Here is a 113,475-nt window from a genome sequence, read left to right on the forward strand (position 1 = left end):
GGCGCTGCTGAACAGCTGGTTACGCCAGCCGGGGGCACAGTTTTCAAGCGCTGCAGGCTTGCCCCCGCACATGCTACCCGGACAGATTAAATACGTGATCACGCTGGACAGCGATACGCTCCTGCCACGCGACACCGCGCATAAACTGGTGGCCACGATGGCGCACCCGCTGAACAAACCAGAATACGATCCGACGCGCCAGAGAGTCATTAAAGGGTACGGGATTTTACAGCCCGGCCTGGCGGAGGAGATGCCCCGAAACGGACAAGGACGCTACGCCGCCCTGCGCAGCAGTGTGCCGGGTAATAATCCCTACTCGATGATGTCTTCCGATATCTATCAGGACCTCTTCGGCGAGGGATCGTTCGTTGGCAAAGGGATTTATGATGTTGATATTTTTGTCCAGTCTACCGCCAACGCCTGCCCGGAAAATCTCGTTCTCAGCCACGATCTGCTGGAAGGTTGCTACGCTCGCTCCGGTCTGTTGAGCGAAGTCTTACTCTACGAACAATATCCGAATGATTATCTCTCCGACGTCGCACGCCGTACGCGCTGGATCCGTGGAGACTGGCAATTACTCAACTGGCTCAGGCTTTGGGTAAGAAAAGCGGACGGAACCCGGGATAAAAACCCGCTCTCCGCGCTTTCCCGCTGGAAGTTGTTTGATAATCTGCGACGCAGCCTGGTGGCCCCTTCATTCCTGCTGTTGCTGTTTAGCACGCTGCTGTGGCTCCCCAATCCGCAGTACTGGCTTGGCGTGCTGATGCTGATATTGCTGCTGCCTGCGGCGTTAAGCATCGTCTGGGATCTCTTGCATAAACCGCTTCGCCGTCCTTTCAGGCAACATCTGACGCTGGTCGCAGCCGGAGCGCTGAAGCGCGTTTCCCGTATCGGGCTGACCGTTGTGATAATGCCGCACGAAGCCGGTTACTCGATATATGCGATCGTCGTTACGCTCTGGCGTCTTGCCGTAAGCCAGCGCAATCTCACCCAGTGGGTAAGCCATAGTCCGGATAGCGGCCAGAATAACGTCTCTGCATTGGGCTTCTGTCGGGCTATGTGGTTGAACGTCGCCTGCGGTCTGGCGCTTACGGCTCTGACGTCTGTTTTTGCACCGCTGCTGCTGACCATCGCGATAGCCATCGGCGTCACGTGGTGCCTGACACCCCTTCTGATGAGCTGGCTGAGCCACCCGGCTGTCCGTAAGGCCTATTTGCCGAATCAGCAACAGAAACAGCTGCTGCGGCAGACAAGTCGGGAAATCTGGGCCTTCTTTGAAACGTTTGCCACGGCGAAAGAGAACTGGCTCCCCCCTGACAATTATCAGGAAATCCCCCAGCCTGCGGTCGCGCATCGTACGTCACCCACCAACATTGGCCTCTCTCTGCTGGCTAACCTGACGGCCTGGGACTTTGGCTATCTGCACGGCGGCGGCGTGCTGCAGCGCATCATGCTGACCCTGGACACGCTGGATAAGATGGAACACTTCCGCGGTCATTTATATAACTGGTATGACACCCGTACGCTTGCGCCGCTCAGCCCGCGCTACGTCTCAAGCGTTGACAGCGGCAACATGGCCGGACATCTGCTGACGCTACGTGAAGGGGTGTCAGGCATGCGTAATCAGCCGGTTTTGAACGGCGAAAGGATATTAGCCGGCCTGGACGATACGCTTTCCCTTCTGGAAAAACACTGGGGGCCGGGTGCCCCCGGTGCGCTGAAACTGCTGCGCAGTCAGTGCGTCAGCGCGGCGGCGCTGCCTCTGGGGCAACTGTATGGCGAACTTAAAATTATGCGCGCGCGGTGCAACCATCTCACCAGCGCGTGTCAGCAGGAAGGTCATCTTGTGGTGCGTTGGACCGCGCATCTGGAGCAACAGCTGGTCGAACTTTGCCACGAATGGTCGCATCTGCTCGGCTGGTTACCCCCGGCGTACTGCGGCAAGACGCTGCCGACGCTGAGCTGGCTGGCTGGCGCGACCTGTGCAGGTGAAGGAACGCCACCGGCATCGGTTATTACCTACGCCCGCCTGCGGCTGGATATGATTAGCGAGCTTGAACAGCGGCTGAGCGACCATGCGCGTATGGATTTTGCGTTTCTTTACAGCGAAGCGACCAGCCTGCTCAGCGTCGGGTTTAACCGTGACACGAATACTGCCGACAAAAGCCACTATGACCTTCTGCCCTCTGAAATCCGGCTGACCAGCTTTGTCGCCATCGCTACGAATCAGCTACCGATGAAAAGCTGGTACGCGCTCGGAAGGCTGTTCACCACCATCGATAATGAAACCGCGCTGATGTCCTGGAGCGGCTCGATGTTCGAATATCTGATGCCGAATCTGGTGATGCCGGCCTGGCACGGCAGTCTGCTTGATAAGATGAGCAAATCCGCGGTGATGCGCCAGATCCACTGGGGCAAGGAGCGCGGCGTGCCGTGGGGCGTCTCTGAGTCCGGCTATCATGCCTTTGATGTTCAACACAATTATCAGTATCAGGCATTTGGCGTACCCGGTCTGGGTCTGCGTCGGGGGCTTGCCGACGATATGGTCGTCGCGCCGTACGCTACGCTACTGGCGCTGCTGGTATCCCCGCAGAAGGCCTGCGAAAACTTGCTCAGGCTGGAGCAGAGCGGTGCGCGCGGCGAATATGGGTTTTATGAAGCGCTGGACTACACGCCATCCCGGCTTGCTACCGGGCAACTGTACGCCGTGGTGCAATCGTGGATGGCACATCATCAGGGCATGGGATTCCAGGCGCTGGCGCATCTTCTGCTGGACGCTCCGATGACCGCGCGATTTATGGCGAGCCCTGCCTTTATGTCGGCAAATCTGCTGCTCCAGGAGCGCGTACCGGATGTGGTCGATCTCTACAGTCCCCGCCGTCATTTTGAATCCCACGAGGGGAGGGTGAAACCGGTGCGCTATGAACCGCGAACCTTCACCCGTGCGGACAGCCCGACGCCCGAGGTACAGTTGCTATCCAACGGACACTACCACCTGATGATGACGCCGGGCGGCGGCGGATATAGCCGCTGGAACTCGATTTCCCTTACCCGCTGGCGCAGCGATGCAACCCGAGATTGCTGGGGATCGTTCTGCTATATTCGCGACCCGCATACGGATGAGCTCTGGAGCAACACCTGGCACCCCGTGGGCGGACACGCTGACGGCAACGATGAGATGATATTCACCGACGCGTGCGCTGAATTCAGGCGCACCTTCGGCACTTTGAGCATCAGAACGCAGGTTGTGGTCTCTCCGGAAGATGACATAGAGCTGCGGCGGATTACCCTGGTACACCGTGGGCGACTGCCGCGAACGCTTGAACTGACGACGTACGCCGAAGTAGTGATGGCCCCAGAGGCCAGCGATCTGGCACACCCGGCGTTCAGCAATTTATTTATCGAAACTGAGATTGACCCAGGCCGGGACGCTATTCTGTGCCACCGGCGTCCGCGTTCGCCGGATGAACCGAGTCCGTACCTGTTTCACATGATGGTCGTACATGGCGATAACGGCGCAGGCGCCTCGTTTGAAACCGACCGGGCTAAGTTTATCGGCAGGGGCAGAAGTCCGGCTGATGCCGCTGCTGCCCATGAAAACGGGCCGCTCAGCAATACGTCGGGTGCGGTGCTGGATCCCATCCTGGCAATACGCCACACCGTGACGCTCCTGCCAGGAGTGCCGGTAACGATTGATATCATTTATGGCATCAGCGAGAGCCGTCAGCACAGCCTGGCGTTGCTGGAAAAATACCGCGATTACCCGATTGCCGAGCGCGTCTTTGAGCTGGCCTGGTCGCACAGTCTGGTGGTGTTACGGCAGATGAACGCCAGCGAAGATGACGCCACGCTGTTTAACCGTCTCGCCAGCGCGGTGCTTTATCCCAGCCAGGAATTACGCGCCGACGGCGAGGTCATCAGCCGGAACAGGCGCGGTCAGTCCGCGCTGTGGGGCTGGGCTATTTCAGGCGATCTGCCGATTGTGCTGCTCAGCGCCGCCAGTGAGGAGAGTATGGCCTCCGTCACCACGCTGATTCAGGCGCATCGCTACTGGCGGCTGAAAGGGCTGGAGGTGGATCTTGTTATCCTCAATAACAGCCCCGGCGGCTACCAGCAGGTGTTGCAGACGCAGATTATGGATCTAATCTATGCCGGTTCAGAAGCCAGCATGCTGGATAAATCGGGCGGGATTTTTGTGCGTAACGGCGAGCATCTGTCTGCCGATGATAAGCAATTGTTAATGAGTGTGGCCTGTCTGTATCTCGACGATCGTGCCGGCGGTCTTAACGAGCAGCTTAACCAGCGGATCCACTCGTCGAAAAAAACGCTCAGGCCTTTTGTGCCGGGCAGCGCGGCAGGGAGTAATCAACACACGGACTGGACGCCAGAGACCGACAGGCTGCGACATTTCAACGGTCATGGCGGATTTTCTGAAGATGGTCGGGAGTATCAGATTGTCCTGAAGGAAAACCAGCCGACGCCTGCTCCCTGGGCAAACGTGCTGGCAAACGCCTGTTTTGGAAGCGTGATATCTGAAGCAGGACAGGCCTACAGCTGGTGCGAGAACGCCCATGAATACCGCCTGACGCCCTGGGAAAACGATCCGGTAAGCGACCGCAGCGGTGAAGCTTTTTATATTCGTGATGAAGAAAGCGGCGAGTGCTGGTCGCCCACTGCGTTACCCGTACGCGGGCACGGCGATTATCTGACCCGCCATGGCTTTGGCTACAGCGTATTCGCCCACCGCGAGAGCGGGATAGACAGTGAGCTGACGGTACTGGTCGCCGAACATGCCCCGCTTAAGCTGGCGATTCTGACGCTCAGTAATAATTCGGGCCGTGCGCGGCAGCTATCGGTCACAGGGTACGTGGAGTGGACGCTTGGCGAATCGCGCACGCGTTCAGCCCCCCACATTGTGACGCATGCGGTAAGCGTGCCGGGTGGTAGCAGCGTGATGGCCAGTAACTTTTACGGCGCTAACGGCGAAGGGCGCACCGCATTTTTTGCCGTCAACGATCCCCAATGTTCCTTTACGGCCGACCGCCGCGAGTTTATTGGCCGCAACGGCTCTCTGCAAAACCCGGCCGCTATGAAGCTACGCAGGCTGTCAGGTAACGTGGGCGCCGGTCTCGATCCGTGCGGCGCAATCCAGTCTGTCACTACCCTGATTGATGGCGATCAAAAGACCTTTATTTTTATACTCGGCAGCGAGGAAAATTCTGCCCAGGCGCAGACGGTGCTCGCCCGCTATCTGGATGAGGATAACGCTCGCCGGGAGCTTAACGCCGTTCACCAACACTGGCACCGCATGCTTGATAACATCGTGGTCAACACCCCGGATAGCACCGTTAACTTACTGGTTAACGGCTGGCTGCTGTATCAGACGATGGCCTGTCGTCTGATGGCCCGCAGTGGTTATTACCAGTCCGGCGGCGCGTTTGGTTTTCGCGATCAGCTTCAGGATACGCTGGCGCTGAGCCACTGCGCACCGGAACGACTGCACGACCAGATTGTGTTGTGCGCCTCCAGGCAGTTTATTGAGGGCGATGTGCAGCACTGGTGGCATCCTCCGCACGGCAACGGCGTAAGGACGCGTTGTTCGGATGATTATCTCTGGCTGCCGCTCGCGGTCTGTCACTACGTCGAAACGTCCGGGAATACCGGGATACTGGAACAATGCATCCCCTGGCTGGAAGGGCGCCAGCTCCAGCCAGGCGAGGAGTCCGTTTACGATACGCCGCTCATCAGCCACACCGAAGAGACGCTCTGGCTGCACTGCGTTAAGGCGATTAAGCACGGGCTACGGTTTGGCCAGCATGGTTTGCCGCTTATGGGTGCGGGCGACTGGAATGACGGGATGAACCGGGTCGGCATCGACGGTAAAGGGGAGAGTGTCTGGCTCGGATTCTTCCTGTACGACATTTTACAGCGTTTCGCGGCGCTCGCTGAGCGGCGGCAGGATGAACATGTTGCGTCGCTGTGCCGTATGGAGGCGCTGCGCCTGCAGAAAAATCTCAATGCCGCCGCCTGGGATGGCGAGTGGTTCCGGCGTGGCTATTTTGACGATGGCACGCCTCTGGGATCCAAAGACTCGCAGGACTGCCGGATTGATGCCATCGCGCAAAGCTGGTCCGTTCTCTCCGGGGCAGCCGATCCTGAACGCGCCGTTAAGGCGATGCAGGCGCTGGACAAGCACCTGGTCGATACCGATGTCGGGTTAATTAAGCTGCTTTCCCCTCCATTTGACGGTCATGGACCGAATCCCGGTTACATACAGGGTTATCTGCCGGGCGTGCGGGAAAACGGCGGGCAGTATACCCATGGAGCCATCTGGGCCGTGATGGCCTTTGCCCGAATGGGGAATGCAGAGCGCGCGTGGCAACTCTGGTCTGCGATCAACCCGATACACCACACGCTGGATGCCAAAGGCGTGGAAAGATATAAAGCGGAACCCTATGTCATGAGTGCTGATGTATACAGCGTCGCGCCGCATACCGGTCGGGCAGGGTGGAGCTGGTATACCGGGTCCGCAGGCTGGGCGTACCGTCTGCTGACAGAAGAGCTGTTGGGGATAAAACGTTACGGTAATTCCCTTACCGTTCACTCTCTGTTGCCGGACAGCTGGCCGTCATTTAGCATGACTTATCAGCATGGCAGCAGTCTGTATCACATTACTGTTTCACGTGGCGAGGTAAGCTATCAGGTTACTCTGGATGGCATCCCCCTCGCGGATGACAGAATCCCGCTGATGGACGATGGAAAAGTTCATACGATTGAAATCATTCAGAACTGACGCAGGCGTGTAATGCGCATTAACATCTGCCGTTAATGCGCTGATTGTCCCTGAGAACATCAATTGCAGTTTTCATCGCGACTTTATCATCTCTTCTTTTTTGTTTGCCTTGCATCACCTGCAAGTATTCAAGCAAAGTTCGGGTATTGATAGGCCTTCCCTGTTTTCCTACGGCGAGTACGGCTTCACCAAGGATTATTTTAACCGGAGGCAACTGTGCCGGATACCAGTCAAGGGTGTCTTCTGATTTCATCATAAATTTCTCACGGAAGGGTATCATATCATAAATTACGCACCTGCATTGAGAGCATCTGGAATCAGAATTTATTATAAATCAACACAATATGTGAGCACGTCATCCCTTGATTTAACATAATTAGTATTATGCGCATCAACCATGTAGTAGCTAAATTCAGATGTCCGCCTCTGACCAAATAGACATGTCCGCGCTACAGTCTCACCACAGCGATCGCTGCTTTCAAAGGATGAGACTCATGACGGCATACGGAACGGAGTTTTTCTCGATGAACGATGTGAACCGACTCNGCGCTACAGTCTCACCACAGCGATCGCTGCTTTCAAAGGATGAGACTCATGACGGCATACGGAACGGAGTTTTTCTCGATGAACGATGTGAACCGACTMAGGATCCTTCAGGACGTGATTGACCGGCGTCTGACAACACGCCTTGCAGCCAGCCGGYTGGAGATCTCTGACAGGCACTGCCGCCGATTGCTTGAACGCTACTGTGAACACGRACCGCTTTATCTTGTTAACCGCCGTCGTGGCCAGCCCGGGAACCGACAACTGATGCCAGGCCTCGCCGAACGTGCATTGCGCATCATTCGTGAACATGAACTTCTATCTGTCGCCGTAGTGATAACGGGCTGCGTAGATGATGATTTCCCCGTTCTGGATTGAGTAGACTAGCCGGTGGCTCTGATCGATGCGGCGAGAATAGAGCGCCGGATCTTTGTGATGCCGCAACCGTTCAGGTTTTCCGATACCTGCTAACGGATCAGCCTCGATGCTGTGAAGTAGCTGTCGAATGCGATCGAATTTCTTTTTGTCAGCATCACGCCAGTAGTTAATGTCATCGGCGCCATTCTTCGTGAACTTAATATTCCACTTCGACAAATTCGCCGCGCTCCGCCTGTTTCATTGACTCATTGATATGCGCTGCATTTGCTGGGTTGCTGAACAGATAAACCGTTTCTATAAGCGCCTCATACTCTTCCGCATCCATTATCACAACGTCAGGTGCGTCACGGCGTATGACGCGCACAGGCTCAGCGTCATCGGTGACTCGCTGCATTGTGTCGGCAAAATTTTTACGGGCATCAGTAAAATTGATTGCATGCATATTGTTAGCTCCCATCAGTTAATGTCCCAGTATGGTACATGTACGTGATCAAGTACAACTAATATTCCCTGCCCGGCACAATCAGCACATCCAACCTGGCGGCCAGATCGAGCAGATGGTCGTAAGGTCAGTCACCGCTGTCCAGTACCGCCTTACGTGCCTTAACCAGCATGGCCGATTCTTTAAGGTGGTTTTCAATAAACTCCGCCTTCAGCATACTATATTGATGGCAGTTATTACGGTTTGCTAAGGCTATCGCGCGTTTAATCCCGGCATAGCGATTGGCTACCTGACTGTTTGCAATGAGATAATCACGGAACGCTAGATGTTTAAGGATTTGCAGATCGCCCATTATGAAGGCATGGACATGGTGACTACGCCGCTCGCCACCTTTAGTGAAATATCTGCGATCGCAGATCCCATTTTCACCTCGCACAGCGTATCCAATGTGCTCCATTGCCGCGTTATGTTTATCGAGTTCACTTAGGCTGGCCACTTCCAGCAGTATATCGATGACGGGTTTTGCTGCCAGGCCTGGCACTGCCGTACTACCAATGTGATGAACATGCAAAATGATAGCGCCAAGCGTTTCCTGCAACAGCTTGCTTTCGGCCTCAAATAAATCAGGCCATTGCGGATCGTAGTCGGAAATGATGATCTTTCGCATGTTTAGCTCCATTTTCCCTGTCAGGAGGTTTGAGTCCCCTACGCTTTCACTACCGTAACGCCCTTCTCTTCTATGCTGCCGATCCACTGCTCATCCACTCCGTCATCCACCACCACGGTGTCGATCAGCCCGAGGCCGCCGATCACAAACGGCGAGGCGGTGTTGATCTTCTCCGGGGAGAGCAGCACCACGGTTTCCGCCGCTCTGCCGGAAAATGCACGTTTGATGCACGCTTCTTCGTAATCACCGGTGGTTAAGCCCGCTTCGGGATGAATACCGGTGACGCCCATAAAGAAAATATCGGCATGAATCGCGTTGATCCCTTCAATGGCGGTGCTTCCCACGGTGACGATTGAGTGCTTGTAGAGCCGTCCTCCAATCAGAATCACCTCAATCAGTGGATGGTCGATCAGCCCCAGCGCGATGCTCGGGCTGTGCGTGACCACGGTAATCTGCAGGTCGTGCGGCAGATAGCCGATCAGCTCTGAGGTGGTGGTGCCGCCGTCAATAATCACCACCTGCCCGGCGGAAATCAGCTGCGCCCCTCGCAATGCCACCCTCTTTTTTGCACTGGTTTTTAATGACTTACGTTCCGTAAAGGTGGCAACCGCCGTCGACGAGGGCAAAGCACCACCGTGAACGCGTTGCAGGTGCCCTTCTGCTGCCAGCTCGCGCAAGTCCCGGCGGATGGTGTCCTCTGAGACGGCAAAGCGGGCGCTCAGATCTTTCGACAGTACCTGCCCATCGGCCGCCAATTGTTCAAGTATATGTTGTTTGCGTTGACTGGTGAGCATAAATCATTCCTGATGTTGCACGATTTCTCTTGAGCATGCACGATAACGCTGTTTATTATGGTTACTCTACGGTCAGAGGCCTTATCATGCAATCAAAACGTGCAGAAATACGGATCGTCGACAGCAGGATCCTGTCTGACGACTGGTATTCACTTAAAAAATATACCTTTGAACTTCAGCGGCGCAGCGGCGAGTGGCAGCGCCAGAATCGCGAAGTTTACGACCGCGGCAACGGGGCGACGGTGCTGCTTTACAACCGCGAGCGGAAAACGGTGATCCTGACCCGCCAGTTTCGTTTTCCGGTGTTTATCAACGGTCACGATGGCTATCTGATTGAGACCGCAGCGGGCCTGCTCGACAATATGGACCCCGAAAGCCGCATTAAGGCGGAAGCCGAGGAAGAGACCGGATACCGCGTTTCACAGGTGCAGAAGGTGTTCGAAGCCTTTATGAGCCCGGGCTCGGTAACGGAAAAGCTCTACTTCTATATCGCTGAATATGCGGCTGCCGATCGGGCAACGGCGGGCGGCGGCATTGAAGCCGAGGGCGAAGATATCGAAGTGCTGGAGTTGACCCTCGTCGAGGCGCTGGCCGCCGTCGACAGCGGTCAGATCGTTGATGGTAAAACCATTATGTTGCTTTATCACCTGGCCCTGAAGGGCATTTTATGAGGTTCCAATGACGCAATTCTGATTGCCGGCCCCTACCGCAGCGGTACCGAAGGAAAGAAAGCGCTGATCGACGCCAATCTCGCCCGGCTGGAAGAGGCGGCGCTGACGGTTTACCAGCGCGGGCACGTGCCGGTGATCGGCGAATGAATGCCTGCAATTTTGCTGGCATTGTTGCATTTAACCCTGAGCGACCAGCCGCCCGCTGACTCAAGCGGTACGGCGGCAGTCGTCCCTATCAGGCTGATGCGCACGACATCCGGTGGCCGGGCCCGCGAAAGGTACGGCGCCACTCGCTGGGGCTGACATTAAAATGTGCTTTAAAACTCTGCCTGAACGATACGGGCGACTGATAGCCTGCCAGTAAGGCGATCCGTTCAATGCTGTGATCGGTGGTTTCCAGCAGCTCCTGGCTCCGCTGCAGGCGCTCGGCACTGAGCCACTCCCCAATCGTCATTCCGGTGGCTTTGCTGAAGTGCCGGGTCAGCGTACGTCGGCTCATGCCGACGGCAGCGGCCAGCGAGTCAATATCGTGCCGTTTTTCCAGGCTGCGCCGCAGTAACGCGATCAGTTCGTTGATCTGCACGTCACGGGTGGTTTCCGGTATCACCCGCTCGATAAACTGAGCCTGACCGCCTTCGCGATAAGGCGGGACGACCATTCTGCGGGCGACGCGGTTAGCCAGCGCTGCGCCATATTTTTCACGCACGATATGCAGGCAGCAGTCGATCCCTGCCGCCGTTCCGGCCGAGGTAATCAGGCGTTCGTCACGGGTATAGAGCGCGTTGCTGTCCAGACGGATATGCGGGAAACGTCCGGCAAAATCGCGCTCATACTCCCAGTGCGTGGAGGCTCGGCGGTTGTTCAGCAGCCCGGCATAGGCAAGGACGTACGCCCCCAGGCATAATCCGGCCACTTCCGCACCACGCTGCCAGGCCGTACGCAGTGCCGCAAGCAGCTCCGGTGAGGGTTCAGTGGCAGGATGTTCCCAGAACGGTACGATAATAATGTCCGCCGTGTTAAGCAGCTCAAGCCCGTGCGCCACGTTAAGCGACATGCCGATGTCCGATTCCACCCGCCCTGGCTGCTCAGCACAGATATCCACCCGAAACAGGCCAGGCTCCGGTATAGCCTTATCAAAGACCATTGACGGCACCGAAAAATGAAACGGGCTGAACCCGTGAGTGGCAATCACTACAACCCGCAGAGCGGACATCGTTCAGATCCTTATACTGTTGTAAACTGCGGGCTGCCACGCTGGCGACATCGCCTGGCAACCGGATGCCATTGCCCTGCGCCTGAGGGTATCAGGTCTTTCAGAAGATCAGCGTTTCACCGTCTTCCGGCACCAGCACTCGATCGGCAACGCCCTGTTCAGCCGCATAGTGCCGAAGTTCAGCTCGGGTCAGCAGGCAGTGGTTAACTGCTTCCATATGTGAGGCCACGACGATGGCGGCAGGCAGTACCTTCAGCGTGCGTACCGCGTCCTGCTTGCCCATGATAATCGCACCGATCCCGTCCACATGGGCAAAGCCGATATTCAGCACCACCACATCAGGCTGATGGCGATGCAGACTCTCCGCGTAAGCGGGAACCCAGACGGTATCACCGGCGACGTAGAGCGTTTTTTCCTCCGGGTGTGAAAACACCAGCCCGCAGGCGTCACCCAGCCGTTCGGCCACCTCGGGGATAGCGTAGGCGTCATCGCTGCCGTGCTGGCCGTCCGTTTTATCGATCGTTATGCCGGCAATCCTGGTTATATCGGACAGCGCACTTACCGCGGTAAACCCCTGTGCGCGAAGCAGCGCGGCATCATGGTCATTCTGGGTATAGATCGGCCGGTCTTTGGGGATCTGTTGCTGCGCCGCTTCGTCCCAGTGATCCTGATGAGTATGGGTGATAATAATCGCATCCACATCCAGCAGCTCTGCCACGGATACCGGTAACGGCACCATCGGGTTACGCAGGTGGCTACGGGCCGTGCCGGGGAAACCGGGCCAGGCCTCTTTATCTGACAGCATAGGATCGATAAGAAAGCGGCTGCCGGCATAATCCAGCTTCAGTGTTGCGTTACGAATTTGGGTCAGTTTCATGGTGCACTCCATCGGTAAAGGCACGGCGGACGGCCTTAAGGTTGAGTGCAGAGTATAAAAAAGCTGCCGAACGGCCGTGAGTGGCCCGCAGGTCATTGTTCGATGGAATAAGGTCAGGTGGATCTGACCGACACACGGTGCCACAGGGTTGAGGCATTACCGCTTGTGGTCCTGCTGAATACCCTGCCCACCAGCGCTGCCGGCACACGTCGTACCGGCAGAGCCTCAGCCGGCGTTACTCATTGCCCCACTGATTGAGGAAGTTAGCGATATCGTCGATACGCTGCTCTGCGATACCCGTTTCAACGGCCATATCCTGCTGCGCCTGTTCATCGATCTCTTCGTTGTTGGTCAAACGTTCGATTAGCAGCTGGAAATAGCGCGCCAGCGGATCGCGTTCGGCATCGGCCACCGGTTGTGCGGTTTCCGTCGCGTACTCATCCACGATGTCATAATATTTCAGCGGTATTGCATTGGTCATAAAAAGCTCTCAAAGTTAACGTTTCGATCCCTCGCTGGCCTGAATGGTCCACCAGCAGCACAGCGCTGATTGTAGCCGACCAGGCCCCCTTTCGGCATCAGAGATTAACGGCTTTATCAGTCATGCGACCGGCGGCTATTAACGGGGCTGAGCTGAACGGGCTAGCGTGAGTTCTCGCTACGACGGACCTGACGTTCCAGTATCTCTCCCGGTAAACCATCAAAATCCTTTAGTTCACGCGTGGTAAACCCGGCACCGGTCAGGATCTTCCTTGAGGGAAGATTGCTCGGATCGATAATGGCAAACAGGCTGCGCAGCCCCGGCTGGCGGTCGGCTAATTCAACCAAAAGACGCGCAACCTTGCCGCCGATACCCTGTCCCCAGTATTCAGGCAGCATCATATACCCCAGCTCAGCAGCGTGCGGATCCTCCTTCGTCAGGGACAGTTTGGCCAGCCCGATAAAGTCGCACTGCGGTGCAGAGAGGATCCTGAAATGCCCCAGCGAGCCCTGTGCCTGATTATCCGCCAGCAGCGTATCATAATCACGACGGGCTTCATCAGCGGGGATGCTACGTTCGGTAATCATCGCCATTACCCTGATGTCGCTGACCAGTCGCAGATAGTCGTCAAAGTCGACACTGCCGAATTTTTTTAACACGATTTCCATTTCTTGTTCCTTCAGGGCTACGATGAATAGTGCTGACATCCAGGCGATCGCTACTTACGCTTTTCGATGTTAACAATGGCCTGCCCTAATTTCAAAGATAGCTAAATTACGGCCAGGATATGAGCCCTGTGCAGGCGGGTTGTCATGCCGCTGTCACCGCCGGATGATACGCTCTCTGCCATAAAATTCAGGAGGATTAATGACCGGTCTGCTTGCGGCCCGCTGCCACTGCGGAGCCATCAGCTTTAACGTCGAACTGATTGACGGATTTAACGGCGTGCGCCGCTGTAACTGCTCGTTCTGCCGCATGCGCGGCGCGGTGGTGGTCCCTGCCCGCCTGCCCGAACTTGAGACGCTGAAGGAGAACCCACAGCTTAGCGAATACCGTTTTAACACCCGGACGGTGGCGCACTACTTTTGTCAGGTCTGCGGGATCTACACCTTCCACCAGCGGCGATCGAATCCTCAGCAGTATGCGGTAAACGTGGCCTGCATTGAGGGGGTATCGCCGTTTGATTTTGCGGTGGTTGACGTCGCCGACGGCATCAATCATCCGCAGGACGGCGGTAAGGGTGATACTGCGGGCCGTTTGCACTACGTTGCTAAATAGCCTGTCATCCTTACTGATAGCCCCTTAACCCGGCTTCCGCTGGCATCGTGCTTCCGGCGGATGGTTCCGGGGCAGGCATCCGATCTGAAATGTTTCCCGCGCCCTTTCTCCAGGCTATTCTGTGGCAGACTCAGGTCTTATCATTGACGGTGGCAGAAGACCGCTGACGGCAGGCAGGTTGCGCCGGTGAGTTGTGGCTGCCTGGCTTTTTTACGCGTAAAAATGTCCAACATCAGAAGTCGATCGGGAAAAAATGAAAAAACTGTTTGTCTACGGGACGTTATGTCCGGGGCGTTCGAATGCCCATATTCTGGAAAATATCGGCGGCGAGTGGCTGCCGGGCTATGTCACCGGCACCTTCTATGAGAATGGCTGGGGGGCGGCCGCAGGTTTTCCCGGCATCGTACTGGATAATCAGGGGCCGCGCGTTGAAGGCTATCTGTTCCTGTCTGAACATCTTGAACCGCACTGGCCGATGCTGGATGAGTTTGAAGATGGCTACGATCGGGTGGAGGTCAGGGTGACCACCGCTGGCGGCGGGCAGGAGGTGGCGTGGATCTATCAGCTGCAGCCGCGAGAAATGGCGTAGCGGGGTAGCGCTTACAGTAGCTGGCTCAGCCACCCCGCCGCCGCAGCATTAAAATCATGGCGGGTTAGCAGATGCTGTACCAGCACAGCGGTCAGCAGCGTAATAAAAAAGCTGATAAAGGTGCCGATCATAATGTATTCCGAGCGGTGACTGTCGTTATCGTCTTTAAGATCGTTAAACCGGAATGCCGTTTTGATCGCCATCACCGCCGCAATCGCGGAGTATTGCCCGAGAATAAAGAACAGAAAAATCATTACCCTCTCAATGTAGCCGATCCATTTACCGGCCTGATTGGAGGGGAAGTTCTGCGCGACGTTGGTCTGCGGCGGGTTTTTCAGCAGCGAGTCGGCCACCCGCTGCTGATTCTGCTGCGACTCCTGCAGCAGCACATCAACCTGCTGTTCGCTGAGCGAGCCCGGCTGTGCCAGTAACGCCGTCATCCGGCTTTTTATCGCGCCGTAGAACACTTCAGCCAGGTGACTTTGCGTCAGGCGGATCTCCCCGATGCGCGTTTCGCTCATCGCCAGTTCAAGAAACTCACTGACCAGCTGAGAAGCTGGGCGCAGCAGCCATAATATGGCCACCAGCAGTAAAAGCGCATCGGCAATCAGCGTGGCGTCTGACTGAGGGGCCGGGGGCAGCGGCACCAGCAGCCGCGGTTGCAGGAAGCCATATGTCACCCACAGAAGCACGCCAGTCTGTAGCAGCTGGCCGCTCACCGTCGCCCGCAGACGCTGTACCGGTGAAGATTGCGGCATCAGACCGAAAAGCAGTTTTATTGCGAGACTGCTACACACCACTGTCGCGATGGCCTGCACAAAATCAGGATAGTATGCGGCCATCACCACCCCGCTGTTGCGCGACCAGCCCTGAAATGCCAGCCACAGCAGCAGGATAAGCGCCAGCGCACAGACACACAGGTTTCGTAGACCGCTGCGGGATAAAAGAGGTCGTTGTTTCATTACCCCGCAGCCGGGTAAATAGCTACTGGCCAGCAGATGCACGAGGAACAGCCAGATGATCAGGTACTGCATCTTAACTCTCCATTCTGATATGTTCGCCGATGGTCAGCAGCGCAGCGATAATGTTTTCGCAGCCGCTGCGTGTCACCAGTTTATGCACGTTCTGACGACTGCTGCCCATTGCGGCCGCCAGCGCTGTGGTATCTACCTTCATCTCCGCCATGGCCCGCTGCAGCACCTCTGCCTGCGGGCGCGAAAGCATGGTCAGCAGCGGGTCCAACAGCGCGATCAGCGCGCGCAGTGGCGCGTCCAGCGCTGGCCGATCCGAACCAAATACCATCATGTTTTTTTTGTCGAGGGTTTCCAGATTACGTCCGGAAACGATATGCGCCTGTTCAAAAGCGCTCTCTTTGAACGATGAATAGCGATTGCGGGTAAAGATGGTCAGCGACATGCGCGCATCATAGCGCACGCCGTCCTGCTCTTCCGGTAGCGCCATCAGGCTGGCCCGCAGCCAGGCCGCCAGTTCCGGCAGCGTAGAGGGATCGTTAAGGGTTATTTGAAAAGCGTCGCCGCGGAACAGCTCCATCTCCGCCACGTCAAAACGCGGATGGCTGACAATGGTCTGCTCCAGCTGCTGCATCACCCTCTGATAAATTATTCCCCGCGTCAGCCCCGCCGTTGAACGAAACAGGTCGCCGGTAATCACGCCGATCAGCTTACTCATTTAACATCCCATCCAGGGCAACCCTTGCTGTCAAATGCCATTTTTGTAAACCATAATGGTTTACAATGTCGATTGTCAATCATTTTGGTTGCATTATATGACAATACTGCGCGCATTTTAACCTTAGCTGGACTCAATGAGCTGTCGAGCTTTGCAATCATTATGGTTGATAATTGAGTTTATCAACCATAATGATTGCACGAGCAACAATGTAGTGTTCTTAACAGCGGAAGGCTGCTGACGGTCGTGTGCTGCTGTTCCGCTTTAGCCATTATAATGATGCACTTGCAGGCCAACGTTGCCGGGCAACGCCAGGCGGTGGCGTGGAGAACGGTGAAACTTTTACGCAGGCAGCCGTGCGCGGTTTGCTTTGAGTTATACACAACAAATATTAAACTGTATAAATATACAGTATCACTATTAAACCGCATTTATTCCTGTTCGCAGCAAGATATTGATCATGAAACGTACCATAACCAGCCCTTTCAACCTCGAGTCGGCGCGCAACCGTTAAGCAGAATTACAGAGATCGGCGGTTAAGCAACGTGGGTCAACACATAAGCCGCGGTGGCGTTGATCAGACCAGCGCTTTACTCAGAATCACGCTGCGGTAGTTGGTATGCGACCACTGCACGTGTTCGGTAAAGCGATAGCCGAGCCGGGTGTACCAGTTGACCAGGCGCGTGGCCGGTTCGGCGGTATCCAGCGCCAGCTCGGTGGCACCGCTGAGCCGCGCCTGCGCCTCGGCTGCCTGCAGCAGTTGCCGCCCTAACCCCTGCGCCTGCAGGGTCGGGTCGACGGCAAACTGAGCGATTGAGGCCACTTCCGGGCGATCGTACCAGCCGCAGCCGTGGGTCTGTTGTGGATTGCGAAACAGGATGGTGCCGCGCAGACGGGTATCCTCGCTGGCGATCAGGCACAGCCCCTGCGCCACGCGTTCTGCGGTGACCGCCACGCTCTGGTTTACGGCCATATAGTTCAGCCCCAGATTCGCGAGCTGCCGATAGGCGCTATGCAGCAGCGTGGTCAGTTCCTGCAATGAGTCCGCTGCGCTGAGCGGTCGAATGATGAGTGACGGTATCTGGTGCGTAATGACCGACATGCGGTGAATTCCCTGTCTGAGCCGTTAAAGATCGTCAGGGACTTTACCCCGCACAGGCACAGTCGGCCAATACGTTTTACTGATAAACATCACCACAACGGTCGGCCGTTAAGGACAGTCGTGAAAAACCTTGACCATCCCGGCCTGATAAACGTCCCGCTTGCCTGAGGAAAAATCGACCACGCCGCTGACCGTACTCCCTTTTTTCAGCCAGCCTTTCGTCAGCAGCTCATCCGCCGTATCGACACCGAAGCTCTGCGTGTCTGTCGCATAGGCTCTCAGACAGAGGGTCGCAAGATCGATATCCTGGTCTGTCAGATTGACGATAGACACGTTAAAGGTTTTGGTAAACGCACTCTTACTCCCCGCCCACATGGACCCCTCTGACTTTGCCTGCGCGTACACCAGCAGATTTGCAGGCGCGTTAGCGACTGCCGCGCCACAGGCAGCAGAAAACAACATGGTGCAGGCGATAAACAAGCTCTTCATATTAATTTCCTTGTGCAATTGGTTACGGATGCCCCACCCCCAAACAGCACGGTGGTCCGTTTAGTACGTTAATCGCACAGTGATAAACGCAGGCACAATTATAAAGACGCACTGGGGAAAGAAAGAGCGGTTCGACGCGCAGGAAACGGAGCAAAGAGCGTGCAGGCAGGAGCAGAACGCTCCCCGCCCTCAGCAGCAGGCGGGGGACGTTCCTGTTCAGTCACGAATCAGCGGCACATGGGGCGCGGCGTCAGCAGGCAGGTGGCCGCTCAGGCGCGGGTCAGCTTTCACCTCAACCTGAAACGCATAAGGGGTAAACCCGGAGCGGATGTAAAAATTCAGCGCTGCCGGGTGGTCAAAGCTGCAGGTGTGCACCCAGAAGCGGTTGATCGGGTTTGACCACGCGCGGGTTATCGCCTGGTTCATTACCCAGCGCCCCAGACCTTTGCCGGTTGCTGCGCCGGTCAGGCCAAGGAACGACAGTTCGCACTGGTGCGGCTGGCTGAAATCCAGCTCCAGCATGCCAGTGTCCTCAGCGCCGTCGCGCACCACGTAAATTTCCACGCTGTCGTTGCGGAGGATCTCCGCCAGTTTCTCGTCGGACATCAGCAGCCGCGAAAACCACAGCCAGTCGCTGCCGACCTTGCGAAAAAGTTGACGGTAGGCCAGCAGATCGCAGCCGCTGAAGCGTTCGAGGCTGATACCGGCAGGCTGTGGTACAGCCTTCAGTTGCGGTTTAGTGTGCATTTCCAGACAGGTCACCACGGTGGCAACGTGCCCGGCGGGAACATCAGAATAACCGGCTGGCAGAGGTGTGTTCTCAGACATCTGTAAAATCTCCCTGGATTCAGTGGCAAGAGAGTACCCGCTGGCGAACCGGATGGGAACGGCGTGGGTCATAAGAAAAAATGATATCGCCCCCCGCTCTGTGAGAATTTTTTCAGATAACGCCGTAGCAATTTTGCAGACCGGTTATGTTTTCCGGTGCTACACTGTCAAACTGTGATCGTTGTCATGTCGTCATTATAAACACTGAGAAAACAGAGATATCACTATGCAACACATTGTCGAAGGTTTCCTGAACTTTCAGAAAGAGATTTTTCCGCACCAGAAAGAGCTGTTCCGCAGCCTTGCCTCCAGCCAGAATCCCAAAGCGTTGTTTATCTCCTGCTCAGACAGCCGTCTGGTGCCCGAACTGGTCACCCAGCAGGATCCGGGACAGCTTTTTGTCATTCGTAATGCCGGCAATATCGTGCCCTCTTTCGGCCCCGAGCCGGGCGGCGTCTCTGCCACCATCGAGTATGCGGTCGTGGCGCTGGGCGTGACCGATATCGTGATTTGTGGCCACTCTAACTGCGGCGCAATGAAGGCGATTGCCACCTGTCAGTGTCTGGATCCGATGCCGGCGGTGGCCCACTGGCTGCACTATGCCGACGCGGCCAGGGCCGTGGTGGAGAAAAAAGAGTACGCCACGGAAGAAGAGAAAGTGAATGCGATGGTGCAGGAGAACGTTATCGCCCAGCTGAACAATATCAAAACCCACCCGTCGGTGGCGGTTGGCCTGCGCGATAAGGCGATCCGCCTGCACGGCTGGGTCTATGATATCGAAACCGGCGTGATCCGCGCGCTGGAGAAAGACACCAAAGAGTTTGTCACGCTGTCTGAAAACCCGGGCGTATTCTTCGAATAAGCCCAACGGGCAGGGACGCCCGCAAATTTTGCATCCCCCTCCCTATTTTCCCGCGACAGCTCCCAGTGTTCAAATACCGGCCTGACCCCCTGCTCTTCATCGCGTTTTCCCAGCGCGCTGACAAATGTATCGTGCCGTTCGGCCGCCAGCTGTAAGCGCTGTTCAATATCGGTGTTCTGCGGGTGGATCTGCGCGCTAACCGTCCTGATGCAGCATCCGCATTACCCGCGGGTGATCGCTGGCCGGTAAGCGCTGAAAAGCAGGCAACAGTTGCTCTGCCGCCTCGGCCAGCGCGGCGATCAGACGGTCGGCCGCTGGCGACAGCTGGCGCCCCTGCGGGGTGATCACGCCAAAGAAATAGGGGATCTCTTCCTGCAATTCGCGAATGGCGACGCCCTGCAGCGGCATGCCCCACGCGGTTACCGGCTCGAGGATCGCCACCCCCAGCCCGGCGCGTACACAGGAGAGAATATTGGCCGAGGAGTTGGTTTCGATCGTTTCGTGCGCCGGAACCCTGAGTTTTTTCAGCACTTTCTCGAAACGTCCGCGCAGGCGCAACGGGTTCCACGGCGCAATCAACCGCCGGCCGGCAAGGCTGGCCAGCGCGATCCGGGGCTGTGCGGCCAGCTCGTCGTCTGCGGGCAGCGCCACCACGCAGCGCGCATGGCCGATCCAGTGCAGTTCCACCGCGTGATGCTCCAGCGGCAGGCTGCACAGGCCAACGTCTGCCTGCCCACTGATCACCGCGTGGGTGGTCTGCTCCGCGGCTTCGCTGATGATCTGCACTTTATTCTCCAGCCCCATTCGCGCCAGCGCCAACGGCAACAGGCCCGCCGCCAGCGCAGGGGTGGCGGCCACCGCCAGCGGCCTGACCATCTGGTGGCCAATCTCCTGCGCCCGCAGGCGGATCTGCTCCAGCGACTGCAGCGCCTTTTGCACGTACTGATGCAGCTGCAGCGCCTGTTCCGTCGGATGAATGCGCGGGCCGTTACGGATAAACAGCGGATAGCCGAGCACCGTTTCCAGTTCCTGGATCAGCCTTGATACGGCCGGCTGCGAACGATTTAACGCCCGCGCCGCCGCCGTGACGCTGCCGGTCTGGATCACCGTGGTGAACGCTTCCAGCTGCTTTAAATCAATATCGTTGAGGGCATTCATCGGTAATGTCAGATCTCTTACGGGCTGGGTAACCCAACCCTCAAAATTTGCAGGTCAGTTCTGGCACATAATAGTCAGCCTGGGCTGAATAAGCTATTGATTAGCCGCTTAATGGCATCATTGCGCGATTAGGTGACACCGTCACGTAAACATTCATTGCGCGGTGTTTAAAAGTACCTGCCATCCCCACGAGGCAGGGCAAATTAACTCGCCCTGCCCGGCGTTCTCATCGCATCAGTTAAAGGCTCTGCCAGCGGGCGCCGCGCACACTCAGAACAGCCCCTGTCCGACCAGAGCAGGAAGTAAGCGTTTGTCTTCCCCGGCGCAGAATCTATGCAGCAGGTAGCATCATTCGAATCTGGCGCCGTCGCGAAGCGAATATAAAAAAATACAATTATTTTTCATTACCTTCCGTTAACTTTTGCTATGAACATCTGTTTCATCCCTACTGCTGGCGCTAAATTTGCACCCGGGTGCTTTATGTTGATTTTTTGTGATCGCGCTACTGAAATCTGCATAAAGTCGATTGACGAAAATTGTGCCGTGTTGAAAAGTGCAGCTCATGACAGGCAGCGCCACAACGCTCAACCCGGTCTGAATTACGTCTTGTTGCCAACACTTTTGCACCCGGGTGCAAAGAATTAAGGAGTCACACATGCTTAACGGTGAAAGAAAAATCCCTCGCCCCCTGCGCTGGGCGATGATCGGTGGCGGTCGTCTGAGCCAGGTCGGCTATAAACATCGCAGCGGTGCCCTGCGCGATAACACCGCTTACCAGCTGGTCGCCTGCGCGTTCGATATTGACGCCGCTCGCGGCCGCGATTTTGGCGTTAATCTGGGCGTGGCGGCGGATCGCTGCTACGACACCTACCAGCAGCTGCTGGCGGAGGAAGCCAGACGGGAAGACGGCATTGAGGTGGTGACCATCGCCACGCCAAACGGCACCCACTATGAGATCGCTAAAGCCGCTCTGAACGCCGGCATTCACGTAATTTGTGAAAAGCCGCTGTTCTTCACCACCGCGGAAGCCAGGGAAATCAAAGCGCTGGCCGCGGAGAAAAATCTGATCGTTGGCGTCACCTACGGCTTCTCCGGGCATCCGCTGCTGATGCAGATGCGCGCGATGATTGCCAACGGTGAGATCGGTGAAGTGCGCATGGTCGAACTGCAGTACACCCACGGCTTCAGCGCCAACGACAGCGCCGATAAGTTCAGCGAAGCGCAGAAGTGGCGCGTTGACCCGAAAATCGCCGGGCCAACCTTTGTGCTGGGGGATATCTCTACCCACACCTTCTATATCTCGCAGCTGGTGCTGCCGGCCCTCAGGATTAAGTCGCTGCTGTGCGATCGCCAGAGCTTTATCCCTTCCCGCGCGCCGCTGGAAGACAACGCCATGGTGCTGATGCACTACGAGAACGGCGCCGTCGGCCGTATGTGGGCGTCCTCTATTAACGCCGGTTCTATGGACAGCCAGTTTATTCGCGTGATCGGCTCCCAGGCCAGCCTGGAGTGGAGCGACTACAACCCGGGCGAGCTGAAGTATGAGGTGCAGGGCCAGCCGAGCCAGATGATGCACCACGGTATGCCGTACCTGCACGAGAGCGCACTGGCCGACGAACGTTTAGGGGCGCTGCACACCGAAGGCCTTGCCGAATCCTGGGCGAATATCTACCTGAAATTTGCCATTGCCATCAGCGCCACCCAGCGCGGCGACCAGCAGACGCTGGATGGGCTGATCTACCCGGATATCGATGCCGGGCTGGAAGGAGTGCGCTGGATTGAAAACTGTGTACGTTCTGCCGACAACGGCGCCACCTGGGTTAACTACGAGTAAGGCCTGACCATGAAATTATCATTCTGTACCGACAGCCTGGGCCACCTGCCCTTTGAAGCGATGCTGGATAAACTGCTGGAGCTGGGCGTTAACGGCGTTGAAATGACCACCGGTGGCTGGTCTTCAGCACCGCACCTGCGCACCGACGAACTGCTGGCCAGCGCGCAAAAGCGCCAGCAGCTGCGGCAGGCGCTGGAGAGCCGCGGCATGGCCATCGCCGCGCTGAACGTCTCCGGTAACCCGCTTGACCCGGGTGAGCTGGGCCAGCGCCACAAAAACGACACCGAAAAAGCGCTGCAGCTGGCCGGTGAGCTGGGGGTGAAGAAGATCGTGATGATGAGCGGCCTGCCGCCGGCAAGCCCGCACGACACCATCCCGAACTGGATCACCTATACCGTCAGCTGGCCGCCAACGCTGAAAAACTGCCTGGACTATCAGTGGAACGAAGTGGCGATCCCTTACTGGCAGGGGCTGGTGCAGCGTGCGAAGGAGAACGGCGTGGAAAAATTCGCGCTTGAGAACTTCAGCTCGATGCTGGTGTGGAACCCGGAAACCCTGTTCCGTCTGCGCGACGCGGTGGGCCCGACCGTCGGCCTGAACCTCGATCCGAGCCACCTGCTGTGGATGGGCGCTGACCCGATCGCCGCCGCCCGCGCCCTTGGCCCGGCCATCCACCACGTGCACGGTAAAGACGTGCGCCTGGAGCGCGGCCTGGTCGGAATTAACGGCCTGCTGGAGACCAAACCGGTGGAAGACGTCGCCAACCGTGCCTGGAACTACGTCGCGGTCGGCTGCGGCCAGGATCTGCAGTGGTGGAAGGAGTTCTTCTCCGTGGTGCGCATGATGGGCTATAACGACTGGGTCTCGCTGGAGATGGAAGACCTGACCATGTCGGTTGAGGCCGGTGTTACCTCCTCTATCGCCGCCCTGCAACAGACCATCAGTCAGTAACTGCCAGAATGCCGCACCGGATTAACAGATGGTGCGGCGAGTAGTGCAACCATTAACTCAACATGGACATATTACGAAATAGGATGTAAAAAGGAGGCACTTTTTCTTTTAATTATAATGCCTGGTGAAAACCCGATCCGCTGCTTCGCCCGGCGGGGTTCACCGCCCTTTTCTGGAGTCATTCATGTCCGCGTTAAGAGTCGCCTTTATTAAAGCTAACTGGCACAGTGAAATTGTTTCTCAGGCGCTGGCTGGTTTTCAGCAGGAGCTGGATAGCAGCAACACCCCGTATGAACTGAAAACCTGGGATGTTCCGGGCGCGTTTGAGATGCCCCTGCTGGCACAGCGTCTGGCCCAGAGCGGCAACTTTGATGCGATCGTCTGCGCCGCGCTGGTGGTTGACGGCGGCATTTACCGCCATGATTTTGTTGCCCAGGCGGTAGTGACCGGTCTGATGCAGGCCCAGCTGGCGACTAACGTACCGGTTTTCTCCGTTTCACTGACCCCGCATAACTTCCAGCCGTCGGCTGAATTTATCGATTTCTATACCGAGCATTTTGTGAAAAAAGGCAAAGAAGCGGCGCGCGCCGTGGCTCAGATTCACGCCATTGCAATCTGATTCTCGCCCGTTGTTCTGGCACGCTGCGGCGTGCCTGAACCCTGACGCTGCCCCCGTTTTGCCCATAACCCGCTGAACGATTAGCCTTCCGTAAGCAGTACCGCTTTGCCACAGATGACAACAGGATGTCAGCAAATCCGATAGCGATCACAAAATACGATAAAGTTTACAAAAAGACCGTTACGGATCGGTCCTTTTAGTGAGACAAAAGTCTTATACAATCAAGTTGTTACCGATTACATTGCTTGATTGATAGCCCAGGGCTATGATTAGCCCAAAAACATCCAGGTAAATTGTTCGTTTGATTATAAGCGCCGTTGCTAAAATTATCGGGTAAGTCAGATGAACGTGTTGAAGCCATTGTGGAGGAGTTAATTTGTATTTTTCTGATGAAGAGACAGGTAACGTCGTCGTCGGCGAGGCCGCCATTCACCTCATCTTCAACTCGGAAGAAGTGACCCTTCGATCGCTTATCGACACCCTGCGGGAGATGGCGGAAAGTGAAGCCGACGATCTGCGCGTTATGCAGATTTATAAAGCCCGAAAATGGCTGATGGGCTTACGCGAGCCCGCCACCAGCCTGAGCCTGCCGCATGGCATGAAAACGCCGCGCAGCGCTTTACCTGCCGAGCCACCGCTGCCTGCCAGCGCCACTATGTTGAGTTTTGCTGGCGCGACCCGACGATAAAACGTCCGCTTCCCTGACCGGGTCGCATCTGATAAGCCGCCGGGTCACGGAAGACCGCACCCCCACTGTATAATGCGCACAGCGTTGCTGGCGCTCTCTCATTGTGCCGATTTAACTTATTGATTTTATGCAATAAGCACTTTTTGATCAATCGACCGCTCAGTAATCCCACAAAATCCTGTACCATTAAGACATTATTGTATAACTTTATCCCGACAGGCTGGGAAATCCCTTACGATTGAGGACGTAATGATGCGCCAGAGTGGCCATGAATCCGAAAATGCTGAAAACCACTCGCATTTTATCAGCTCCCCCTCACTACCTTCGCAACAGGAGACGATGGGGAAAATTGTGGTAGAAATTCTGCGTTCCGGTGAACCCCTGAACCGCAAATCCCTGTGCGCCCGGCTACTGGGGCATCTGGAAGCGGCGAGCAGTCAGGAACAGGAACGTCATTACCATCAACTGATTGAACTGCTTTTTGGTCGGACGTAAGGGACAGCACACAGAGACGTAGTGATACAGAGACGTAGTGATGAAGCACAGTGATGATGACAAAATGATCGATATCCTGATCGGTGAAGCGGTTCTCTCGTTGTTACATGAGAACGGCCCGATCAGCAGCGCGGCGCTGGTGGCGCGGCTGGAGCTGATGTCAGAGAATGAAGATGCCGCACAGGTTTCTTTGCTCCATCGGGCGATTGTTGAAGTGCGTGAAGGCATCTCCACCGCGCGCAACCGCAACCACGCCGAACCCAGCGCCAGTGATTCTCACCGGCACGTTTCCAGCATTAAAAACGTGCCGCAGGGCAGCAAAAAACATTAGTTGTACGCTTTATTCCGGCGACGGGCAGGATCGCCCCGCCGTACCGGTTTCGATCGCTAAACAGCACGCCTACCCATAAGAGAAGAAAATGCAGCAAGTCTACTCAGAACTCTCTGTTCTTAATTTCTTTCGTAACGCCGGTGAGTCGCTTGCTCAGGAAACCGCCCTGCTGGGTTTAGTCATCAAGAAAATCGTTGCTGCCAGCAGCGAGGTCAGTAACAAGACGGTGATTATTCAGCTGATCGCTGAACTGGATCAGAGTACCGATGAGGCTTACAACGAGGTGATCCGCAATACGCTGGAACTGGTGGTCAGCTATACCCCGGATGACCCCAGCGTTTAACCGGCGTCTGGCAAACGCCAGCTTGTCACTGAAATAGTAATCTGTCCATTTACACCTGCCCCGTGCCCGGTCGCTACATCGGGCCACTTTTCCCATTGCTCATCCTCCTATAGTGCCCTGCGGGCCACCGCCGTGGCCCGTACTCGCGGAAATGTTCCGTTCGATCCAGGAGAGAGCCATGTCAGTGAATGTGATCCCATCCGGCCTGTTTATCTATCGCTATCAGGATCGACAGATCGAGGTCAGCCCCGAACAGATGCACCACGCCAGTCCGGTTGTCTGCCCCGGTCAGTCCGCTGGCGCGGAGAACGAAACCTGGCTGTTTACCTTCTCTGCAGAGCTGGCCGACGGCAGCGAGGCCGTCTGGCAGGTTTACGTTGAGGTCGGCCCCGAGTATCCCTACGCCGTACGCTGCAGCGGCGCGCGGCTGGTGAACGGGGCCGTGGTGAAACTGGAGGATTTTAACTTTAGCTGCGGCCACGAATAGCACAATGGCCAGGTTCGCTCAACGAGCTCGCCAGGCCACTTTTTTCAGCATGATTGACGGCGTTCAGTGCCAACGCATTCCTCAGCGTTACAGAAGCTTACCTCGCCTGACTCAGCGTTACCGATCGCACTCGCCGGCCAGGGTTGCCAACGCTTTGCTGATAACCCGTTCGGTTCTGCTCCCGTTCGGTTCTGCTCCGCTGTATTCAGTCTAACGGTGTTTCTGCAGCGCAAAAGTCGGCTTGTTGCGGGTAACCGAATAGGTCACGCTCACCGGTTTGCCCGGCGTGGTGGTGACGTCCACCGAATCGATGGTTACACGACCATAGCCAAACAGCGTCTTAACGTAGCCACCCACTTTATGCTTGCCGGCGGCCATAAACAGCTGGCGTTTTTCACCTTTACCCAGGGTTCCGGCATCGGTCCCGTCGATGGTCAGCGTCAGCTTTGAGCCGTCATCGGCTTTGGTGACGACATGGGTAATACTGATCTGGGTCGGGCCGCTGCTGAACGGCGGCGCGTTCGGATCGGCTTCTGGCTTAACGTTTGCCGTACTGCTGGCCGGTGCCGAGGCGATATCGTTGCCGGCGATAACCTTCGGTGCCGAAGCGATCTCGCTGCCGGCAAGCACTTTTGCCGATGAATCCGCCGCCGGGGCTGCTGCTGCGTCAATGGCGGCAGATGGCGCGGTCACCGTACTGGCCTGGCTGGGCGTTGCCGCCGGGGCGGCAACGGTGTCAGTCCCGGACTGAGTGGCCGCCGTGGTAGCAGACGGCACCGTCTGCCCTGCGGCGTTAGCCGTTATGGCCGTTCCTGCTGAACCTGCTTCGTTAGCCGCTGTGGCCGCAGCTGTTGTCGCTGCGGGCTGGCTGGCGCTACTGGCAGCGGGTGCCGTCGTTCCAGCGGCAGGCGTGGCGGTCGCCGCTGCTGCGGTCTCACCGCCGGTCGCTGGCGTTACGGATTCGGTACCCGGTGCGGCGATCGGACGCGACATCGATCCGACGGCGGCCTGCCCGGCTGCTGCGCCGCTGCTGCCGCTGGCCTGAGTAGCGGTATCACCAGCCGCTGCCGTATCTGCCGGTGTTGCTGCCCCGGCGGCCTGCTCTGTGGCCACGCTGCTGCCGCTGGCCGCGTTAACGGCCTGTGTGCCGGAGGTTTCGTCCGGCTGGATGGCGACCCAGCCCGTCGACGGTTGCTGTGTACCGCCGGCGGATGAGGATGCCCCACCCTCCACCGGGGTTATGGTGGCGCTGGCGGAAGTGTCCACCGGCTGAGCACCGCTCACCGCAGCGGTTTGCGCTGCGGGCGTAGTGTTTTCAGCCGACGCCGGGCTGGAGGCCTGAACGGGGGCCGGTGCCTGCGACAGGGTAGTCAGGCTGCTGATGCTGGTGCAGCCGCTCAGCACGCAGGCGGCGGAAATAAGGGTCAGAGCAGAACGACAGGACATGATGACGCAACTTCCTTAGCTAAAAATTTAACAGCGCATGATAACGCGCCCGGGACAACGACAACAGCATGACAGCGTTCGGTTTACTCTGATTTACGCCGCTTTTAGCGCAGCGGACGCCTTTCAGCCGGGCTGTTCTGCTGGCAACCTAAAACAAAGTGCGTTAAAATATTTTTTCATTTTTTAAAAAAGTATTGATGCGTGTTATAAAAATGTCGAATTCTCCTAAATTTATTCCCCTGCTTTCTCTCTCAGCGCTGCTGGTCTGCTCCAGCCTGCATGCTGAAACGCCAGCCACCCCTAAGACCGACGTTCTGCTGATTGGCGGCGGTATCATGAGCGCCTCACTGGGCACCTGGTTACAGGAACTGCAGCCTGGCTGGAAACAGCTGATGGTTGAGAAGCTGGACGGCGTGGCGCTGGAATCCTCTAACGGCTGGAACAATGCCGGTACGGGCCACTCGGCCAATATGGAGCTGAACTACACGCCGCAGCGCGCCGATGGCAGCATCGACGTGACTAAAGCGCTGGAGATCAACGAACAGTTTATGATCTCCCGCCAGTTCTGGACCGCACAGGTCAAGCGCGGCATCCTTAACAACCCGCATTCGTTCATCAACTCCACGCCGCACATGAGCTTCGTCTGGGGCGACCAGAACGTCAGCTACCTGACCAAGCGCTACGAAGCGCTGCAGCAGACCACCCTGTTCCAGGGCATGAAGTTCTCTACCGATCAGAACCAGATCAAACAGTGGGCTCCGCTGGTGATTGAAGGTCGCGATCCGCAGCAGAAAGTGGCGGCCACCTGGACGCCGGCCGGTACCGACGTTAACTACGGCGAGATCACCCGCCAGCTGATCGGCAGCCTGAAGAAAGACACCAACTTCACGCTGGAAACCTCGGCCGAAGTGACCGACTTCAAGCGCAACGACGATAACTCCTGGCATGTGACCATCACCGACGTGAAAAGCGGTAAAGAGCACGCGGTGGACGCGAAATACGTGTTTATCGGTGCCGGCGGCGGCGCGCTGAAGCTGCTGCAGAAAACCGGTATTCCTGAAGGTGAAAACTACGCCGGTTTCCCGGTGGGTGGATCCTTCCTGGTGACCGAGAACCCGGAGCTGACCAGACAGCACCTGGAGAAAGTCTACGGTCAGGCGTCGGTTGGCGCACCGCCAATGTCAGTACCGCACCTCGATGCCCGATTCCTGGACGGTAAGCGCGTGGTGCTGTTTGGGCCATTCGCCACCTTCTCCACTAAGTTCCTGAAAAACGGTTCGCTGTTTGACCTGCTGAGCACCACTACCACCAGTAACGTTATGCCGATGACCCACGTGGGTATGGACAACTTCGATCTGGTGAAATACCTGATCGGCCAGGTGATGCTGAGCGATGACGACCGCTTTGAGGCGCTGAAGGAGTACTTCCCGAACGCGCGTAAAGAGGACTGGAAACTGATTCAGGCCGGTCAGCGCGTGCAGATCATCAAGAAGGACGCGGATAAAGGCGGCGTGCTGAAACTCGGTACCGAAATAGTTACCGACCAGCAGAAAACCGTAGCGGCCCTGTTGGGTGCCTCCCCGGGCGCATCCACCGCCGCACCTATTACCCTGAACGTGATGAAGAAGCTGTTCCCTGAGCAGTTCAACTCACCAGAGTGGCAGAGCAAGATCCGTGGCATCATCCCAAGCTACGGTCAGGAGCTGAACGGCAACGTTGGCCTGACCCAGCAGGTGTGGAACGACACGGCTGCGACCCTGCAGCTGGTCACCCCTCCGGTGATTGATATGAACCACGCGGCTCCGGCTGCTGATGCTGCCCCGCAGCAGAAGCGCGCCGACAGCCCGCAGCACGATATGGCACTGTAACAGCGTCAGGCGCCCCCGCGTTACGCGGGGGCGCTGAATTTCTCCTCGGCAATCTTATCAAATTCCACAGGCACGGGCCGACGTTTAAGCGTTTTTGGGTGGTTTTGAACTATCAATAGCCTCACAGTCTGCTAAAACCCGAAGCAACTGCGCAGTGTCCTCAAAAAAATCTGATTGTTTGATAATAATCGTGGGAGCGGTGGGTAGAAGCACTTCCAACTCTGACTCAACGTTATCCATAATGGGCTTTAGCACTTCCAAATCTCTGTCCATTAATTTTTTTGCTTCCTCAATGGAGTCAATACCATGATGAATTCTTTCAAGCAACCCTATTTTTGTAGCTAAGAAACTACCCTCTCCATAAATATCTGAATAATTACGATTGAGCACTTTACCTGCAGTATCTATAAGAAATCCTGAAACTTCTTTTAAGATTTCATCTTTTCTGTTTGCTTCACTGTTATCAACAACGGTGCGAATGTTAAAAAAACCCTGCAAAATGTCAGTATGTTTTGAGATACGACCCGACAGATCTGATCCACCTGAAAAACGGACGCTTATAGACCTTAATAACAGGTATAACTCATTTAGCGGCATCGCATCTCGAAACTTGTTAAACGTTTCGTAGTCTTCACTCATACCTATTGCATACTTTTCAATGTCGCCATTTTCAATATGAATTTCAATTTGATGATGAAATCCGTAAATTAAATTCAGAGCCTTTTCATTGCAGTCATTTGAGCAGTAGATGTGGTAGGTAAAATTTTTAGGGGTTGGGATAAGTGAAGGATCTAAAATTGAATGCAGTAGAAGTTTAATGAGTTCTTTTAATACCTGGGGGACTGAAAACTCGCATCCGTGGGTGTCGGCTTATAACCAACAGAACTCTCTTCTTGAAGCTGCTTAGCTGGAACTTCATAACGCAAACCTCACCTCCAGTGATTATTTTTGAATTAAAACTATCCTGCAAGCAGCTATTATAGCGCTTGGATTTGAAATGCACGCGGCACCTTATGCTCTTCCACTCTGGTCAGCGGCTGGCCGGTGGCACGGTCCAGCACAAACAGCTGGCCGGCCTTTTTCCGCTGAAGAAATAGCGCTGCCTGTTATTATTCTTTCCGCCATCTACTCCACGGGTCTTCAGCCGGAGGCTCGGGGCTTTTTTTCACCGCCGCCTCACTGGCGGGCGCGCGGGCACCTTGCTTAGCAGGATCGCCAGGCGGCGTGGCATGCTGTTGCACAGCAGAACCGGCTGGCGGGGTAACATCTGCGCGATCGGCACAGCTCGCTGGTTCAGCGCCGCGAGACGGACGGCCGGCAGGCGGCGAAGCCTGCTCTGCGGGATGAGCAACCGAAGGTCTGGCATGGCGCTGCAGTGCGTCCTGTAAGGCCAGGTATAACGCCTCAACTTCCGCGCGTGCCCACGGGGTACGCCGCAAAAACTTCAGGCTGGATTTGATGCTGGGGTCGCTTTTAAAGCAGTTGATGTTGACCCGCTGCGCCAGTTCAGCCCAGCCGTAACGCGCAACCAGCGCATTCAGCAGGGCCTCGAGCGTAATGCCATGCAGGGGATCTTTTGAGCCAGGATTCGTCATTTCATTCCGGTCAGTTAGCGTGTGGGACGCACACCATACTGAGCGCCTCTGGCTTATGCAACGACCTATGCCGCAAGTACTCGGCAGTTTCACCGCTTATTTACGCATTTGATTTAAGTCGCTCCGGCTAAAGTAGGCTGATTACACGTGGTTTTTTCTAACGAACTCTGACTATAAGGCCTTATTGCGTGGCAAAAATCTTCTTACGCAGCGGCAGCCTGGATGCGCTGCTGGCCCTCGGTGAAAATGGCCAGCCGCTGTGGCTTTCTGCCTTACAGCTGCGGGAAACGCTGCGCCTGCGCCAGCAGCCGCAGATTGCCGACTGTCTGGCGATCCCCCAGCCTAACGACGCCGGCGATCGCCTCGACTGGTATTCACCGGTCAGCGGCAAAGTCACCTCCTGGGCCGCCGCCAGCAACGGCGCGCGGGCGGCGGCGCTGACCCAGCTGCGCGCCTGCCAGCAGGTGATGCTCCAGCTCAGCGAACAGGCCTGTGCCTCGGCGAAACCCAGCCAGCGGCTGTTTGGCGCGCTGCTGAGTAAGGCGCTGCAGTTCCCCGATGAGTTTCACGTCTACCTGGTCGGCGGCAGGCCGGTGATCACCTTCTGGGGGTTTGTCAGCCTGGAAAAACGCGCGCACAAAGACGCGCTGGACTGCCTGCAGCTGGCGGAAGAGGACGAAATGCCAGCGCTGGGGCTGTCCCGCCTTGCGGCCCCTGCCGCGCTGGCCGCCTCGGCCGCGCCTGTCGCCCCTGCGGCGGCGGCCGCTGCGACGCCAGCAATCCCCCCAGCGCCCTCTGCCCCCCCGGCCAGCCTGTCTGAACCGCTGGTGATGCCCGCTATTCCACCGCTGCAGATCGTCGATGAGCCGGAAGAGGCGGTAAATACCGTTACAGAATCCGCACCGACGGCAGCGACCAGCCCGGCGGCGAGCCGCTCGCGCGGCGGTATGCGCTATATCTGGGCGCTGCCGGTGGTGGCGATGCTGGTCGCCATCGGTGTGCAGTGGCTGCCACCGATGGGCGACGCTGAGCCGCAGGCTTCGGCCCCGGCGGCGCAACCTGCCGCGATGCCGGCGGATTCGGCTTCGGCTTCGGCACAGCCTGCTGCTGCGTCTGTCCCTGTTTCAACCGTTGCTCAGACCACGACGCCAGCTGCAGCTGTTACAGCTTCTGCACCAGAGACTACCCCGTCCGCAGCCGCGACGGCGGCTAACGCCAGCCCCGCACCGGCCACCTCTGAGGTTCAGCTCGCAGCATCGGCATCCGTCGGTCAGCCGGCAGCGCCAGTGGCCGGACAGGCTTCTGCCGGCACGGTACAGAGCACCGCAACCGCCCTTTCTCCGGCCACAGCCGCAATGACTCAGGGCGCAACCGCCACAACCGGTGGCACGCTGCCGCTGGCCCCGGCCACCTACGCCGCACCGGCGATCGCGCCGGAACCAGAGCCGGAAGCCGATCTGCCGCCGCCGGATAAAGATGACCTGGTGCTGCCGGCGGAGGCGGTCAGACTCGGCTCGCCGAAGTTCCTTAACGGCAACTGGCGAGTGATCGTGCAGCAGGCTGCGCCGCTCACCGGCCGCCCGCCACAGCTGAAATACCAGCTGCGCAACGGCACGGGCACCGCGCGCATCACCCAGGGCGACGGCGTCACCTGCCGCGCCGACGTTGAGGCGGCGGTGATGCCGTCCGGCAATCTGGTGATTAAAAGCCGCAACACCGCCCGCTGCAGCGACGGTACGCGCTATCGCATGCCGGAACTGTTGTGCCGCCAGGGCCTGACCGGCGCCGCCCAGTGTAACGGCAGCTATAACGACAGTAACAATACGGTGCTGCCAATGACCATGAAACGTGAGACCCGATAATGCTGCTGGCAACCATTACTGATTTCAAACCCAATATGACGCTGGTGCAGAACAGCGGTATTCAGTTTCTTGATTTTGCGCTGACGCCGGTCTGCGACGCCGACTGGCCGGGCAAGTTTGTGCGCCAGACGGCCAACGGCCCGCTGCTGCGGCTGGATTATCATCCGCAGAGCGGCAAATACCTGCTGCCGCAGACCGCCGGCATGCCGCCGGAGCTGGTGAAGCCGGAGTTCAGCTTCCCGCTGGCCCAGTCGCTGGCGCTGCTGAACGGGCAGTGGCTGCCGCTGCCGTTCTTCCGCTTTAACCCACCGCGCAACTTCACCGGCGGCCCGGATAACTGGGCGCGGGTGCAGGTGGTGGCGCTGGACGCACCGGACGAGAAAGGCCGCACTCACCGCATCGTGCTGGCCTTTGACACCCGGCTGGCGACGGAGGGCGAAGATGCGCTGGCGCTGAACGAGAGCGACGTGCGCAACGGCGTCAGCTTTGCGCTGGCCCACCGCAGCGAAGAGCTGGGCGAGTTTCTCGATCAGACCTGGGTGGACGGCTGGCTGCGCGAGGCGTTCAGCGAAAGCGCCAGCGAGCGCGAACAGCGGCCACAGGTCAATATCAAAACCGCCCTGCGCGAATTTGAGTACCAGGCGCACTACCTGAATATCCTGCAGCTGCTCGGTGAACAGCTCAGCGTGCCGGAGCTGAAGATCAGCGCCGCCACGCTGCAGGAGCCGGCGATTAACGTCGACCTGATCCTCGACGTCGGCAACTCGCACACCTGCGGCATTATGGTGGAAGATCACCTCGACGATCATCAGGGCCTGAAGCACACCTACGAGATGCAGCTGCGCAACCTGAGCGAACCTCACCTGCGCTATAACGAGCTGTTTGAAAGCCGGGTGGAGTTCGCGCTGGCGCAGTTTGGCAAGCAGAACTACTCGCGCGAAAGCGGCCGGGAAGACGCCTTTATCTGGCCGTCGATCGTTCGCGTCGGACGCGAAGCGGTCAGGCTGGCCCAGCAGCGCCTCGGCACCGAAGGGGCCACCGGCCTCTCCAGCCCGCGCCGCTACCTGTGGGACGAAGAGAGTTACACGCCTGGCTGGCGCTTCAGCCGCACGCCGGGCAATCAGCAGCTGGAGCCGGCGGCCATCGCGCTGCCGCTCACCTGCCTGATCAACGACGACGGCGAGCCGCTCTACCGCCTGCCGCTGGAAGATCGGCTGCCGGTATTTGCCGCGCAGTACAGCCGCAGTTCGCTGATGAGCCTGATGCTCTCAGAGCTGCTGGCCCAGGCGCTGCTGCAGATGAACAGCCCGCAGCAGCGGCAAAAGATGCTGCACAGCAGCGCCCCGCGTCAGCTGCGTAACATTATCCTCACCCTGCCTTCCGCGATGCCGAAACCCGAGCGGGAGATCTTCCGCCGCCGCATGCAGGAGGCGATCGCGCTGGTGTGGAAAGCGCTCGGCTGGCACCCGGCGGATGAGGATTTCCGCAGCGAGAGCGACCGCGCCAGCAGCCTGCTGCCGGTGCCCGAGGTGCAAATGGAGTGGGACGAAGCCACCTGTGGCCAGATGGTCTATCTGTATAACGAAACCCAGGTCAACTTTGGCGGCCGTGCGGAGGCGTTCTTCGCCAGCATGGCGCGCCCGGACCGCGCCCGCGCCGCCGATGAACCGGCCGGAAAAACCCTGCGCATCGCCTCGATCGACATCGGCGGCGGCACCACCGACCTGGCGATCACCCAGTACCGGCTGGACGACGGCGCCGGCAACAACGTCAAAATCATGCCGCGCCTGCTGTTCCGCGAAGGCTTTAAGCTGGCCGGTGACGATATCCTGCTCGACGTGATCCAGCTCTACGTGCTGCCCGCGCTGCAGGCGTCCTTCCGCCAGGCCGGCATGGTCAACCCGGAAGCGGTGATGACCCGGCTGTTCGGTCACGAAGGCCGCCTTGACGGCCACTCCACCCTGCGCCAGCAGGTGACGCTGCAGCTGTTTATTCCGCTTGGCCAGGCGATCCTCGAAGCCTACGAGCGTTTCGACCCGCTGGATCTGGCGGCGGAGATCGACGCCCGCTTTGCTGAACTGCTCGAACACCGCCCGACCGACCCGCTGCTGGAGTACGTTAATCGTGAGATCCAGCGCGAACTGCCGGCGGAAGCCGCGCGGTTTGACGTCATGAACGTGCCGCTGGTGGTACGCCTGAGCAAGCTGCACGCCGAATTCCTCTCGCCGCGCATGAATATCACCCACAGCCTGCGCTCGATGTCGGAAGTGGTGGCGGTGTATGACTGCGACGTGCTGCTGCTGACCGGTCGCCCGTCGCGCTTCCCCGGCGTGCAGGCGCTGTTCCGCCACCTGCAGCCGCTGCCGGTCAGCCGCATCCTGTCGCTGGACGGCTACCACACCAACGACTGGTATCCGTTTAACAAGCAGGGGAAAATTGAGAACCCGAAATCGACCGCCGCGGTGGGTGCGATGCTGTGCCTGCTGTCGCTCGACCTGCGGCTGGCCAACTTCTGGTTTAAGGCCGGCGATTTTCAGCCCTATTCCACTATCCGCTACCTTGGCATGCTCGACGCTACCGGCGCGCTGAAGGCAGAGGACGTGTGGTACAGCGATATTGACCTTGACCAGCACAACTTCAACCTTGAAGTGCGCAACCGCTTCCAGGTGCGCGGCGCGCTGACGCTCGGCTTCCGCCAGCTGGATAACGACCGCTGGCCGGCCTCGCCGCTCTATACCCTGACGCTGGTCGATCCGCAGCTGGCGCGCAGCGTGGCCGGCGACCGGGTGCTGCGTGTCAAGCTGGCGGTCAGCCGACCGTTCGGCGAGTTTGGCCCCGAGCGTTTCACCCTGGCCGACGCCCAGCTCGATGACGGCAGCCAGGTGCCGCTGGAACACCTGCGGCTGAGCCTGAACACCCTGGCCAGCAACGGCTCCGGCATGGCACATTACTGGATCGACAGCGGGAGCGTGTACCGTAAATGAAATCAATTAATCAAATTCTCTCCGCCCAGGCCGTGAAAAAACGTGACGCCCTGACGCAGGGCATCGAACAGGCGCTGGCCTGGCTGGAACTCAACCGCCAGCAGTCACCGCGGCTGGATCTGGAAGCCGACTCGCTGAGCGTCAAGCTGCTGCGCCAGCATAATAAGGCCAGCGCGCTGGTCAGCGCGGTGCAGAAGCCTCCGGCCATCGGCCTGTTCGGCCTGGCGCAGCAGGGTAAGTCCTATCTGATCGCCCGGCTGGCGGCCAGCGATAAAGGGCGGCTGGAGTGCGCGCTGGGCAACAGCGTGCTGGACTACGCCAGCCAGCTCAACCCGCAGCAGCACACCGCCGCGCCGGTACTGCGCTTCAGCGCACAGCAGCACGCCAGCGACAGCAGCTGGCCGGTGCGGCTGGACCTGCTGAGCGAGACTGAACTGGTGGCGGTGCTGGCGCTGCAGTACCGCCAGTCGCAGACGGATCGCGCCGCCGCGCCCGATGAGTCGCAGCTGAACGAACGCCTGCAGAACGTGGCGCCCTACCGCCAGGCGGAGCCGGTGGCCGGCATTACCCCGCAGCAGGTGGTAGCGCTGTGGGATCAGGTAAATCAGCTGCAGCGCCGCCAGGACCCGGCGCTGGAGAGCCACTTCTGGCCGCAGGCGGTGGAGCTGGCGCCGCTGCTCGGCGTTGACGAGCGCGCGCGGCTGTTCTCGCTGCTGTGGGGCGAAGATCGCCAGCTGACCGCGCTCTATCGCCAGCTGGCGCACGCCCTGCACCATCTGGCCGGCGCCCGCCGGGTACTTGCCCCGATCGGCGTGCTGGATGAGCCGTCGTTCAGCCTGCTTAACGACAGCGGCGTCAGCCAGTTTAACGCCAGCAGCGACCTGATCGTGCAGGTCGCGCCGCTGCACCAGGGGCGCACCCTGCCGGCGGTGAATATCGCGCTGGCGGAGCTAACCCTGCTGTGCCGTGAGGTACTGCTGCCGCTTTACAGCACCCCGCGTGAAGCGCTGTTCAGCGAAGTCGACCTGCTTGACTATCCCGGCCTGGTGACGCCCTCGGTGCTGCCGGAGGACGAGCAGCACGCCCTGGCGCTGGGCTTCCTGCAGGCGCGCCGCCCGCTGCTGCTGCAGCGCGCGACCCGGCAGCAGACGCTGACCCACCTTCTGGTGTGCAGCGCCTCCGGCCATCGCCAGGAGACGCCGCTGGTCGGCCGCCTGCTCGACCAGTGGGTCAGACAGACCCAGGGCGAGAGCAGCCAGCAGCGCAGCGGCCGCAAGCCCGGCCTGATCTGGGCGATGACGCCGTTCGATCAGCGCCTGACCCACGGCCACAACCATGACGCCGCCGTGCAACGCTTCGTCGGTCAACCCGGCGATGCCTGGGGCGCGATGCTGGCGATGGATGAGAAAGGCGTGCAGCGCATGGCCGGCTACCTCTCCAACGAGGTGCTGCGCGAGGCAAAGCTGGCTCGGATTGAGGTGTTACGCAGTGAGGTGCAGCGCGAGCTGGCAGAAAACCTGCTCGGCCAGTGGGCGCAAAACGTGGAAGCCGACGACGCCGCGGCCCGCCTGCGCATCGCCGAATCCCTGCTGAAGGCCCTGCAGACCCGCACCGGCATGCACGGCGAGCTGCTGGAGCGGCTGGTGCCGGTGCGCGATACGCTACGCCACCTGTTTTTACAGCGTGAGCAGCGTAACGAACGTCTGACGGCGGATGAGTACAGCATCAGCGATGACGATCCGTTTGGCATCGGCGTGGCCATCGACCTGCTGAGCGAAACGCCGCTGACGGCGGTGCAGACCAGCTATCACAGCGTGCCGGAAGTCGACCACGATGCCGAATTTGCCCAGCAGGTGTACCGCTACTGGGTAAACCAGCTGCGCCAGCTGCCGGAAAACGGCCCGCTGCTGGAGCTGCTCGGCGTCAGCAAACCGACGCTGGAGATGCTGACCAGCGAGCTGATCACCGCCAGCGTGCGTCAGGGGGTGGAACCGGCGCTGGCGCGCATTCTGGCCAACGACGACGCGCAGGGCCTGCCGGCCGGACAGGTCGCCGACCGCCAGGTGTCGCGGGCGCTGAGCGTGATCGGCGACTTTATCGCCTGGCTCGGCTTCCAGCAGCTGCCGGAGGCCGAACGCCCGGAGAGCCGCATCAACCGCGGACAGAAGATCTTCGCCAAGCCGGAAGTGCAGACCGGCAGCCTCGGACCGGGCCAGCGCCTGACCCGGCTGGCGCTGAAGCCGAACAACCACGCGGCCTTCTACATCTACGACTGGCTGGTCGGGCTGAATACGCTGATCGTGCAAAACGCCGGCTGGTCCGCCGCACGTGAAGTCAGCCCGGAACAGCGCGAACAGCTGGCGCAGACGGTAGCGATGATTCGACGGTAAATGTGGGGGGCGTTCCGGGCTATGCGATTGTGCTGCGTAGCCCGGAAACGTCTGCTGACTTAGCGACAGAACCGTAAGCGCCACTCAAATGGTGACACTGTCACATGCTGTGGTTTAGCAGATGACGGTATTCCGATATCTGCTGACCGCTCCACACCAGGTGCGAGCAATTCAGCCCTCATCATCACAGATGGAAAAGTCTCCGTCGGTCTCCGCTTCTGCTTCCTGCATCACCTGCACTATCCTCGCCAGCGCCGGCCGCTGCGGGTGCTGCCGCAGATGGCACAGGGTAACCCGCAGCGGCAGATTAAGCTGACCGGTCAGCACATCCCACAGCGCATCAAGATTGTTACCGAAGTAATTCAGCTCAAAACGCGCGGCAAACTGGCGGTAGAAATCGGCGGCGTCCGCAACCTCGCTGAGATCAAAGCGTTCTTCGCGCATCTTATTTCACCTGTTCAAAGCGGCGATAGTGATCGCGGGTGACGAAGATCAGCCCGTCGCTGGAGTACAGCAGCCGGTCGGCGCCGCGCCGCCCGCACTGGTAGTTCACGTCGGCTTCATACCAGCTGCGGCCGCTTTTCTCCGGCAGCCCGCCCTCGCGGTTGCTGAAGCGATCGCCGCCGATCGCCCGCCCCGGCAGCACCTGACACAGGTTACCTTTTGCCGGGTCCCAGCCCTGTCTGCGCGCCGCCGACTTGCGGATATAGTAGTCCGGCAGCCGCTGATGCTGCTGAATATAGTTGGCCACCCGCGATTCAGCGGTGAGCCGATCGATAGTGGTGGCCGGACTGCCCGCTGCTGATCCACGCTCGCTTTCCCCGCCAGCGCCTCTGGCTACCGAGCCGTAACCAGCGGTTTCCGTTCTTTCCGCGCGGGAGGCCGAGCCCGAATGGGTTGACCTCGCCGCGGTATCCGCCATTGTTCCCGTGGCTGAATGAGAAGTCTGCCCGTCGGGCTGACGCAGCCCGGCGTAAGTGGCGATAAGTGCCACCACGCCGGCGATAATCAGTTTCTTACTCATGGTGTATTCCTGTGGTGCATCGCTGTGAAAAAAGGGGCCAGAGGCCCCTTTGCACTAGAACGATAACAACTTTTTTTCGCCATGATGACCGAAAATCACTTCTCTTCGTACTTTTTCATATTCTCTTTGGTGACCAGCTCAAACGGGATCCAGTGGTAGGAGTCGAGTTTCTCACCTTTAATCATCCGCTGGGCGACATCCACCGAGGCTTTGCCCTGCCCAACCGCATCCTGGAATACCGTGACCTGCATCTTGCCGGAGGCCAGCGCCTTCAGGCCGTCCGGGGTGGCATCAATGCCGCCGATCAGAATTTTGCTGTCTTTTTTACCGGCCTGCTGCAGCGCCATAATCGCGCCGATCGCCATCTCATCGTTGTTGGCCGCGACGATATCCACCTGCTCACCGTTGGTCAGCCAGTTGAGCATCAGATCCATGCCCTCGTTACGCGAGTAGTTAGCGGTTTGCTTCAGTACGACCTTCATTTTTGGATATTTGGCCACCACCAGTTCGACGTCTTTGGTGCGCTGCACCGCGCCGGCATCGCTCAGGTTGCCGATCATCACCGCCACATTACCCTGATAGTTGGCCTGGCGAGCCAGCTCCTCCATCTGCAGGGTACCGGACTGCTTCTCATCGGAGCCGACAAATACCACGCCCGGCGGCAGCTTCACGTCACCCGGCGTGCGGTTTACGTAGACCAGCGGGATCTTCGCCGCGCTCACCAGTTTGGTCATCGCCGGAGTGCCGGCGGAGTTGACCGGATCGACGATAATCGCGTCCACCCCGGCGCTGATAAAGCTTTGCACCTGGTCAGTCTGACGGCCCACATCACCACGTGCATCCTCAAACTGCACCTTGATGCCGCGCTCTTTGGCCTCTTTGTCGATCGCCTGACGGATGATGGTGAGGAAGTTCTGATCAAAGTAGGCCATAGATACGCCGATGGTTTCGGCCAGCGTTGACGCGGAAAAACCCAGGGCAGCTACCAGTACTAACTTTTTAAGATGTTTCATTATTCTTCTCCGCGGGCAAGAGGTTCGGATGAGCATAAAATGGAATGGTTAATCCACAGAAATAGAATAATGAAACATACGATTTATTCGCAACAGGATTAGTGCAATTTCTCAACTCAGCTCACGCTAAATAAAAAAACCGGCACGGTGGCCGGTTTCAGGAAAAGGATGGAACGTTGCAGAGTTACCGCGCGATTTGCTCAACCGCCGATCCTTCCAGCGCGGCTTTCACCACTTTGAACACGTCGGTGTTATCGATATACGCGCCGTTACTGAGGCCCACGTATCTGGCATAACCGGCATCCGTGCCCTGAACCCGGGCAGTGAAGGCGGCAGAACCCGCGCCTTTGGCCCACAGCGGTACCAGCGCGTTAGAGTGGTTGCCGGTCGGGCGGAAGGAAATGCCGGGCATCTGCCCTTTTCCTTTATTCGCCACCGCTTCGAAGGCGGTTTTCTGCGCGTCCGCCCCCATCGGCATTCCGTTGTCGTGATCGGTGGTAACGATCAGCAGCGTCTCTTCCCAGCTGCTGTTCTTCTCTACCCAGTCAACCACGGCGCTTACCGCGTTGTTGAAGTCGGCGGTCTCTTCGATCAGCCGGCCATACTCCACGCCGGTGCAGTTCGGGTTGTAGGAATTGCCCCAGTCGCCCTTGCCGGAACAGGCGTTACTGGTGTGCGCCGCCCAGTCGGTGGCTCCGCCTTCAACCATCACGAAGAAACCGTTGCCGTTTTTGCTCAGGTGCCGGATAGCACCCTCGGTCATGGTGGCCAGCGTAGGCACGCTGCGGATGTAAGCATCGCCAGACGGCGTGGTGCTGTCTTTGCCGGTGATGGTGGCCTGACGGCCCTGCTGTAAGGTGCCGTTAGGCGCAACCTCAGGCGAGCCGATCAGCGGGCCATCGTATTTCAGGGCACCGCTGGCCAGCTGGCTGAACTCTTCGCTGCTGCGCAACACTTTCCACGGGCTGGTGGCATTGGCCGGGGTGAGTTTGCCTGTCTGCAGGGCGTCCCACTCCTCTTTGGCCAGATAGCTGTTAGCGTCTTTGCCACAGCCAACCTCAGATTCGTCCTTCGCCAGTTTGTCACAGGCGGTGCCGTTAACGTTAAAGCCCGGCAGGCCGGTACCCATAATCAGATCCAGTTTGCCTTCGGTCAGCATCTGGCGGGCGATGGCATGGTAATCGTTACGCGAGGCGTTCTGAGCGCCAAACGCGGCGGGCGTGGCGTGGGAAAACGGCACGCTGGTGACCACGCCGGTGGCTTTACCCTGCGCTTTTGCGACAAGAGTAACGAAATCAACCGGCTTGCCGTTATTGTCGTAGTTGATGGCGTTGTTATAGGTTTTGATCCCTGAAGCCAGCGCGGTGCCGGCCGCGGCGCTGTCGGTGGGCTCAGTGGCGAGATATTCATAGCCTTTGAACGGCAGATCTTTATTCGCCGCGTCCGGGGTGATGTCCCAGGCTTTCTGCGGGTCGTAGTTAACCAGCGAGTCGGCGTTATGGGTGGCTTTTTTCGACGCGTTGAGTGGGAAAGTGGTCATGGCAAACTTCACCGGGAAACCGGCGTACGGCGTTTTATCACGTGCGCCATACTGCCAGTAAGCCGTGGCATCCCAGGTCCCCCAGCCCGCCCCGTCGTTAATCATCACGATCACGTTTTTCGCTTTGGTTTCAGCCGCCAGTGCCGGCTGTGCGACGCTCAGGCCAGTGACCGATAACATACACAAGGCAAGGTAACGTTTACGAAACAGACCGGTGGCACTGGCGGGGGTGTGTTGATTAACCATGAGACTCTCCGTGTAAAATTTCATCACAACAAATCATTGCAAAGATTGTTGATATGTTTAAGTTTGTTGCAGTTTTCGCAGCGCAGTATCGATGGCGTTTATGACATTTTCATGACCACTGACGACGTTGAAGGTTACCAGCTGACCACAGGCAATAAGATCGCGCTTCTCTAAGTGGCTGTTTTTAAATTGAGTTAAGTTACATTTTTCTGTCACTGATAAGATTAACCCGTAAAATGTAAACCACTGTAAAGACACCTACAGCGGCGCTTATCCCATCTCCGCATACGGCATACCGTTCAGATTTTGCTGTTACGCGATGACGTTATGCAGTTCTGTTGTGCATATGCCAGCCGGCAATGACATAACACGGCGGGCTGCCAGCGCTCAGCACACAGCGCTTTACGCTTCATACTCTGGATTGATTACCATCCCCTCTGTGAGTGAGTGAGACGTTCGCACCCTGCGACCATCATTACTGGTGGCTGGCAGCAGATGCAGTCGTTTAGGTTTACGCTTAATCCTGAATCGACCCGCCTTGCGCACGGTCGATAATGAGAAATCCTTCAGAGATATGAGGTAGTAATGAGTCAACTGTTCAGTCCGACACGCATTGGTAAGCTTGAACTTGAAAACCGCATCGTGATTGCGCCGATGTGTCAGTATTCCGCTGAGAACGGCCTTGCCACCTCATGGCACCGTATTCACCTTGGCCAGCTGGCGCTCTCCGGTGCCGGGCTGCTGATCATAGAGGCCAGCGCCGTCGAAGCGATCGGGCGTATCTCCTCCGGCGATCTCGGGCTGTGGGATGACGCCACTGAAGCCGCGCTGGGCGAGGTAATTGGCGATATTCGCCGCTGGTCGCCCATTCGCCTTGGCATTCAGCTAGGCCACGCCGGGCGCAAGGCCTCCAGCGAGGTGCCCTGGGAGGGCGGTCAGCAGCTGGCCAGCGATCGCGGTGGCTGGCAGACGGTGGCCCCATCGGCGCTGCCGTTTACCGATGGTGATGCACCGCCTGCAGAACTGAGCCTGGCCGGTCTGGCCGCGGTAAAACAGGCCTTCGTCGATAGCGCCCTGCGCGCGGTGCGGCTGGGCATTGAACTGATTGAGATCCACGCCGCGCACGGCTACCTGCTGCACCAGTTCCTGTCGCCGCTGAGCAATCAGCGCAGCGACGAGTACGGTGGTTCGCTGGAAAACCGCATGCGCTTCCCGCTGGAAGTGTTCCAGGCCGTGCGCGAAGCGGTCCCTTCAGCGGTCGCGGTTGGCGCACGCCTGTCGGCCACCGACTGGGTGGAGGGCGGCTGGGACGTGGAACAGTCGATCGTCTTCAGCCAGCGCCTGCAGGCGCTGAACTGTGATTACCTGCATATCTCCAGCGGCGGCCTCTCCCCCGCTCAGGCCATCAGCGTCGGGCCGGGCTATCAGCTGCCGTTCGCCCGCGCCATCCGTGAGCAGGTATCTATCCCGGTGATTGGCGTTGGGCTGATTACTGACCCGCATCAGGCTGAGGCGGTGCTGCAGGACGGCGACGCCGACCTGGTAGCGCTGGCGCGCGGCATCCTCTATAACCCACGCTGGCCATGGCACGCAGCGGCCGCGCTTAATGCACAGGTTCGCGTTGCTCCACAGTATCTGCGTTCGGAGCCGCATGAGGTTAAGGGGACTTTGCGGCGCTAAGGGATCGGTTCAGGCAGCTTCGGCCAGGCGACATTACGGCGCCTGCATGCTGAACGAACCTTGGCCGAGTAACACGCTCTGCTGGCGAATTCAGCTGAACTCAACGGTCAGAGGCTGACGATATAAACCAAGGCCAGCGAGGGCGCGGTTTTCCCTTTGCTGGCTAAACGGGCCATTAAAACCTGCTTAGCCAGAAATTAACACCGCCGCTGCCGAAGCACTCTCTTTATTGAGGATAATAGGTATGTTGTAACTAATAAGGGTTGCGTGATACACATCGTTGCCCCTCACCCGGCCGGTTTGCTCGGTAAATCCGCAACTGGCTGCCGTCAGGCAATGCAGGTAAACCTCTTTAACTACCCGCACGACAACACGCTCAGTTAAGGTCAGACTTTGCTTAATCAATAACTCTCCGATGGGGGCGCCAGCTCTTCAACCAGCACCAGCGGACACTTCTTCACCCTGCAGGCGTGGCTGTACGCCAGTTCGCAGACCGAGCAGACGTCCTTCTCTTCGCTCTCATAGTGGTAATCCATAAAATAGCGGAACGTGCCACCCCGCTTTGCGCAACGTACGATATGCTGTGGCGCAAAGATCTCATCCAGCTGCCTGAAGGTCAGGGCTGACGGGTTGTGGAACCCTACTCTTACGCGATAAGTTGTCATGCCGTAATTATGTGGCAGCGGGTTATGAAAGCCCAACAGGTTGTACGTGTTGCTCAGATTGGTGAAATTTATCGGTAAGGGGGAAATGGCGAAGGGCAGAAAAAAACCGCCCTGTGGCGGCTCCGGTCAGAAATGAGGAAAGGTCAGTTTTTCGCTAAGAAATTTAAACCCTTCTGCTTCAAATCGGGTCAGTGTCATAGGTACGGCATTAGCAGGTTTGAAGAATCCGCTTTGATGACGGTAAAACCAAACCTGAGGTTTAGATAACCCCGTTCCAATCCAGTAAAATCCGGTGTCCATAAAGCTGTTCCGGTCATGTATTGAACGCCCACTCTAACACGCTGAGATAAAAATTACCTGGAGGGATTTGTTGGGTTTTGTCATTCCCGTGGGTATCTGGCTGATTACTGGCTGTAAAGCGGTTAAAATTAAAGGCCGCCGGGCGACGTTATCAGAAGGCAGGAAGTTCAGACCTGGAGATGACAGCCAGCCAATTCTGCTGCATCAAACTGAAAACCCCGCGGATGCAGGGTTTTCAGCGGGATAACTAAGGCTGCGGGTAATACTTCTGCTTAATCTCCTGCGCCAGCGCTGCGGAGTTGTCCCTTTGCTGTTGCGTTAACGCGCCGCGAAAGATGGCGTCCTGAGAAAAAGCCTTTTTATTGTCGAACTGCTGAGCAAGCAGCAGATAAGCAAAAGCTCTGACCTCATCCTTTTCGACGCCCCAGCCGTTCTTAAAGAACACTGCCGCCGGTAACAGGGCCGGCTTGCCGCCGTTTTCGATCGATTTTTCAAACCAGGCTGCGGCCGCGTTGTTGTCTTTGGCTTCACCCGACTCAGCGGAAGAGTAGATAACGCCCAGCATATACTGCGCCTCGGCGTTGTTGCCCTGCGCGGCTTTGTTCAGCCACTTCATTGCCTCAGCGTGGTTAGAGCCTCCGCGCGCCTGCCCGGAGTGATACAGCCGGTAAAGTTCGACCTGCGCACTGCTGTCACCGGCCCTCGCCTTCTGCTCAATTTCGGCCTGAGACGAACCTGAATCGCAGGCAGAAATACCTAAACACGCGGCCAGCAGCCAGCCAATCTTTTTCATATCCCGCTTCCCGTCAGTAAAATTATCGGCGATCCTAACGGCGTGAGGCGGTAAAGGGAAGTCACAAGCGTGGTTGAATAGCAGTGTGAGGCGTAAAAAACGCCCGACTTTATGGGTTCAGTTCAATCTATGGGTGGGTAGTTCACAAAAAGCTCAGGGCAGGATTCAAACCTACGTTCAGGCAGTAACGACTACGCACACCACTGCCTGATATCGCTTATGTCACGCTTCGCCCCGTCAGGGCCTGCGCCCGCCTGTCTCTCACAGCTGACGTAAATTCATTCAGGCTTTACCAGGCTGTTCAGCGCAGTCTGTGCCGCTAAAACGCCGCAGTTACATCAACAACTTAGCGCTGATGGCGTCTCTCACCACGATCATGAAGAACGCTCATGTTGCTGTGAAATTTAATCACTTTTACTCAAGTCACAACTCTGGCATAAATAACATCATGTTATTAACAGTAGCCTACATCAAGACTACTGGGTGATAAAGACAAAATTTAAAAATCCTGAAAAGCAAGAAATTAATTCAGGTTTAATATCAGACTCAGGATACCGATTAATATGAATACAGAATTTGCCTTTACTGTTAAACGCATCAGCTTTGATGAAGATTATAACCCGTCCTCCAATACGCGCATCACCACCAATTTTGCCAATCTCGCCCGCGGTGAAAAACGCCAGGAGAACCTGCGTAACACGCTGGTGATGATTAACAACCGTTTTAACACCCTTGCGCACTGGGATAATCCAACATCAGATCGCTATTCTGTCGACATTGAGATCGTCTCCGTTGAGATCGATATCGAAGGAAATGGCAACAGCTTCCCGGCAATTGAAATTCTGAAAACACAGATCGTTGATAAAAAAACCAATCAACGCTTTGACGGTATTGTCGGCAACAACTTCTCTTCTTACGTCCGCGATTATGATTTCAGCGTACTGCTGTCTGAGCATAATAAGAGCAACAGCGGATTCAGCACGCCAGCCAACTTTGGCGACCTGCACGGCAACTTATTTAAGTGCTTCGTTAACTCAGACGACTATAAAGCGAACTTTACTAAGGCCCCGGTTATCTGCCTGAGCGTCTCCAGTAAAAACATCTACCAGCGCACTGACTTCGAGCACCCGGTACTGGGCTTCGAATACCAGCAGGATGCGCTTTCGCTGACCGATCACTACTTCAATAAAATGGGCCTGCAGGCGCGCTACTTTATGCCTAAAGGCAGCGCTGCGCCGTTAGCCTTCTATTTCAGCGGCGATCTGCTGAATGATTACACCGATCTTGAGCTGATTAGCACCATCAGCACCATGGAGACGTTCCAGAAGATCTACCGCCCGGAGATTTACAACGCCAACTCGGCGGCCGGAGAAGTCTATCAGCCAAGCCTGAATCACCTGGACCACTCCTTAACCCGCATTGTTTACGATCGCGTGGAGCGCAGCCAGCTAGCCGTTGAACAGGGTAAATTTACTGAAGAGAACTTCATTAAACCGTACCAACATATTCTTGAGCAGTGGTCTGCTAACTACGCTGCCTGATCTGCAAAATTATAAGGTCTTTATTATTATGAAAAAGTTATTACCTACCTCGACCGCCGGCAGCTTACCTAAGCCTTCATGGCTGGCAGAGCCTGAGCAACTCTGGTCGCCGTGGAAACTGCAGGGACAGGAACTGACTGACGGAAAGCTGGACGCCCTGCGTTTGTGTCTGGAAGATCAGCTGCGTTCCGGCATTGATATCGTCAGCGACGGGGAGCAAACGCGTCAGCACTTTGTCACCACCTTTATTGAGCACCTTGACGGCGTTGATTTTGAAAATCGTAAGACCGTTAAAATTCGCAACCGCTACGAAGCCAGCGTGCCGACGGTGGTGGGTGCCGTATCCCGTCAGAAGTCCGTGTTTGTTGAAGATGCGAAGTTCTTACGCCAGCAAACCACGCAGCCGATCAAGTGGGCCCTGCCCGGCCCGATGACGATGATCGACACGCTGTATGACCACCACTACCAGAGCCGTGAAAAACTGGCCTGGGAATTCGCCAAAATTCTGAATCAGGAAGCCAAAGAGTTAGAAGCGGCGGGCGTTGATATTATTCAGTTCGACGAGCCGGCGTTTAACGTCTTCTTTGACGAGGTTAACGACTGGGGCATCGCCGCGCTGGAAAGAGCCGTTGAAGGGCTTAAGTGCGAAACTGCCGTGCATATCTGCTACGGCTACGGCATCAAAGCCAACACCGACTGGAAAAAGACGCTGGGTTCAGAGTGGCGCCAGTACGAAGAGATCTTCCCGAAGCTGCAGAAATCGAGCATCGATATCGTCTCGCTGGAGTGCCAGAACTCCCACGTGCCGATGGATCTGATTGAGCTGATTCGCGGTAAAAAAGTGATGGTTGGCGCGATTGACGTGGCCACCAACATCATTGAAACGCCGGAAGAAGTGGCCGACACGCTGCGTAAGGCCCTGCAGTTTGTCGATGCCGACAAACTCTACCCGGCGACCAACTGTGGCATGATCCCATTATCCCGCCGTATCGCCAAAGGCAAAATGACGGCCCTGAGCGCCGGTGCTGATATTGTCCGCAGAGAGCTGCTGGGTAAATAACGTCGTCAGTGTTCGGATCGCTTAAACGGTTATAAGTTCGGGTTAAGCGATCCGATTAATCAGCAGAATTATAAACTTCTCCCCCTTCAACGGCTCTATCCGAACGTTATCGTTCATCAGGCTGGCTAACCATCACCAGCAGGTTGTGCAATATCAACCTCGATCGTTAGCGGATAAATGTACGCCCCCTGTCCGTCATTCATTCAGGTCCGGGGCTGCAGGTGTCCCGGAGGTGTTAATCATCTCAGCACAACAACGTTCGGAAATCAGCAGGTCAATCACCCTGTTAATCTGTCTCAGTTGTTTCTGTTGCTGTAGATTCACCAGATAAAGCCACAGAAACACAGGCGGTGAGAAAACGCCGGCCAGAAACAGGCCTAACTCAGCACAGCTGGTCACCGGTGTAAGACTGGAAAATGAAATTACCAGCGTCAATGCTATTACATAGACGGCGGTTAGCAGCAACCCTATCGCAGACAACATAGATATCCTTAAATGAAAAATACCGCTGTCTACTCTACCTCTTTGACCGGTTCGGTTTGGCATCGGTCGTGCGGAATGGGCAGAGTTATGCCTTGCAACAGCTCCATGCCCCTCTCAGCCATACACCCCATCCATCGTAAGTATCAGAACTGGCGTAGTTATTGCCGAAAAAACGGTGGTAATCAGCATACTCGCTGCGGCAGGCCCGGTAAGTGATTGAAACTGCTGCGACATAAGATACACATTCACCCCGACCGACATCGACGCCAGCAGCACCACCACTTTGCTCTCCAGCGGCGGCAGGCCGAGCAGCGCGGCCAGCGCCCACACCACCAGCGGCATCACGACAAGCTTAATCGCGCTGAGGGTGTAGCTGATGGCCAGCCCGTCGCGGATGCGGTACACCGCCAGGCTCATGCCAAGGGCGATCAGCGCCAGCGGTACGGCAATCTGACCGATCATCGTCAGCGGCCGGTCGATGATTGTCGGCAGGGTCAGGCCGCTGAAGCTGAAGGCGGTGCCGGAGAGGATGCTGATAATCAGCGGGTTGCGCAGCACGCTGACGGTGGTTTTGCCAATGCCCTTTACGGAGAGCGATCCGTGCCTGTACCACTCGACCGAGGCGGTGGCCAGCGTCCACAGCAGCAGGCCGTTAAATACCAGCACCAGCGCCACCGACGACATCGCCTGGTCGCCGATCATCACCTTCGCCACCGGAATACCCAGCAGCACGTTATTGGAAAAAATACCGCCGAGGGCAAATACCGAGCCGGCCACGCCGTCGAGCTTAAATACCCGGCTGGCGATCAGGCGACCGAAGATAAATACCAGCAGGCAGCCGCCAAAGAAAGCCAGCAGCAGGCGCACGTCCACCGCCGGGCCGGCGCTAAAGTCGCACATCAGGCGGAACAGCATCGCCGGCAGCGCCAGGCGGAACACCACCCGGTTAAGGGCGATGGTAATGGTCTCCGGCCAGTTGCGCCAGCGCACCAGCAGCCAGCCCAGCGCGATCAGCATAAATAACGGCATCGCCGCCAGAACCTGGTGTAAAAACGAGCTAAAAAGTGACAATGTAACCTAACCCCGAACTCTTCAGATTTGCGGACGTAATGTAAAAACCAGGATGAACTCTTTCGCGGCACCGTTAGCGCAATACAGCCTTAGGCGCCCCTGGCCTGCTACGGCCAGGCAGAACGCAGAGCAATACGCCTTATAACAGGCTGTCGCATCGCGAAGGGACGACTTCTTAATAAAAACAGTGGCATCATAAGGTCTGAACGATGGATGAGCGGGCAAAGTGCCCGCCCGGCGTCAGATCAGCTTCGCCTCGCGCAGTTCACTTTTCAAATAGGCGTAATAAACCGGGGCGGCCACCACCCCGGCCAGGCCAAAGGCCGATTCAAATACCAGCATCGCCAGCAGGATCTCCCAGGTTTTGGCGCTGATACGGGTGCCGAAGATACGCGCGTTAATAAAGTACTCCAGCTTGTGGATCAGGATCAGGTAGACCAGCGCGATCAGCGCGGCTTCCAGCGAGATCGACAGTCCGATCAGCACAATCACCGTATTGGAGATCAGGTTGCCGATAATCGGCAACAGCCCGGCAACAAAGGTCAGCACCACCACCGTTTTGGCGAACGGGAAGTGCAGGCCGAACAGCGGCAGTACGCCAAACAGGAAGCCACAGGTCAGCACCGTGTTCACCAGCGAGACTTTAATCTGGGCAAACACTACGTTATGGAACGCAGCGGCCAGGTTGGTCAGCCGGTCCAGCAGCGCCTCTTTCAGCGGCGCGTCGGAGCGGAATTTTGAGGCAGGCCGCAGCGAGACAATCGCCCCGAGCAGCATGCCGATCAGCATAGTGGCAAAGGTATGGGCGGCGTTGCGGCCAAAGGTCTGCACCACTACCAGGTGTTCGCGCAGCCAGGTCACCACCTGGTGCTGCAGCTCATCGATATCCGACGGCAGATAGCGGGTGATCACCGGCGAAAGCGTGTGCTGGGCGTCAACCAGCAGCTTGGTGGCGGTGGCGTGGAACTGCGCCGGGTTCTGGAAATCATGCAGCAGGAAGGTGATGATCTTCGTAATGCCGGTGACCAGCGCGAGGATAATCACCACGCTGAGGAACAGGATGCTGATCCAGCGGGCGATCGGCCCCTTTACCAGCCGCTCCACCAGCGGCGTCAGCGCCAGAATGATCTCATAGACGATAAATCCGGCGAGAAAACACGGCAACAGCCGCAGCGGGAAGATGGCAAACAGTGCGATTAAAATCAGGCCGTAGCTGGCGGCCTGACACCAGTGCGCCTGGCTGGCATTGCGTATTTCCATGACACGTCCTGTACTGTCTGATAGCAAAAGTGTAACCAATTCAGACAGTATACACCGCCAGCCGCGCTTTGGGCTGCTTTAACGGCGGTGCGCCAGCCGTCTTACCAGCCGGTCTCCGGTCATCTGCACGATTTGCACCAGCAGCACCAGCACCACCACCGTGCCGATCATCACCGGCTGATTAAATCGCTGGTAGCCGTAGCGGATCGCCAGGTCACCCAGCCCGCCGCCGCCGATCACCCCGGCCATGGAGGAGAAGCCAATCAGCATCACCAGCGTCAGCGTCACGCCGGCCAGCAGCGCGGGCAGTGCTTCCGGCAGCAGCACTTTGCTGATCACGTGCCATCCGCTGCCGCCCATCGACAGAATCGCTTCAATGCGCCCTTTCGCCACCTCATCCAGCGCGCTCTCAACAATGCGGGCAAAGAACGGCACCGCGCCGAGCGTAATCGGCACCACCGCCGCGCTGCTGCCGAGCGTCGTGCCGACCACCAGTCGGGTAAAGGGGATCAGCGCAATCAGCAGCACCACAAACGGCAGCGAGCGGCCGATATTGACCAGGGTGCCGATCAGCGCATTGACCCGTGGCAGCGGCAGGATGCCGCCACGGCGGCTGATAAACAGCAGCACGCCCAGCGGCAGCCCGAACAGCAGGGTAAATACCCCGGCCAGCGCCACCATATAGAGGGTTTCCAGCGTGGCCTGCGCCATCAGCTGCCACAGTTCGTTGAGATCGAGACTACCGCGCATAGTTCACTTCCTGAGTTAACGGCCAGCCTTCCGGCGCTTGAGCGTGGCCGGTCCGTTCAGCGCCGGTCGCCCGGGCGAAAGGCTCCGCGCCTGCGACAATGCCGTGCCGCTGCAGGAAGCGGCGTTCCGCCTGTTCATCGTGCAGCAGTGCGTTACGCAGCCGCGAGTCGGGCTGGAGCAGCAACGCGCTTAACGCGCCGCTCTCCACCACCCGCCCCTGCTCCAGCAGCGCGGCGTGATCGCAGATGGCTTTTACCACCTCCAGCTGATGGGTGATCATCACGATGGTCAGCCCGAACTGCTGGTTAATCTGCCGTAACAGCGCCAGCACCGAGGCGGTGGTTTCGCTGTCCAGCGCGCTGGTGGCCTCATCGCACAGCAGGTAGTCCGGCCTGGCGGCCAGCGCACGGGCAATGCCCACCCGCTGCTGCTGACCACCGGAAAGCTGTGAAGGAAAGGCCCGGGCTTTATCCGTCAGGCCGACCAGCGCCAGCAGCTCGCTGACCCGTGCCTCCCGCTCCGCGCGTTTCACCCCGGCGATCTCCAGCGGCACCGCCACGTTGGCGGCAACGCTGCGTGAATGCAGCAGGTTAAAGTGCTGAAAAATCATGCCGCTGCGCTGGCGCTGCTGGCGCAACGCTTTGTCATCCAGCTGCATGATGTCAGCCCCCTCCACCTGCACGCGCCCGCTGTCCGGGCGCTCCAGCAGATTAAGGCAGCGGATCAGGGTGCTTTTCCCCGCCCCGCTGCGGCCGAGAATGCCGTAAATGGCCCCGTCGGGGATACGCAGCGAGACGTTATCCAGCGCCGGCGGTTGCCCGGCAGCATAGCGTTTGGTGACCCCGTCGAGGACAATCATCCTATTTACCTGCTACCGGGATCACCGAACCGTTATAGTTCTGCTGAATAAACTCGGCCACCTGCTTTGACTCCAGGTCTTTCGCCAGCTGTTTAATGCGGGGATCGTTAGCCAGCTTCGGCGTGGTGACCAGAATATTGGCGTACGGGTTATTGACCGCGCTCTCCAGACCCAGCGCGTCTTTCGCCGGGGTCAGCCCCGCTTCCAGCGCGTAGTTGCCGTTGATCACCGCCAGCTGCACGTCATCAAGCGTGCGCGGGATCTGCGGCGATTCCACTTCCAGAATTTTGAGTTTTTTCGGGTTCTCAGCAATATCTTTCGGCGTGGCCTGATTTTTTGAAGGATCGTTGTAGCCCGCCTTAAGTTTGATCAGCCCCTCTTTCTGCAGCAGATAGAGCGAACGGCTGAGGTTGGTGACGTTGTTAGGCACCGCCACGGTAGCGCCATCCGGTACTTCCTGCAGGGTTTTTACCTTACGGGAGTAGATGCCCAGCGGTTCAATATGCACCGTGGCGGCGACGACAAATTTCTGCCCCAGCGCTTTTTCCTGCTCTTTCAGGTACGGCACATGCTGAAAGTAGTTAGCGTCGACGTCGCCATGCGCCAGCAGTTCGTTGGCGTTAATGCCGCTGGTCAGCTCGATGATTTTCAGATCCAGCTGCGGATCGCTCTTTTTTACAAAGTTAAGGATTTCAGCGTGCGGCACCGGGTCGGCGGCCACGCGCAGCGTCTCAGCCTGGGCGCTGAAGGCGAATGCAACAGATAACGCGATGCCGGCCAGCGGGAACGAAGTGAAGCCTGTAGTCATTGCGGTTCCTTAAGATTAAGCGGTGTGTTGGGGTTGTTGTTGTTGTAACTGGTCATACCAGCGTGCGGCAACGTCCGGGTGCGAACGCAGGCGGCCTTTCAGGTAGTTCCAGCCGACGTCGCGCAGCAGCGGGTTAAGCGGGTCGCTGGCCGGCCCCAGCGCCAGGCGGGCAATTTCCGGCGCCAGCTGATAAACCGGAATGGTTGCGTCCAGCTGTGCGCCGAGGAAGAAGGCGATCGACAGGCGATCTTTATCGGCCGGCGGTGCCACCACCCGGTGGACGGTCGCCCGCAGGTAGCCGTTACTCGCCAGCTCCAGCAGCTCGCCGATATTGACCACAAATGCCCCCTGCAGCGGCAGCGCATCCACCCAGCGGTCCGGTTCCACCTCGACCTGCAGGCCGCGCTGGTTGTCCTGCAGCAGGAAGCTGAGGAAGCCGGAATCTTTGTGTGCCCCGACGCCCTGGCTGGAGGTACCGGCGGTCTGGCCCGGGTAGCGGATCAGTTTGATATGTTCATTGGGCTTATCGCCGTACAGCGGGTCGAAGGCATCGGGCGCCAGATCCAGCGCGCGGGCAAAGGCGCGCAGCAGGCGCAGCGACATCTGTGTCATCGACTGCTGCCAGGCCAGCAGCACCGGTTTCAGCTCCGGCAGCGCCTGCGGCCACTGGTTTGGCCCCTGCAGCCGTTTCCAGCCGGCATCGCCGGCCTGCACCGGCAGCGGCTGGCGTTCGGCGCCGATGTCGAACTGCTCCCGCCAGTCCGGCTGGCTGCGGGTCAGCTCGGAACCGGCACGGTTATAACCGCGAAAATGCGGCGAGTGCAGCATGGCAACCTGCTGTTTTTCCTCATCCGGCAGCGCAAAAAACTGTCGCGACAGCTGCTGCACCTGCGCGGAGAGCGCCTCGTCCACCCCGTGGTTGATCAGGTAGAAAAAGCCCACCTCGCGCGCGGCGAAGCTCAGCTTGTCGTAGAACGCCTGCTGGCGGGTGGCATCGCCATCCAGTTCGGATAAATCAAGAATCGGCAGAGAGGTAATCTGGCTCATAACAGTTCCTTAAACATCATTTCACGAGGCGTTCTGGATCGCCGGGTTGTGTAACAGTGCGTTGACCTGCAGCTGACCAATGGTCAGGTTGTGGTTAAACAGGTCGGTGGAGAGGTAGCTGAGGCCGCTATCGGCCAGCAGGGTCACAATACGTTTGCCGTGGTTCTCCGGGCGCTGCGCCACTTCCCGCGCCGCCCACAGCACGCCGCCGGCGGATTCACCGATCAGGATGCCGTCGCTCTGCGCCACGGCGCGGGCGGCCTCGGTGGCCTGCCAGGACTCAACGGCAATCGCTTCATCAATAACCGACAGATTCAGGTTGGGGGGGATGCGCTCCGGCAGCACACCGCTGAAGGCGTGGACGCCGGTCAGTTCACGGATATCTTCCCGCCCTGCGGCCGGAACAGAGTGCGGCCCCGGTTCGACGGCGATAATTTTGATCGCCGGGTTCTGCTGCTTCAGATACTGACCGACGCCGGAGATGGTGCCGCCGGTGCCGACCGCTACGATGACGATATCCAGCTGCCCGGCGGTCTGCTGCCAGATCTCCGGGCCGGTGGTCAGCCGGTGCGCGCCCGGGTTAGCCGGGTTCTCCAGCTGCGCGGCGTGGAACACGTTAGGCTGGCGGGTAATCACGTTCTGCGCCAGCCAGCGCGCCGCCGCCACAAAATCACCGTCGCAGTTTTCGAGGATCTCGCGGAAGCCCTCGACCTGGCTGTACGGGATCACCTCCGCGCCCAGCGCGCGCAGGATCTGAAAGCGCTCCTCGCTCAGCCGGTCGTGCAGATAAACCCGGAACGGATAGCCTTTCGCCGCCGCGATCGCCGCCAGGCCGATGCCGGTATTACCGCTGGTGGTGTCGGCGATGGTGTCACCCGGTTTCAGTTTGCCGCTGCGTTCCGCCTCTTCGATCATCGCCAGCGCAATGCGGTCTTTTACGCTGTGGTTGGGGTTAAAGTACTCCAGCTTGGCAAGGATCTCCGCCGGCAGCGCGAACTGCGCGATAAAGCGGTTCAGGCGCAGCAGCGGCGTATTGCCCACCAGTTCGGCGATCGAATTATGAATAGTCATACTCAGGCTCCTCAGTGAGTTCAGCACCCAGCAGCGCCAGCGCACGGGCGCGCAGTTCCACCAGCCGCGGATCGTTGCGGCGACGCGGGTAAGGCAGGTCGACGGTAATCGTTTCGATCATGCGCGCCGGGCGCGGGCTGAAGATCACCACCCGGTTGGCCATCAGCAGCGCCTCTTCCACGTCGTGGGTGACCATCAGCGTGGTAAAGCGCTGCTCGCGCCACAGGGCCACCAGCTCCTGCTGCATGCGGATGCGGGTCAGCGAGTCGAGCTTGCCCAGCGGCTCGTCGAGGATCAGCAGGCGCGGATGGTTGACCAGCGCCCGCGCCAGCGCCGCACGCTGCGCCATGCCGCCGGAGAGCTGATGCGGCCAGGCGTTGGCAAACTGGCTGAGGCCGACTTTCTCCAGCGTGGCATCAATGCGTTCGCGCCCTGCCGGGGTCAGCGCACCGCGGGTCTGCAGGCCAAGCGCCACGTTGCGCCAGACGCGCCGCCACGGGTACAGCGTCGGGTCCTGAAACACCACCACCCGGCTGGGGTGCGGCGCGGTCAGCGGCCGGTTATCCTCGAAGATCTCCCCCTGAGAAGCGCGATCCAGCCCGGCCACCAGCCGCAGCAGCGTCGATTTACCGCAGCCGGAGGGGCCAAGCAGCGCGACAAACTCCCCCGGTGCCACCTGCAGCGAGACGTTATCCAGCACCGCCAGGCTTTCGCCCTGCAGATGGAACGCATGGCTGACCTGATTCACCCTCAGCGCCAGCCCGGTCGGGTTTTCTGTTTGCTCTGCGACTGCCATTGGTTCACCTCATTAACGGATACACGCTGACTATTCCGTTTTTTTGCTGCCGGGTGAAATACCAATAGTGGCAAAGGTTTACAGCGCGCCAGATAACGTGATTTTGCATTTCCACATGCGGGATTGTTATTTCAGACCGGCGGAAAATGTTGTCATAGTGCGGTGATAATTCAGCCAAAAGGGATAAACAGCATGACTCTTTCTCGCGGTGTTTCGCGTCGTAACTTTATTCAGACTCTGGGTGTGGCAGGAGCCGGACTGGTGCTGGCACCCTCGCTACCGGTATGGGCGGCGGGCAGTGACGAGAAGCTGACCACGGTGAAGCTGGCATGGGGCCAGACGGCGGTGTGTCAGTCGCCGATCTCGGTGGCGCTCAAGCAGGGTTTCTTTAAGAAGTACGGGCTGAACGTCGAGCCGGTGAACTTCAGCGGCCCGACCGACGCCCTGCTGCAGGCGATCGCCACCGGCAAGGCGGACGGCGGTATCGGCATGGCATTACGCTGGCTGAAGCCGCTGGAGCAGGGCTTTGACGTTGATCTTACCGTTGGTACCCACGGCGGCTGTATGCGCCTGCTGGCACCGAAAGACAGCGGCATCAACAGCGTGCGCGATCTGGTGGGCAAAAGCGTGGCGGTGACCGACCAGGCGAGCCCGATCCGTAACTTCTTTGCCATCCAGCTGGCGAAACTGGGTATCGACCCGGATACCCAGGTGAACTGGGTACAGTACCCGGCCGACCTGTTCGGCGAGGCGCTGCGCAAGGGGGAAGTACAGGCGCTGGCCACCGACGATCCGCAGGGCTGGCTGATTAAGAAACGCGACGGGCTGGTGGAGGTGGATAACAACCTCAACGGCGAGTACAGCAACCTGACCTGCTGCGTGCTGGGCCTGCGCGGTTCGCTGGTGCGCGATAACCTGAAGGTCGCGCAGGCGATCAGCCAGGCGATTATCGACGCCCAGCAGTGGACGGCCGATCACCCGGCGGAATCGGCGAAGATCTTCGCCCCGTTTGTGCCGGGCAACGTGTCAGCGGATGACATCGCCGCGATGCTCAGCGAGCACACACACGCCCACCACTCCAGCGGCGCGCAGCTGCGCAAAGAGGTGGCGATCTACGTCAATGAGCTGAAAACCATTAAGGTGATCCGCGACGATACCGACGCGCAGAAGTTTGCCGAGCACTACGTGCCGGACCTGCTGGGCGGCCAGGGCGAACACGCCCACCACAGCGCATAAGGAGTCGTGATGTCCAGTGAAACCCTTGCCTCCCCGCTGACGCGCCGCGACCCGCCGGTGCGCCTGTCGGCCACCCTGCTGCTGGCCGCGGCCGCCTGGTGGGGGCTGGCCGCGCTGATGATCCTCTGGCCGGATAAGCCGGTCGGCTTTGCCGCACCGCGTTTTGTCACCGAGACCCATCAGGTCTTTGTGGTGCTGGCCGCCGCCCTGAGCCTGACGGTACTGGCCGGGCGGCTGCTGGCGCTGCCGCGCCTGCTGGCACCGCTGCTGCGCGGCGCGCGCTGGCTGGTGGCGCTGGCGCTGCTGTTCGCCGTCTGGGAGATGGTGACCGCCAAGCTGGCGCTGCTGCCGGTGCCGTTTTTTGCGCCGCCGCGGGCGCTGGTCGAAGCGTACGCCACCGACTGGTACCGGCTGGGCGACAGCGTGCTGAACTCGATGCGGCTGCTGGCGCTGGGGTTTGTGTTTGGCAGCCTGAGCGGCTTTGTGACCGGGGTGGCGATCGGCTGGTCGCGCGGGCTGGGCTACTGGGTGCACCCGGTGCTGCGCTTCCTCGGCCCGGTACCCTCCACCGCGCTGCTGCCGCTGGCGCTCTACTTCTTCCCCTCCAGCTTCTCGGCGGCGGTGTTTCTGATCGCGCTGGCCACCTGGTTCCCGGTCACGGTGCTCACCTGGTCTGGCGTCGCCAGCGTCGATCAGCGCTACTACGACGTGGCGCGTACGCTGGGGGCCAGCACGCTGTTCCTGGTACTGCGCGTGGCGATCCCGGCCTCGTTACCGCAGGTGTTTGTCGGGCTGTTTATGGGGCTGGGGGCGTCGTTTTCCGTGCTGGTGGCGGCGGAGATGATGGGGGTGAAATCCGGGCTGGGGTGGTATCTGCAGTGGGCTCAGGGCTGGGCGGCCTACGCCAATATGTACGGCGCGCTGATCGTGATGGCACTGCTGTTCTCGTCGCTGATCACCCTGCTGTTTGCGGTACGCGATCGTTCGCTCGCCTGGCAGCGCGGCACGGTTAAGTGGTAACGATAAGCCAGAGTGAAGTAAGACGATGACGGGGCAGGTTCACCTGCCCCTGCGTCATCAGGCGTGCGCGGCAATCTGTACCTGACGGCGCCATGCGCCCGGCGACTGGCCAAACTGGCGCTTAAAGCTGCGGTTAAACGACTGCTGGGAATCAAAACCAAAGCTGATCGCCACATCCAGAATCGGCTCACCGCCCCGGGCGAGGCGTTCAGCGGATTTTTTCAGACGACGTTCGCGAATGTATTCACCCATTGCATAGCCAGTATGCTGTTTAAACATGCGCTGCAGGTGCCATTTGGAGTAACCGGCGCGGGCAGCCACGGTGTCTAAATCCATCTTGCCTTCAATGTGGCCGTCAATCCACTGCAGTAAATCCTGAATAAAGTCATCATGGCTCATTGGTCTTCCCCTAAAAAGTATCAATCAAAAATGCACTTTAATAAAAGTAAGTCAGCCGGGCCTATAATGCAAGTTTTATTGTTGCATTAAATTCTGACGGGCGGGTTGCGCCGAACGCGTTGCGATGGGTAGGGGAAAAAGGATCGACAAGGCAGTGAGAGTTAAAATTGGGTTGAGCGCCCCGCCGCCGTCGGCAGCGGGACGATTAAGGGAGTGCTATTCGGTGACAGCCACGCAGTCATCCTGCGTCTTTGGTGCACCGCGCTGCAGAATATCGCGCAATGCCTCGGCAACGGTTCGTTTCGCCAGCACCGCCAGCGAGGCCTGTTCCGCTTCCCATGCCAGCTCTTTGAAGTACCAGCAGGCGTTAGCGCTGACCGTGCAGCGCGCCGGCACTTCCGGCCGGCAGGCCATCAGCGGTTTATCTTCGATCACCGCGCTGTAAATATCACACAGGGTGATCTGGTCGGCTGGCCGCCCGAGGCGAATGGTGCCGCTGCGGCCGAGCGTAGAGACGATAATGCCGTCGCGGGTCAGCGGCACCATCATTTTGCGTACAAAGCTCGGGTTAGCCTCAAGGCCATCGGCGAGCATTTTACTGGTACAGCGTTTATCTTCGCCGTCCGCTTTAGCGATGCAGAGCACCATCTGTAAGGCGGTGGGAAAACGATTATCAAGCATGCGGTGATCCTTGCTTTTTGCCGTTCATCCACGGATGAAGCATTGAATTAAAAAGCATTTAAAATCAATAAAATAAAAAATAACTCAGAACGCTAATATATCAAAGCGCGGCGCGTTTTTGAAGATGGTGACTAAGCACTATGGGCTATTATCACCATCACCATGATTTAGCACAGTTTATTATTACCGGTCCTGACAGATTCAGGCGGTAATCTGCTGCAGCGCCGCCGCGCTCTGTTCATCATTGGGAATATAAACCAGCAGACGATCGCCGTTGCGCGGCGCGGACCACCAGTTATTCTGCCGCAGGGTCAGTACGCCCGCCTGCGGGTGGCGGAACTGCTTAATATGGTTATCAATCGCGCGAATTTCATAACGCTGCCACATCAGGCGAAACTCTGCCGACTCGCGCAGCAGGCGATCCAGCAACTCCTGCCAGCGCGGGTCGTCATGGTGTTCGCCCATTTGGGTGCGAAACAGTGCCACCATATGCGGCATCAGCTGCTCCTGGTCAACCACCGCCGCCCGCCAGTCAGGGTGGGTAAAGGCCAGCAGGATGCAGTTGCGGTCCTCCGGGGCGATGCTTTCCAGATCGACATTCATCAGCCGGCACCAGGCCTGGTTATAGCCCATGATATCAAAACGTTTGCTCTGAATAATCGCCGGCAGCGGGTGCAGAGAATCCAGCAGGATCTGGCCGTGGGCCGACACCACTTCACAGCTTTTTGCCAGCTCCCGCGCCGGTGACTCATGCCCGGCCAGCCGGAACAGGTGCTGGGTCTCGGCCTCGTTACACTGTAACGCCGCAGCGATCGCCGCCAGCGTTTTCGGTGAGGCTTTAATCTCGCGGCCCTGCTCCAGCCAGGTGTACCAGGTGACGCCCACGTCGGCCAGTTGCGCCACCTCTTCCCGCCGCAGGCCCGGCGTGCGTCGGCTGCGCTGGCGCGGCAGCCCCAGCCGCTGCGGGTCGAGGCTTTCGCGGCGGCTGCGCAGGAAGGTCGCCAGCAGCTGTCGGTTTTTTTCAGTGCCGCTGACCGGCAGGATCGCTTCGCTCATTCGGTGTTTTCCACGCAGGCGGGTAGTGTTTATACCATGATAAGCAAAAACTGGTACCCGTTTCAGAAAGCGTTATTCTCAGCCCGGTTACTGATTAACACAAGGGTTTACACCATGAAAAGCGGTTATGATTCCACCACTCTCGGCCGCAGCGGCCTGCTGGTGCTGTTAGCGGGTCAGCTGTTGCCGATGATCGATTTTTCGATAGTTAACGTGGCGCTGGACGCAATGTCCGCCTCGCTGCACGCCTCGCCGATCCAGCTGGAGCTGATGGTGGCGCTGTACGGTATCGCCTTTGCCATCAGCCTGGCGATGGGCGGCCGGCTGGGCGACAACCTCGGCCGCCGCCGGGTGTTTATCTGGGGGGTAGCGCTGTTTGGCCTCTCCTCGCTGCTGTGCGGGCTGGCACCCAACGTTACCACGCTGCTGCTGGCACGGGCGCTGCAGGGGGTGGGCGCGGCGCTGGTGGTGCCGCAGATTCTGGCGACGCTGCACGTGACGCTGCACGGCCGCGAACATTCGCGCGCGCTGGGCCTGTACGGCGGCATTGGCGGGCTGGCGTTTATCATTGGCCAGGTGCTGGGCGGCACGCTGATTGAGCTCAATCCCGGTGGCTTCGGCTGGCGCAGCGTGTTCCTGATTAATATCCCGTTCTGCGTGGCGATCCTGCTGCTGGCCACGCGTACCCTGCCGGAAACCCGTAACGATCGCCGGGTGGCGCTGGATCGGGCCGGCACCTTCTGGCTGGCCGCTGCCACCGGCAGCCTGCTGATTTCGCTGTCGCTCGGCCCGCTGCTGCACTGGTCATGGCCATGCCTCGCGCTGCTGGCGCTGTTCCCGCTGCTGCTCGGCCGCCTGTGGCAGGTTGAGTTACGGCTGGAGCGCAGGGGCGGTTCACCGCTGCTGCCGCCCGCTCTGCTGCGCCTGCCCGGCGTGCGTTTCGGCCTGACCATTGGCGTGCTGTTCTTCGCCTGCTGGAGCGGCTTTATGTTTGTGGTGGCGCTGACGCTGCAGTCCGGGCTGGGCATGACGCCGTTCCAGTCCGGTAACGCCTTTATCGCGCTGGGCAGCGCCTACTTTATCGGCGCGATGCTCTCCACCCGCATGGTGGCGCGCTGGGGTAAGGTTGCCACGCTGCTGGCCGGCTATGCCATTCAGATGAGCGGCCTGCTGGCGCTGATGCTGACGCTGGAACGCGGCTGGCCGCAGATAGGCATCCTCGCCCTCGCTCCGGCCACCGCGCTGATTGGCTTCGGTCAGTCGTTTATCGTCAGCTGCTTCTACCGCATCGGCCTCGCCGATGTACCGAAAACCCACGCCGGGGCCGGCAGCGCGGTGCTCTCCACCGTGCAGCAGACCGCGATGGGGCTCGGCCCGATGCTGCTCGGCGCGGTATTCAGCCACGTGCTGCAGCCGCACGGCGACTATCGCCAGGCAATCCTCATCACCCTCGGCGTCGAGTGGGGGTTAATGCTGGTACTGGTGGTGTTTGCCCTGCAGAAGCGCGGTATCAGGATAATGCAGCCTGAATAACGAGCTTCGTGATGCCGCAGAACTTACTGCGGTATCACAGCCACGTTAGCAGCTGGCTTACCTCGCCATCCCGTTTATTGTTGTAACGTTAGCTGAAAAGAAATCAATTTATTATGCATTGTCAGTATCAGCGAAGATTTTACCGGAAACCTCTGCCGACTGATTTGCCACCACTAAACCCTCTCAAAAGATCGAGCGGCCGATGCGGTCGGCCAGCAGCTCCAGCGCGGCGGTGCCGGCCAGCGAGTTTCCGGCGCTGTCCAGCTCCGGCGACCAGACGGCAATGGTCATCTCGCCGGGCACCACGGCAATGATGCCGCCGCCGACGCCGGATTTACCGGGCATGCCAACGCGCCAGGCAAATTCACCTGCGCCGTCGTACATGCCGCTGGTGACCATCAGCGCGTTGACCTGGCGGGTCTGCTTCGGCGTCAGCAGCGCCTCGCCCTGCGGGCCCAGCCCGCCGCTGGCCAGATAGAGAAAACAGCGCGCCAGCTCGACGCAGCTCAGCGTCATCGCGCAGTAGTGGAAATAGGTTTGCAGCACCGTCGGCACGTCGTTGGCAAAGTTGCCAAACGCCTTCATCAGCCAGGCGATCGCCGCGTTACGCGCCGAGTGGTCAAACTCCGATCGCGCCACGATGCGGTCGTAACTGACGTCAGCCTGCCCGGTCAGGCCACGCACCAGCTCCAGCATTCGCTGACGCGGCGCGGTCAGACGCGTTTCCAGCATATCGCACACCACCAGCGCACCGGCGTTAATGAACGGGTTGCGCGGAATACCCTGCTCCAGCTCCAGCTGCACCAGCGAGTTAAACGGCTGGCCGGAGGGCTCTTTGCCCACCCGCTGCGCAATCTCACGATCGCTGTAGCGGCTTAACGCCAGGGTTAAGGACAATACCTTAGAGATCGACTGGATCGAAAACCGCTCCAGCGCGTCGCCAGCCTGGTACACCGTGCCATCCAGCAGGCAAACCGCGATGCCCAGCCGGTCGGCGGGCACCTGCGCCAGCGCAGGTATATAGTCGGCGACCTTGCCCTGCCCGATCAGCGGCCTGACCTGCTGCAGGATCTCCTGCAACAGCGCGTTATCCAGTGCACTTGCCATTATTATTCCCCGATTGACCTGAACGGCCTGATTTTGCGCGCGATTCTGCCGACTGAAGGCGGCTTCGTCAAACGTTCTGCCTGAAAGGTTGCGCTGACTCACGCTCGCCATCGCCATCGCCATCGCCATCGCCATCGCCATCGCCATCGCCATCGCCATCGCCATCGCCATCGCCATCGCCATCGCCATCGCAGGTCAAAATAGCACCGCTATCGAATATTTATTCTTTTATTTGACGTTTTGATGCTGCTTTACAAAATTATTAAATTTTCGATGTCATCTGCCTGCTAAATAAAAGACAATACCCCCACATTTGCTGTGCACCCTTTATGACAGTTAACACTTTCTCAACACATCGCTAACTTCAAATGCCATCATCAACTGTTTCCCGGAAAGTCGCCTGGCTGCGCGTGGTCATGCTCGCTATTGCTGCGTTTATATTTAACACCACCGAATTTGTGCCGGTCGGCCTGCTCTCGGATATCGGCGCCAGCTTCGCCATGCCCACCGCCCAGGTCGGCCTGATGCTCACCATCTACGCCTGGATCGTCGCGCTAATGTCGCTGCCGATGATGCTGCTGACGCGTAACGTTGAGCGCCGCCTGCTGTTAATCATCATCTTCGTGCTGTTTATCGCCAGCCACGTACTGTCGTCAATGGCCTGGGACTTCACCACGCTGGTTGTCTCGCGCATCGGCATCGCCTTTTCCCACGCCATCTTCTGGTCGATCACCGCCTCGCTGGCGATCCGCGTCGCCCCGCCCGGCAAGAAAACCCAGGCGCTGAGCATGCTGGCCACCGGCACCGCGCTGGCGATGGTCCTCGGCCTGCCGATTGGCCGCATGATCGGCCAGCTGCTCGGCTGGCGCATAACCTTTGCAGCGATTGGCGTAGTGGCCCTGATAACCCTGGTACTGCTGGTAAAACTGCTGCCGCGCCTGCCCAGCGAACACACCGGTTCACTGAAGAGCGTACCGATGCTGTTCCGCCGCCCGGCGCTGGTTGCCCTCTATATTCTGATTGCCGTCACCGTCACCGCACATTATACCGCTTACAGCTATATCGAACCCTTTATGCAAAACGTCGCGGCAATCAGCGGCGGCTTCACCACCTTCCTGCTGTTAATTTTCGGCGCGGCCGGCATCGTCGGCAGCATATTGTTCAGCCTGTACGGCAATAAATATCCCGCTACCTTCCTGTCAGGCGCGATCGCCCTTATTACCGGCAGCATGTTCCTGCTCTGGCTGGCCGCCTCCAGCACCCTCTCCATCTCCCTGCTGTGCATTATCTGGGGCATGGCGATGATGATCATTGGCCTCGCCGTCCAGGTGCGCGTCCTGGCGCTGGCCCCCGACGCCACCGACGTCGCCATGTCGCTGCTCTCCGGCATCTACAACATCGGCATCGGCGGCGGCGCGCTGCTCGGCAACCAGGTCAGCCTGCATCTGAACATGGCCAGCATCGGCTACGTCGGCGGCGCCATCGGCCTCTGCTCCCTGCTCTGGTGCACCATCAGCCTCAAACGCTACCCCCAACTCCGCATCAACGGATAAAGGGCCAGCTCGATCAAACAGGCAACGAGCTCTAAAGATCACCAGACAAAGAGAATGCCCATCATCAGGGAGGGCAGYGGGATGAGCCCGGAGCGGGGTAACCCGCGCAGGGTCGCCCGCTGACAGGCCCGACTGTCTCGATCACACAGGCAACGMGCCCTTACCCCCTAGCCCCACAAATGCAAAAGGAGCCACAAAGGCTCCTTTAAATAAAAGTGACACCGTCACTCAAGATAAAACACCGACTTCAGCTCCGCACTCACCGGACTGTTATCCGCATTCGACGGCATCAACTCACGCATCGACCGCCACCAGCGCTGACACACCTCGGTCTGCGCCACCGCTGCCCAACGCTCTTCTGACTCAATCTCCACCACCGCAAACAACAAATCCCGCTCTGCATCCAGAAAAATACTGTAATGATGCGCCCCGTGATCCTTCAACACCTGCGCCAGCTCCGGCCAGATCGGATCGTGCCGCTGCTGATACTCCTGATGCTTATCAGCATGCACCTGCATCACAAAGGCTTTACGCAACATGCGGATGCGTCGCTTCCAGCGCCGCGCGCCAGGGTTTCACGCCAAAACGTTCGCCCAGCGCCACCAGCTCTTCCGTAGTGATGCTCTGCTTCATCCCGCCCATCGACAGCACCTTCACCACCACCTCCGACGACTTCTCAGCGGTATCGATCAGGCCAAAAGTCTCATCCAGCGTCGGCCCCGCGCCAAAAATACCGTGGAACGGCCACATCACCAGCGTATGCGACTTCATATTCTCGGCCGTCTGGGTACCGATACCGTCGGTGCCCGGCACCATCCACGGCACAATACCGACGCCGTCCGGGAACACCACCAGACACTCGGTGCTGCCTTCCCACAGCAGGCGGGTAAAGCTGGCCGGATTCAGATCCACCACGTAGCTCAGCGCCATAAAGTTGGTGGCATGGCAGTGCATAATCACCCGATCGGCACCGTTGGTCACCACCTTGCGCACGCTGTGCGACTGGAAGTGCGACGCCAGCTCGGAGGTCGGCACGCCGCCGTTGCTCAGCCCCCAGTAAATGGTAAAGGCGCGGCCGTCGCTGCTGACGCGCAGCAGCACCAGACAGTCGGCCGGATCTAACTGCACGTTGCGGAAAAACTTGCCGGAACCGGTCACCAGGAACCAGCAGTCGGCCAGCTCGGGCGCGGGCTGGCTCAGCTCCAGGGTGCGCGGCTCGGGATAAAAATCGGCGGCGAACGGCTGCACTTCCTCGTCCAGCAGGCGCAGCGACACGTTACCACCGTTACGCTCATCCCAGCCCTTCAGCCACATATCGGTGGTCGCTTTCACCATGCCCTGCACAAACCAGGATTTAAGAATCTGTTGCATTTTACTTCCTTAACTTAACGTTGGCTGAGAATCTGTTGTTCATACTGACGGACGTCGCCTAACCAGCTGGCACCGGCCGGCACGTCGTGACGCAGGCACCAGGCCTCCCACACCGCCTGCCACGGCAGCGACTTCTGCTCCTCCAGCAGCGCCAGCCGCGCGGTATAGTCGCCGCCGTTTTCCAGCGCCCTGAGCTGGTCGACCGGCTCCAGCAGCGCGCGCAGCAGCGCCTTCTTCGCGTTGCGGGTGCCGATTACCCATGCGGCGATGCGGTTAATTGACGCGTCGAAGAAGTCCAGCCCGATATGTACCTTATCGAACAGCTTCTGCCGCACAATCTCGCTGGCGATGGCCTGGGTCTCATCATCCAGCAGCACCACGTGATCGCTGTCCCAGCGCACCGGGCGGCTGACGTGCAGCAGCAGGCGCGGCACGTAAAGCATGGCGGTGGAGATCTTGTCGGAGATCACCTCGGTCGGGTGGAAGTGGCCGGCGTCCAGCGTCAGCGCGATCTGGCGGCTGGCGGCGTAGCCGAGGCAGAACTCGTTGGAACCGACGGTGTAACTCTCCGCGCCGATGCCGAACAGCTTGCTCTCCACCGCGTCGATATGCAGCGATTCGTCCAGCTTCTCGCTGATGATCTCATCCAGCGACTCCAGCAGCCGCTGACGCGGTGCCAGGCGATCGACGGTCAGATCCTTCATGCCGTCCGGCACCCAGATGTTCATCACCGACGGTGTGCCCAGCTGCTCGCCAAAGTACGCCGAAATTTTACGACTGGCCTTACAGTGGTCGATCCAGAACTGGCGGATCTCCGCGTTGCCGTGCGCGAGGGTAAAGCCGTCGGCGCTCAGCGCGTGGGAGAAACAGGTCGGGTTAAAGTCCAGCCCCAGCCGGTGCTGCTGCGCCCAGCTGACCCAGCCGGCAAAGTGCTCAGGCTTGATCTCGTGACGATCCACCGTCTGTTCGGTGTCCAGGTAGATGGCGTGCAGGTTAAGCCGCTTCGGCCCGGGGATCAGCTTCATCGCCTGCTCCAGATCGGCGCGCAGTTCGTCGACGCTGCGCGCGCGGCCCGGGTAGTTACCGGTGGCCTGAATGCCGCCGGTCAGTGCGCCCTGCGGGTTTTCGAAGCCGCGCACGTCGTCGCCCTGCCAGCAGTGCATCGATACCGGCAGCCGGTCGAGCTGGGTCATTGCCGCTTCCACATCCACGCCGATATCGGCGAAACGCTGTTTTGCCAGCGCGAAGGCCTGGTCAATTGCCTGGGTCATACACAAAGCTCCTTAGCTGATGGTGTCAGTGACTCAAATCGCGCCAGATGGGGGCGATACGCATCACTGCCGTGAGGTTCAAAACGAATAAGAGGAAAATGCTGGCGCAGCTGCTGGCGGAAGGCGCTGACGTCGGCGACCTGCTCCGCGGCGATCAGCTGACAGCCGATATTGCCGAGGGTCGAGGCCTCCACCGGCCCGGCCAGCACCGGGATGCCGCAGGCATCGGCGCACAGCTGGTTCAGCAGCGGGTTCTGGCAGCCGCCGCCGACGATATGCAGCTGGCTGAACCGCCCGCCGCGCAGCGTCTCCAGCTGCCGCAGCACCTGGCGGTAACAGAGCGCCAGGCTGTCAAAAATGCAGCGCGCCAGCTCGGCGGCGGTGGCGGGCACCGGCTGGCCCAGTTCGGCACAGGCGTCCTGAATTTCGCGCACCATATTGGCCGGGTTGATAAAGCGACGGTCGTTGGGATTAACCAGCCAGCGGCAGAGCGGCTGGCGTTCGGCGTCGGCGATCAGCGGAGCGAGCTCGCTGATTTCCAGCTCGCTGCACACCCGCTGCAGCAGCCACAGCCCCATAATGTTTTTCAGCACGCGGAAGCGTCCTTCCGCGCCGCCTTCGTTGGTGATATTGGCCTGCAGCGCCGCGCCGTCGGTAAACGGCTGGCGGCTTTCAAAGCCCATCAGCGACCAGGTGCCCGAGCTGAGATAAGCGGCGTCCGCATCGCTCAGCGGCGTGGCCAGCACCGCGCTGGCGGTGTCGTGGGTGGCTACTGCCACCAGCGGGATCGCGTGGCCACGCGGGCTGGTCCAGGCACCGATACGGCGGCCGGGGGCCGAAGGCGTGCCAAACCACGCCGGGTTCGCGCCGCACCAGCGCAGCAGTTCGCTGTCCCATTCGCCGCTGTGGATATTCAGCAGCTGGGTAGTGGTGGCGTTGGTGTACTCCCAGTTGAGCTCACCGCTCAGCCGGTAGTGCAGATAGTCGGGGATCAGCAGCGCATGTGCCACCTGCGGCAGGTCGGCCGCGTTATCACGGCACAGCGCGCGCAGCTGGTAGAGGGTGTTAAACGGCAGGAACTGGATGCCGGTGCGCTGATAGATGGTTTCGCTGCCCAGCTCGCGGCAGGCCTGGGCCATCAGGCCGTGGGTGCGGTCGTCGCGGTAGGCGACCGGCAGGCCAACCCGCTGGCCGTCGGCGTCCAGCAGCACGTAGTCCACCGCCCAGGTATCGATGCCGATACTCTCGGGCACGATGCCTTCGGCGTCGAGGCTGACCAGTGCGGCGACGATAAAGGCTTCCAGCGCGTCGAGATCCCAGCACTGGCGGCCGTCAACGTTGACCAGCTTATTGGTACAGCGGCTGATTTCCCGCAGGCTGACCGCGCCGCCCTGCGCGGCGTGGCTGGCCAGCATCACGCGGCCGCTGGAGGCGCCTAAATCGATAGCGACAAAATGACGAGTGCTCATAGTTACGTTCCCGATCAATCAATGTGACCAGTGTAAAAGAGCCGCGTTTTGCCACCTTCTTGCCACTGCCAGTCCGATCTGCTCACTGGCAAAACGGCAAAGATGAACGTGAACAGGCTCACACTTTTACCGCAGAGGGCCGGAAAATGCTTCTGTGACGCCCGCCTCATTTTCGCAACGCCGACGGCGGTTTCTTTAATAACTGACGGCGATCGCCGCTTCTGCTGTCGTAAATTCAAGGTGCCCGCGTCGGGCGCTGGGTAGACTCTGTGAACTGTTTGTTAAGGAGGGGCGATCATGACCGTATTGCACAGCGTTGACTTTTTTCCGGCCGGTCACTGTCCGGTGGCGATTGAACCGCGGGCCCCGCAGGGTAGCTTCCCCGAGCACTATCACGATGACTTCCATGAGATTGTGATCGTTGAACAGGGTTCGGGGATCCACGTGTTTAACGGCCAGTCGCAGCCGCTGTGCGGCGGCTGCGTCTGCTTTGTGCGCAATCACGATCGCCATCTGTATGAGCAGACCGACAACCTGTGCCTGACCAACGTGCTGTACCGCGGGCCGGAGGCGTTCCATTTCCTCTCCGGGCTGCAGCAGCTGTTGCCGGCCGAGCAGAACGGCCACTATCCGTCGCACTGGCGCATCAGCAGCAAGGTGCTGGCCCAGGCGCATCAGCTGACCGCGCAGATGGCCAGCCCGCTTGAAGAGGGTTTTGCCGCGCAGGCCACGCGTGAGATGCAGTTTATGCAGCTGCTGTTGCTGTTGCGTCAGGGAAGCAGCAGCGCGCAGGCGGACGATCACGAGGGGCGTTTGCGCGCGCTGCTGGACTGGCTGGCCGACCACTACAGCGAGGAGATCGACTGGGAGGCGCTGGCCGATCGTTTTGCGCTGTCGCTGCGTACCCTGCACCGGCAGTTGAAGCAGCAGACCGGCAGTACGCCGCAGCGTTATCTGAACCGTCTGCGCCTGCTGGAGGCGCGCCATCTGTTGCGCCACAGCGATATGCGCATTACCGATATCGCTTTTCAGTGTGGATTTGGTGACAGCAATCACTTTTCAACGCTGTTTAAGCGTGAGTTTGGCAGCGCACCGCGTACACTGCGTCAACATGACTGATGAGGTGACCCGTGACTGCTCCCCTGCGGCTGTTAAAAGCTGACTATCTGCCCTCTGAGCTGCTGCCGGTAGCGGTGGCCGAGCGCACCCCGCAGCCCTCTTTCCCTCCGCACGTCCATGAATTCAACGAGCTGGTGCTGGTCTGGCGCGGCAACGGTCTGCACGTGATGAACGATCGGCCGTGGCTGGTGACCTGCGGCGATATTTTTTATCTGCACGCCGATGATTGTCACAGTTTTGACGCAGTGCACGATCTGGTGCTGGACAATATTATCTACTGCCCGGAGCGTTTCCAGCTGGCGCTGGACTGGCAACAGCTGTTGCCGCCGCGTGACGCCGGGGCGTGGCGGTTGACGCTGCGTGGGATGGCGCTGGCGCGCGGGGTGGTGAAGCAGCTGGAGCAGGAGAGCCGCAAGACCGATCCGCTGTCGCGGCAGTTGAGCGAGGCGCTGTTTTTGCAGCTGGCGCTGATTTTGCAGCGGCACCGTTACGCGGCCGATTGTCCGTATCAGTTGCCGGAGGGGGAGCAGCTGGATTTGCTGATGGCGGCGATTCAGGGGCAGATGGCGCAGCCGTTCGATCTGGCGCGGTTTTGTCAGCATCACCAGCTGTCGGAGCGCGGGCTGAAGCAGCTGTTTCGTCAGCAGACCGGGATGACGATTGGTCATTATGTGCGGCAGCTGCAGTTGTGTCAGGCGAAGTATTTGCTGCGCGCCAGCGATTGTCTGATTGGTGAGGTGGCAGCGCGCTGTGGTTTTGATGACAGTAACTATTTTTCGGTGGTGTTTACCCGTGAGACGGGGATGACGCCGAGCGCATGGCGACAGCAGTTTTTACGGGGGGTGGTTGCGCTTTCTGTTTGATCGAGAATAAAAGCGCGTTGTCTGGTTGATCGAGACTATCGGGCCTGTCAGTGGGCGACCCTTCGCGGGTTACCCCGCTACGGGCTCATCCCACTGCCCTCCCTGATAATCTGACTCTTTGTTGTCTGCTGGTTTTTTTAAGGGCTCGTTGTTTTTGGGATCGAGAGTACAAGCTCGTTGTCTGGTTGATCGAGACTGGCGGGCCTGTCAGCGGGCGACCCTTCGCGGGTTACCCCGCTACGGGCTCATCCCACTGCCCTCCCTGATAATCTACTTCTTTGTGGTCTGCGGGTTTTATGACTGGCGGCGGTGTGCCGCCAGCCGGGGGATCAGGAGACCATGCCGAGGCCAACGATGTTGGCGGCGAGGATGATGACGAAGCAGCCGACGGTGAGGACGCGGACCGGGCTGCGGCCGACGTTGTTCCACTCTTTGAGCACCAGGCCGACCAGGCCGCCGCAGAGGACGTAGAAGCTCATGTGCAGCATCCAGCTGACGAAGTCATACTGCGCAGGGATGCGGGCGTGGCCCCAGGCGTAGAAGAAGAACTGCAGGTACCACATGGTGCCGCCAAGCAGTGAGAGCAGTACGTTGGCGATCAGGATGGATTTGGCAACCGAGAAGTCGGCTTTGACCGACAGGTTGGCTTTGGTGGCCAGGCGGATAAAGCAGAAGCCGAGGTTGATCAGTGCGCCACCGCCCATGATCACCACGTAGCTTGGCAGCGCGACGTAGAGCGGGTCGATACCGGCGGCGGCGGCGGCTTCGTGCATCGGTTTGGCGGCGTCCATGGCGAAGGACATGCCGGCGGAGAAGATGCCGCAGAGTACCGCGAGGATCAGCCCCTTTTTGAGGTTAAACTCTTCGGCGGTGATGCCCATCGCCCGCTCTTTGAGCAGCCCGGCACGGGAGACGATCGCCACGCCGATCAGCGCCACCAGCACGCCCACCAGCGTAAGGCGGCCGCCGGACGAGCTGAACAGTTCGACAAAACGCCCCTGCAGCAGCGGCGTCATCAGCGTGCCGACCACCAGCGTGATGCCGATAGCGATGCCGATGCCCATCGACATGCCGAGGTAGCGCATGGTCAGGCCATAGTTGATGTTACCGATGCCCCACATCGCGCCGAACAGAAACACCGGCAGCAGTTGCGACAGCGAGAACGAGCTGTAGTAGCCCCAGAAGTTGGGCAGCAGGATGGCGCTGACCGCCCACGGCAGGATCAGCCATGACATCACCCCACCGACCGACCACATGGTTTCCCATGACCAGTTACGTACCTTCTTGAATGGCGCATAGAAGCAGGCGGCGCTGGCCGCCCCCACCAGGTGCCACAGAATGCCAGAGATAATCGCTTCACTCATTGGTTGTTTTCCTTCGTTGTTGTTTGCCCTGTTGACGAAGGAGTCTACGGAGAAGCCCCTCCGGGCAACCTTTGGCTGGCTGCCCCGGATTGTACGGAAATGGCAAAATTCAGCGGCTTCTGCCGACCGCTGTCACAAATCCACCGAAATCACCGTTTTGCTACTGAAAAAGTCCGTTTTTAGCTAAGTCGCTCATATTCGGGATTTGCTGTCGGTTTTGCCAGCCCGGTCATGGCGTTCTTGTCAATTTTGCCAGCGGGCTCTCATTGCTGGCAGTCAGCTCAAGGAAGTGCCCGCCGGAATGCGTCAGTTTCTTACCCGTGTAACAGCGCGCTGCCTGTCTATTAACAACCGTATAAACACGTTTTGACGAGGATCCAACCAATGACCCCAGTTCAGCATCAGATGTATATCGACGGCCAGTTCGTGGAAAACCGCAGCGGCCGTTGGATCGAGGTGATTAACCCGGCGACCGAAGCCGTGCTGTCGCGTATTCCTGAAGGCAGCGCCGAAGACGCGCGACGGGCGATCGATGCCGCCGCCGCCGCACAGCCGGGCTGGGAAGCGCTGCCGGCCGTGAAGCGCGGCAACTGGCTGCAGAGGCTGGCCGCCGGCATCCGCCAGCGCGCCAGCGAACTGGCGGCCACCATCGTCGCCGAAGGCGGTAAAACTCAGGAGCTGGCGGAGACCGAAGTGTTCTTCACCGCCGACTACCTTGACTATATGGCCGGCTGGGCGCGTCGTTATGAGGGTGAGATCGTGCAGAGCGATCGCGCCCGCGAAAATATTCTGGTGTTTAAGAAGGCGATTGGCGTCACCACCGGCATTCTGCCGTGGAACTTCCCGTTCTTCCTGATCGCGCGCAAGGCCGCACCGGCGCTGCTGACCGGCAACACCATCGTAATTAAGCCGAGCGAGCTGACGCCCAATAACGCGATTATTTTTGCAGAGATCGTTGACAGCATTGGCCTGCCCGCCGGGGTGTTCAACCTGGTGACCGGCTACGGCCCGGAGCTGGGCCCGGAGCTGGCGGCCAACCCGAAGGTTGGGCTGGTCAGCCTGACCGGCAGCGTCGGCGCGGGTATTGCCACCATGCAGGCGGCGGCGAAAAACGTCACTAAGGTGTCACTGGAGCTGGGCGGTAAGGCCCCTGCTATCGTCATGAACGACGCCGACCTCGATCTGGCGGTCAGGGCGATCGTCGCCTCACGGATGATCAATACCGGGCAGGTGTGTAACTGCGCCGAGCGGCTTTACGTGCAGGAAGGCGTTTATGACCAGGTGGTTGAACGTCTGACCCATGCGTTCGGGCAGGTCACCTTTGGCGATCCGGCCACCCGGAAAGGGCTGGATATGGGCCCGCTGATCACCGCCGCTGCCCTGCAGCGCGTTGAGCAGAAGGTGGCCGACGCGCTGGCGGCCGGTGCCACGCTGGTCACCGGCGGTAAGCGCGCGGGTGACACAGGCTTCTTCTTCCAGCCGACGCTGCTGACCAACGTGCAGCAGGAGATGGCAATTATGCAGGAGGAGACCTTCGGCCCGGTGCTGCCGGTGATGAAGTTCAGCACGCTGGATGAAGCGATCGCGCTGGCCAACGACAGCGAGTACGGCCTGACTTCGTCAATCTTCACGCAGAACCTTAATACCGCGATGACCGCGCTTAAGGCGCTGAAGTTTGGTGAAACCTACGTTAACCGCGAAAACTTCGAGGCGATGCAGGGTTTCCACGCCGGCTGGCGTAAATCAGGCATCGGCGGTGCGGACGGCCGCCACGGCCTGGAAGAGTACCTGCAGACCCACGTCGCCTATTTACAGTATTAATCATGGCCGCCGCGCAAACATAGCGCGGCGCCAGTTTATCTCCAGCGCTCCCTATCTCAGCCCGCGCGGGATTAAGAGATATTCAGAAACCTGCTTACGCATAGTTAATTAATTTATCTGGTATTTAATCCATATTTTCAATGCGCACTGATTAAGTGATCATAATCACAATTTGTCGTGCTGTTATTGCGTAAATTGGCCTCCTCAACCAAGGAGGAATGTTATGAAACTCTTGAATAAAAAGCAGTTAAAATCCGTAAGCGGCGGCACCTATCCGGCGAAATGGCTTTGGGACCTGTGGAAAGGATCGAAGAAGCGGCCACCCTGTAACAACAGCTGATAAATGATTTCAGGGTCGCCGTTAACGAAACGAAAACGGCGACGTTGATACATCTTATCGTTATTCTTTACTGGCGCAATCACCCCTGAATATTTATCAGGGACCGGCTGGACAAATGGCCGCTGCGGCAGACGCTGACTCAGCGCCCTTTCTTTTTACGCCCTGGCTGGGCAAAACGCTTGCGGTTAGAGGGCGTCGTGGCTTTCTCAGCGGCTTTCGTCACGCCACCTTTGGTCGCGCCGCTGGCCGGTTTTTTTGCCTGTGACGGTTTCTGACGCGTTTTGTGACTGCTGTCTTCTGAAGAGGAGTCCTCAATCAGCTTAAACAGTGCGATCAGTTCGTCATCGGTCAGGTCACGCCACTCGCCGGGCGGAATGCCCTTCAGGTTGACGTTCATGATCCGCGTACGTTCCAGCTTCATTACCTCGTAGCCAAAATGTTCGCACATGCGGCGGATCTGACGGTTAAGCCCCTGCACGAGGGTGATACGAAACACCATCGGTGCCTCTTTTTTCACCTTGCACTTTTTGGTGACGGTGCCCAGCATCGGCACGCCGGCACCCATGCCGCGAATAAACTCCTCGGTGACCGGCTTGTTAACCGTGACCACGTACTCTTTCTCGTGATCGTTGCCGGCCCGCAGGATTTTGTTCACCAGGTCGCCGTGATTGGTCAGGAAGATCAGCCCCTGCGAATCTTTGTCCAGCCTGCCTATCGGGAACACACGTTTGCTGTGGTTAACGAAGTCGACGATGTTGTCGCGCTCGCCGTCTTCGGTGGTGCTGACGATGCCAACCGGCTTGTTGAGGGCAATCAGCACCAGATCCTCTTCGTTACGCGGTTCAATCAGCTGACCGTTCACCTTCACCACGTCGCCAGCCACCACCTGGTCACCGACGGCGGCGCGCTTGCCGTTGATAAACACATTTCCCTGTTCAATATAGCGGTCGGCCTCGCGACGCGAGCAGATACCGCTCTCGCTGATGTACTTGTTAAGACGTGTAGATGAGTTAGTCAGCATGGTTCCCCCGTAAAAAAGCGGACTATACCTCAGCCGGGGTAGCTTGCGAAGCGTCAGTAACGTCTTTTTCAGCGGCCGGCCGCCCGTACCGGCTGACCGTCGGTAAGTTTATGGTCACCGACGGGTGATGGTCGGCAAAGGATTTGTTGTTGTGATGACATAACGCGGCGTGGCAGGAGCAACGGGCAGGCGCGTGGCATGCCCGCTGCGGGATAACGAAGGAAGCCGGCCGAAAGCGTTACGGCTGCTGTAATGCAGGATCGGCAAGCAGTTTTTGCACCTGCTGCAGCCCCTGTTGCGTATTCCACTGGCCGTCAAACAGCGTCCAGGTGATCCAGCCGCGGCTGAGCCAGCCGCCGTCGGTATCGCTGTTATCCGTGCCCAGCAGTTGATCGTTCATCATCTGCTGCACCTTTCCGTCAGGCTGGATCTGATAGTAAAACTGCGGCGTTGGGCGAGGCTGGTTTTCAATCACTTTTACCCCGGCAATCTGCTTTTTATCCCGCGCCGGGTAGTTGATACTCACCCCGATACCGGCAGGCAGTAACGGCTGGCCCGCCAGGCGCTGCCGATCCAGTTTTTTCACCACCTGCACCACATAGTCGATCGCCTGTGGCCAGTATTTTTTGGTCGCAGGCCAGCCCTGGCTCATCTCCTCTGGCGTCAGAATGTAACCAATGCTGGCGGCTATCGCCGGGTAACCGAAGCGCACGGCGCGCGCCGCCGCCGAAACGGTGCCTGAGTTAAGCTGAGACGCACCGGTATTGGGCCCGTCATTGACCCCGGAGATCACCAGGTCCGGTGGGTTATCACGCAACACCCCGAACAGTCCAAAGTCGACCGAGTCGGCCGGGGTACCCGGGAAGCAGAACTGCCGATCGGCATTTTTCTGCACGCTGAACGTTTTGCCCATCCTCATAGTGATGGCAGAACCGATCCCGCTCTGATTTTCTGCCGGGGCGACCAGCCACACGTCATAGCCATTGTCCGCTAGCTGACGCTGTAGCTGGGTGATCCCCGGCGAGCGGCAGCCATCATCGTTAACCAGCAGTATGCGCAGCGGCGCAGCCTGTACGACAACACTTAAGCCGCTGGCGGCCAGTGCGAGGGTGACAAGACTCTTTTTCATTTTACTCTCCTTGTGGTGTTATCCAGCCAGGGGGTCAGAACAGCCCAAACTTGTATTCCAGGCTGAAAGAACCCCCAATACCGGAAGATCGCTGAAAATCGTCCCCGCTGGCGTTGAGCGCCGGCTTGCCGTGCGACAGTTTCCAGCTGTAGCTGGGGCCTAACCCCGCAAACAGCGTGAAACCGGGTAGCCGTTCCGGTGCCCACGAGATAAACCCGCCATATTCCCACTCGCGCATCGCCACGCCGCGATAGCGCATATGGTCACCGTAGTAGGCGTACAACCCGGCCAGCCATTCCGGCGAAATCTGATACTGGCCGTAGCCATACAGCATCTGTTCGCCATCGTTAACATAGTCGTTGCCCGGGGCGTCGGCTTTGCTATTGAAGGCACCGCGGGTATTTTTACCCAGATGCCAGTAGAAGCGGCCAAGATTGTTATCCAGCCTGGCGCGGGTTACTGACCAGCCGATTCCCGCCTCGGTGCGGGCGGTGGCAATGCCGACCAGGCCAAAAAGGTGCTGAGCCTGATGGCTGAAGCCACGCGCCCCCTCCCACTCGCGCAATCCCTGGTTGTAATAATAAACGCCGCGCAGCAGCAGGTTGAGGTCTTCAGCCAGCGGCTGCGACCAGGCCGACTCGACGCCCAGCCTGCGGATGTAGTCTTTACTTTCACCCCCTACCAGGGTGATGGCGCGCCCCTTCTGCGGCTGCCAGGTGAGATCGGCGGTGGCAATATAGTCGATGCGCTTATTACTGCTTAGCGTCATAAAATGGCGTTTTTCCGGCTCGTCACGCTCGGAAAATTTATTGACCAGCGCGGCACGGGCGTAAAGCTGTTCAAACCGGCCCTCCGCGCTCAGCCCCTGCCAGCTGCTGGGGGCGGCGCGGCTACGGGTAACGTTCAGCACGCCAAATTTGTACAGCTGCTGCCAGCCGGCCTTCGTCTGCAGAAACCGGGTGGCATCACCAACATAGCTACGCAGATAGAGCTGGCCGAGCTTGCTGAACCCCTCCGCGTGGCCGTGGTTATCGCGCACCAGATCGCGCCCGGCAAATGAGCGGTTGGCGTAGAGTTTGCCGACCCCGTACCAGGAGGCATCCAGCCCAAAACCGTGATACGCGCCGCTGCGGTAATCGACAAGCAACCCCTGCGCCCAGGCATTCTGCGGCCCGATCCCCTGCTCCTCAAGAGCATCGGTGGTATTGGTCATCCAGATATTTTTTAACGTAACGTCGAGGTGGCTATCCGTCAGCAACCCGTGCAGGCTGTCCCGCCCGGCCGCCGCCTGGCCCGCCCACAGCGCTGCTGCCAGCAGCAGCGCGCTTTTTTTCACCCTGATGGTAGTTTTCATTCTCTCCTCCCTGGTTCCCTGAACAGCTGACCGGATGTACCGCTCCCTCATCCGCGTTACCTCGTCACCCTTGCTGCCCGCACCGCGGCGCGGGCGGTGGCTGACGAGTGTTTTTTATTGTCTCCAGTAACAGACGTGATAAATCAACACTGAAACAGTAACATCAGTGACAATCAGGAAAATACAGGAAGCTTTGGTTGATTTAAAAAATTGTGAGGCAGACAACGGCAGAAGCAGATCTGGCGATTATTTAGGCACTAAATGCCAAAGTCAGGTTGAAAAAAAGGCCGGGATATCCCGGCCTTTGGCGAGCTGTGATGCGGTGAAGGGGTTAACGTCCGGTGCGTCGCTGGCTGTTGAACAACGCCACGGCGCTAATCAGCGCCAGCGCTACCAGATAGTAGCTCGGGGCCAGCGCGGTGCCGGTCAGGCTAATCAGCAGCGTACAGATCAGCGGCGCAAAGCCGCCAAAAATGGTCACCGCCAGGTTGTAGGCAATCGCCATGCCGCTGGCACGGGTCTGCACCGGGAACAGATCGGCCATCATCGACGGCACGGCGGCAAAGTAGGCGGACTTCAGCAGCGCCATCCAGCCAACCAGCAGCATCAGCGTGGTCGGTGAGGTGTGATTGACCACCAGCATAAACGCCGGCCAGATGGTCACGCCCAGCAGCCCCAGCGCCCACCACATGATGCGCACCCGGCCGACCTTCTCCGCCCACAGGCCCATCAGCGGCGTGACCACCGTCAGGATCACCCCGGCCAGCAGCGTGGCACCAAAGGCCACCGAGCCGGAGAGATGCAGGTTTTTGGTGGCGTAGGTCGGCACATAGTTGAGCATGTAATTGACCCCGGTGGAGATCACCATCAGCCCCATCGCCAGCAGCAGCAGGGTTTTCTGCTGGCCTCCCAGCATCTTCAGCGGCGACTCCACCTTCTTCTGCGCCACAAAGCTGGCCGGCTCATGCACGTGGCGGCGGATATAAAGACCCACCGGGCCAATCAGCAGGCCAAAGAAGAACGGAATGCGCCATCCCCAGTCCTGAATCTGTGTTTCGGTCAGCCATGTGGTCAGCCCGAGGCCAAACGCGGCGGCCATCAGCGTGCTGGCCCCCTGGGTGGCGAACTGCCAGCTGGCGATAAACGCCCGCCGCTGCGGGAAATGCTCGACAAGGAACGCGGTAGAACTGCCGAACTCACCGCCGGCCGAAAAGCCCTGAATCAGCCGCGCCAGCAGGATAAGAAGCGGTGCCGCCACGCCGAGGGTTTCATAGCCCGGCATCACGGCGATCATCAGCCCGCCGATCATCATCAGCGTAATCGACACCAGCAGCGCCTTTTTGCGCCCGTGGCGGTCGGCATAGGCGCCGAGCACCACCGCGCCCAGCGGACGGATCAGGAACGAGATGCCGAAGCTGCCGAAGGTCAGCAGCAGCGAGACCGACGGGTCAGCCGTTGGGAAGAAGACGTGGGCGATATAGCTGGCAAAGAAGGCGTATACCGCGATATCAAACCACTCCAGCGCGTTACCGACGCAGGTGGCAAACAGCGTTTTGTACAGATTAGGCTGTACGACGGATTGCGTTTCAACGTGAGTGCTCATGCCTGCTCCTCCTGCGCACGGTGCGCGCGATGGCGGGCCAGCAGCTCGCCACCCTGTTCACCCAGATCCCAGAACAGCCGGGTCATCATCTGCAGCCCTTCACGGGCAATCGACCTGAGCATGTGTTCATCCACCGCATGCTGGCCACAGGCCGGGTAAGAGTGCGGTACCCACAGCGTGGGCAGGCCGAGGATCTGCGCAAACACGTCATTCGGCAGCGAACCGCCTAGGTTCGGCAGCAGCGCCGGCTTCTTGCCGCTGGTCTCGGCCATCGCCGCCAGCGCCCAGCCAACCAGCGGGTCGGTCGGGTCAAGGCGGGTGGCCGGCGAGCCACGCAGCACCTCAACCGCCACCTGCGGGAAGCCGTGGGCGTCGAGGTGAGCGCGCAGATGGCTGCCGATATTCTGCCAGTCGGTGTCCACCACAAAGCGCAGCTGGCACACCGCGCTGGCCGAACCGGGAATGGCGTTCATCGGCCGCTGCGGGTTGCCGGCCACCATTGCCAGCACCTCCAGCGTATTCCAGCCGTACAGGCGTTCGGTCGGCGTCAGGCCGGCTTCGCCCCACTGCGGGTCGATCTCCGGGCCACCGGGTTCACCAACCTCAATGTCGCTGAGGATCGCCTTCACCGCCGCGCTGATGGCCGGCGGCTTCAGCGCGGCCACCTGCAGCTGGCCGTGCGGGTTGACCAGGCAGGCCAGCGCGTTCGCCAGCTGGGTGCCCGGGTTGGTCAGCAGGCCGCCCCAGTTGCCGGAGTGGTAGTCGCGGTCGCGGGCGTGGATCGACAGGCGGAAGTTGACCGCACCGCGCGAACCAAGGAACAGCGTCGGCCGCTGCGCATTGAGGCGCGGACCGTCGGAGGCGATAAAAATATCCGCCCGCAACTTCTCCGCCTCGCGGCGGCACAGGTCAGCCAGCCCCGGCGAGCTGACCTCTTCGCCCATCTCAATCAGGAATTTGCAGTTAAAGCCGAGCTTGCCGCCGCGCGCGGCCGCTACCTGCTCCAGCGCGGCGATATTCACCGAGTGCTGGCCCTTGTTATCGGCGCTGCCGCGCCCGTACCAGCGGTCGCCCTCTTCCACCAGCTGCCACGGCGTCAGGCCGTCCCGCCAGTGCTCATCGTCGCCAAATACCACGTCGCCGTGGCCGTAGCACAGCAGGGTCGGCAGCGCCGCATCTTCAATGCGGGTCGCCAGCAGGAACGGCCGCGCCGGAGCCTGAGGATTGTCGAGCTGTTCGGTGGTAAAGCCCAGCGCCTGAAACGCCGGGGCCATTTCATCATCCAGATAGGCCTGGATCAGCGCGTCGCAGTCGTCACGCTGGCTCTCGCTGCGCAGCGCCACCCGCCGCGCCAGCAGCGCTTTAAACGCGCCGCTGTCAAAATACGCCGTGGCCTGCGCCACCGCCTGTTCACCTGTCATAGTCGGTCCGTTTGTTTGAATGTTTATGATTATGTTTTTTGTGTTTGCCCTGTAGTTGTATGCCAGCGACATGGCTTGCCACAATTATCAAATTAACAACGACGCTTTGCTCTCAAAGCAATGCTAATATGCACGATCCTGGCCCATGCCCCTTCAGAGAGCACACCTTGCACAGTACCGAAATCCGCTATTTTTTAGCCGTCGCCAGCTGCGGTTCACTCAGCGCCGCCAGCCAGCAGCTGTTTGTGGCCGTTTCGGCGATCAGCCGCCAGATCCAGCGGCTGGAGACGCAGGTCGGCTGCCCGCTGTTTGAGCGCCACGCGCGCGGCATGGTGCTGAACGATGCCGGTAAAATTTTCGAGAACCACGTGCGCCGCAGCCTGCTGGATATGGAGCACGCGCTGGCGGAGATCAAAGGGCTGACCGCCGTGCGCCGCACCGCCCTGCGCGTGGCCTGTACCGACGGCGCGGCCTTCAGCCTGCTGCCGCTGCTGTGCAGCCGCTTCCGCCAGCAGCGTCCGGGCGTCAGCTTTCACCTGAACGTCGTCGACACCCAGCAGATTGCCGCCCTGCTCAGCCGCGGCGAGTGCGATGTCGCCCTGCAGTTCAGCCTGTTTGCCGAGCCGGCGGTGGACGTTGCCGGCTCCTGGCCCGCGCCGGTGCTGCTGGTGATGCAGCGGGACCACCCGCTGGCCTCACGGCAGATTCGCCTCAGTGACCTGCAGGCCTACCCGCTGGCGCTGCCGCACACCGGCACCACCGTGCGCCAGCTGTTCGACCTCGCCTGCCAGATGGGTGGCACTTTTCTGGAGCCGGTGCTCACCTGCAACAATTTCAGCACCCTCCACACCTTTCTGATGCAGACGCCGCTAGCGGTGACCATCTGCAGCCAGTTCAGCGTGATGTATCCACAGGTGGAGCAGGAGCTGATACTGAAATCACCCGGCATTGAGCAGATGAGTCAGCGTTCGCTGCAGGTGCAGACCGCCTCCGGCCGCAAGCCAACGCAGGCACAAACGCTGTTCGTGGAGTTTGCCTGCCGCGAGCTGCAGCGGCAGGATCGGCAGATCCGCGAGGCTTTTGCGCTGTAAACACGGTACGGGCCGGTGAAACCATACCGCCCGGCGCAACGCGGGAGCGGCCATCGCTCAGCGCAGGCAAGGGGGAGTGGCAGCGGCTTTGCGCGGGGCGCAACATCAGCGTTCCGCCAGCGCGCTGCGGCTGCACCACAGCGCAGCGGCGCTCAGCGGTGCCAGCATCAGCAGGTAGTAGGCGGGTGCCAGCAGCGAACCGGTCAGCGCAATCAGCAGGGTGCAGATCATCGGTGCAAAGCCGCCGAACAGGGTGACCGCCACGTTATAGCCAATCGACATGCCGCTGGTGCGGATCCGGATGGGAAACAGATCGGCCAGCGCCGACGGCACGCAGGCAAAGTAAAACGACTGGGTAACCGCCAGCCAGCACACGACCAGCAGCAGCGTGGCTGATGACGGCCGGTGGGTCAGCAGCCAGAACGCCGGCCAGAGGCTGATTAACAGCGCCAGCACCGCTGCGGCCATCAGCGGTACGCGCCCCACCCGCTCCGCCAGCATCCCGACCAGCGGGGTCAGCAGCGTCAGCACCACCCCGGCGCTCAGGGTGGCCGCAAAACTGACGGAACCCGGCAGGTGCAGATTTTCCATCGCGTAGGTCGGCACAAAGTTGATCATATAGTTGATCCCGGTTGGCAGCACGATCAGCCCGGTAGCCAGCAGCAGGCGCGCCTTATGCTGCAACATCAGCAGCTTCAGCGGCGAATGGCCGGCACCTGGCGTCACAAAACCGGGCGGCTCCTGGATGTTGCGCCGCATCCACAGCCCGACAGGCCCCAGCAGCAGGCCAAAGATAAAGGGCACCCGCCACCCCCACGCATACAGCTGAGGCTCGGTGAGCCAGGCGGTCATCAGCCAGCCTGCGCCGGCGGCCAGCACGGTACTCGCGCCCTGGGTAGCGATCTGCCAGCTGGCGATAAACACCCTGCGTGCGGGAAAATGCTCAACCAGAAACGTAGTGGAGCTGCCGAACTCACCGCCGGCGGAAAAGCCCTGAATCAGCCGCGCCAGCAGCACCAGCAGCGGTGCCAGTAGCCCGATCTGCTGATAGCCAGGCATCAGCAGGATCATCAGTGTACCCAGCATCATCAGGCCGATGGTCAGCAGCAGCGCCTTTTTACGTCCGTGCCGATCGGCATAAGCGCCGAGTACCACGGCACCGAGGGGACGAATCAGAAAGGAGGCACCAAAACTGCCGAAGGTGAGCAGCAGCGCCACCGTGGGGTCGGCTGCCGGGAAGAAGGTCTGGCTGATGTAGCGGGCAAAAAAGGCATAAATGACCAGGTCGTACCACTCCAGCGCGTTGCCGGCGCAGGTGGCAGCCAGCGTCGGCAGCAGTCCGGGGGGTGCAGAGGCGCGGTGTTGTTTTGTGCAGGTCATGTGCGGGATTTCCTTCCGTTGAGGTTCTCACGACATAACTAGCAAAATTACCCATGGATATTTATCGAAAATCAGAGAGTTGTGCGCGGGGATGGCGCGGGTTAAGCACAAAAAAACCGGATTACCCTGTCGTCAGCCTGCTCAAGGGGGATCCGGCTGCTTTTCGCTTGCACCTGGCGTGGCCGCAGAAGGCAGCAGATGCATTTCCGGCTCTGCGGTTATCCCGGTTAAACTCCCCGGCCGCTGGCCGGGGAACGGGTTACTTCAGATCCACCTGGTAGAAGATATGCTTGCCGAACGGATCAACCTCGTAGCCGCTGACCTCCTTGCGCACCGGTTCGAAGATGGTCGAGTGGGCAATCATCACCGCCGGCGACTGGTCATGCATAATCTGCTGCGCCTCTTTATACATCGCCACGCGTTTGTCATGATCCTGCTCGGCGCGCGCGTTGGTAATCAGCTGGTCAAACGGTTTGTAACACCACTTCGCCGAGTTGGAGCCGCCGCTGGCAGAGGTGCAGCTGAACAGCGGGCCGAAGAAGTTATCCGGATCGCCGGTGGCGGTGGTCCAGCCCATCAGCGCCGCCTGATGCTCGCCGTCTTTTACTCGTTTCAGGTATTCGCCCCACTCGTAGGTAACGATATTCGCCTTAATACCGACCTTTGCCCAGTCCGACTGGATCATCTCCGCCATACGGCGGGCATTAGGGTTGTACGGGCGCTGCACCGGCATTGCCCACAGGTCAATGGTGGTGCCCGGCGCAATCCCGGCCTGCTTCAGCAGCGCCTGCGCCCCCTGGGGATCGTAGTCGTAGTCCTTCAGGTCGGCGTCCGCACTCCAGACGCCCGGCGGCAGCAGGTTTTTCGCCGCCGTGCCGGTGCCGTGGAATACCGCTTCAACGATCGCCGGCTTGTTAATCGCCATGGTCAGCGCCTGGCGCACCTTCACGTTATCCAGCGGGGCTTTCTGCGTGTTAAAGGCGAGGAAACCGGTGTTCAGCCCGGCCTTCTGCATCAGGGTGATATTTTTATTCTCCCCCAGCCGTGCCAGGTCGGCCGGGTTAGGGAACGGCATCACCTGGCATTCATTTTTTTCCACCTTGGCGGCGCGCACCGAGGCGTCCGGGGTGATGCTGAACACCAGCCGGTCCAGCTTCGCCTTGCCCTGCCAGTAGTCCGGGAAGGCGCGGTAGAGGATGCGTGCGTCCTTCTGGTACTGCACCAGCTCAAACGGCCCGGTACCGATCGGCTCGCGGTCGACTTTTTCCGGCGTGCCGGCTTTCAGCATCGCGTCGGCATATTCTGCCGGCAGGATCGAGGCAAAGTACCAGGCGAGATCGGCGAGGAACGGCGCTTCGGCGTGGGCCAGGGTGAAGCGCACGGTGTGCTCGTCGACCTTGTCGATGCTCTTCAGCAGCGTGCCCAGCTCCAGGCTTTCAAAGTTGGCGTAGCTGCCCTTCGAGACCTTGTGATACGGGTTGGCCGGATCTTTCTGACGCATAAACGAGAAGATCACGTCGTCGGCGTTAAAATCGCGCGTGGGCTTAAAGTTTTTGTTGCTGTGAAACTTCACCCCCTTGCGCAGATGGAAGGTGTAGACCGTGCCATCCGGGCTGATCTCCCAGCTTTCTGCCAGGCTCGGGATCAGTTCGGTAGTGCCGGGAGTGAAGTCCACCAGCCGGTTGTAAATCGGTACCGCGCTGGCGTCCACGCTGGTACCGGAGGTGTAGAGCTGCGGATTAAAGTTCTCCGGTGAGCCCTCTGAGCAGTAGACCAGCGTTTTGGCGGCGACGGCGGAGCCGGCGGTCAGTGAGAGCGCGGCGATCAGGGCGCTAATCAGTCTCTTGTTCATCTCCATCCTCATTTTTATTTGACAGTGTCCGGGGGCAGTGCGTAAAACCAGAAGGTAGCTGATTAATAAACCACACTATTCGTCATATTACCTAATCCGGGTAATCGGCAATCGATAAGGAATTGTGATGACTGTCTCACTGGAACGCCAGCTAACCGACCGTTTCTTCCGCTATCTGGCCGTCAGCAGCCAGAGTGACGCCACCGCCAGCGTGCTGCCGAGCACGCCGGAGCAGCATGATATGGCGCAGCTGCTGGCCGATGAGCTGCGCGCGCTGGGCCTGCAGCAGGTGGTGATTGATGAGTTCGCCACCGTCACCGCCGTGAAGCCCGGCAACCGTCCGGGGGCACCGCGCATCGGCTTTATCACTCATATCGACACCGTTGACGTCGGGCTGTCGCCGCACATTAAGCCGCAAAAGCTGCGCTTTGAGGGGCAGGATCTCTGCCTGAACGCGGAACAGGATATCTGGCTGCGTACCGCGCAGCACCCGGAAATCGCCCGCTATCAGGGGCAGGAGATTATCTTCAGCGACGGCACCAGCGTGCTGGGGGCAGATAACAAGGCGGCGGTCACGGTGGTGATGACGCTGCTGGAGAACCTGCGCGCGGATCAGCCGCACGGCGATATCGTGGTGGCCTTTGTGCCGGACGAGGAGATCGGCCTGCGCGGGGCCAAGGCGCTGGATCTGACCTCGCGTTTTAACGTCGATTTCGCCTACACCATCGACTGCTGCGAACTGGGGGAAGTGGTGTTTGAGAACTTTAACGCCGCGGCCGCCGAGATCCGCTTTACCGGCGTGGCGGCGCACCCGATGTCCGGTAAAGGGGTGCTGGTTAACCCGCTGCTGATGGCGTGGGATTTTATCGGCCACTTTGACCGCCAGCAGACGCCGGAGCACACCGAAGGCCGTGAAGGCTACACCTGGTTCAACGATATGCAGGCCGGTGCCAGCAGCGCGGTGCTGAAGGCATCAATTCGCGATTTTGACCTTGTCAGCTTCGCCGCACGCAAGCAGCAGATTGAGGCGGTGGCAGACAAAATTCGCCTGGCCAATCCAACCGGCCGCGTGGAAGTGAGCATCAGCGACACCTACAGCAACATCAGCAACGCGATCGGCGACGACCGCCGGCCGATTGATCTGATCTTCGCCGCAATGGCCGAACTGGACATTGAGCCGAAGGTGATCCCGATGCGCGGCGGCACCGACGGTGCCGCCCTGTCCGCCAAAGGGCTGCTGACGCCGAACTTCTTTACCGGCGCGCACAACTTCCACTCGCGCTTCGAGTTCCTGCCGCTGCCGTCGTTTGTGAAGTCGTATCAGCTGGCCGAGAAGATCTGCCTGCTGGCGGCACAGGCGTAATCTCCGGCTACCCGGACCCGCTGCCGGCCGCGCCTTTATTCTTCGTACACGTAAACGCGCAGCCGGTGGCCGTCGTCGTCAGCGGCGGTGAAGGTGTAGCCGAAGTCCATGCTGACCGGCTGCTGCAGAATATTTATCCCCCACTGCTGCCACTGCTGATGGCAGCTATCCACCTCTTCGCGGCTGGCGGCGCTCAGCACCAGTTCCGACTGGCTGCTGCCCGGCGTGGCCGCCGGGCGCACGCCGTCCCGCCGCCACAGGCCCAGCCGCCCGCCGTCCGGCAGCACAAACATGGCGAAGGTGGCCGACTGCTCAACCGGCGGCAGGCCCAGCAGACGCTGATAGAACGCGGCGCTGGCCGCCGGATCGCTGACGTACAGGATGGTGAAGTTTAGTGCTTTCATGGTGCTCTCCCCGTTGGTTGATACGCAGAGAGTACGCGGCGCCAGTGACAGTTTCCGTCAGTAGCCGAAGCCCTGCGCTTTAATGCCCTGCTGGCTGCGCCAGGTTTTCAGCAACGCGCTGCGCGACTGGCGGTAGCGGCGCTGGGTGTAGGTAATCGCAGTGATGCGGTCGAGGCGGAAGTGGCGAAAATCCCCGCGCAGTTCGCACCAGGCGATCAGCAGCTGCACGCTGTCGAAGTAACCGATCGCCAGCGGCCACAGCATGCGCTGGCTGACCTCATCACGCAGATCCAGATAATCAATACGCACGATGCGCTGCTGTTCGATCGCCCGGCGCAGCTCCGGCGTTTCACCGCTGATCGGCACGCTGACGGCGGCCGGCCCGACCAGCAGCGGCGACAGCTCCAGCTGGCTTCTCAGCTCGTCCGGCAGCACCGCGGCAATCTTGCTCAGCGCCGAGTGGGCGGCACCGGCCAGCTCGTTGTCGGCGCGGCTGCCGACCCAGCGTGAGCCGAGCACCAGGGCGGCGATCTCCGCCTGGCTGAACATCAGCGGCGGCAGGGTAAAACCGGGGCGCAGCACGTAGCCCAGCCCGGCTTCGCCGACGATATCGGCCCCCTGCTGTTGCAGCGTGGCGATATCACGATACAGGGTGCGGGTGCTGATGCTGAGTTGTTCAGCCAGCTGATGCGCGGTCACCGGAAAGCGGTGGTTACGCAGAAGCTGCAGGATATCGAGCAGGCGCTGGGCGCGTGACATGATGGGGTGACCTTTAGAGAAAAATGGAAAGGGTGGCGATGGGCGGATAATAACGTAAAAAGGGGCCGACAGAGCGGCCCCGTGGGGTAAAAATGGTCTTCTCGGACGAATTATTTCACTGAAACGTCGATGCCCGGGAAGTACTTCGCGGCCAGTTTAGTGATGGTGCCGTCGTTCTGCACTTTGACGATCGCCTCATCCAGCGCGGCTTTCAGCTTAGTGTCGTCCTTACGCAGGCCGTAACCGATGCCGCTGCCGAGGATCTTGTCGTCATCGACCGCCTGGCCGATAAAGCCGAAGCCTTTACCCTGCGGTTTGTCGAGGAAGCCGGACTGACCGGCGGCCGACATCACCAGCGTGCCGTCAAGACGGCCGGCAACCATGTCGTTATACACCTGGTTCTGATCCTGATAGGAGGTCACGGTAACCCCTTTCGGCTCCCAGTGCTGCTTGGCGTAGGTTTCCTGAATAGACCCCTGCAGCACGCCGATGTTTTTACCCTGCAGCCCTTCAGCCGTCGCCTCTTTTACCGCGCCGGTTTTACCGATCAGCATGCTTGGAATGCGATAGATCGGTTTGGTAAAACCGATGCTTTTAGCCCGCGCTTCGGTGATATTCATCGCGGAGTTGATAGCGTCAAACTTCTTTGCCGACAGCGCCGGGATCAGCGCGTCAAAGCTGCTCTCCACCCAGCTGCAGGTAAAGTTGCCCACCTTACAGATGGCGTTACCCAGCTCGATATCAAAGCCTTCCAGCTCACCCTGCGCGTTGCGGCTTTCAAACGGCGGATACTGTGATTCCACGCCGTAACGCAGATTTTCTGCCATCACCGACATGGAGGCCAGCAGACCGGCCACGACGCACAACGCATTGATTTTCTTCATTCACTTCCCCTCATGATGTTTATTTTAGCGAGGCTTAACCTGACACAGCGCGCGTGCGCCGGCCTTCAGGGTGGCTTCGTCTTTTGCGAAAGAGAGACGGATTAACTTATTGTCGGTGCCGTCGGTGTAAAACGCCGACAGCGGAATGGTTGCTACGCCGTAATCGACAATCAGACGTTTTACCATTTCAGCGTCGGTTTCGTCACTGAAATCCTTAAAACTGGCGAGCATAAAGAAGGAACCCGCCGACGGCAGCAGGGTAAACGGCGAATCCTGCAGCAGGCTGGCCAGCAGATCGCGCTTGCGCTGATAGAACTCGCCCAGGCCGAGATAGTTTTCCGGCTGCTGCAGATAGTCGGCAAAGGCCACCTGCATCGGCGTATCGGCGGCGAACATCATAAACTGATGCACCTTAACCACCTCTTCCATCAGCGCCGCCGGGGCCAGCAGATAGCCGACGCGCCAGCCGGTGACGTGGAAGGTTTTACCGAACGAACTGACGATTACGCTGCGCGCCGCCAGCTCCGGGTGGGTGGCCATACCGTGATGACGGCGGCCGTCGAACAGGATATGTTCGTAAACCTCGTCGGAGAGCACGATGATATCCGTGTTGCGCAACATAAGCGCCAGCCGGTCCAGATCCGCAGCGCTCAGCACCTGCGAGCTGGGGTTGTGGGGCGTGTTAATAATGATCATCCGGGTGCGCGGCGTGATGGTGGCCGCCAGTTCGTCCCAGTTGATGCTGAAATCACCGGCCTGCAGCTTAAGGCCGATCGCCGTCGCCCCCTGCAGCCGCACCATCGGCGCATAGCTGTCAAACGCCGGTTCAAAGAAAATCACCTCGTCGCCGGGGTGCACCAGCCCGGCAATCGCCGCAAACAGCCCTTCGCTGGCGCTGGCGGTGACCAGCACTTCGCTGGCGGCGTCATAGCGCTGGCCGTAAAGGGTTTCCACCTTGTCTGCCAGCGCCGCGCGCAGCGGCGGGTAGCCGGTCATTGACGCATACTGGTTATGCCCCTGCTGCATCGCGCGGGTGACGCCGGCCACAAGCTGCGGGTCGCAGCTGAAGTCCGGCGCGCCCTGTGACAGGTTGATCGCGTTATGCTGCGCGGAGAGCTGACCAATCACCGAAAAAATGGTGGTGCCGACATCAGGTAATTTAGAGCGCGGCTGCAGCGCAGATTTGAGGGCCATGGGAACTCCGGTTCGGGTAATTTACTGTGTAAGGGGGGTCAGCGACCGCTGTCCTATTCAACGTGGCGCACCTTGAGTGAACAAGCGATTTGTTGTCATAATAGCTATGACTTTTTCACATAGCTCAGAGGCCCTGCATGACCCAGCGCACGCTGCCGTTAAACGCCATTCACGCTTTCATCGTTACCGCCCGTCACCTGAACCTGACCCGGGCGGCGGCTGAGCTGTGCATTACCCAGGGCGCGGTCAGTCGCAAAATCAGTGCGCTGGAGGGCTGGCTGGGCTTTGCGCTGTTCGATCGCCACGCGCGCGGCCTGCACCTGACGCCGCAGGGCAGCAGCCTGCTGCCCGCGCTGCAGGCGGGCTATCAGCAGATGCTGGATGCTGCGCTGCAGGCCAGCCGCCAGCATGCCACCATCCGGCTACGCGCCCCCACCTGCGCTATGCGCTGGCTGGTGCCGCGGCTGGTTGCGCTGGAGAAGGCGCATCCGGAGCTGCACGTGGCGCTGACCACCACCGTCGATCACCGGCCGAGGCTGGAGAACTTCGACGCCGCGATAGTCTATGGCCATGAACCGGTGGGGAGGCTGTTGTTTGAAGAGGCGCTAATCCCGGTGCTGGCACCCGGCCTGCTGCCTGCCGGGACGCAGGACGCTGCGGCGCTGACGGCGCTGACCTTTCTGCACCCCACCGCCGACCGCCGCGACTGGCAGCTGTGGCTGGCGGTGCAGGGGCAGCAGCTGGAGATGCGCCGCAGCCAGCACTTCGCTACCATGGATCTGGCGATCGCCGCGGCGATCCAGGGGTTTGGCGTCACGGTCGCCGACCAGACGCTGGTGGTGGATGACCTGGCGGCGCAGCGGCTGGTTGCCCCGCTGCCCCACCCGGTGAAGACCGGCGCGCTCTACAGCCTGATCCTGCGCCCGGAGGCTGGCGCGCCGCCGGGGCTGGATCGGCTGGTCAGCGGGCTGTCAGGCTGAGGCCGACAGGCGGAACCTGGCCACCGACTGCGACAGCGCTTCGGTCTGACGCGCCAGCGAGCTGGCCGCTGCTGAAACTTCCTGCACCAGCGTGGCGTTCTGCTGGGTGACGGTGTCCATCTCCGCCACGGCGGTGCCGACCTGCGAGATGCCTTTGCTTTGCTCCGCCGACGCACCGGCGATCTGCTGCATAATCGCCGTCACTTCGCCGACCGCGCGCAGGATCTCGTCCATGGTGTCGCCGGCCGCCGCCACCAGCGTTGAGCCGTTGTTGACCCGGCTGACCGAGTCGCCGATCAGCCCTTCAATCTCCTTCGCCGCGGCGGCGCTGCGCTGGGCGAGGTTACGCACCTCGCTGGCCACTACCGCAAAGCCGCGCCCCTGTTCGCCGGCGCGCGCCGCTTCTACCGCCGCGTTCAGCGCCAGAATATTGGTCTGGAAGGCGATGCTGTTAATCACCGACGTAATTTCAGCAATTTTCTTCGAGCTGCCGGCAATGCCCTGCATGGTGCTGACCACCTGACCGACCAGCACCCCGCCCTTGCCGGCGGTAGCGGACGCCGCTTCCGCCAGCTGGCTGGCCTGATGCGCGTTGTCGGCGTTGAATTTCACCGTTGCGGTCAGCTGCTCCATGCTGGCGGCGGTCTCTTCCAGCGCCGCCGCCTGCTGCTCGGTGCGTGAGGAGAGGTCGTTATTGCCGCTGGAGATCTCCTCAGCCCCGCGCCAGATGCCGTCGGTGCCGCTGCGAATGGCGCTAACCGCATCGCGCAGGCTGTCCTGCATCGCGCTCAGCAGCGGGACCAGCTGGCCGACGCAGTTGCGGCCCATATCCTCAACCGGCTGGCTGAGATCGCCGTCGGCAATCAGGCGGAACTGCTGGCGGATGCGGTCCAGCGGACGCACCAGCATGCTGACCAGATAGCGATCGGTAAACAGCAGGATCAGCAGCCCGGCGGCCAGCGCCAGCGCCAGCACCACTTTGGTCATCAGCGTCAGCCGGTCGACGGTCACCCGGGTCTGATCGAGCTTGGCGGTGGCGGCGGCGTTGAACTGTTCAACGTGGCTGCCAAATTCCCGACTCAGCGCCGGGGTGACGCTACTGGCGTGCCGGCGAAACGCCTCACTGTTGCCCTGCGCCGCCAGCTGCATCTGCGGGTTCACGCCGCGATCGAGCAGCTGCTGCCAGCTGTTGATCACCGGTGTCACCAGTTCATCGCCCAGCGGGCCGGGCGCCTGCTCTTTAAATCGGACCAGCAGGCCGTTCATGTTATCCAGCGCCTTCTGCGCCGAGGCCAGCTCCTCCGGCTTACCGGAGTCGAGCGCGCGGGTCAGGCGGGTAATAAAGCGGAAATAGCGGTCATTGCCCTGGCTTAGCGTGTTCATCTGGCTGACAAGCTCACGATCCAGCGCGTTGCCCTGCGCTAACTGATTAAGCGAATAGATGCTGTAGCCGCCCACCGCCCCCCACAGCAGGCAGAACAGTCCGAGCACCCACAGCATGACCGCACGGATGGTGTAGTTTTTTAAAAGTTGCATAGTGACTCCATAACCTGGTGAAACCGTTGAGATTTTAGTTTTTAGGGTATTCAACGTAGGTTATCGGCATATTTACGGCAAAGGTGAGCAGATAACACTATAGAAAGGATACTGAATCGCCCGATCGTACCAGGCGAAAGAACAGGATAAGCCGCTGTTGTGACAGAGTATTCTTCTTTAAACCCGCCAATAAATCAGCAGATAACGTTATCTGTGGCCGCAACAAAAGTATTTCTGATTGTTTCAGTACGGGCGTTTCTCCCCGCAGAGCGCCGTAGGTTGTTTAAAAAACCCTCCCCTTGGTGGTTTTGCAGATTATGCTGATAGCAGAGCCGTACCGCGGGCGGCAGGATCTCAGCGCCCGACGCGGCGCGTTTTACGCGCCCGCCCCCTTCTGCTATCTAAAAGGATGACCCGATGTTTACCTCAATCAATAACGGATTTTCCCGCTTCGCCGATGCACCCGATTTTGGCAAATTGCTGCTGCGCGTCTCGCTCGGGGCGCTGCTGCTGTTCCACGGCTTCTTTAAAATGCAGCACGGCGTCGGCTGGATCGCGCGCCTGCTGGAGGGGCACGGCCTGCCGGGCTTTATCGCTTACGGGGCCTATATCGGTGAGGTGCTGGCACCGGCGATGATCGTGCTCGGCCTGCTGACCCGCCCGGCGGCGCTGGTGATAGCAATCAATCTGGTGGTGGCGACGCTGCTGGCGAAGAGCGGCGTGTTCTGGGATCGCACCGCGGTCGGTGCCTGGGCGCTGGAAGTGGAAGCGCTGTACCTGTTCGGCGCGCTGGCGGTGATGTTCCTCGGCGCCGGACGCTATACGCTGGTGCGCGACGGTAGCCTGACCTGAGACGTGGCCTGCCCGCGCTCAGGCGGGCAGGCCCGCGTTACTGCGGGTGCCAGGCGAAACGGTATTTCGCCACCAGCATCAGGCTGGTCAGCACCGCCGGGATCGCCAGGAAAGAGAAGACGTCGGTAATATTCCAGCCCATTGACAGCATCTGCGCACCGGCAAAGGCGCTGAGAATGGCACCGATGCGACCAATGCCGTGCATCCAGCTGGAGCCGGTAGCGCGGGCGCGGGTCGGATAGTAGCTGGCCGAGAGCGCATTCATGCCGGTGTTGGCGCCGTTGAGGCAGAAACCGCTGCAGAAGGCGATGGCGCTCAGCAGCCAGGCATCCGCCGGTGCGAAACCGATGCCTACCGTGGCAATGGCGCCGCTAAAGTAGATGGCGGCCAGCGCCAGGTTCGCGTTAAAGCGATCCATCATCCAGCCGGCAAACAGCGAGCCGACCGTGCCGCCCGCCTGATACATGGCGGTCACCAGCGCCGCCTGGGTCACCGTCATGCCGACATCTTTTACCAGCGACGGCAGCCAGCTGCCGATCAGGTAAACCAGAAACAGCCCCATAAAGTAGCTGCCCCACAGCATCAGGCTGCCAAAGCGGTACTGGCGCGACAGTACCAGCCGCACCGCGGCCTCTTTTACCTGCGGTTCGTTAAGCTCAAAGCGGCTGTCTTCCCGGGTGCTGCCCGGCCGCATCCGCTCGACGATCTGCCGTACCTGCGCAGCGGGAGCGTTGCGCGTCAGCATAAAACGCACCGACTCCGGCAGCCCGCGCATCAGCAGCGGCAGCAGCAGCAGCGGCAACACGCCGCCCATCACCAGCACCGAATGCCAGCCGTAATGCGGGATCAGCCAGGAGGCGGCAAAGCCGCCGCTGGCCGCGCCAAAGGTGAAGCCGCAGAACACCACGGTGATCAGAAACGCCCGTTTACGCTCCGGCGAATACTCCGCCACCAGCGTGCCGACGTTGGGCATCGCTGCGCCCAGCCCCAGCCCGGTCAGGAAGCGGAACAGCATCAGCTGGTCAAGATTTTGCGAAAAGGCGGTGGCCAGCGTCCACAGGCCAAAGAAGAACACGCTGCTGAGGATCATCACCCGGCGGCCAAAGCGGTCGGCCAGCGGCCCGGCAAACATCGCCCCCAGCGCCAGCCCGATCAGCGCGGCGCTGATTACCAGCCCGAGCTGGTGGTTACTGACGCCCCAGGCGGTTTTCAACGCCGGAGCAATAAAGCCCATCAGCGCAATATCCATGCCGTCCATCGCCACAATGGCAAAGCTCAGGGCAATAATGCGTTTCTGATAACGGCTCAGGCCACCCTGGTTGATTAATCCACGGATATCGATCGCTGCGGTACGGTTCACTTCGCGCTCCCTGGCTGGTTGACTCCCTGCGGCAGAGCGCGGGACCGGTAAAAATTGCTGGCTATCATAACGGATAGTGATGACGTTGACTCGTAAAAATGGGCAGTTTTTCGATAATGATTATCATTTCGGAGCATTGCACCGCAGCCCTGACGGGCGAAGAACGATAAGCTATACGCATATCCCGGCCGCTAAGAGGGAATAAAAGTAATAGATACGCCGGTATTTCCACCAAATGTTAATTAATTTTTGCAATAAGGTTAACAAAACCCACAGGCAAGACTTGCCAGGGCCTCCTGCGGGTTACTACTCTGAGCTATGGACAAAAATTACGTTTTTAATCAGCGCATTCGCCTGCGCCACCTGCATACCTTCGTGGCCGTTGCCCAGCAAGGCACGCTGGGCCGTGCCGCCGAAACGCTGTCGCTCAGCCAGCCGGCGCTGTCAAAAACGCTTAACGAGCTGGAAGAGCTGACCGGCGTGCGGCTGTTCGAGCGCGGGCGGCTGGGTGCACAGCTGACCACCATGGGCGAACAGTTCCTTACTCACGCGGTGCGGGTACTGGACGCGCTGAACCATGCCGGGCAGAGTTTCCACCTGCCGCAGGCGCGCGATCCGGAGGTGCTGCGGGTCTGCGTGCTGACCACGGTGGCGCTGGGGATGCTGCCGTCGATCCTCGAACGGTTTCACCAGCAGCAGCCGCAGACCATCGTGCAGGTCGCGACCCTGCACAATAACGTGCTGCTGGCCGGGCTGAAGGCCGGTGAGTTTGACGTGGGTATTGGCCGCATGGCCGATCCCGGCCTGATGACCGGCCTGACCTATGAGCTGCTGTTTCTTGAGTCGATGCGGCTGGTGGTGCGCCCCGACCATCCGCTTCTAAGTGACAACGTCACGCTGTCGAAAGCGCTGTCATGGCCGGTGGTGATCTCCCCGGAAGGTACCGCCCCACGGCGCGTTGCCGAGGCGATGCTTAAAGACCAGGGCTGCCGCCTGCCCGCCACGCTGGTCGAGACCTCAGCCACTTCCCTGGCGCGCCAGCTGGCCTTACGCGCCAGCTACGTCTGGTTTGTGCCCTCCGGTGCGATCAAGGACGACCTGCTGCACAATGCGCTGGCGGCGCTGCCGATCTCCTCGCACGGGCCGGGCGAACCGGTGGGCATCGTCACCCGCTCCGGCAAGCCGCTGAGCCTGAGTGCCGAAGTGTTTTTATCCACGGTACGTAAATCCCACTCCGGCTGAACGGAGTGCCTTGCACGGCGGGGCATCCCTTACCTGCCAGCCTGTTATGGCGGCTAAGCTCCCGATGCGCATACTGCCGGGTCTCGCCTGCTGTCGAGCTCAATCACGGCCGTAATCCTGTACCGGCGCTAGCGGCTGCGTTTCGCATGGCGTTCGCGGTTCTCCTGGCGCGCCTGCTCGCTTTTACGCAGGCCGACGTAACAGGCACCGCTGCCGCCGTCTTGCGGCCGGGCGGCACAAAACGCCTGTACCGACTCAAACTGCGGCAGCCAGCGCATCAGATAGCTGCGCACGATATTGGCATGAGACCGATCGTGGCGGCCTTTACCGTGCACGATCAGCAGGTTGCGCCAGTTCTCCTGCTGCGCCTGGCCGATAAACAGATACAGCCGCTGGCGGCACTGTTCCACCGAAACCCCACGCAGATCGATACTGGCCTGCGGGGCATATTTCCCCAGCCAGAGTTTGTCAACCACGCCCTGCTGCATGCCGGCCGCCTGCCACGCGAGATCGGTGGTGCAGGGGACGATCTCCAGCAGTCCGCTGGTCAGCGGGTTATCGAGCTGCAGCTCCTGCTGGCGATCGCGGTCGGGCCTGGTCGCGGACACCGGCAGCCACAGCGTGCTGCCGCAGGTTTTCAGCGGGGTAACGTCACCCATCGCCTGTTGAAAAAGATCGTTGTCGTCATGATGGCAGGTCATCGCCTCTCCCCCGATGCTGTAGATTGCCACCTGCGTAATGCGGGGGCGGATAAATTTTAGCATACGTCGTTAAAGGAAGATCTGACCGTCATCAGACCGGGTCAGCAACCGTCGCGTCGTCACCGCGACTGATTAGCAGACTTAAACTAAATTTATTTAAGGCAACCGTTGAATCCATTAAAATTGATTTAGATCAAGTTTACAGTTATTAACGAAGCAGAACCTCTACCCGGCTAATGCACGGAGATAATTTTTAGCGTATAGAGCGGCAAGTACGATGAAGACTGGATTGTTACACGTGAATCACATAAAGAAACAATTTTCGCAACATACTTATATTTAATACCTTTTAACTGCTCAGATGAGTTTTCATCCGACCTGTAACAGGGTAAAATTGATTCCAGTCAATTATCATCGAGCGTAGATTATGATTCCCGAAAAGCGAATTATCAGCAGACGCGTACAATCCGGCGGTTGCGCCATTCACTGCCAGGATTGCAGTATCAGCCAGCTTTGCATCCCGTTCACACTTAACGAGCACGAGCTTGACCAGCTGGACAATATCATCGAGCGTAAAAAGCCGATCCAGAAGGGACAAACGCTGTTCAAGGCCGGTGACGAGCTGAAGTCGATCTACGCTATCCGTGCGGGCACCATTAAAAGCTACACCATCACCGAGCAGGGCGATGAACAGATTACCGGTTTCCATCTCGCCGGCGACCTGGTAGGCTTTGACGCCATCAGCGCTAACCAGCACCCGAGCTTTGCCCAGGCGCTGGAAACCGCGATGGTCTGCGAAATTCCCTTTGAAACGCTGGATGACCTGTCGGGAAAAATGCCCAACCTGCGCCAGCAGATCATGCGTCTGATGAGCGGCGAAATCAAAGGCGACCAGGAGATGATCCTGCTGCTGTCGAAAAAGAACGCCGAGGAGCGTCTGGCCGCCTTTATTTATGGCCTGTCACGCCGCTTCGGCCAGCGCGGTTTCTCGCAGCGCGAGTTCCGTCTGACCATGACCCGTGGTGATATCGGCAACTATCTTGGCCTGACGGTGGAAACCATCAGCCGCCTGCTCGGCCGCTTCCAGAAAAACGGTATGCTGGCGGTGAAAGGCAAATACATCACCATTGAAAATCATGAAATCCTCTCCCAGCTGGCCGGCCAGAGCCGCGCAATTGGCTGACCCTTTGCCGGGTTAATATTTGTTATTTTATTGATCCGGCAACAACTTTTCCGCTTTTTCCTTTGCCATGATTGGGCTATCTTTAAACGACATGCTCAGCGTAGGGGAACCCGTTATGGCTAACTATCAGAATATCCTTGTGGCGATCGACCCGCAGCAGGACGACCAGCCCGCATTGCGCCGTGCCGTCTATCTTAATCAACGGCTTGGCGGCAAAATCACCTGTTTTCTGCCGATTTACGACTTCTCCTATGAGATGACCACCCTGCTCTCCCCTGATGAACGCCAGACCATGCGCAAAGGGGTGATCGGTCAACGCACTGAGTGGATCCGCGAACAGGCGCAGGCTTATCTGGCCGCCGGGGTGCAGATCGACATTAAAGTGGTGTGGCACAACCGGCCGTTCGAAGCGATTATTCAGGAAGTGCTAAACCACCAGCATGACCTGGTGATTAAGATGGCCCACCAGCACGATCGCCTGCAGGCGGTGGTGTTCACACCGACCGACTGGCATCTGTTGCGCAAGTGCCCGTGCCCGGTATGGATGGTGAAAGACCAAACCTGGCCGGAAGGCGGCAAAGCCGTGGTGGCGGTTAATCTCGCGAGCGAAGAACCGCATCACGACCCGCTGAACGCCAAGCTGGTGCGCGAAACCCTCGACCTGGCGGAGCGGGTTAACCATACCGAAGTGCATCTGGTCGGGGCCTACCCGATTACGCCGATCAATATCGCCATTGAGCTTCCCGACTTCGACCCGAGCGTCTACAACGACGCCATCCGCGGCCAGCACCTGGTGGCGATGAAGGCGCTGCGGCAGTCGTACAGCATCGATGAGAAGTTTACCCACGTTGAAAAGGGTCTGCCGGAAGAGGTGATCCCGGCCGTCGCCGAGCATCTGGACGCCGGCGTGGTGGTGCTGGGCACCATCGGCCGCACCGGTTTTTCCGCTGCGTTTCTTGGCAATACCGCAGAGCAGGTGATCGATCACCTGCGCTGCGATCTGCTGGCGATTAAGCCCGATGGATTTATCTCGCCGGTGGCGCTGGATAACGATGAAGATGATTAAGCCCAGCGGCTTATTGTTGCCAGCCTGTTAAAATTAGCGCCGGATAAGCAGAATAAATCTGACTTCCGGCGCAATAATCACTTTTAATTAAATAAGGCTTTAAACTTCTGAAAGAAAATCGTTACACTTTAGCCCACCTGTAATACGCCATGATGGATCGCTGGTTTGTTGTTATCTTATCGTCTGACGCATAGCCGAATATCTGCCTTTATCGCCCTGCTGGCGATCGGGCTGCTGTTTATTGCGCCGGACATTTCCAAAATCCTCGAACAGCAAAGAATGTCCGCCTGGGGCGGAATGCGCATGGGGATGCATGAGATGACGATGCCGCAGGCTGGCATTAGCGCAACGGGCGAAAGCGAACTAGTATCGGGGCATAGCGCCATAACCGGCGAGCGCTCCAGCCATCACTCCACAGGCTCTGCAACGCCAGATAACGCAGCCGCAGCAGAAGGTCACCCTTCCGGGCACAGACATCATTCAGAGACGCCAGGCCAGCACGGCGCAGAGCCTGCGCACCAGGGGCACACAACATCTGCTACTGAGACACGGGCTGGTACCGGGGCCGATTCGACCCACCCTCACCCGCGTGGTATGGATGAGTTCAGCTGCGGCTACTGTGAGCTGCTGGCACACCTGCCGATACTGGTGTGGATCTTTATCCCGCTGCTGTGGCTGATCCTGCTGACCAGCCGCCTGCCGCCGCCACTCGCATTACCCCCTTACCCGCAATGCTGGTTCCCCGGCACTTCACAGCCGCGCGCGCCACCACACGCCTGATCGCTCCTCGTTTATCCTGCATTTGCCGCCTGACGCGGTAATAACATCGCGTCGCGAATAAATATGTGCACTGCACAGGGTAACTGACGCCTTAAATATACCGTTGTTTAATTTACCCGGTGCTGAATAACGTCAGTGCCGGTAATGAATCTATTTTTCTTCTCACTGTTGCGATCAATCGTTCGCAGGCCGCCCTGTGCCGCCATTAAAAGGAATTGATTATGCTACCTCGTTATTTTCCGCTGTCGCTACTGACGCTCTCTCTGTTTGCCGCTCAGGGCCAGGCCGCCGACCTGCAGTACGCCGAACCGGTGATGACCGTCACCGCCCCGGCGCAATCGCCGCTGACCATCGTCACCTCGCCGAAAATCCCGCGCCAGCCGGTACCGGCCAGTGACGGCTCTGACTACCTGAAAACCATTCCGGGCTTCGCCCAGGTGCGCAACGGCGGCACCAACGGTGACCCGGTGCTGCGCGGCATGTTCGGTTCACGCCTGCGCATACTGACCGACGGCAGCGACATGCCCGGAGCCTGCCCGGCGCGTATGGACGCCCCCAGCTCCTACATTTCACCGGAAAGCTTTGACCTGCTGAGCATCATTAAAGGACCCCAGACCGTGCTGTGGGGCCCGGGCAATTCAGCAGGAACAGTGCGCTTTGAGCGTGAACCGCCTCAGTTTGATGAAGCCGGCGTCAAGGGCGATGCCAGCCTGCTGACCGCCTCTAACCGCCGCAACGACGGCAATGCGGATATCAGCCTCGGCAACGAGCAGGGCTACCTGCGCGCTATCGGCAGTAAGTCACGCGCTAACGACTATAAAGACGGCAACGGCCAGCGCGTGCCGTCAAAGTGGGATAAGTGGAGCGCTGACGTGGCGCTGGGCTGGACGCCGGAAAAAGACACCCTGCTGGAACTGAGCGCCGGGCGCAGCAACGGCGAAGCCCGCTACGGCGGCCGCGCAATGGACGGATCGCAGTTCAAACGTGAAAGCCTCGGCCTGCGGCTGGAAAAAAACAACATCAGCGACACCTTCGACAGGTTCGAAGCGCAGATTAAGTATAACTACGCCAACCACATCATGGATAACATTACCCTGCGCGCCCCTTCAGGTATGATGAGCATGTCCGGAATGGCGAGCGCCGACATGGACATGAGTGACATGGACATGGGCGATACGGGCATGGACCACGGCATGTCGATGCAGGTGGATCGCCGCACCGTCAGCGGCCGGATGATGGGCACCTGGCTGTGGTCCGACTTCAAACTGGAGAGCGGTATGGATATGCAAACCAGCACCCACCGCAACCGTCAACAGGCAGGCGGTGCCTGGATCAGGGACGCCCGCTTCCACGACGTGGGTGCCTTTGGTGAACTCACCTGGAGCGCCGACGAACAGAACAAGGTTATCGGCGGTGCCCGTCTCGATCGCAGCTGGGTGGACAGCTTTGCCACTTCCGCAGACGCATCAAGAAGTGCTACCCTGCCCGCCGGTTTCCTGCGCCTGGAGCACAGCCTGCAGAAGTCGCTGATGGTCTATGCCGGTATCGGCTATACCGAACGCTTCCCGGACTACTGGGAACTGTTCTCGCCGACTTACGCCGCCGACGGCCATTCGAGGGCGTTCGATAAGGTGAAAACGGAAAAAACCACCCAGCTGGATTTCGGCGCGAAGTACAGCGGCCAGCGGCTGGACGGCTGGGTTTCAGCCTACGTGGGGCGGATCAACGACTTTATCCTGTTTAACTACGATCCAAACAATGCCTACATCAGCCGGGTCAGCAACGTTGACGCCACCATCATGGGCAGCGAAGCCGGCTTCAGCTATAAACTGAGTGACAGCCTGACCACCGACGCCAGCCTCGCCTGGGCCTGGGGGCAAAACAGCTCCACCCACCAGCCGCTGCCGCAAATGCCGCCGCTGGACGGCCGCCTCAGCCTCACCTGGCAACAGGGCGACTGGAGCACCACCGGCCTGCTGCGCATGGTCAGCAGCCAGAACCGCATCGCGCTCAACCAGGGCAACGTGGTCGGCAAAGACTTTGAACGCAGCAGCGGCTTCGCGGTACTCTCCGCCAACGCCGCTTATAAAGTGAATAAAAACGTCAGGCTCAGCACCGGCGTCGACAATATTCTCAACCAGGCCTACAGCGAACACCTGAACCTGGCCGGTAACAGCGCCTTCGGCTACTCGGCCAGCACCCCGGTCAATGAACCTGGCCGCACCTGGTGGGCCAAAGTTAACGTGAAATTTTAACTAACAAGGAGATCGTCATGTCCATGTTTCCCCCAGGCAAAAAACGCCGCAACTTCTTTATCGCCCAGGGCATCCTCTGGCTCTGCATCGCCGTCGTCATGGTCAAAGCGATCATCGGCGGCGCCATCAACGAATACAACATGCCGTTCAACACCTGGCCGGTAGAACTCTACGTCTCCGAATTCTTTATGATCATGATCTACACCAGCGTCTTCACCCTGCTGCTCTCGATCCCGCTCTGGTACTGGTTCCTCGGCGAACAGGACCCCAACTCCCGCGGCTAACCCCCCCACAGGCCACAGCTAACGCTGTGGCCCGCCAACGCCCCTCCAGCGCCCCCCACAATCCAACCCACAGTCCAATCCAAAGTCCATTTTTCGGGAGGGCAGCGGGATGAGSCCGGAGCGGGGTAACCCGCGGAGGGTCGCCCGCTGACAGGCCCGGCGTATCCCGATCMACCAGACAACACGCCCTTCCTCCCCATCAGGCCACACCCCCGCCCATTTTTCGGGAGGGCAGCGGGATGAGCCCGGAGCGGGGTAACCCGCGGRGGGTCGCCCGCTGACAGGCCCGGCGTATCTCGATCCACCAGACAACGAGCCCTTCAGCCCCTCAGCCCTTCAGCCCTTCAGCCCTGCAGGCAAAAAAAAGGCCCCCTAAGGGAGCCTCGTATCAGATCGCGAGAAAAATCACAGCGCCTTCAGAATCGCATCCACCGTCGCCTTAGCATCGCCAAACAACATCTGCGTATTCTCCTTAAAGAACAGCGGATTCTGCACCCCGGCATACCCGGTATTCATCGAACGCTTAAACACCACCACGTTCTGCGCCTTCCACACCTCCAGCACCGGCATCCCGGCAATCGGACTCCGTGGATCCTCCTGCGCCGCCGGATTCACCGTATCATTGGCACCAATCACCAACACGGTATCCGTCTCTGCGAAATCATCGTTAATCTCATCCATCTCCAGCACCACGTCATACGGCACCTTCGCCTCCGCCAGCAGCACGTTCATATGCCCCGGCAAACGCCCGGCCACCGGATGAATACCAAAACGGACCCTGATCCCGCGCTCGCGCAGCTTCGCCGTAATATCCGCCACCGGATACTGCGCCTGCGCCACCGCCATCCCGTAACCCGGGGTAATAATCACCGACGTTGAACTCTTCAACAGCTCGGCGGTGCCCGCCGCGTCGATCTCGCGGTACTCGCCCATCTCGGTTTCTTCACCGACAGAACTGCTGTCGGTACCAAACCCGCCGGCAATCACGCTGATAAACGAACGGTTCATCGCCTTACACATAATGTAAGAGAGGATCGCCCCGCTGGAACCCACCAGCGCACCGGTCACGATCAGCAGATCGTTGCTCAGCATAAAGCCCGCCGCCGCCGCCGCCCAGCCGGAGTAAGAGTTCAGCATCGACACCACCACCGGCATATCGGCACCGCCGATCGACGCCACCAGATGCCAGCCAAACGCCAGCGCAATCAGCGTCATCACCAGCAGCGCAAAACTCTGCAGACCCACGCTGTCGGTACGCACAAAGATAATCAGCAGCACGGCAGACACCACCAGCGCCAGCAGATTCAGCTTATGACGGTGCGGTAACGCCAGCGGGCGCGACGAAAACTTGCCGTTCAGCTTGCCCCAGGCAACGATGGAACCGCTAAAGGTTACCGCACCGATAAAGATGCCGATAAACACCTCGGTCAGATGGATATTCTCCATCACCGGCTCCAGCCCCGGACCATGGTCAAGATAGCTGTTAAAGCCCACCAGCACCGCCGCCAGGCCGACAAAGCTGTGCAGCATCGCCACCAGCTCCGGCATACCGGTCATCTCCACCTTATTCGCCATGCGCACGCCGATGCCGCCGCCGATCACCATCGCCAGCAGGATCCAGGCTACGTTGCCGGTCTCCGGGCCGAAAATGGTCACCAGCAACGCCAGCGCCATCCCGCTGATGCCAAAAATATTCCCCTGCTTCGAGGTTTCATGTTTAGACAGCCCGGCAAGGCTGCAAATAAACAGGATCGCAGCAACGATATACGCTGCAGTCACTAATCCGCCAGACATGGACTACCCCTTAGTTTTTACGGAACATTTTCAGCATGCGCTGGGTGACGGTAAAGCCACCAAAGATATTGATGCTGGCAATCAGCACCGCCACAAACGACAGCACGCTGACCCAGCCACCATGCCCAATCTGCAACACCGCGCCAACGACGATAATGCCGGAAATGGCGTTGGTCACCGACATCAGCGGCGTATGCAGCGCATGGCTGACGTTCCACACCACGTAATAGCCGACCACGCAGGAGAGCGCAAACACGGTAAAGTGCGACAGGAACTCGGCCGGCGCCACGCTGGCCAGCCAGCCAAACAGCACCACCGCCAGCGCTATCAGCGCATACTTACGCAGCGGTGAAGCGGGTTTAACCTCGGCCTTAGTGACCGGGGCTTCCACCTTCGCCGCTTTTGGCGCGGCGGATACCTGAATCGGCGGTGCCGGCCAGGTGATCTCACCGTCACGCACCACGGTCACGGTGCGCACCACCACGTCGTCAAAATCGATGGTGATTTCACCGTTCTTCTCTTTGCACAGCAGCTTAAGCAGGTTCACCAGGTTGGTGCCGTACAGCTGCGAAGACTGGCCCGGCAGGCGGCTGGGCAGATCGGTATAGCCAATGACCTTGACGCCGTTTTCGGTCAGGTGGATCTTGCCTGGTACGGTCAGCTCACAGTTGCCGCCGTTCTGCGCGGCCATATCGACGATCACGCTACCCGGCTTCATCAGCGCCACCGTCTCAGCGGTCAGCAGCTTCGGTGCCGGTTTGCCAGGGATCAGCGCCGTGGTGACGATAATGTCCACTTCTGCCGCCTGGGCGGCAAACAGCGCCATCTCGGCCTTAATAAAGGCCTCTGACATCACTTTTGCGTAGCCGTCGCCGCTGCCCGCCTCCTCTTCGAAGTCGAGTTCAAGGAACTCGGCGCCCATACTCTGCACCTGCTCCTTCACTTCAGGGCGGGTGTCGAAGGCACGCACGATAGCGCCGAGGCTGCGGCCTGCACCGATGGCGGCCAGGCCGGCGACACCGGCACCGATGATCATCACTTTGGCCGGCGGCACTTTACCGGCGGCGGTGATCTGCCCGGTAAAGAAACGGCCGAACTCGTGAGCGGCCTCAATAATCGCGCGGTAGCCGGCGATGTTGGCCATTGAGCTGAGGGCGTCCAGCGACTGGGCGCGGGAGATGCGCGGCACCGCATCCATCGACATCACGGTGACCCTGCGCGCCGCCAGTTTTTCCAGCAGTTCCGGGTTCTGCGCCGGCCAGATAAAACTGACCAGCGTGGAGCCTGCGCGGCTGAGGGCAATCTCTTCATCCGTTGGCGCATTGACCTTCAGCACAATATCCGACTGCCAGACGCCCGCGCTGTCGACGATCGTCGCACCGGCCGCCTCAAAAGCAGCGTCTTCAAAACTGGCCAGTTTCCCGGCATCGCGTTCAACGGCCACGCTAAAACCCAGCGAGCGCAGCTGCTCAACCGTTTTCGGCGTGGCGGCCACGCGGGCTTCGTCGGGTAACCGCTCTTTGGTGATACCAATAAGCATTTTATTCCCTTTCTTCAGAGAGTAAGACGGGTTGTTCTTCAGGCTGCGGTGAAAAATACCGCAGCATTTTTTGTAGCAAAGTCTTAATAACCTACTGAAAATATGCCTTTCGATCCAGCCAACGGCGGCCTTATGGCCACATTAACCATAAAAATTCAGGCTTACGCGATCAATACCCTATATTAGACCTGAATATGGCACCCTTTTAGCGATATTCTGCTGCGATTTTTTTTAACATCTGGCAACGTAATGCTCAAAAAAAACATTGATTAACAATGCATTAACGAGACAGGTGGTTACTATTATCGGAATAAGTGGTAGCAAGCCAGAATATGACACGATTCAGCCAACTTTCGCTGTTATTCTGAAATTCAGAATAGCCAGGCCGATAAAACCCCATAAAATGGCTGAGACAGCGCACCTGATTACATGTAATATTCGACAACTAATCTGTTACACATCAAGAGTCCGCACGTTTTTGAACTCATTTTTTGCGTAAGGCGAAGGATTATTTTATGAAGCTTAAGAACACCATTCTGGCATCAGCCCTGCTGTCAATGACCGCACTCTCCGCACACGCGGCGCAGGAACTGACGCCGGAAAAGGCCGCCGCGCTGAAGCCGTTCGATCGCATCACGATCAACGGACGTTTTAACGCGATCAATGAGGCCAGCAGTGCCATTTCGCGCCGTGCTGACGCACTGGGTGCGGCCTCCTATTACATTCAGGGCATCAACGATCTGAACGGCAACGGCGGCAACTGGACCGTGACGGCGGACCTCTACCGTGCAGACGCACCGGAAGCGGTAAAAAACAAAGACCGCGTGATCAACGGCGTGCGTGAACTGACCAAAGCGGAAGCCTTCAAGCTGGAGCCGTTTGATACCGTCTCCGCCAGCGGTTTCTTCCGCAGCCAGCCGGACGTCAACGATGCCATCACCCGCGCCGCGAAAGATAAGGGTGCCGCGTCATTCTTTATCGTGCGCCAGGTTGACATCAACAGCGGCGGCAACCAGATCGTTAACGCCTATATCTACAAGGCCGATGCTCCACAGCGTAAGGTGCAGTCGCCTAACCTGATCCCTGCCGATTCAGAAGCCGGTAAAGCGGCGCTGGCCGCCGGCGGCGAAGCAGCGAAAAAGGTTGAGATCCCGGGCGTGGCCTCGTCGGAAACCCCAAGCAACAAGGTTGGCCGTTTCTACGAAACCCAGAGCTCCAGCGGTCAGCGTTATACCGTGACCCTGCCGAACGGCAAGAGCGTGCAGGAAGTGAACGCCATTACCGCGGCGCAGATGCAGCCGTACGACAGCATCACCTTTACCGGCCACTTCAGCACCCCGACCGAAATCTCGGAAGAAGTGGGTAAACGCGCCATTGCCAAAGGCGCCAAGTACTATCACGTCACCCGTGAGTGGTCGAATCAGAGCGGCGGCAACCTGACCATCAGCGCCGACCTGTTTAAGTAATCGCGCTTCCCCTGACCCGGGGGATCGCCAGGGGCAGCCGCGTGCTGCCCTTTTTTTTGCATAGTTTCGTTCAGAAACTGCATAGCAAGTCATTGCATCCCGCCCCGTCCCTCCGTAAAATCGCCGCCCTTCACAGCGGTTTCGTTCACCTTAACGCGCCTGGGCCTGAACAGAACGCCACCATGGCGTCGTAATCTGGTTTTATATTCTGTTACTGGAGTTTTTATTGGACAAAAAATTAGGGCTCACGGCGTTAACGGCGCTGGTACTCAGCTCGATGCTCGGTGCCGGGGTGTTCAGCCTGCCGCAAAATATGGCGGCGGTGGCCGGCCCGGCGGCGCTGCTGATCGGCTGGGCGATCACCGGCTTCGGCATTCTGCTGCTGGCAACGGCGATGCTGCTGCTGACCCGGCTTAAGCCGGAACTGGATGGCGGCATCTTTACCTACGCGCAGGCGGGCTTTGGCGACCTGATCGGCTTCTGTTCGGCCTGGGGTTACTGGCTGTGTGCGGTGATCGCTAACGTCTCCTATCTGGTAATCGTCTTCTCGGCGATGAGCTTCTTTACCGACACGCCGCAGCGGGTGGTATTTGGCGACGGCAACACCTGGCAGGCAATGCTGGCGGCCTCGCTGCTGCTGTGGGCGGTACACGGGCTGGTGCTGCGCGGGGTGCAGACGGCGGCGGGCATTAATCTGCTGGCGACGCTGGGCAAGCTGCTGCCGCTGGGGCTGTTTGTCCTGCTGGCGCTGGCCGCGTTTAACCTCGACCGCTTTACGCTGGATTTCAGCGGAATGACGCTCGGTAAGCCGGTGTGGCAGCAGGTGAAAGACACCATGCTGATCACCCTGTGGGTGTTTATCGGCGTGGAGGGGGCGGTGGTGGTCTCCGCCCGCGCCCGCCACAAGCGCGACGTCGGCCGCGCCACGCTGCTGGCGGTAATGGCGGCGCTGGTGGTCTATCTGCTGGTGACGCTGCTGGCGCTCGGCGTGGTGCCACGCGCCGAACTGGCTCAGCTGCGTAACCCGTCGATGGCCGGGCTGATGACCGCGCTGGTCGGGCCGTGGGGCAATCTGATTATCGTCGCCGGGCTGATTGTTTCGGTGTGCGGGGCCTATCTGAGCTGGACGATTATGGCCGCCGAAGTGCCGATGATTGCCGCGAAACACGGGGCCTTCCCGCGCATTCTCAGCCGGCAGAACGCCCGTGGCGCGCCCGCCGCCTCGCTGTGGCTGACCAACGGCAGCGTACAGCTGTGCCTGATCCTGATCGGCGTCACCGGGGCCGACTACAATACCCTGCTGACCATCGCCTCGGAGATGATCCTGCTGCCCTATCTGCTGGTCGGTGCCTACCTGCTGCGGCTGGCGCGGGTGGAGCATAAGCCGGCGATAACGCTGGTGGCCGCCGGGGCCTGCGCCTACGGGCTGTGGCTGCTGTACGCGTCTGGTGTGATGCATCTGCTGCTGTCGGTGGTGCTGTATGCACCGGGGCTGCTGCTGTTTCTGTATGCGCGCCACCGTAACGCCGGGGTAAAGCCGCTGAGGATCTGGGAAAAAGGGCTGATGGTGCTGATTGGGGTGGCAGCGGTTCCGGCACTGTGGCAGCTGATGCACTGAGGTTTAGCACGCGCAACTCGCTGGCCCTCATCCCCTAAAAAACGCACCGCCAGTGATACATTTAAGCCGGTGCGAAGCGGCTAGCCATCCAGTGCGGAGCCACGGGATTGACCTGCCGGACGCCCGGGGAGGCCAACCCGTGGGGCGTAAACCCGCCCCTTCAGTGCGTCTGTGAGGCCAGCGTCACCTGCAGCCGATCGTCCAGCTGCTGTAACTCCAGCGGCCGCGCATACTCCTGGCGGACGGTGTCCAGCTGTGAAGCGGAGAGCGGGTAAGGTAACAGGATATCGAAGCGGGACAGCTGCTGCTGTTCGGCGAGGGCAATCAGCCGGGCAATATTGATCTCATCGCTGACCTGGGTGGAGAGGATCTGCAGCGCCAGCTCTTTAATCTCTTCCGGGCCGGCCGGCGCGACGGCGGCTGGCTTTTTGGTGACCATGCCGAAAATCGGCATCACGCCGTAGATGGCGTCGACAAAACTCCAGCGCTTACGACAGGAGGCGGAGAGAAAATCAATGTAGTTAAGACAGATACGGTCACCGTAGTCAGCGCCCGCCAGCTTCTTTTCCGCCACCCTGCTCTCCTTAATTGGTTGATATTACGCCAGCACTGACGAATATAATGACATATTCCACAGCCATTATACACTAGCCAGCAGAGTGACAATCCTGACCCTCGTCAAACTCCTGACGAAACGGCCGCGGCCCTCCGCGCAGGCATGAAGGCGTTATGAACAAAATTGTATTTGTAGAAGATGACAAAGACGTCGGTGAACTGATTGCCGCCTATCTCGGCCGCCACGACATCGAGGTGATCGTCGAGCCGCGCGGCGACCAGGCCGAGGCCACCATTGCCGCCCACGAGCCGGACCTGGTGATGCTGGATATTATGCTGCCGGGCAAAGACGGTATGACCCTGTGCCGCGACCTGCGCAACGGCAGCGGCTGGCGCGGGCCGATCGTACTGCTGACCTCGCTGGACAGCGATATGAACCATATTCTGTCGCTGGAGATGGGCGCTAACGACTATATCCTGAAAACCACCCCGCCCGCCGTGCTGCTGGCCCGCCTGCGCCTGCACCTGCGCCAGGCCGGCAACAGCACCCAGAGCGACGATATCGCACCCACGGTTTCCGCGCAGAAAATGCTGCGCTTTGGCACCCTGAGCATTGACCCGGTCAACCGCCAGGTAATCCTCTCCGGCGAGGTGATTGCGCTCTCCACCGCCGATTTCGACCTGCTGTGGGAGCTTGCGACCCACGCCGGCAGCACGCTTAACCGCGACGCGTTGCTCAAAACCCTGCGCGGTGTCAGCTACGACGGTATGGATCGCAGCATTGACGTGGCGATATCGCGCCTGCGCAAAAAGTTGCTCGACAGTGCCACCGAACCTTACCGCATCAAAACCATCCGCAACCGCGGCTATCTGTTTGCGCCGCATGCCTGGGACGCGCAGCCATGAGAAAGCTGTTTATACAGTTTTATCTGCTGCTGTTCGTCTGCTTTCTGGTGATGGCAATGCTGGTCGGGCTGGTATACAAGTTCACCGCCGAGCGCGCCGGCCGCCAGTCGATGGATGACCTGATGAAAAGCTCGCTGTACCTGATGCGCAGCGAGCTGCGCGAGATCCCGCCGCGCGACTGGAACAAAACCATCGAGAATCTCGATCTTAACCTGTCGTTTAAGCTGCATATCGAGCCGATGAACAAGTATCAGCTTGACCCGACCACCCTGAAGCGGCTGCGCGCCGGGGAGATCGTCGCGCTGGACGATGAGTACACCTTCCTGCAGCACATTCCGCGCAGCCACTACGTGCTGGCGGTCGGGCCAATCCCCTATCTGTTCTACCTGCACGAGATGCGGATGTTCGATATCGCCCTGCTGGCGCTGATCGGCATTTCGCTGGCCTTCCCGGTGTTTATCTGGATGCGCCCGCACTGGAAGGAGATGCTCAGGCTGGAAAACGCCGCACAGCGCTTCGGCCAGGGGCACCTTGACGAGCGCATTCATTTTGACAGCGCGTCGAGCCTGCTGCGGGTTGGCGTGGCCTTTAACCAGATGGCGGACAATATCAACGCGCTGGTCGCCAGCAAGAAACAGCTAATCGACGGCATCGCCCACGAGCTGCGCACCCCGCTGGTGCGGCTGCGCTACCGGCTGGAGATGAGCGACAATCTGAGCGCCGCAGAGTCCGCCGCGCTGAATCGTGATATCGGCCAGCTGGAGGGGCTGATCGAAGAGCTGCTGACCTACGCACGCCTCGACCGCCCGCGGGTGGAGCTGAATCTGCAGGCCTTCGATCTGGCCGACTGGCTGGAGGAGCGGCTGCTGGACTTCCGCCTGGTGCACCCGGAGTTCACCATCGAACTCGACACGCCGCAGCGCGAGAATCCCGGCGTGGCCGACGCGAGGCTGATGGAGCGGGTGCTGGATAACCTGGTCAACAACGCGCTGCGCTATGCAGAGGGGCGCCTGCGGGTGGGCCTGTGGTTTGACGGCCACCTCGCCTGCCTGCAGGTGGAAGATGACGGCCCCGGCATCCCTGCCGAAGAACGCGAGCGGGTATTTGAACCCTTTGTGCGCCTCGACCCGAGTCGCGACCGCGCCACCGGCGGCTGCGGGCTGGGCCTGGCGATCGTCCACTCGGTGGCGCAGGCCTTCGGCGGCACCGTCACCATCGACAGCAGCCCGCTGGGCGGTGCCAGCGTTCGCTTTTGCTGGCCGGTTGATCTACCCTTACGCAATGTCTGAACCTGTTCATTAATAAGGATAATTATGTCTTCAGCTTATGCCCGTTTAACCCATACCTTCCTGCGCCTGTCGCGCTTTGGCCATCTTTCCGCCATCGCCGGCTGGGATATGCAAACCATGATGCCCGCCGGCGGCAGCCGCGCGCGCGGTGAAGCGCTGGCCGAACTGAGCGTGCTGCGCCATGAGATCCTCACCGCGCCGCAGGTGGGCGAGTGGCTGCAGCAGGCGCAGCAGGAAGAGCTGGACGACGTGGAGCGCGCCGACCTGCACGAGATGCAGCGCAACTGGCAGCAGGCCTCGCTGCTGCCCGCCAGCCTGGTGGAGGCCAAAGCGCTGGCCGGTTCCCGCTGTGAACACGCCTGGCGGCAGCAGCGCCCGGCCAACGACTGGCAGGGCTTTGCCGCCAACCTGCAGGAGGTGGTTAAGCTCAGCCGCGAAGAAGCGGAGATCCGCGCCCAGGCCAACGGCTGCTCGCGCTACGATGCGCTGCTCGACCTGTATGAGCCGGGCATGACCAGCGCCATGCTGGACCGCACCTTCGGCGACCTGAAACAGTGGCTGCCGGACCTGCTGCAGCGGGTGGTGGATAAACAGGCTACTGAGCAGGTGCAGCGCCCGGATGGCCCCTTCCCGCAGGCCGCCCAGCAGCAGCTGGGGCTGGCGGTGATGAAGCTGCTGGGCTTTGATTTTAACGCCGGGCGGCTGGATATCAGCGCCCACCCGTTCTGCGGCGGCGTGCCGGAAGATGTGCGCATCACCACCCGTTATAACGAGGCGGAGTTTATCAGCGCGATGATGGGGGTGATCCATGAAACCGGCCACGCCCGCTACGAACAGAACCTGCCAAAACAGTGGGCCGGGCGTCCGGTGGCGCTGGCGCGCTCCACCGCCATCCACGAATCGCAGAGCCTGTTCTTTGAGAAACAGCTGGGGCGCAGCCCGGCGTTCCTCAGCCTGGTGCAGCCGCTGGCGGTACAGCTGCTGGGCGACCAGCCGGCGCTGGCGGCAGACAACTTTATTGCGCTGAACCAGCGGGTGAAACCGGGGCTGATCCGCGTGGATGCCGATGAGGTGAGCTACCCGGCCCATGTGATCCTGCGCTATGAGATCGAACGTGCGCTGGTAGCCGGTGAGATCGAGGTGGAGGATATTCCGGCGCTGTGGCAGGAGAAAATGCAGGCGCTGCTGGGGCTGGACACCCGCGGCGACTTCCGCAACGGCTGTATGCAGGATATTCACTGGACCGACGGTGCCTTTGGTTACTTCCCGACCTATACGCTGGGGGCGATGTACGCCGCGCAGCTGTTCCAGGCGCTGCAGCGTGCGCTGCCGCAGGTCAATGAGATGATCCGCCAGGGCGAACTGCAGCCGGTATTTGACTGGCTGCAGCAGAATATCTGGCAGCACGGCAGCCGCTTCAGCACCCGTCAGCTGATCGAGAACGCCACCGGCGAAGACCTTAACCCGGCGCACTTCCGTAAGCACCTTGAGCAGCGTTATCTGTAACTGAGCTGCAGGCAGGCAGCCTGTGCTGTCTGCCTCCTTACCCTTCACCGGCTGCTGCACCTCCGGGCTCCTCTCCGCTCTCCTGACCCGACTTACCGGTTGCTGTTTTCTGCCTGCCGCATCGTGCTGAGTGCATCCGTTCAGGCCACC

Annotated in this window: 102 protein-coding genes and 5 pseudogenes (1 of these 107 cut by a window edge); 46 read left to right on the forward strand and 61 right to left on the reverse strand. The window is 59.4% G+C overall.

Going from position 1 to position 113,475, the window contains the following annotated elements; genetic code table 11:
• A protein-coding gene (locus tag ASF13_RS15350) for a glycoside hydrolase family 94 protein (protein ID WP_056237926.1) crosses the window boundary here: on the forward strand, window positions 1-6,793 show its 3' portion. The gene continues 1,790 nt to the left of window position 1, outside the view; the window shows 6,793 of its 8,583 coding nt (coding positions 1,791-8,583); its start codon lies off the left edge, out of view; the stop codon is at window positions 6,791-6,793.
• Window positions 6,794-6,812: 19 nt separating this feature from the next.
• Here ASF13_RS15350 and ASF13_RS15355 read toward each other — a convergent pair whose 3' ends face one another.
• Window positions 6,813-7,046, reverse strand: coding sequence for a hypothetical protein (locus tag ASF13_RS15355; RefSeq protein WP_056238460.1), 234 nt, complete (start codon window positions 7,044-7,046; stop codon window positions 6,813-6,815).
• Between the two features lie 341 nt (window positions 7,047-7,387).
• Between ASF13_RS15355 and ASF13_RS24990 the strand changes: the two are divergent.
• Window positions 7,388-7,645, forward strand: a pseudogene (locus tag ASF13_RS24990) (helix-turn-helix domain-containing protein); the annotation flags it as partial.
• A gap of 9 nt (window positions 7,646-7,654) precedes the next feature.
• On the opposite strand, the gene ASF13_RS23655 reads toward ASF13_RS24990, so the two are convergent.
• From ASF13_RS23655 to ASF13_RS15375, 4 genes are all read right to left on the reverse strand, one after another.
• Window positions 7,655-7,930 carry a Txe/YoeB family addiction module toxin gene (locus tag ASF13_RS23655; protein WP_072166394.1) on the reverse strand — a complete coding sequence of 92 codons (276 nt, stop codon included), beginning with the start codon at window positions 7,928-7,930 and terminating at the stop codon, window positions 7,655-7,657.
• On the reverse strand, window positions 7,911-8,156 hold the full coding sequence (locus ASF13_RS15365) for a type II toxin-antitoxin system Phd/YefM family antitoxin (protein ID WP_056238463.1): 246 nt from the start codon (window positions 8,154-8,156) through the stop codon (window positions 7,911-7,913). The genes ASF13_RS23655 and ASF13_RS15365 overlap by 20 nt, the downstream gene beginning before the upstream one ends.
• A gap of 127 nt (window positions 8,157-8,283) precedes the next feature.
• Window positions 8,284-8,823 carry a GrpB family protein gene (locus ASF13_RS15370; RefSeq protein ID WP_056237929.1) on the reverse strand — a complete coding sequence of 180 codons (540 nt, stop codon included), beginning with the start codon at window positions 8,821-8,823 and terminating at the stop codon, window positions 8,284-8,286.
• A 38-nt stretch (window positions 8,824-8,861) separates the two neighbouring features.
• On the reverse strand, window positions 8,862-9,617 hold the full coding sequence (locus tag ASF13_RS15375; protein ID WP_056237932.1) for a DeoR/GlpR family DNA-binding transcription regulator: 756 nt from the start codon (window positions 9,615-9,617) through the stop codon (window positions 8,862-8,864).
• Window positions 9,618-9,703: 86 nt separating this feature from the next.
• Here ASF13_RS15375 and ASF13_RS15380 point away from each other — a divergent pair, with 86 nt between their 5' ends.
• Together ASF13_RS15380 and ASF13_RS24995 are read left to right on the forward strand one after the other, a co-directional pair.
• The gene (locus ASF13_RS15380; protein ID WP_056237935.1) at window positions 9,704-10,288 is read left to right on the forward strand and encodes an NUDIX domain-containing protein; all 585 of its coding nucleotides are present in this window, start codon (window positions 9,704-9,706) and stop codon (window positions 10,286-10,288) included.
• A gap of 15 nt (window positions 10,289-10,303) precedes the next feature.
• A pseudogene (locus tag ASF13_RS24995) lies at window positions 10,304-10,432 on the forward strand (NUDIX hydrolase); the annotation flags it as partial.
• 91 nt (window positions 10,433-10,523) lie between these two features.
• Here the strand turns inward: ASF13_RS24995 and ASF13_RS15385 are convergent.
• From ASF13_RS15385 to ASF13_RS15400, 4 genes are all read right to left on the reverse strand, one after another.
• Complete coding sequence (locus ASF13_RS15385; RefSeq protein ID WP_056237940.1) at window positions 10,524-11,501, reverse strand: GlxA family transcriptional regulator; 978 nt, start codon at window positions 11,499-11,501, stop codon at window positions 10,524-10,526.
• 100 nt (window positions 11,502-11,601) lie between these two features.
• Window positions 11,602-12,378, reverse strand: coding sequence for an MBL fold metallo-hydrolase (locus ASF13_RS15390; protein WP_056237947.1), 777 nt, complete (start codon window positions 12,376-12,378; stop codon window positions 11,602-11,604).
• 235 nt (window positions 12,379-12,613) lie between these two features.
• Window positions 12,614-12,859, reverse strand: a complete 246-nt coding sequence (locus ASF13_RS15395) for a DUF2543 family protein (RefSeq protein ID WP_056237949.1) — start codon at window positions 12,857-12,859, stop codon at window positions 12,614-12,616.
• Between the two features lie 161 nt (window positions 12,860-13,020).
• Window positions 13,021-13,527 carry a GNAT family N-acetyltransferase gene (locus tag ASF13_RS15400; protein WP_056237951.1) on the reverse strand — a complete coding sequence of 169 codons (507 nt, stop codon included), beginning with the start codon at window positions 13,525-13,527 and terminating at the stop codon, window positions 13,021-13,023.
• A gap of 199 nt (window positions 13,528-13,726) precedes the next feature.
• Here ASF13_RS15400 and ASF13_RS15405 point away from each other — a divergent pair, with 199 nt between their 5' ends.
• Together ASF13_RS15405 and ASF13_RS15410 are read left to right on the forward strand one after the other, a co-directional pair.
• The gene (locus ASF13_RS15405) at window positions 13,727-14,137 is read left to right on the forward strand and encodes a GFA family protein (RefSeq protein WP_056237954.1); all 411 of its coding nucleotides are present in this window, start codon (window positions 13,727-13,729) and stop codon (window positions 14,135-14,137) included.
• Window positions 14,138-14,390: 253 nt separating this feature from the next.
• Window positions 14,391-14,726: a gamma-glutamylcyclotransferase family protein gene (locus tag ASF13_RS15410; RefSeq protein ID WP_056237957.1), complete on the forward strand. Its 336-nt coding sequence runs from the start codon at window positions 14,391-14,393 to the stop codon at window positions 14,724-14,726.
• An 11-nt stretch (window positions 14,727-14,737) separates the two neighbouring features.
• Here ASF13_RS15410 and ASF13_RS15415 read toward each other — a convergent pair whose 3' ends face one another.
• Both ASF13_RS15415 and ASF13_RS15420 read right to left on the reverse strand, forming a co-directional pair.
• The gene (locus tag ASF13_RS15415) at window positions 14,738-15,760 is read right to left on the reverse strand and encodes a hypothetical protein (protein WP_056237959.1); all 1,023 of its coding nucleotides are present in this window, start codon (window positions 15,758-15,760) and stop codon (window positions 14,738-14,740) included.
• 1 nt (window position 15,761) lies between these two features.
• Entirely contained in the window at window positions 15,762-16,415 is a 654-nt protein-coding gene (locus ASF13_RS15420; RefSeq protein ID WP_056237963.1) for a hypothetical protein, read from the reverse strand.
• Window positions 16,416-16,663: 248 nt separating this feature from the next.
• Between ASF13_RS15420 and ASF13_RS24680 the strand changes: the two are divergent.
• Window positions 16,664-16,783: pseudogene (locus ASF13_RS24680) on the forward strand (NUDIX domain-containing protein); the annotation flags it as partial.
• Window positions 16,784-16,992: 209 nt separating this feature from the next.
• Here ASF13_RS24680 and ASF13_RS15425 read toward each other — a convergent pair.
• From ASF13_RS15425 to ASF13_RS15435, 3 genes are all read right to left on the reverse strand, one after another.
• On the reverse strand, window positions 16,993-17,517 hold the full coding sequence (locus ASF13_RS15425; RefSeq protein ID WP_056237966.1) for a GNAT family N-acetyltransferase: 525 nt from the start codon (window positions 17,515-17,517) through the stop codon (window positions 16,993-16,995).
• Window positions 17,518-17,625: 108 nt separating this feature from the next.
• Window positions 17,626-18,006 carry a DUF4354 family protein gene (locus ASF13_RS15430; RefSeq protein ID WP_056237968.1) on the reverse strand — a complete coding sequence of 127 codons (381 nt, stop codon included), beginning with the start codon at window positions 18,004-18,006 and terminating at the stop codon, window positions 17,626-17,628.
• 216 nt (window positions 18,007-18,222) lie between these two features.
• Entirely contained in the window at window positions 18,223-18,834 is a 612-nt protein-coding gene (locus tag ASF13_RS15435; RefSeq protein ID WP_056237972.1) for a GNAT family N-acetyltransferase, read from the reverse strand.
• Between the two features lie 226 nt (window positions 18,835-19,060).
• Here ASF13_RS15435 and ASF13_RS15440 point away from each other — a divergent pair, with 226 nt between their 5' ends.
• Window positions 19,061-19,696: a carbonic anhydrase gene (locus ASF13_RS15440; protein WP_056237973.1), complete on the forward strand. Its 636-nt coding sequence runs from the start codon at window positions 19,061-19,063 to the stop codon at window positions 19,694-19,696.
• 195 nt (window positions 19,697-19,891) lie between these two features.
• Here ASF13_RS15440 and ASF13_RS15445 read toward each other — a convergent pair whose 3' ends face one another.
• Window positions 19,892-20,854 (reverse strand): LysR family transcriptional regulator, encoded by a 963-nt coding sequence (locus ASF13_RS15445; protein WP_056237976.1) that lies wholly within the window; start codon window positions 20,852-20,854, stop codon window positions 19,892-19,894.
• Between the two features lie 655 nt (window positions 20,855-21,509).
• Here ASF13_RS15445 and ASF13_RS15450 point away from each other — a divergent pair.
• From ASF13_RS15450 to ASF13_RS15485, 8 genes are all read left to right on the forward strand, one after another.
• Complete coding sequence (locus ASF13_RS15450; protein WP_056237979.1) at window positions 21,510-22,688, forward strand: Gfo/Idh/MocA family protein; 1,179 nt, start codon at window positions 21,510-21,512, stop codon at window positions 22,686-22,688.
• A 9-nt stretch (window positions 22,689-22,697) separates the two neighbouring features.
• Window positions 22,698-23,639 (forward strand): sugar phosphate isomerase/epimerase, encoded by a 942-nt coding sequence (locus ASF13_RS15455; protein ID WP_056237981.1) that lies wholly within the window; start codon window positions 22,698-22,700, stop codon window positions 23,637-23,639.
• Between the two features lie 184 nt (window positions 23,640-23,823).
• Window positions 23,824-24,258, forward strand: coding sequence for a 6,7-dimethyl-8-ribityllumazine synthase (locus ASF13_RS15460; RefSeq protein WP_056237983.1), 435 nt, complete (start codon window positions 23,824-23,826; stop codon window positions 24,256-24,258).
• A 376-nt stretch (window positions 24,259-24,634) separates the two neighbouring features.
• Window positions 24,635-24,946: a hypothetical protein gene (locus ASF13_RS15465; protein ID WP_056237985.1), complete on the forward strand. Its 312-nt coding sequence runs from the start codon at window positions 24,635-24,637 to the stop codon at window positions 24,944-24,946.
• 252 nt (window positions 24,947-25,198) lie between these two features.
• On the forward strand, window positions 25,199-25,441 hold the full coding sequence (gene ycgZ / locus ASF13_RS15470; RefSeq protein WP_056238465.1) for a regulatory protein YcgZ: 243 nt from the start codon (window positions 25,199-25,201) through the stop codon (window positions 25,439-25,441).
• 40 nt (window positions 25,442-25,481) lie between these two features.
• Entirely contained in the window at window positions 25,482-25,772 is a 291-nt protein-coding gene (locus ASF13_RS15475; protein WP_056237988.1) for a hypothetical protein, read from the forward strand.
• 88 nt (window positions 25,773-25,860) lie between these two features.
• Window positions 25,861-26,115 carry a biofilm development regulator YmgB/AriR family protein gene (locus ASF13_RS15480; RefSeq protein WP_056237989.1) on the forward strand — a complete coding sequence of 85 codons (255 nt, stop codon included), beginning with the start codon at window positions 25,861-25,863 and terminating at the stop codon, window positions 26,113-26,115.
• 178 nt (window positions 26,116-26,293) lie between these two features.
• Window positions 26,294-26,602 (forward strand): hypothetical protein, encoded by a 309-nt coding sequence (locus ASF13_RS15485; RefSeq protein ID WP_056237991.1) that lies wholly within the window; start codon window positions 26,294-26,296, stop codon window positions 26,600-26,602.
• Window positions 26,603-26,812: 210 nt separating this feature from the next.
• On the opposite strand, the gene ASF13_RS25375 is transcribed toward ASF13_RS15485, so the two are convergent.
• A complete protein-coding gene (locus ASF13_RS25375; RefSeq protein ID WP_369814382.1) occupies window positions 26,813-28,048 on the reverse strand; it encodes a hypothetical protein in 1,236 nt (411 codons plus the stop codon).
• A gap of 212 nt (window positions 28,049-28,260) precedes the next feature.
• On the opposite strand from ASF13_RS25375, the gene mqo reads away from it, so the two are divergent.
• Window positions 28,261-29,916 (forward strand): malate dehydrogenase (quinone), encoded by a 1,656-nt coding sequence (gene mqo, locus ASF13_RS15495; protein ID WP_056237993.1) that lies wholly within the window; start codon window positions 28,261-28,263, stop codon window positions 29,914-29,916.
• An 84-nt stretch (window positions 29,917-30,000) separates the two neighbouring features.
• Here the strand turns inward: mqo and ASF13_RS15500 are convergent, their stop codons facing one another.
• Together ASF13_RS15500 and ASF13_RS15505 are read right to left on the reverse strand one after the other, a co-directional pair.
• Complete coding sequence (locus ASF13_RS15500) at window positions 30,001-30,555, reverse strand: hypothetical protein (RefSeq protein ID WP_056237995.1); 555 nt, start codon at window positions 30,553-30,555, stop codon at window positions 30,001-30,003.
• 740 nt (window positions 30,556-31,295) lie between these two features.
• Window positions 31,296-31,511: pseudogene (locus tag ASF13_RS15505) on the reverse strand (VF530 family DNA-binding protein); the annotation flags it as partial.
• Between the two features lie 188 nt (window positions 31,512-31,699).
• Here ASF13_RS15505 and ASF13_RS15510 point away from each other — a divergent pair.
• The 3 genes from ASF13_RS15510 to ASF13_RS15520 are packed head-to-tail and all read left to right on the forward strand — an operon-like array spanning window position 31,700 to window position 38,747.
• Window positions 31,700-33,373, forward strand: coding sequence for an SrfA family protein (locus tag ASF13_RS15510; protein ID WP_056237997.1), 1,674 nt, complete (start codon window positions 31,700-31,702; stop codon window positions 33,371-33,373).
• Window positions 33,374-33,375: 2 nt separating this feature from the next.
• Window positions 33,376-36,357: a virulence factor SrfB gene (locus ASF13_RS15515; RefSeq protein WP_235515028.1), complete on the forward strand. Its 2,982-nt coding sequence runs from the start codon at window positions 33,376-33,378 to the stop codon at window positions 36,355-36,357.
• Window positions 36,354-38,747, forward strand: coding sequence for a virulence factor SrfC family protein (locus ASF13_RS15520; RefSeq protein ID WP_056238000.1), 2,394 nt, complete (start codon window positions 36,354-36,356; stop codon window positions 38,745-38,747). Before ASF13_RS15515 ends, ASF13_RS15520 begins: the two co-directional genes overlap by 4 nt.
• Window positions 38,748-38,918: 171 nt before the next feature.
• Here the strand turns inward: ASF13_RS15520 and ASF13_RS15525 are convergent, their stop codons facing one another.
• The 4 genes from ASF13_RS15525 to ASF13_RS15540 all read right to left on the reverse strand — a co-directional run bounded on the left by ASF13_RS15525 (window position 38,919) and on the right by ASF13_RS15540 (window position 42,570).
• On the reverse strand, window positions 38,919-39,191 hold the full coding sequence (locus ASF13_RS15525; RefSeq protein ID WP_056238004.1) for a barstar family protein: 273 nt from the start codon (window positions 39,189-39,191) through the stop codon (window positions 38,919-38,921).
• 1 nt (window position 39,192) lies between these two features.
• Complete coding sequence (locus ASF13_RS23670; protein WP_056238007.1) at window positions 39,193-39,771, reverse strand: ribonuclease domain-containing protein; 579 nt, start codon at window positions 39,769-39,771, stop codon at window positions 39,193-39,195.
• A gap of 95 nt (window positions 39,772-39,866) precedes the next feature.
• A complete protein-coding gene (locus ASF13_RS15535; protein WP_056238009.1) occupies window positions 39,867-40,784 on the reverse strand; it encodes a sugar ABC transporter substrate-binding protein in 918 nt (305 codons plus the stop codon).
• Between the two features lie 184 nt (window positions 40,785-40,968).
• On the reverse strand, window positions 40,969-42,570 hold the full coding sequence (locus ASF13_RS15540; RefSeq protein ID WP_056238011.1) for an alkaline phosphatase: 1,602 nt from the start codon (window positions 42,568-42,570) through the stop codon (window positions 40,969-40,971).
• Window positions 42,571-43,155: 585 nt separating this feature from the next.
• Between ASF13_RS15540 and ASF13_RS15545 the strand changes: the two genes are divergently transcribed.
• Window positions 43,156-44,250 carry an NADH:flavin oxidoreductase/NADH oxidase gene (locus tag ASF13_RS15545; RefSeq protein ID WP_056238013.1) on the forward strand — a complete coding sequence of 365 codons (1,095 nt, stop codon included), beginning with the start codon at window positions 43,156-43,158 and terminating at the stop codon, window positions 44,248-44,250.
• Between the two features lie 186 nt (window positions 44,251-44,436).
• On the opposite strand, the gene ASF13_RS24400 is transcribed toward ASF13_RS15545, so the two are convergent.
• From ASF13_RS24400 to ASF13_RS15555, 4 genes are all read right to left on the reverse strand, one after another.
• Entirely contained in the window at window positions 44,437-44,655 is a 219-nt protein-coding gene (locus tag ASF13_RS24400) for a hypothetical protein (RefSeq protein WP_146005510.1), read from the reverse strand.
• Window positions 44,652-44,915 carry a hypothetical protein gene (locus ASF13_RS15550; RefSeq protein ID WP_056238015.1) on the reverse strand — a complete coding sequence of 88 codons (264 nt, stop codon included), beginning with the start codon at window positions 44,913-44,915 and terminating at the stop codon, window positions 44,652-44,654. Before ASF13_RS15550 ends, ASF13_RS24400 begins: the two co-directional genes overlap by 4 nt.
• Before the next feature lie 126 nt (window positions 44,916-45,041).
• On the reverse strand, window positions 45,042-45,215 hold the full coding sequence (locus tag ASF13_RS24405; protein ID WP_156365603.1) for a hypothetical protein: 174 nt from the start codon (window positions 45,213-45,215) through the stop codon (window positions 45,042-45,044).
• 247 nt (window positions 45,216-45,462) lie between these two features.
• Window positions 45,463-46,008: a tetratricopeptide repeat protein gene (locus tag ASF13_RS15555; protein WP_056238017.1), complete on the reverse strand. Its 546-nt coding sequence runs from the start codon at window positions 46,006-46,008 to the stop codon at window positions 45,463-45,465.
• Between the two features lie 563 nt (window positions 46,009-46,571).
• Here ASF13_RS15555 and ASF13_RS15560 point away from each other — a divergent pair.
• Complete coding sequence (locus tag ASF13_RS15560) at window positions 46,572-47,549, forward strand: DUF1852 domain-containing protein (RefSeq protein WP_056238019.1); 978 nt, start codon at window positions 46,572-46,574, stop codon at window positions 47,547-47,549.
• 28 nt (window positions 47,550-47,577) lie between these two features.
• A complete protein-coding gene (locus ASF13_RS15565; RefSeq protein WP_056238476.1) occupies window positions 47,578-48,609 on the forward strand; it encodes a methionine synthase in 1,032 nt (343 codons plus the stop codon).
• 195 nt (window positions 48,610-48,804) lie between these two features.
• On the opposite strand, the gene ASF13_RS15570 is transcribed toward ASF13_RS15565, so the two are convergent.
• From ASF13_RS15570 to ASF13_RS15610, 9 genes and pseudogenes are all read right to left on the reverse strand, one after another.
• Window positions 48,805-49,092: a hypothetical protein gene (locus tag ASF13_RS15570; protein WP_056238020.1), complete on the reverse strand. Its 288-nt coding sequence runs from the start codon at window positions 49,090-49,092 to the stop codon at window positions 48,805-48,807.
• Window positions 49,093-49,206: 114 nt separating this feature from the next.
• Window positions 49,207-50,121, reverse strand: coding sequence for an AEC family transporter (locus tag ASF13_RS15575; RefSeq protein ID WP_056238025.1), 915 nt, complete (start codon window positions 50,119-50,121; stop codon window positions 49,207-49,209).
• A 282-nt stretch (window positions 50,122-50,403) separates the two neighbouring features.
• Complete coding sequence (locus tag ASF13_RS15580; protein WP_056238027.1) at window positions 50,404-51,423, reverse strand: AI-2E family transporter; 1,020 nt, start codon at window positions 51,421-51,423, stop codon at window positions 50,404-50,406.
• A 78-nt stretch (window positions 51,424-51,501) separates the two neighbouring features.
• A complete protein-coding gene (locus ASF13_RS15585) occupies window positions 51,502-52,173 on the reverse strand; it encodes a methionine ABC transporter permease (RefSeq protein ID WP_056238032.1) in 672 nt (223 codons plus the stop codon).
• 97 nt (window positions 52,174-52,270) lie between these two features.
• Window positions 52,271-53,032, reverse strand: a pseudogene (locus ASF13_RS15590) (methionine ABC transporter ATP-binding protein); the annotation flags it as partial.
• 1 nt (window position 53,033) lies between these two features.
• Complete coding sequence (locus ASF13_RS15595) at window positions 53,034-53,840, reverse strand: MetQ/NlpA family ABC transporter substrate-binding protein (RefSeq protein WP_056238034.1); 807 nt, start codon at window positions 53,838-53,840, stop codon at window positions 53,034-53,036.
• A 15-nt stretch (window positions 53,841-53,855) separates the two neighbouring features.
• Window positions 53,856-54,887 carry an isopenicillin N synthase family oxygenase gene (locus ASF13_RS15600; protein ID WP_056238037.1) on the reverse strand — a complete coding sequence of 344 codons (1,032 nt, stop codon included), beginning with the start codon at window positions 54,885-54,887 and terminating at the stop codon, window positions 53,856-53,858.
• Between the two features lie 21 nt (window positions 54,888-54,908).
• Entirely contained in the window at window positions 54,909-55,958 is a 1,050-nt protein-coding gene (locus ASF13_RS15605; RefSeq protein WP_056238040.1) for a PLP-dependent cysteine synthase family protein, read from the reverse strand.
• A complete protein-coding gene (locus tag ASF13_RS15610) occupies window positions 55,945-56,754 on the reverse strand; it encodes an ABC transporter ATP-binding protein (RefSeq protein ID WP_056238043.1) in 810 nt (269 codons plus the stop codon). The genes ASF13_RS15605 and ASF13_RS15610 overlap by 14 nt, the downstream gene beginning before the upstream one ends.
• Window positions 56,755-56,946: 192 nt before the next feature.
• On the opposite strand from ASF13_RS15610, the gene ASF13_RS15615 reads away from it, so the two are divergent.
• Window positions 56,947-57,990, forward strand: a complete 1,044-nt coding sequence (locus ASF13_RS15615; protein WP_072166396.1) for an ABC transporter substrate-binding protein — start codon at window positions 56,947-56,949, stop codon at window positions 57,988-57,990.
• Window positions 57,991-57,999: 9 nt separating this feature from the next.
• Complete coding sequence (locus tag ASF13_RS15620; RefSeq protein ID WP_056238046.1) at window positions 58,000-59,010, forward strand: ABC transporter permease; 1,011 nt, start codon at window positions 58,000-58,002, stop codon at window positions 59,008-59,010.
• Window positions 59,011-59,067: 57 nt separating this feature from the next.
• On the opposite strand, the gene ASF13_RS15625 is transcribed toward ASF13_RS15620, so the two are convergent.
• The 3 genes from ASF13_RS15625 to ASF13_RS15635 form a co-directional block, all read right to left on the reverse strand.
• Window positions 59,068-59,409: a helix-turn-helix domain-containing protein gene (locus tag ASF13_RS15625; RefSeq protein WP_056238049.1), complete on the reverse strand. Its 342-nt coding sequence runs from the start codon at window positions 59,407-59,409 to the stop codon at window positions 59,068-59,070.
• A 216-nt stretch (window positions 59,410-59,625) separates the two neighbouring features.
• On the reverse strand, window positions 59,626-60,090 hold the full coding sequence (locus tag ASF13_RS15630; protein WP_056238051.1) for an Rrf2 family transcriptional regulator: 465 nt from the start codon (window positions 60,088-60,090) through the stop codon (window positions 59,626-59,628).
• A 201-nt stretch (window positions 60,091-60,291) separates the two neighbouring features.
• On the reverse strand, window positions 60,292-61,146 hold the full coding sequence (locus tag ASF13_RS15635) for a helix-turn-helix transcriptional regulator (protein ID WP_056238053.1): 855 nt from the start codon (window positions 61,144-61,146) through the stop codon (window positions 60,292-60,294).
• Between the two features lie 114 nt (window positions 61,147-61,260).
• Here ASF13_RS15635 and ASF13_RS15640 point away from each other — a divergent pair, with 114 nt between their 5' ends.
• A complete protein-coding gene (locus ASF13_RS15640; protein ID WP_056238056.1) occupies window positions 61,261-62,679 on the forward strand; it encodes an MFS transporter in 1,419 nt (472 codons plus the stop codon).
• A gap of 183 nt (window positions 62,680-62,862) precedes the next feature.
• Here ASF13_RS15640 and glsB read toward each other — a convergent pair whose 3' ends face one another.
• Window positions 62,863-63,786, reverse strand: a complete 924-nt coding sequence (gene glsB, locus ASF13_RS15645; protein ID WP_056238481.1) for a glutaminase B — start codon at window positions 63,784-63,786, stop codon at window positions 62,863-62,865.
• Between the two features lie 368 nt (window positions 63,787-64,154).
• Between glsB and ASF13_RS15650 the strand changes: the two genes are divergently transcribed.
• The gene (locus ASF13_RS15650; protein WP_056238060.1) at window positions 64,155-65,339 is read left to right on the forward strand and encodes a sugar transporter; all 1,185 of its coding nucleotides are present in this window, start codon (window positions 64,155-64,157) and stop codon (window positions 65,337-65,339) included.
• A 224-nt stretch (window positions 65,340-65,563) separates the two neighbouring features.
• On the opposite strand, the gene rhaM is transcribed toward ASF13_RS15650, so the two are convergent.
• The 4 genes from rhaM to rhaB are packed head-to-tail and all read right to left on the reverse strand — an operon-like array spanning window position 65,564 to window position 69,450.
• On the reverse strand, window positions 65,564-65,878 hold the full coding sequence (rhaM, locus tag ASF13_RS15655; protein WP_056238062.1) for an L-rhamnose mutarotase: 315 nt from the start codon (window positions 65,876-65,878) through the stop codon (window positions 65,564-65,566).
• Entirely contained in the window at window positions 65,868-66,710 is an 843-nt protein-coding gene (gene rhaD, locus ASF13_RS15660; protein ID WP_056238063.1) for a rhamnulose-1-phosphate aldolase, read from the reverse strand. The genes rhaM and rhaD overlap by 11 nt, the downstream gene beginning before the upstream one ends.
• A 14-nt stretch (window positions 66,711-66,724) precedes the next feature.
• Window positions 66,725-67,981 (reverse strand): L-rhamnose isomerase, encoded by a 1,257-nt coding sequence (locus ASF13_RS15665; RefSeq protein WP_056238066.1) that lies wholly within the window; start codon window positions 67,979-67,981, stop codon window positions 66,725-66,727.
• On the reverse strand, window positions 67,978-69,450 hold the full coding sequence (rhaB, locus tag ASF13_RS15670; RefSeq protein ID WP_056238069.1) for a rhamnulokinase: 1,473 nt from the start codon (window positions 69,448-69,450) through the stop codon (window positions 67,978-67,980). Before rhaB ends, ASF13_RS15665 begins: the two co-directional genes overlap by 4 nt.
• A 297-nt stretch (window positions 69,451-69,747) precedes the next feature.
• Here rhaB and rhaS point away from each other — a divergent pair, with 297 nt between their 5' ends.
• Window positions 69,748-70,569, forward strand: a complete 822-nt coding sequence (rhaS, locus tag ASF13_RS15675) for an HTH-type transcriptional activator RhaS (protein WP_056238071.1) — start codon at window positions 69,748-69,750, stop codon at window positions 70,567-70,569.
• 11 nt (window positions 70,570-70,580) lie between these two features.
• Window positions 70,581-71,432, forward strand: a complete 852-nt coding sequence (rhaR, locus tag ASF13_RS15680) for an HTH-type transcriptional activator RhaR (RefSeq protein ID WP_056238075.1) — start codon at window positions 70,581-70,583, stop codon at window positions 71,430-71,432.
• Between the two features lie 329 nt (window positions 71,433-71,761).
• Here the strand turns inward: rhaR and rhaT are convergent, their stop codons facing one another.
• Complete coding sequence (gene rhaT, locus ASF13_RS15685; RefSeq protein WP_056238076.1) at window positions 71,762-72,796, reverse strand: L-rhamnose/proton symporter RhaT; 1,035 nt, start codon at window positions 72,794-72,796, stop codon at window positions 71,762-71,764.
• A gap of 384 nt (window positions 72,797-73,180) precedes the next feature.
• Here rhaT and aldA point away from each other — a divergent pair, with 384 nt between their 5' ends.
• Both aldA and ASF13_RS24410 read left to right on the forward strand, forming a co-directional pair.
• Window positions 73,181-74,617, forward strand: coding sequence for an aldehyde dehydrogenase (gene aldA / locus ASF13_RS15690; protein WP_056238078.1), 1,437 nt, complete (start codon window positions 73,181-73,183; stop codon window positions 74,615-74,617).
• A gap of 223 nt (window positions 74,618-74,840) precedes the next feature.
• The gene (locus ASF13_RS24410) at window positions 74,841-74,957 is read left to right on the forward strand and encodes a bacteriocin (protein ID WP_146005509.1); all 117 of its coding nucleotides are present in this window, start codon (window positions 74,841-74,843) and stop codon (window positions 74,955-74,957) included.
• Window positions 74,958-75,096: 139 nt separating this feature from the next.
• On the opposite strand, the gene rluF is transcribed toward ASF13_RS24410, so the two are convergent.
• From rluF to ASF13_RS15715, 5 genes are all read right to left on the reverse strand, one after another.
• Window positions 75,097-75,978 (reverse strand): 23S rRNA pseudouridine(2604) synthase RluF, encoded by an 882-nt coding sequence (rluF, locus tag ASF13_RS15695; protein ID WP_056238081.1) that lies wholly within the window; start codon window positions 75,976-75,978, stop codon window positions 75,097-75,099.
• 238 nt (window positions 75,979-76,216) lie between these two features.
• Window positions 76,217-77,107 carry a 5'/3'-nucleotidase SurE gene (surE, locus tag ASF13_RS15700; protein WP_056238083.1) on the reverse strand — a complete coding sequence of 297 codons (891 nt, stop codon included), beginning with the start codon at window positions 77,105-77,107 and terminating at the stop codon, window positions 76,217-76,219.
• Window positions 77,108-77,141: 34 nt separating this feature from the next.
• Window positions 77,142-78,461, reverse strand: coding sequence for an OprD family outer membrane porin (locus ASF13_RS15705; RefSeq protein WP_056238085.1), 1,320 nt, complete (start codon window positions 78,459-78,461; stop codon window positions 77,142-77,144).
• A 331-nt stretch (window positions 78,462-78,792) separates the two neighbouring features.
• Window positions 78,793-80,064 (reverse strand): MFS transporter, encoded by a 1,272-nt coding sequence (locus ASF13_RS15710; RefSeq protein WP_056238088.1) that lies wholly within the window; start codon window positions 80,062-80,064, stop codon window positions 78,793-78,795.
• Window positions 80,061-81,485, reverse strand: coding sequence for a M20 family metallopeptidase (locus ASF13_RS15715; protein ID WP_056238089.1), 1,425 nt, complete (start codon window positions 81,483-81,485; stop codon window positions 80,061-80,063). The genes ASF13_RS15710 and ASF13_RS15715 overlap by 4 nt, the downstream gene beginning before the upstream one ends.
• Before the next feature lie 167 nt (window positions 81,486-81,652).
• Here ASF13_RS15715 and ASF13_RS15720 point away from each other — a divergent pair, with 167 nt between their 5' ends.
• Complete coding sequence (locus ASF13_RS15720; protein WP_056238091.1) at window positions 81,653-82,576, forward strand: LysR family transcriptional regulator; 924 nt, start codon at window positions 81,653-81,655, stop codon at window positions 82,574-82,576.
• Between the two features lie 105 nt (window positions 82,577-82,681).
• Here ASF13_RS15720 and ASF13_RS15725 read toward each other — a convergent pair whose 3' ends face one another.
• The gene (locus tag ASF13_RS15725; RefSeq protein ID WP_056238096.1) at window positions 82,682-83,956 is read right to left on the reverse strand and encodes an MFS transporter; all 1,275 of its coding nucleotides are present in this window, start codon (window positions 83,954-83,956) and stop codon (window positions 82,682-82,684) included.
• A gap of 259 nt (window positions 83,957-84,215) precedes the next feature.
• Window positions 84,216-85,808 (reverse strand): ABC transporter substrate-binding protein, encoded by a 1,593-nt coding sequence (locus tag ASF13_RS15730; RefSeq protein ID WP_056238098.1) that lies wholly within the window; start codon window positions 85,806-85,808, stop codon window positions 84,216-84,218.
• A 127-nt stretch (window positions 85,809-85,935) separates the two neighbouring features.
• Between ASF13_RS15730 and pepT the strand changes: the two genes are divergently transcribed.
• Window positions 85,936-87,171: a peptidase T gene (gene pepT, locus ASF13_RS15735; RefSeq protein WP_056238103.1), complete on the forward strand. Its 1,236-nt coding sequence runs from the start codon at window positions 85,936-85,938 to the stop codon at window positions 87,169-87,171.
• A gap of 35 nt (window positions 87,172-87,206) precedes the next feature.
• On the opposite strand, the gene ASF13_RS15740 is transcribed toward pepT, so the two are convergent.
• From ASF13_RS15740 to ASF13_RS15755, 4 genes are all read right to left on the reverse strand, one after another.
• Window positions 87,207-87,575: a VOC family protein gene (locus ASF13_RS15740; protein ID WP_056238106.1), complete on the reverse strand. Its 369-nt coding sequence runs from the start codon at window positions 87,573-87,575 to the stop codon at window positions 87,207-87,209.
• A gap of 57 nt (window positions 87,576-87,632) precedes the next feature.
• Window positions 87,633-88,334, reverse strand: a complete 702-nt coding sequence (locus ASF13_RS15745) for a YafY family protein (RefSeq protein WP_056238109.1) — start codon at window positions 88,332-88,334, stop codon at window positions 87,633-87,635.
• A gap of 110 nt (window positions 88,335-88,444) precedes the next feature.
• On the reverse strand, window positions 88,445-89,218 hold the full coding sequence (locus ASF13_RS15750) for a transporter substrate-binding domain-containing protein (RefSeq protein WP_056238113.1): 774 nt from the start codon (window positions 89,216-89,218) through the stop codon (window positions 88,445-88,447).
• Between the two features lie 24 nt (window positions 89,219-89,242).
• Window positions 89,243-90,412, reverse strand: a complete 1,170-nt coding sequence (locus tag ASF13_RS15755; RefSeq protein WP_056238116.1) for a methionine aminotransferase — start codon at window positions 90,410-90,412, stop codon at window positions 89,243-89,245.
• Window positions 90,413-90,549: 137 nt separating this feature from the next.
• On the opposite strand from ASF13_RS15755, the gene ASF13_RS15760 reads away from it, so the two are divergent.
• Entirely contained in the window at window positions 90,550-91,392 is an 843-nt protein-coding gene (locus tag ASF13_RS15760; RefSeq protein WP_056238118.1) for a LysR substrate-binding domain-containing protein, read from the forward strand.
• On the opposite strand, the gene ASF13_RS15765 is transcribed toward ASF13_RS15760, so the two are convergent.
• Entirely contained in the window at window positions 91,384-92,928 is a 1,545-nt protein-coding gene (locus tag ASF13_RS15765) for a methyl-accepting chemotaxis protein (protein ID WP_082502366.1), read from the reverse strand. The genes ASF13_RS15760 and ASF13_RS15765 overlap by 9 nt on opposite strands.
• Before the next feature lie 417 nt (window positions 92,929-93,345).
• On the opposite strand from ASF13_RS15765, the gene ASF13_RS15770 reads away from it, so the two are divergent.
• Complete coding sequence (locus ASF13_RS15770; RefSeq protein ID WP_056238120.1) at window positions 93,346-93,780, forward strand: DoxX family protein; 435 nt, start codon at window positions 93,346-93,348, stop codon at window positions 93,778-93,780.
• Window positions 93,781-93,817: 37 nt separating this feature from the next.
• Here ASF13_RS15770 and ASF13_RS15775 read toward each other — a convergent pair whose 3' ends face one another.
• Window positions 93,818-95,140 carry an aromatic acid/H+ symport family MFS transporter gene (locus ASF13_RS15775; protein ID WP_056238124.1) on the reverse strand — a complete coding sequence of 441 codons (1,323 nt, stop codon included), beginning with the start codon at window positions 95,138-95,140 and terminating at the stop codon, window positions 93,818-93,820.
• A gap of 318 nt (window positions 95,141-95,458) precedes the next feature.
• Here ASF13_RS15775 and ASF13_RS15780 point away from each other — a divergent pair, with 318 nt between their 5' ends.
• Window positions 95,459-96,382, forward strand: a complete 924-nt coding sequence (locus tag ASF13_RS15780) for a LysR substrate-binding domain-containing protein (RefSeq protein ID WP_056238126.1) — start codon at window positions 95,459-95,461, stop codon at window positions 96,380-96,382.
• Between the two features lie 128 nt (window positions 96,383-96,510).
• Here ASF13_RS15780 and smrA read toward each other — a convergent pair whose 3' ends face one another.
• Complete coding sequence (gene smrA / locus ASF13_RS15785) at window positions 96,511-97,083, reverse strand: DNA endonuclease SmrA (RefSeq protein ID WP_056238484.1); 573 nt, start codon at window positions 97,081-97,083, stop codon at window positions 96,511-96,513.
• A gap of 427 nt (window positions 97,084-97,510) precedes the next feature.
• Here smrA and ASF13_RS15790 point away from each other — a divergent pair, with 427 nt between their 5' ends.
• The 5 genes from ASF13_RS15790 (at window position 97,511) to ASF13_RS15810 (ending at window position 102,651) form a co-directional block, all read left to right on the forward strand.
• A complete protein-coding gene (locus ASF13_RS15790; protein WP_056238130.1) occupies window positions 97,511-98,266 on the forward strand; it encodes an FNR family transcription factor in 756 nt (251 codons plus the stop codon).
• Between the two features lie 115 nt (window positions 98,267-98,381).
• Entirely contained in the window at window positions 98,382-99,332 is a 951-nt protein-coding gene (uspE, locus tag ASF13_RS15795) for a universal stress protein UspE (RefSeq protein WP_056238132.1), read from the forward strand.
• 165 nt (window positions 99,333-99,497) lie between these two features.
• Window positions 99,498-100,112, forward strand: coding sequence for a DUF2946 domain-containing protein (locus ASF13_RS23675; protein ID WP_072166397.1), 615 nt, complete (start codon window positions 99,498-99,500; stop codon window positions 100,110-100,112).
• A 221-nt stretch (window positions 100,113-100,333) separates the two neighbouring features.
• Window positions 100,334-102,367 (forward strand): TonB-dependent copper receptor, encoded by a 2,034-nt coding sequence (locus ASF13_RS15805; protein WP_056238138.1) that lies wholly within the window; start codon window positions 100,334-100,336, stop codon window positions 102,365-102,367.
• Between the two features lie 17 nt (window positions 102,368-102,384).
• Window positions 102,385-102,651: a DUF2534 family protein gene (locus ASF13_RS15810; protein WP_056238142.1), complete on the forward strand. Its 267-nt coding sequence runs from the start codon at window positions 102,385-102,387 to the stop codon at window positions 102,649-102,651.
• A gap of 405 nt (window positions 102,652-103,056) precedes the next feature.
• Here the strand turns inward: ASF13_RS15810 and pntB are convergent, their stop codons facing one another.
• Both pntB and pntA read right to left on the reverse strand, forming a co-directional pair.
• On the reverse strand, window positions 103,057-104,445 hold the full coding sequence (gene pntB / locus ASF13_RS15815; RefSeq protein WP_056238144.1) for a Re/Si-specific NAD(P)(+) transhydrogenase subunit beta: 1,389 nt from the start codon (window positions 104,443-104,445) through the stop codon (window positions 103,057-103,059).
• A 10-nt stretch (window positions 104,446-104,455) separates the two neighbouring features.
• Window positions 104,456-105,985, reverse strand: a complete 1,530-nt coding sequence (gene pntA, locus ASF13_RS15820; protein ID WP_056238147.1) for a Re/Si-specific NAD(P)(+) transhydrogenase subunit alpha — start codon at window positions 105,983-105,985, stop codon at window positions 104,456-104,458.
• A 515-nt stretch (window positions 105,986-106,500) separates the two neighbouring features.
• Between pntA and ydgH the strand changes: the two genes are divergently transcribed.
• Together ydgH and ASF13_RS15830 are read left to right on the forward strand one after the other, a co-directional pair.
• Window positions 106,501-107,451 (forward strand): DUF1471 family protein YdgH, encoded by a 951-nt coding sequence (ydgH, locus tag ASF13_RS15825; RefSeq protein ID WP_056238150.1) that lies wholly within the window; start codon window positions 106,501-106,503, stop codon window positions 107,449-107,451.
• Between the two features lie 226 nt (window positions 107,452-107,677).
• Window positions 107,678-109,069, forward strand: a complete 1,392-nt coding sequence (locus ASF13_RS15830) for an amino acid permease (protein WP_056238153.1) — start codon at window positions 107,678-107,680, stop codon at window positions 109,067-109,069.
• 160 nt (window positions 109,070-109,229) lie between these two features.
• On the opposite strand, the gene ASF13_RS15835 is transcribed toward ASF13_RS15830, so the two are convergent.
• On the reverse strand, window positions 109,230-109,643 hold the full coding sequence (locus ASF13_RS15835; RefSeq protein ID WP_056238156.1) for a hypothetical protein: 414 nt from the start codon (window positions 109,641-109,643) through the stop codon (window positions 109,230-109,232).
• Between the two features lie 155 nt (window positions 109,644-109,798).
• Here ASF13_RS15835 and rstA point away from each other — a divergent pair, with 155 nt between their 5' ends.
• The 3 genes from rstA to ASF13_RS15850 are packed head-to-tail and all read left to right on the forward strand — an operon-like array spanning window position 109,799 to window position 113,325.
• Complete coding sequence (gene rstA, locus ASF13_RS15840; RefSeq protein WP_056238159.1) at window positions 109,799-110,530, forward strand: two-component system response regulator RstA; 732 nt, start codon at window positions 109,799-109,801, stop codon at window positions 110,528-110,530.
• On the forward strand, window positions 110,527-111,819 hold the full coding sequence (gene rstB, locus ASF13_RS15845; RefSeq protein ID WP_056238162.1) for a two-component system sensor histidine kinase RstB: 1,293 nt from the start codon (window positions 110,527-110,529) through the stop codon (window positions 111,817-111,819). The genes rstA and rstB overlap by 4 nt, the downstream gene beginning before the upstream one ends.
• 24 nt (window positions 111,820-111,843) lie before the next feature.
• Window positions 111,844-113,325 (forward strand): carboxypeptidase M32, encoded by a 1,482-nt coding sequence (locus tag ASF13_RS15850; RefSeq protein ID WP_056238167.1) that lies wholly within the window; start codon window positions 111,844-111,846, stop codon window positions 113,323-113,325.
• Window positions 113,326-113,475: the final 150 nt, after the last annotated feature.

Origin of the sequence: Erwinia sp. Leaf53 (assembly GCF_001422605.1) — a bacterium.
In the GTDB taxonomy this organism is placed as follows: domain Bacteria; phylum Pseudomonadota; class Gammaproteobacteria; order Enterobacterales; family Enterobacteriaceae; genus Erwinia.

What these genes read in the sequence shown, in the direction of transcription:
- ASF13_RS15405 (WP_056237954.1), top strand. Translation starts at nt 13,727, where the DNA reads ATGACCGGTCTGCTTGCGGCCCGCTGCCACTGCGGAGCCATCAGCTTT.
- ydgH (WP_056238150.1), top strand. Translation starts at nt 106,501, where the DNA reads ATGAAGCTTAAGAACACCATTCTGGCATCAGCCCTGCTGTCAATGACC.
- ASF13_RS15620 (WP_056238046.1), top strand. Translation starts at nt 58,000, where the DNA reads ATGTCCAGTGAAACCCTTGCCTCCCCGCTGACGCGCCGCGACCCGCCG.
- ASF13_RS15745 (WP_056238109.1), bottom strand. Translation starts at nt 88,334, where the DNA reads ATGTCACGCGCCCAGCGCCTGCTCGATATCCTGCAGCTTCTGCGTAAC.
- ASF13_RS15545 (WP_056238013.1), top strand. Translation starts at nt 43,156, where the DNA reads ATGAGTCAACTGTTCAGTCCGACACGCATTGGTAAGCTTGAACTTGAA.
- ASF13_RS15770 (WP_056238120.1), top strand. Translation starts at nt 93,346, where the DNA reads ATGTTTACCTCAATCAATAACGGATTTTCCCGCTTCGCCGATGCACCC.
- rhaB (WP_056238069.1), bottom strand. Translation starts at nt 69,450, where the DNA reads ATGAGCACTCGTCATTTTGTCGCTATCGATTTAGGCGCCTCCAGCGGC.
- ASF13_RS15580 (WP_056238027.1), bottom strand. Translation starts at nt 51,423, where the DNA reads ATGGAAATACGCAATGCCAGCCAGGCGCACTGGTGTCAGGCCGCCAGC.
- ASF13_RS15420 (WP_056237963.1), bottom strand. Translation starts at nt 16,415, where the DNA reads ATGAGTAAGCTGATCGGCGTGATTACCGGCGACCTGTTTCGTTCAACG.
- ASF13_RS15355 (WP_056238460.1), bottom strand. Translation starts at nt 7,046, where the DNA reads ATGAAATCAGAAGACACCCTTGACTGGTATCCGGCACAGTTGCCTCCG.
- ASF13_RS15630 (WP_056238051.1), bottom strand. Translation starts at nt 60,090, where the DNA reads ATGCTTGATAATCGTTTTCCCACCGCCTTACAGATGGTGCTCTGCATC.
- ASF13_RS15480 (WP_056237989.1), top strand. Translation starts at nt 25,861, where the DNA reads ATGCAGCAAGTCTACTCAGAACTCTCTGTTCTTAATTTCTTTCGTAAC.
- rhaS (WP_056238071.1), top strand. Translation starts at nt 69,748, where the DNA reads ATGACCGTATTGCACAGCGTTGACTTTTTTCCGGCCGGTCACTGTCCG.
- ASF13_RS15610 (WP_056238043.1), bottom strand. Translation starts at nt 56,754, where the DNA reads ATGGCAGTCGCAGAGCAAACAGAAAACCCGACCGGGCTGGCGCTGAGG.
- ASF13_RS15395 (WP_056237949.1), bottom strand. Translation starts at nt 12,859, where the DNA reads ATGACCAATGCAATACCGCTGAAATATTATGACATCGTGGATGAGTAC.
- aldA (WP_056238078.1), top strand. Translation starts at nt 73,181, where the DNA reads ATGACCCCAGTTCAGCATCAGATGTATATCGACGGCCAGTTCGTGGAA.
- ycgZ (WP_056238465.1), top strand. Translation starts at nt 25,199, where the DNA reads ATGCGCCAGAGTGGCCATGAATCCGAAAATGCTGAAAACCACTCGCAT.
- ASF13_RS15600 (WP_056238037.1), bottom strand. Translation starts at nt 54,887, where the DNA reads ATGAGCCAGATTACCTCTCTGCCGATTCTTGATTTATCCGAACTGGAT.
- ASF13_RS15755 (WP_056238116.1), bottom strand. Translation starts at nt 90,412, where the DNA reads ATGGCCCTCAAATCTGCGCTGCAGCCGCGCTCTAAATTACCTGATGTC.
- mqo (WP_056237993.1), top strand. Translation starts at nt 28,261, where the DNA reads ATGTCGAATTCTCCTAAATTTATTCCCCTGCTTTCTCTCTCAGCGCTG.
- ASF13_RS15595 (WP_056238034.1), bottom strand. Translation starts at nt 53,840, where the DNA reads ATGACTACAGGCTTCACTTCGTTCCCGCTGGCCGGCATCGCGTTATCT.
- ASF13_RS15605 (WP_056238040.1), bottom strand. Translation starts at nt 55,958, where the DNA reads ATGACTATTCATAATTCGATCGCCGAACTGGTGGGCAATACGCCGCTG.
- ASF13_RS15850 (WP_056238167.1), top strand. Translation starts at nt 111,844, where the DNA reads ATGTCTTCAGCTTATGCCCGTTTAACCCATACCTTCCTGCGCCTGTCG.
- rhaT (WP_056238076.1), bottom strand. Translation starts at nt 72,796, where the DNA reads ATGAGTGAAGCGATTATCTCTGGCATTCTGTGGCACCTGGTGGGGGCG.
- ASF13_RS15805 (WP_056238138.1), top strand. Translation starts at nt 100,334, where the DNA reads ATGCTACCTCGTTATTTTCCGCTGTCGCTACTGACGCTCTCTCTGTTT.
- ASF13_RS15460 (WP_056237983.1), top strand. Translation starts at nt 23,824, where the DNA reads ATGTCCGCGTTAAGAGTCGCCTTTATTAAAGCTAACTGGCACAGTGAA.
- ASF13_RS15410 (WP_056237957.1), top strand. Translation starts at nt 14,391, where the DNA reads ATGAAAAAACTGTTTGTCTACGGGACGTTATGTCCGGGGCGTTCGAAT.
- ASF13_RS15520 (WP_056238000.1), top strand. Translation starts at nt 36,354, where the DNA reads ATGAAATCAATTAATCAAATTCTCTCCGCCCAGGCCGTGAAAAAACGT.
- ASF13_RS15810 (WP_056238142.1), top strand. Translation starts at nt 102,385, where the DNA reads ATGTCCATGTTTCCCCCAGGCAAAAAACGCCGCAACTTCTTTATCGCC.
- ASF13_RS15415 (WP_056237959.1), bottom strand. Translation starts at nt 15,760, where the DNA reads ATGCAGTACCTGATCATCTGGCTGTTCCTCGTGCATCTGCTGGCCAGT.
- ASF13_RS15400 (WP_056237951.1), bottom strand. Translation starts at nt 13,527, where the DNA reads ATGGAAATCGTGTTAAAAAAATTCGGCAGTGTCGACTTTGACGACTAT.
- glsB (WP_056238481.1), bottom strand. Translation starts at nt 63,786, where the DNA reads ATGGCAAGTGCACTGGATAACGCGCTGTTGCAGGAGATCCTGCAGCAG.
- ASF13_RS15500 (WP_056237995.1), bottom strand. Translation starts at nt 30,555, where the DNA reads ATGAGTGAAGACTACGAAACGTTTAACAAGTTTCGAGATGCGATGCCG.
- ASF13_RS15665 (WP_056238066.1), bottom strand. Translation starts at nt 67,981, where the DNA reads ATGACCCAGGCAATTGACCAGGCCTTCGCGCTGGCAAAACAGCGTTTC.
- ASF13_RS15525 (WP_056238004.1), bottom strand. Translation starts at nt 39,191, where the DNA reads ATGCGCGAAGAACGCTTTGATCTCAGCGAGGTTGCGGACGCCGCCGAT.
- ASF13_RS15550 (WP_056238015.1), bottom strand. Translation starts at nt 44,915, where the DNA reads ATGACAACTTATCGCGTAAGAGTAGGGTTCCACAACCCGTCAGCCCTG.
- ASF13_RS15440 (WP_056237973.1), top strand. Translation starts at nt 19,061, where the DNA reads ATGCAACACATTGTCGAAGGTTTCCTGAACTTTCAGAAAGAGATTTTT.
- ASF13_RS15740 (WP_056238106.1), bottom strand. Translation starts at nt 87,575, where the DNA reads ATGAAAGCACTAAACTTCACCATCCTGTACGTCAGCGATCCGGCGGCC.
- ASF13_RS15455 (WP_056237981.1), top strand. Translation starts at nt 22,698, where the DNA reads ATGAAATTATCATTCTGTACCGACAGCCTGGGCCACCTGCCCTTTGAA.
- ASF13_RS15585 (WP_056238032.1), bottom strand. Translation starts at nt 52,173, where the DNA reads ATGCGCGGTAGTCTCGATCTCAACGAACTGTGGCAGCTGATGGCGCAG.
- ASF13_RS24405 (WP_156365603.1), bottom strand. Translation starts at nt 45,215, where the DNA reads ATGGACACCGGATTTTACTGGATTGGAACGGGGTTATCTAAACCTCAG.
- rhaM (WP_056238062.1), bottom strand. Translation starts at nt 65,878, where the DNA reads ATGTTGCGTAAAGCCTTTGTGATGCAGGTGCATGCTGATAAGCATCAG.
- ASF13_RS23670 (WP_056238007.1), bottom strand. Translation starts at nt 39,771, where the DNA reads ATGAGTAAGAAACTGATTATCGCCGGCGTGGTGGCACTTATCGCCACT.
- ASF13_RS15715 (WP_056238089.1), bottom strand. Translation starts at nt 81,485, where the DNA reads ATGACAGGTGAACAGGCGGTGGCGCAGGCCACGGCGTATTTTGACAGC.
- ASF13_RS15365 (WP_056238463.1), bottom strand. Translation starts at nt 8,156, where the DNA reads ATGCATGCAATCAATTTTACTGATGCCCGTAAAAATTTTGCCGACACA.
- ASF13_RS15565 (WP_056238476.1), top strand. Translation starts at nt 47,578, where the DNA reads ATGAAAAAGTTATTACCTACCTCGACCGCCGGCAGCTTACCTAAGCCT.
- ASF13_RS15435 (WP_056237972.1), bottom strand. Translation starts at nt 18,834, where the DNA reads ATGTCTGAGAACACACCTCTGCCAGCCGGTTATTCTGATGTTCCCGCC.
- ASF13_RS15540 (WP_056238011.1), bottom strand. Translation starts at nt 42,570, where the DNA reads ATGGTTAATCAACACACCCCCGCCAGTGCCACCGGTCTGTTTCGTAAA.
- ASF13_RS15535 (WP_056238009.1), bottom strand. Translation starts at nt 40,784, where the DNA reads ATGAAACATCTTAAAAAGTTAGTACTGGTAGCTGCCCTGGGTTTTTCC.
- ASF13_RS15445 (WP_056237976.1), bottom strand. Translation starts at nt 20,854, where the DNA reads ATGAATGCCCTCAACGATATTGATTTAAAGCAGCTGGAAGCGTTCACC.
- rluF (WP_056238081.1), bottom strand. Translation starts at nt 75,978, where the DNA reads ATGCTGACTAACTCATCTACACGTCTTAACAAGTACATCAGCGAGAGC.
- ASF13_RS15475 (WP_056237988.1), top strand. Translation starts at nt 25,482, where the DNA reads ATGAAGCACAGTGATGATGACAAAATGATCGATATCCTGATCGGTGAA.
- rstA (WP_056238159.1), top strand. Translation starts at nt 109,799, where the DNA reads ATGAACAAAATTGTATTTGTAGAAGATGACAAAGACGTCGGTGAACTG.
- ASF13_RS15450 (WP_056237979.1), top strand. Translation starts at nt 21,510, where the DNA reads ATGCTTAACGGTGAAAGAAAAATCCCTCGCCCCCTGCGCTGGGCGATG.
- ASF13_RS15725 (WP_056238096.1), bottom strand. Translation starts at nt 83,956, where the DNA reads ATGACCTGCACAAAACAACACCGCGCCTCTGCACCCCCCGGACTGCTG.
- ASF13_RS15760 (WP_056238118.1), top strand. Translation starts at nt 90,550, where the DNA reads ATGACCCAGCGCACGCTGCCGTTAAACGCCATTCACGCTTTCATCGTT.
- ASF13_RS15370 (WP_056237929.1), bottom strand. Translation starts at nt 8,823, where the DNA reads ATGCGAAAGATCATCATTTCCGACTACGATCCGCAATGGCCTGATTTA.
- ASF13_RS15750 (WP_056238113.1), bottom strand. Translation starts at nt 89,218, where the DNA reads ATGAAGAAAATCAATGCGTTGTGCGTCGTGGCCGGTCTGCTGGCCTCC.
- pntB (WP_056238144.1), bottom strand. Translation starts at nt 104,445, where the DNA reads ATGTCTGGCGGATTAGTGACTGCAGCGTATATCGTTGCTGCGATCCTG.
- ASF13_RS15430 (WP_056237968.1), bottom strand. Translation starts at nt 18,006, where the DNA reads ATGAAGAGCTTGTTTATCGCCTGCACCATGTTGTTTTCTGCTGCCTGT.
- ASF13_RS15390 (WP_056237947.1), bottom strand. Translation starts at nt 12,378, where the DNA reads ATGAAACTGACCCAAATTCGTAACGCAACACTGAAGCTGGATTATGCC.
- ASF13_RS15730 (WP_056238098.1), bottom strand. Translation starts at nt 85,808, where the DNA reads ATGAACAAGAGACTGATTAGCGCCCTGATCGCCGCGCTCTCACTGACC.
- ASF13_RS15640 (WP_056238056.1), top strand. Translation starts at nt 61,261, where the DNA reads ATGAAAAGCGGTTATGATTCCACCACTCTCGGCCGCAGCGGCCTGCTG.
- ASF13_RS15790 (WP_056238130.1), top strand. Translation starts at nt 97,511, where the DNA reads ATGATTCCCGAAAAGCGAATTATCAGCAGACGCGTACAATCCGGCGGT.
- ASF13_RS15575 (WP_056238025.1), bottom strand. Translation starts at nt 50,121, where the DNA reads ATGCCGTTATTTATGCTGATCGCGCTGGGCTGGCTGCTGGTGCGCTGG.
- pntA (WP_056238147.1), bottom strand. Translation starts at nt 105,985, where the DNA reads ATGCTTATTGGTATCACCAAAGAGCGGTTACCCGACGAAGCCCGCGTG.
- rhaD (WP_056238063.1), bottom strand. Translation starts at nt 66,710, where the DNA reads ATGCAACAGATTCTTAAATCCTGGTTTGTGCAGGGCATGGTGAAAGCG.
- ASF13_RS15625 (WP_056238049.1), bottom strand. Translation starts at nt 59,409, where the DNA reads ATGAGCCATGATGACTTTATTCAGGATTTACTGCAGTGGATTGACGGC.
- ASF13_RS15570 (WP_056238020.1), bottom strand. Translation starts at nt 49,092, where the DNA reads ATGTTGTCTGCGATAGGGTTGCTGCTAACCGCCGTCTATGTAATAGCA.
- uspE (WP_056238132.1), top strand. Translation starts at nt 98,382, where the DNA reads ATGGCTAACTATCAGAATATCCTTGTGGCGATCGACCCGCAGCAGGAC.
- surE (WP_056238083.1), bottom strand. Translation starts at nt 77,107, where the DNA reads ATGAAAAAGAGTCTTGTCACCCTCGCACTGGCCGCCAGCGGCTTAAGT.
- ASF13_RS15380 (WP_056237935.1), top strand. Translation starts at nt 9,704, where the DNA reads ATGCAATCAAAACGTGCAGAAATACGGATCGTCGACAGCAGGATCCTG.
- ASF13_RS15650 (WP_056238060.1), top strand. Translation starts at nt 64,155, where the DNA reads ATGCCATCATCAACTGTTTCCCGGAAAGTCGCCTGGCTGCGCGTGGTC.
- ASF13_RS15765 (WP_082502366.1), bottom strand. Translation starts at nt 92,928, where the DNA reads ATGCAACTTTTAAAAAACTACACCATCCGTGCGGTCATGCTGTGGGTG.
- ASF13_RS15425 (WP_056237966.1), bottom strand. Translation starts at nt 17,517, where the DNA reads ATGTCGGTCATTACGCACCAGATACCGTCACTCATCATTCGACCGCTC.
- ASF13_RS15555 (WP_056238017.1), bottom strand. Translation starts at nt 46,008, where the DNA reads ATGAAAAAGATTGGCTGGCTGCTGGCCGCGTGTTTAGGTATTTCTGCC.
- ASF13_RS15780 (WP_056238126.1), top strand. Translation starts at nt 95,459, where the DNA reads ATGGACAAAAATTACGTTTTTAATCAGCGCATTCGCCTGCGCCACCTG.
- ASF13_RS25375 (WP_369814382.1), bottom strand. Translation starts at nt 28,048, where the DNA reads ATGTCCTGTCGTTCTGCTCTGACCCTTATTTCCGCCGCCTGCGTGCTG.
- rstB (WP_056238162.1), top strand. Translation starts at nt 110,527, where the DNA reads ATGAGAAAGCTGTTTATACAGTTTTATCTGCTGCTGTTCGTCTGCTTT.
- ASF13_RS15705 (WP_056238085.1), bottom strand. Translation starts at nt 78,461, where the DNA reads ATGAAAACTACCATCAGGGTGAAAAAAAGCGCGCTGCTGCTGGCAGCA.
- ASF13_RS15385 (WP_056237940.1), bottom strand. Translation starts at nt 11,501, where the DNA reads ATGTCCGCTCTGCGGGTTGTAGTGATTGCCACTCACGGGTTCAGCCCG.
- ASF13_RS15615 (WP_072166396.1), top strand. Translation starts at nt 56,947, where the DNA reads ATGACTCTTTCTCGCGGTGTTTCGCGTCGTAACTTTATTCAGACTCTG.
- ASF13_RS15485 (WP_056237991.1), top strand. Translation starts at nt 26,294, where the DNA reads ATGTCAGTGAATGTGATCCCATCCGGCCTGTTTATCTATCGCTATCAG.
- ASF13_RS15560 (WP_056238019.1), top strand. Translation starts at nt 46,572, where the DNA reads ATGAATACAGAATTTGCCTTTACTGTTAAACGCATCAGCTTTGATGAA.
- ASF13_RS15635 (WP_056238053.1), bottom strand. Translation starts at nt 61,146, where the DNA reads ATGAGCGAAGCGATCCTGCCGGTCAGCGGCACTGAAAAAAACCGACAG.
- smrA (WP_056238484.1), bottom strand. Translation starts at nt 97,083, where the DNA reads ATGACCTGCCATCATGACGACAACGATCTTTTTCAACAGGCGATGGGT.
- ASF13_RS24410 (WP_146005509.1), top strand. Translation starts at nt 74,841, where the DNA reads ATGAAACTCTTGAATAAAAAGCAGTTAAAATCCGTAAGCGGCGGCACC.
- ASF13_RS15710 (WP_056238088.1), bottom strand. Translation starts at nt 80,064, where the DNA reads ATGAGCACTCACGTTGAAACGCAATCCGTCGTACAGCCTAATCTGTAC.
- pepT (WP_056238103.1), top strand. Translation starts at nt 85,936, where the DNA reads ATGACTGTCTCACTGGAACGCCAGCTAACCGACCGTTTCTTCCGCTAT.
- ASF13_RS15375 (WP_056237932.1), bottom strand. Translation starts at nt 9,617, where the DNA reads ATGCTCACCAGTCAACGCAAACAACATATACTTGAACAATTGGCGGCC.